Annotated in this window: 86 protein-coding genes and 3 pseudogenes (1 of these 89 only partly in view); 42 read left to right on the forward strand and 47 right to left on the reverse strand. The window is 71.9% G+C overall.

Translation table 11 applies throughout. From position 1 onward, the window contains the following. The 10 genes from ACIP4X_RS28840 to ACIP4X_RS28885 form a co-directional block, all read right to left on the reverse strand. On the reverse strand, positions 1–219 hold the 5' portion of the coding sequence (locus tag ACIP4X_RS28840) for a gas vesicle protein GvpJ (protein WP_391454970.1). Its footprint begins 195 nt before the window's first position; the window shows 219 of its 414 coding nt (coding positions 1–219); it begins with the start codon at positions 217–219; the stop codon falls past the left edge of the window. Further along, positions 216–1,349, reverse strand: a complete 1,134-nt coding sequence (locus tag ACIP4X_RS28845; RefSeq protein ID WP_358730076.1) for an SRPBCC family protein — start codon at positions 1,347–1,349, stop codon at positions 216–218. The genes ACIP4X_RS28840 and ACIP4X_RS28845 overlap by 4 nt, the downstream gene beginning before the upstream one ends. Further along, a complete protein-coding gene (locus ACIP4X_RS28850) occupies positions 1,346–2,077 on the reverse strand; it encodes a hypothetical protein (RefSeq protein ID WP_401351292.1) in 732 nt (243 codons plus the stop codon). Before ACIP4X_RS28850 ends, ACIP4X_RS28845 begins: the two co-directional genes overlap by 4 nt. Next, positions 2,074–2,337 (reverse strand): gas vesicle protein GvpG, encoded by a 264-nt coding sequence (locus ACIP4X_RS28855; protein ID WP_326805001.1) that lies wholly within the window; start codon positions 2,335–2,337, stop codon positions 2,074–2,076. Before ACIP4X_RS28855 ends, ACIP4X_RS28850 begins: the two co-directional genes overlap by 4 nt. 4 nt (positions 2,338–2,341) lie before the next feature. After that, positions 2,342–3,118: a GvpL/GvpF family gas vesicle protein gene (locus tag ACIP4X_RS28860; RefSeq protein WP_358730074.1), complete on the reverse strand. Its 777-nt coding sequence runs from the start codon at positions 3,116–3,118 to the stop codon at positions 2,342–2,344. Beyond that, positions 3,115–3,546 (reverse strand): gas vesicle structural protein GvpA, encoded by a 432-nt coding sequence (locus ACIP4X_RS28865; RefSeq protein WP_358730073.1) that lies wholly within the window; start codon positions 3,544–3,546, stop codon positions 3,115–3,117. Before ACIP4X_RS28865 ends, ACIP4X_RS28860 begins: the two co-directional genes overlap by 4 nt. Positions 3,547–3,694: 148 nt before the next feature. Next, a complete protein-coding gene (locus ACIP4X_RS28870) occupies positions 3,695–4,024 on the reverse strand; it encodes a gas vesicle protein (RefSeq protein ID WP_401351295.1) in 330 nt (109 codons plus the stop codon). A 143-nt stretch (positions 4,025–4,167) separates the two neighbouring features. Then, the gene (locus tag ACIP4X_RS28875) at positions 4,168–6,015 is read right to left on the reverse strand and encodes a transketolase (RefSeq protein WP_401351297.1); all 1,848 of its coding nucleotides are present in this window, start codon (positions 6,013–6,015) and stop codon (positions 4,168–4,170) included. Continuing rightward, positions 6,012–7,592, reverse strand: a complete 1,581-nt coding sequence (locus ACIP4X_RS28880) for an FAD-dependent oxidoreductase (RefSeq protein ID WP_401351299.1) — start codon at positions 7,590–7,592, stop codon at positions 6,012–6,014. Before ACIP4X_RS28880 ends, ACIP4X_RS28875 begins: the two co-directional genes overlap by 4 nt. 920 nt (positions 7,593–8,512) lie before the next feature. Next, on the reverse strand, positions 8,513–9,004 hold the full coding sequence (locus ACIP4X_RS28885; RefSeq protein WP_401351301.1) for a phage holin family protein: 492 nt from the start codon (positions 9,002–9,004) through the stop codon (positions 8,513–8,515). A gap of 92 nt (positions 9,005–9,096) precedes the next feature. Between ACIP4X_RS28885 and ACIP4X_RS28890 the strand changes: the two genes are divergently transcribed. Together ACIP4X_RS28890 and ACIP4X_RS28895 are read left to right on the forward strand one after the other, a co-directional pair. Further along, complete coding sequence (locus tag ACIP4X_RS28890; RefSeq protein ID WP_100566609.1) at positions 9,097–9,444, forward strand: VOC family protein; 348 nt, start codon at positions 9,097–9,099, stop codon at positions 9,442–9,444. Positions 9,445–9,551: 107 nt separating this feature from the next. Beyond that, on the forward strand, positions 9,552–9,899 hold the full coding sequence (locus ACIP4X_RS28895; RefSeq protein ID WP_401351304.1) for a DUF6204 family protein: 348 nt from the start codon (positions 9,552–9,554) through the stop codon (positions 9,897–9,899). Here the strand turns inward: ACIP4X_RS28895 and ACIP4X_RS28900 are convergent. From ACIP4X_RS28900 to ACIP4X_RS28950, 11 genes are all read right to left on the reverse strand, one after another. Then, positions 9,877–10,422 (reverse strand): GNAT family N-acetyltransferase, encoded by a 546-nt coding sequence (locus tag ACIP4X_RS28900; RefSeq protein ID WP_358730068.1) that lies wholly within the window; start codon positions 10,420–10,422, stop codon positions 9,877–9,879. The two genes, ACIP4X_RS28895 and ACIP4X_RS28900, sit on opposite strands and share 23 nt — an antisense overlap. Positions 10,423–10,772: 350 nt before the next feature. After that, on the reverse strand, positions 10,773–11,696 hold the full coding sequence (locus ACIP4X_RS28905) for an LD-carboxypeptidase (RefSeq protein ID WP_358730067.1): 924 nt from the start codon (positions 11,694–11,696) through the stop codon (positions 10,773–10,775). Then, on the reverse strand, positions 11,693–13,657 hold the full coding sequence (locus tag ACIP4X_RS28910; protein ID WP_401351306.1) for an LpqB family beta-propeller domain-containing protein: 1,965 nt from the start codon (positions 13,655–13,657) through the stop codon (positions 11,693–11,695). Before ACIP4X_RS28910 ends, ACIP4X_RS28905 begins: the two co-directional genes overlap by 4 nt. Positions 13,658–13,661: 4 nt before the next feature. Next, positions 13,662–14,966, reverse strand: coding sequence for a M20/M25/M40 family metallo-hydrolase (locus tag ACIP4X_RS28915; RefSeq protein ID WP_401351308.1), 1,305 nt, complete (start codon positions 14,964–14,966; stop codon positions 13,662–13,664). Continuing rightward, positions 14,959–15,792: a M55 family metallopeptidase gene (locus ACIP4X_RS28920; RefSeq protein WP_401351310.1), complete on the reverse strand. Its 834-nt coding sequence runs from the start codon at positions 15,790–15,792 to the stop codon at positions 14,959–14,961. Before ACIP4X_RS28920 ends, ACIP4X_RS28915 begins: the two co-directional genes overlap by 8 nt. Before the next feature lie 149 nt (positions 15,793–15,941). Next, positions 15,942–17,075 (reverse strand): glycosyltransferase, encoded by a 1,134-nt coding sequence (locus tag ACIP4X_RS28925; RefSeq protein WP_391454980.1) that lies wholly within the window; start codon positions 17,073–17,075, stop codon positions 15,942–15,944. Continuing rightward, positions 17,072–19,948, reverse strand: a complete 2,877-nt coding sequence (locus ACIP4X_RS28930) for a CDP-glycerol glycerophosphotransferase family protein (RefSeq protein ID WP_401351311.1) — start codon at positions 19,946–19,948, stop codon at positions 17,072–17,074. The genes ACIP4X_RS28925 and ACIP4X_RS28930 overlap by 4 nt, the downstream gene beginning before the upstream one ends. A gap of 150 nt (positions 19,949–20,098) precedes the next feature. Beyond that, entirely contained in the window at positions 20,099–20,824 is a 726-nt protein-coding gene (locus tag ACIP4X_RS28935; RefSeq protein ID WP_391454982.1) for a methyltransferase domain-containing protein, read from the reverse strand. Positions 20,825–20,930: 106 nt separating this feature from the next. Next, complete coding sequence (locus ACIP4X_RS28940; protein WP_391454983.1) at positions 20,931–23,432, reverse strand: SpoIIE family protein phosphatase; 2,502 nt, start codon at positions 23,430–23,432, stop codon at positions 20,931–20,933. A 151-nt stretch (positions 23,433–23,583) separates the two neighbouring features. After that, the gene (locus ACIP4X_RS28945; RefSeq protein ID WP_358730044.1) at positions 23,584–25,974 is read right to left on the reverse strand and encodes an MFS transporter; all 2,391 of its coding nucleotides are present in this window, start codon (positions 25,972–25,974) and stop codon (positions 23,584–23,586) included. Positions 25,975–26,132: 158 nt separating this feature from the next. Beyond that, a complete protein-coding gene (locus ACIP4X_RS28950; RefSeq protein WP_391454984.1) occupies positions 26,133–26,576 on the reverse strand; it encodes an SRPBCC family protein in 444 nt (147 codons plus the stop codon). 210 nt (positions 26,577–26,786) lie between these two features. On the opposite strand from ACIP4X_RS28950, the gene ACIP4X_RS28955 reads away from it, so the two are divergent. The 3 genes from ACIP4X_RS28955 (at position 26,787) to ACIP4X_RS28965 (ending at position 30,054) form a co-directional block, all read left to right on the forward strand. Next, on the forward strand, positions 26,787–27,824 hold the full coding sequence (locus ACIP4X_RS28955; RefSeq protein WP_401351314.1) for an Rv2578c family radical SAM protein: 1,038 nt from the start codon (positions 26,787–26,789) through the stop codon (positions 27,822–27,824). Positions 27,825–27,958: 134 nt separating this feature from the next. Further along, positions 27,959–29,554 carry an alpha/beta fold hydrolase gene (locus tag ACIP4X_RS28960; protein WP_391454986.1) on the forward strand — a complete coding sequence of 532 codons (1,596 nt, stop codon included), beginning with the start codon at positions 27,959–27,961 and terminating at the stop codon, positions 29,552–29,554. A 101-nt stretch (positions 29,555–29,655) separates the two neighbouring features. After that, complete coding sequence (locus ACIP4X_RS28965; protein ID WP_391454987.1) at positions 29,656–30,054, forward strand: Rid family hydrolase; 399 nt, start codon at positions 29,656–29,658, stop codon at positions 30,052–30,054. 88 nt (positions 30,055–30,142) lie between these two features. Here the strand turns inward: ACIP4X_RS28965 and ACIP4X_RS28970 are convergent, their stop codons facing one another. Further along, positions 30,143–30,718, reverse strand: a complete 576-nt coding sequence (locus ACIP4X_RS28970; RefSeq protein ID WP_358730039.1) for an adenylosuccinate lyase — start codon at positions 30,716–30,718, stop codon at positions 30,143–30,145. Between the two features lie 246 nt (positions 30,719–30,964). On the opposite strand from ACIP4X_RS28970, the gene ACIP4X_RS28975 reads away from it, so the two are divergent. The 11 genes from ACIP4X_RS28975 (at position 30,965) to pssA (ending at position 43,603) form a co-directional block, all read left to right on the forward strand. Continuing rightward, complete coding sequence (locus ACIP4X_RS28975; RefSeq protein ID WP_358730038.1) at positions 30,965–31,663, forward strand: alpha/beta hydrolase; 699 nt, start codon at positions 30,965–30,967, stop codon at positions 31,661–31,663. A gap of 79 nt (positions 31,664–31,742) precedes the next feature. Next, positions 31,743–32,144, forward strand: coding sequence for an SDR family oxidoreductase (locus ACIP4X_RS28980; RefSeq protein ID WP_358730037.1), 402 nt, complete (start codon positions 31,743–31,745; stop codon positions 32,142–32,144). A 384-nt stretch (positions 32,145–32,528) separates the two neighbouring features. Then, positions 32,529–34,334, forward strand: coding sequence for a 3-hydroxybutyryl-CoA dehydrogenase (locus ACIP4X_RS28985; RefSeq protein WP_358730036.1), 1,806 nt, complete (start codon positions 32,529–32,531; stop codon positions 34,332–34,334). Positions 34,335–34,470: 136 nt separating this feature from the next. Further along, positions 34,471–35,289: a TetR family transcriptional regulator gene (locus tag ACIP4X_RS28990; RefSeq protein WP_358730035.1), complete on the forward strand. Its 819-nt coding sequence runs from the start codon at positions 34,471–34,473 to the stop codon at positions 35,287–35,289. A 464-nt stretch (positions 35,290–35,753) separates the two neighbouring features. Further along, positions 35,754–37,091: a crotonyl-CoA carboxylase/reductase gene (ccrA, locus tag ACIP4X_RS28995; RefSeq protein ID WP_391455267.1), complete on the forward strand. Its 1,338-nt coding sequence runs from the start codon at positions 35,754–35,756 to the stop codon at positions 37,089–37,091. Between the two features lie 9 nt (positions 37,092–37,100). Then, entirely contained in the window at positions 37,101–39,149 is a 2,049-nt protein-coding gene (locus ACIP4X_RS29000; RefSeq protein WP_391454988.1) for a methylmalonyl-CoA mutase family protein, read from the forward strand. Continuing rightward, positions 39,146–40,162 (forward strand): CoA ester lyase, encoded by a 1,017-nt coding sequence (locus ACIP4X_RS29005; RefSeq protein ID WP_358730033.1) that lies wholly within the window; start codon positions 39,146–39,148, stop codon positions 40,160–40,162. Before ACIP4X_RS29000 ends, ACIP4X_RS29005 begins: the two co-directional genes overlap by 4 nt. A gap of 15 nt (positions 40,163–40,177) precedes the next feature. Beyond that, positions 40,178–40,690, forward strand: coding sequence for a MaoC family dehydratase (locus ACIP4X_RS29010; protein WP_358730032.1), 513 nt, complete (start codon positions 40,178–40,180; stop codon positions 40,688–40,690). 3 nt (positions 40,691–40,693) lie between these two features. After that, positions 40,694–41,935: an acyl-CoA dehydrogenase family protein gene (locus ACIP4X_RS29015; RefSeq protein WP_358730031.1), complete on the forward strand. Its 1,242-nt coding sequence runs from the start codon at positions 40,694–40,696 to the stop codon at positions 41,933–41,935. A 170-nt stretch (positions 41,936–42,105) separates the two neighbouring features. Next, positions 42,106–42,762 (forward strand): phosphatidylserine decarboxylase, encoded by a 657-nt coding sequence (locus ACIP4X_RS29020; protein WP_358730030.1) that lies wholly within the window; start codon positions 42,106–42,108, stop codon positions 42,760–42,762. Positions 42,763–42,784: 22 nt separating this feature from the next. Continuing rightward, complete coding sequence (pssA, locus tag ACIP4X_RS29025; RefSeq protein WP_100566767.1) at positions 42,785–43,603, forward strand: CDP-diacylglycerol--serine O-phosphatidyltransferase; 819 nt, start codon at positions 42,785–42,787, stop codon at positions 43,601–43,603. Positions 43,604–44,171: 568 nt separating this feature from the next. On the opposite strand, the gene ACIP4X_RS29030 is transcribed toward pssA, so the two are convergent. Beyond that, positions 44,172–45,314 carry a glycerate kinase gene (locus ACIP4X_RS29030; RefSeq protein ID WP_358730165.1) on the reverse strand — a complete coding sequence of 381 codons (1,143 nt, stop codon included), beginning with the start codon at positions 45,312–45,314 and terminating at the stop codon, positions 44,172–44,174. Positions 45,315–45,496: 182 nt separating this feature from the next. On the opposite strand from ACIP4X_RS29030, the gene ACIP4X_RS29035 reads away from it, so the two are divergent. From ACIP4X_RS29035 to ACIP4X_RS29055, 5 genes and pseudogenes are all read left to right on the forward strand, one after another. Further along, complete coding sequence (locus tag ACIP4X_RS29035; RefSeq protein ID WP_401351319.1) at positions 45,497–46,594, forward strand: ADP-ribosylglycohydrolase family protein; 1,098 nt, start codon at positions 45,497–45,499, stop codon at positions 46,592–46,594. A 187-nt stretch (positions 46,595–46,781) separates the two neighbouring features. Further along, the gene (locus ACIP4X_RS29040) at positions 46,782–47,324 is read left to right on the forward strand and encodes a DUF3558 family protein (protein WP_358730028.1); all 543 of its coding nucleotides are present in this window, start codon (positions 46,782–46,784) and stop codon (positions 47,322–47,324) included. Between the two features lie 109 nt (positions 47,325–47,433). After that, complete coding sequence (locus tag ACIP4X_RS29045; RefSeq protein ID WP_358730027.1) at positions 47,434–47,925, forward strand: NUDIX hydrolase; 492 nt, start codon at positions 47,434–47,436, stop codon at positions 47,923–47,925. Between the two features lie 76 nt (positions 47,926–48,001). Next, complete coding sequence (locus ACIP4X_RS29050) at positions 48,002–48,739, forward strand: Sir2 family NAD-dependent protein deacetylase (protein ID WP_358730026.1); 738 nt, start codon at positions 48,002–48,004, stop codon at positions 48,737–48,739. 328 nt (positions 48,740–49,067) lie between these two features. Beyond that, positions 49,068–49,475: pseudogene (locus ACIP4X_RS29055) on the forward strand (transposase); the annotation flags it as partial. A 71-nt stretch (positions 49,476–49,546) separates the two neighbouring features. Here the strand turns inward: ACIP4X_RS29055 and ACIP4X_RS29060 are convergent. Both ACIP4X_RS29060 and ACIP4X_RS29065 read right to left on the reverse strand, forming a co-directional pair. Continuing rightward, the gene (locus tag ACIP4X_RS29060; protein ID WP_358730025.1) at positions 49,547–49,924 is read right to left on the reverse strand and encodes a nuclear transport factor 2 family protein; all 378 of its coding nucleotides are present in this window, start codon (positions 49,922–49,924) and stop codon (positions 49,547–49,549) included. Positions 49,925–50,336: 412 nt separating this feature from the next. Then, positions 50,337–50,810, reverse strand: a pseudogene (locus ACIP4X_RS29065) (aminoglycoside phosphotransferase family protein); the annotation flags it as partial. A 404-nt stretch (positions 50,811–51,214) separates the two neighbouring features. Here ACIP4X_RS29065 and ACIP4X_RS29070 point away from each other — a divergent pair. Then, a pseudogene (locus tag ACIP4X_RS29070) lies at positions 51,215–51,334 on the forward strand (SIR2 family NAD-dependent protein deacylase); the annotation flags it as partial. A 9-nt stretch (positions 51,335–51,343) separates the two neighbouring features. Here the strand turns inward: ACIP4X_RS29070 and ACIP4X_RS29075 are convergent. The 3 genes from ACIP4X_RS29075 to ACIP4X_RS29085 all read right to left on the reverse strand — a co-directional run bounded on the left by ACIP4X_RS29075 (position 51,344) and on the right by ACIP4X_RS29085 (position 53,750). Continuing rightward, complete coding sequence (locus ACIP4X_RS29075) at positions 51,344–51,508, reverse strand: hypothetical protein (RefSeq protein WP_358730172.1); 165 nt, start codon at positions 51,506–51,508, stop codon at positions 51,344–51,346. A gap of 220 nt (positions 51,509–51,728) precedes the next feature. Further along, entirely contained in the window at positions 51,729–52,211 is a 483-nt protein-coding gene (locus ACIP4X_RS29080; protein ID WP_391454992.1) for a methylated-DNA--[protein]-cysteine S-methyltransferase, read from the reverse strand. Positions 52,212–52,223: 12 nt separating this feature from the next. Then, positions 52,224–53,750: an AlkA N-terminal domain-containing protein gene (locus ACIP4X_RS29085; RefSeq protein WP_401351321.1), complete on the reverse strand. Its 1,527-nt coding sequence runs from the start codon at positions 53,748–53,750 to the stop codon at positions 52,224–52,226. A 174-nt stretch (positions 53,751–53,924) separates the two neighbouring features. On the opposite strand from ACIP4X_RS29085, the gene ACIP4X_RS29090 reads away from it, so the two are divergent. The 10 genes from ACIP4X_RS29090 to pqqE all read left to right on the forward strand — a co-directional run bounded on the left by ACIP4X_RS29090 (position 53,925) and on the right by pqqE (position 63,982). Then, positions 53,925–54,506, forward strand: coding sequence for a DUF488 family protein (locus ACIP4X_RS29090; protein WP_391454993.1), 582 nt, complete (start codon positions 53,925–53,927; stop codon positions 54,504–54,506). Between the two features lie 117 nt (positions 54,507–54,623). Then, positions 54,624–56,048 (forward strand): LytTR family transcriptional regulator DNA-binding domain-containing protein, encoded by a 1,425-nt coding sequence (locus ACIP4X_RS29095; protein ID WP_358730020.1) that lies wholly within the window; start codon positions 54,624–54,626, stop codon positions 56,046–56,048. A gap of 38 nt (positions 56,049–56,086) precedes the next feature. Continuing rightward, a complete protein-coding gene (katG, locus tag ACIP4X_RS29100; RefSeq protein ID WP_401351323.1) occupies positions 56,087–58,276 on the forward strand; it encodes a catalase/peroxidase HPI in 2,190 nt (729 codons plus the stop codon). A gap of 158 nt (positions 58,277–58,434) precedes the next feature. Beyond that, positions 58,435–58,896, forward strand: coding sequence for an MSMEG_3727 family PQQ-associated protein (locus ACIP4X_RS29105; RefSeq protein ID WP_358730018.1), 462 nt, complete (start codon positions 58,435–58,437; stop codon positions 58,894–58,896). A gap of 19 nt (positions 58,897–58,915) precedes the next feature. Then, complete coding sequence (locus ACIP4X_RS29110; RefSeq protein WP_401351325.1) at positions 58,916–60,616, forward strand: PQQ-dependent dehydrogenase, methanol/ethanol family; 1,701 nt, start codon at positions 58,916–58,918, stop codon at positions 60,614–60,616. Positions 60,617–60,661: 45 nt separating this feature from the next. Further along, the gene (pqqA, locus tag ACIP4X_RS29115) at positions 60,662–60,757 is read left to right on the forward strand and encodes a pyrroloquinoline quinone precursor peptide PqqA (RefSeq protein WP_100566564.1); all 96 of its coding nucleotides are present in this window, start codon (positions 60,662–60,664) and stop codon (positions 60,755–60,757) included. Between the two features lie 167 nt (positions 60,758–60,924). After that, on the forward strand, positions 60,925–61,812 hold the full coding sequence (gene pqqB, locus ACIP4X_RS29120) for a pyrroloquinoline quinone biosynthesis protein PqqB (RefSeq protein WP_358730016.1): 888 nt from the start codon (positions 60,925–60,927) through the stop codon (positions 61,810–61,812). 4 nt (positions 61,813–61,816) lie between these two features. Beyond that, positions 61,817–62,518, forward strand: coding sequence for a pyrroloquinoline-quinone synthase PqqC (pqqC, locus tag ACIP4X_RS29125; RefSeq protein ID WP_401351327.1), 702 nt, complete (start codon positions 61,817–61,819; stop codon positions 62,516–62,518). A gap of 5 nt (positions 62,519–62,523) precedes the next feature. After that, positions 62,524–62,850, forward strand: a complete 327-nt coding sequence (pqqD, locus tag ACIP4X_RS29130) for a pyrroloquinoline quinone biosynthesis peptide chaperone PqqD (RefSeq protein ID WP_391454998.1) — start codon at positions 62,524–62,526, stop codon at positions 62,848–62,850. Next, positions 62,843–63,982 carry a pyrroloquinoline quinone biosynthesis protein PqqE gene (gene pqqE, locus ACIP4X_RS29135; RefSeq protein WP_401351329.1) on the forward strand — a complete coding sequence of 380 codons (1,140 nt, stop codon included), beginning with the start codon at positions 62,843–62,845 and terminating at the stop codon, positions 63,980–63,982. Before pqqD ends, pqqE begins: the two co-directional genes overlap by 8 nt. Here pqqE and ACIP4X_RS29140 read toward each other — a convergent pair. The 5 genes from ACIP4X_RS29140 to ACIP4X_RS29160 form a co-directional block, all read right to left on the reverse strand. Next, positions 63,942–64,469, reverse strand: a complete 528-nt coding sequence (locus tag ACIP4X_RS29140; RefSeq protein ID WP_358730012.1) for a manganese efflux pump — start codon at positions 64,467–64,469, stop codon at positions 63,942–63,944. The genes pqqE and ACIP4X_RS29140 overlap by 41 nt on opposite strands. A 25-nt stretch (positions 64,470–64,494) precedes the next feature. Further along, positions 64,495–65,007: an O-acetyl-ADP-ribose deacetylase gene (locus tag ACIP4X_RS29145; RefSeq protein ID WP_358730011.1), complete on the reverse strand. Its 513-nt coding sequence runs from the start codon at positions 65,005–65,007 to the stop codon at positions 64,495–64,497. Next, positions 65,004–66,413, reverse strand: coding sequence for an NAD(P)/FAD-dependent oxidoreductase (locus ACIP4X_RS29150; RefSeq protein WP_358730010.1), 1,410 nt, complete (start codon positions 66,411–66,413; stop codon positions 65,004–65,006). Before ACIP4X_RS29150 ends, ACIP4X_RS29145 begins: the two co-directional genes overlap by 4 nt. A 175-nt stretch (positions 66,414–66,588) precedes the next feature. After that, on the reverse strand, positions 66,589–67,458 hold the full coding sequence (locus ACIP4X_RS29155; protein ID WP_358730009.1) for an inositol monophosphatase family protein: 870 nt from the start codon (positions 67,456–67,458) through the stop codon (positions 66,589–66,591). Between the two features lie 145 nt (positions 67,459–67,603). Beyond that, positions 67,604–69,427, reverse strand: coding sequence for a gamma-glutamyltransferase family protein (locus ACIP4X_RS29160; protein WP_401351331.1), 1,824 nt, complete (start codon positions 69,425–69,427; stop codon positions 67,604–67,606). A 114-nt stretch (positions 69,428–69,541) separates the two neighbouring features. Here ACIP4X_RS29160 and ACIP4X_RS29165 point away from each other — a divergent pair, with 114 nt between their 5' ends. The 5 genes from ACIP4X_RS29165 (at position 69,542) to ACIP4X_RS29185 (ending at position 72,949) form a co-directional block, all read left to right on the forward strand. After that, on the forward strand, positions 69,542–70,069 hold the full coding sequence (locus ACIP4X_RS29165) for a hypothetical protein (protein WP_401351333.1): 528 nt from the start codon (positions 69,542–69,544) through the stop codon (positions 70,067–70,069). A gap of 120 nt (positions 70,070–70,189) precedes the next feature. Further along, complete coding sequence (locus ACIP4X_RS29170; RefSeq protein WP_391455270.1) at positions 70,190–70,498, forward strand: DUF4190 domain-containing protein; 309 nt, start codon at positions 70,190–70,192, stop codon at positions 70,496–70,498. Continuing rightward, positions 70,405–70,869, forward strand: a complete 465-nt coding sequence (locus ACIP4X_RS29175; protein ID WP_391455002.1) for a hypothetical protein — start codon at positions 70,405–70,407, stop codon at positions 70,867–70,869. The genes ACIP4X_RS29170 and ACIP4X_RS29175 overlap by 94 nt, the downstream gene beginning before the upstream one ends. 86 nt (positions 70,870–70,955) lie before the next feature. Further along, a complete protein-coding gene (locus ACIP4X_RS29180; RefSeq protein WP_358730004.1) occupies positions 70,956–72,020 on the forward strand; it encodes a biotin/lipoate A/B protein ligase family protein in 1,065 nt (354 codons plus the stop codon). A gap of 236 nt (positions 72,021–72,256) precedes the next feature. Next, positions 72,257–72,949 carry a hypothetical protein gene (locus tag ACIP4X_RS29185; RefSeq protein WP_391455003.1) on the forward strand — a complete coding sequence of 231 codons (693 nt, stop codon included), beginning with the start codon at positions 72,257–72,259 and terminating at the stop codon, positions 72,947–72,949. 44 nt (positions 72,950–72,993) lie between these two features. Here the strand turns inward: ACIP4X_RS29185 and ACIP4X_RS29190 are convergent, their stop codons facing one another. The 8 genes from ACIP4X_RS29190 to ACIP4X_RS29225 all read right to left on the reverse strand — a co-directional run bounded on the left by ACIP4X_RS29190 (position 72,994) and on the right by ACIP4X_RS29225 (position 82,672). Then, the gene (locus ACIP4X_RS29190; RefSeq protein WP_358730002.1) at positions 72,994–74,520 is read right to left on the reverse strand and encodes an NCS1 family nucleobase:cation symporter-1; all 1,527 of its coding nucleotides are present in this window, start codon (positions 74,518–74,520) and stop codon (positions 72,994–72,996) included. A 111-nt stretch (positions 74,521–74,631) separates the two neighbouring features. Further along, positions 74,632–75,651, reverse strand: coding sequence for a TIGR03842 family LLM class F420-dependent oxidoreductase (locus ACIP4X_RS29195; protein WP_358730001.1), 1,020 nt, complete (start codon positions 75,649–75,651; stop codon positions 74,632–74,634). 11 nt (positions 75,652–75,662) lie between these two features. Further along, complete coding sequence (hydA, locus tag ACIP4X_RS29200; RefSeq protein WP_358730000.1) at positions 75,663–77,063, reverse strand: dihydropyrimidinase; 1,401 nt, start codon at positions 77,061–77,063, stop codon at positions 75,663–75,665. Between the two features lie 49 nt (positions 77,064–77,112). Beyond that, entirely contained in the window at positions 77,113–77,955 is an 843-nt protein-coding gene (locus ACIP4X_RS29205) for a nitrilase-related carbon-nitrogen hydrolase (protein ID WP_358729999.1), read from the reverse strand. 155 nt (positions 77,956–78,110) lie between these two features. Beyond that, positions 78,111–79,697 carry a PucR family transcriptional regulator ligand-binding domain-containing protein gene (locus ACIP4X_RS29210; protein ID WP_391455004.1) on the reverse strand — a complete coding sequence of 529 codons (1,587 nt, stop codon included), beginning with the start codon at positions 79,695–79,697 and terminating at the stop codon, positions 78,111–78,113. 46 nt (positions 79,698–79,743) lie between these two features. Beyond that, a complete protein-coding gene (locus ACIP4X_RS29215; RefSeq protein ID WP_358729997.1) occupies positions 79,744–81,027 on the reverse strand; it encodes an aspartate aminotransferase family protein in 1,284 nt (427 codons plus the stop codon). Next, entirely contained in the window at positions 81,024–81,866 is an 843-nt protein-coding gene (locus ACIP4X_RS29220) for a nitrilase-related carbon-nitrogen hydrolase (RefSeq protein WP_391455005.1), read from the reverse strand. The genes ACIP4X_RS29215 and ACIP4X_RS29220 overlap by 4 nt, the downstream gene beginning before the upstream one ends. 170 nt (positions 81,867–82,036) lie before the next feature. Next, the gene (locus ACIP4X_RS29225) at positions 82,037–82,672 is read right to left on the reverse strand and encodes a ScbR family autoregulator-binding transcription factor (protein ID WP_358729995.1); all 636 of its coding nucleotides are present in this window, start codon (positions 82,670–82,672) and stop codon (positions 82,037–82,039) included. A gap of 110 nt (positions 82,673–82,782) precedes the next feature. On the opposite strand from ACIP4X_RS29225, the gene ACIP4X_RS29230 reads away from it, so the two are divergent. Further along, the gene (locus tag ACIP4X_RS29230; RefSeq protein WP_391455006.1) at positions 82,783–83,733 is read left to right on the forward strand and encodes a ScbA/BarX family gamma-butyrolactone biosynthesis protein; all 951 of its coding nucleotides are present in this window, start codon (positions 82,783–82,785) and stop codon (positions 83,731–83,733) included. A gap of 267 nt (positions 83,734–84,000) precedes the next feature. Continuing rightward, a complete protein-coding gene (locus ACIP4X_RS29235) occupies positions 84,001–84,777 on the forward strand; it encodes an HAD-IA family hydrolase (RefSeq protein ID WP_391455007.1) in 777 nt (258 codons plus the stop codon). 375 nt (positions 84,778–85,152) lie between these two features. On the opposite strand, the gene ACIP4X_RS29240 is transcribed toward ACIP4X_RS29235, so the two are convergent. Continuing rightward, complete coding sequence (locus ACIP4X_RS29240) at positions 85,153–85,404, reverse strand: helix-turn-helix domain-containing protein (RefSeq protein WP_391455008.1); 252 nt, start codon at positions 85,402–85,404, stop codon at positions 85,153–85,155. A 43-nt stretch (positions 85,405–85,447) separates the two neighbouring features. Between ACIP4X_RS29240 and map the strand changes: the two genes are divergently transcribed. Then, positions 85,448–86,215, forward strand: coding sequence for a type I methionyl aminopeptidase (map, locus tag ACIP4X_RS29245; RefSeq protein WP_391455009.1), 768 nt, complete (start codon positions 85,448–85,450; stop codon positions 86,213–86,215). A 156-nt stretch (positions 86,216–86,371) separates the two neighbouring features. Further along, positions 86,372–88,975 carry an ATP-dependent Clp protease ATP-binding subunit gene (locus tag ACIP4X_RS29250; protein WP_358729990.1) on the forward strand — a complete coding sequence of 868 codons (2,604 nt, stop codon included), beginning with the start codon at positions 86,372–86,374 and terminating at the stop codon, positions 88,973–88,975. Positions 88,976–89,036: 61 nt separating this feature from the next. Here ACIP4X_RS29250 and ggt read toward each other — a convergent pair whose 3' ends face one another. Continuing rightward, a complete protein-coding gene (gene ggt / locus ACIP4X_RS29255; RefSeq protein WP_358729989.1) occupies positions 89,037–90,848 on the reverse strand; it encodes a gamma-glutamyltransferase in 1,812 nt (603 codons plus the stop codon). A 135-nt stretch (positions 90,849–90,983) separates the two neighbouring features. Between ggt and ACIP4X_RS29260 the strand changes: the two genes are divergently transcribed. Then, a complete protein-coding gene (locus ACIP4X_RS29260) occupies positions 90,984–91,745 on the forward strand; it encodes a hypothetical protein (protein ID WP_358729988.1) in 762 nt (253 codons plus the stop codon). A 426-nt stretch (positions 91,746–92,171) separates the two neighbouring features. Here ACIP4X_RS29260 and ACIP4X_RS29265 read toward each other — a convergent pair whose 3' ends face one another. The 4 genes from ACIP4X_RS29265 to ACIP4X_RS29280 form a co-directional block, all read right to left on the reverse strand. Next, positions 92,172–92,621: a DUF6278 family protein gene (locus ACIP4X_RS29265; protein ID WP_358729987.1), complete on the reverse strand. Its 450-nt coding sequence runs from the start codon at positions 92,619–92,621 to the stop codon at positions 92,172–92,174. A gap of 67 nt (positions 92,622–92,688) precedes the next feature. Then, positions 92,689–93,471: an exodeoxyribonuclease III gene (locus ACIP4X_RS29270; RefSeq protein ID WP_358729986.1), complete on the reverse strand. Its 783-nt coding sequence runs from the start codon at positions 93,469–93,471 to the stop codon at positions 92,689–92,691. A gap of 73 nt (positions 93,472–93,544) precedes the next feature. Then, positions 93,545–94,180 carry an MBL fold metallo-hydrolase gene (locus ACIP4X_RS29275; RefSeq protein ID WP_358729985.1) on the reverse strand — a complete coding sequence of 212 codons (636 nt, stop codon included), beginning with the start codon at positions 94,178–94,180 and terminating at the stop codon, positions 93,545–93,547. Positions 94,181–94,276: 96 nt separating this feature from the next. Then, the coding region (locus ACIP4X_RS29280; protein WP_401351340.1) for an alpha/beta fold hydrolase at positions 94,277–95,567 on the reverse strand (1,291 nt) is incomplete at its 5' end.

Raw genomic sequence — 95,567 nt, forward strand, 5'->3', positions numbered from 1 at the left:
CGGGTCGCTCTCCCACCAGTCGATACCCATCTCCTTGGCCTTGTCGACCGAGGCGACGACGAGCCGGAGCTTGATGGTGAGCAGTTCGATGTCGAGCAGGTTGATGCGGATGTCGCCCGCGATGACGATGCCCTTGTCGAGCACGCGCTCGAGAATGTCGGCGAGGTTGGCCCCGCTGCTCGAGCCGTACGGTTCGGGCAGTCGGCTGGGCGTCGTCATCGGCGGCCCCTGCCCTCGGCGTACTCGGGCTCTTCCTCTTCTTCTTCCTCGGGCTCTTCCTCGCCCTCGGCCTCTTCCTCCGGCTCGTACTCGCCCTCGTCCTCGTACTCTCCCTCCGGCTGCTCCTCGGCGTCGTCCTCCGGCTCTTCCTCCTCTTCCTCGTACTCGCCGTTCTCCTCCTCGGCGTACGGGCCCTCTTCCTCGTCCGGCTCCTCGTCCCTCTCGGCGGCCTCCCGCTCCTCCTCCGCGACCGCGTCCTCGTGGCTGCGGACGACTTCGCCGTCGCGGATCTCACCGCGCCAGCTGTCCTCGGCCTCCCCCTTGAGGGTGATGAAGCGGACGTAGTTCTTCAGGTCCAGTCGGGCGCGGCGGCCCTGGGCCCGCCAGATGTTGCCGGTCTTCTCGAAGAAGCCGCTGGGGTAGTACTCCATGACCAGCAGGACCCGGGTGAGGTTCTCGTCGAGACGGTGGAAGGAGACGACGCCCTTCGTGGTGCCCTTGGCGCCCTCCGACGTCCACTGGATGCGCTGGTCGGGCACCTGCTCGGTGGTCTGGGCCTTCCAGCTCCGGCTGGACCAGAACACCTTCAGCTGCCAGTCGGAGTGGGTGTCGTCGGCGCGGCTCGCGCTCTTGACGCCCTTGGCGAAGGTGCTGAAGTCCTGGTACTGCGTCCACTGGTCGTAGGCGGTACGCAGCGGCACGCCGACATCGACGGACTCGATGATGACGACGGGCTTGTTGCCCCCGCCGCGCTTGCGCTTGCTCCCGCCGCCTCCGAGGTTCTTGAGCGCGCCCATGACGCTGTCCTTGGCACGGGAGGCGCCCATTTCCAGGACCGAACGCAGCGGCCCCTTGCCCTCGGCGACCTTGCGGCCGGCGTCGAGGGCCAGCTTGGCGAAGCCGGGGCTGTTGCCCTCGGCGATGTCGTTCAGCTTGCCGGTGGTCTCGCCGAGCTTGTGGCCGAAGCCGGCCAGCAGCCGCTGGGCCTGGGCGGCGAGATAGTCCCGCACCTCGGCCTTGAGACGGTCGGCGGCCTCGCTGTGGGCGAGGTCGCCCAGCGGATTGCCCTTCGCCGCGCCGGCCGCCGCACTGCCGGCGGCGGAGGTCGCGGATCCGAGTGCCTCGGTCATCGGTCACCACCACCCTTCGGCCGCCGGGAGCGGGCGGCACGGGTCGCGCCGCCGGGAGCGGCGGTCTTCTTCGCGGCCGTCCTGCCTGCCGCGGCCTTCGTCGCCGCCGCCTTCTTGGCGGGGGCCTTCTTCGCGGGCGCCTTCCTCGCCGCTTCCTTCCCGGCCGGCGCGTCCGCCGATGCCTTCTTCGCGGTCTGCCTGGTGGGCGCCCTCTTCGTCGGCCCCTCCTTCGCGGGGGCCTTCCTCGCCGCTTCCTTCCGCGCCGGTGCACCCTGGTCCCCGGCCTCGCCCCCGGTCTCCTCCTCGGCCTCGCGGCCCTCCCGGTCCTCGTACCCGTCTTCCCCCTCGGTCTCCTCCTCGCTCTCCCCTCGGGTCTCCTCCTCGTTCTCCCCCTCGTCAGGTTGCGGCACGACGCCTGCGACTTCGTCACGGACCTGCGCGGTCCGCTCGTGCAGCCGGTCGGCGAGCGCGGTCATCTGCCGCTCGACCAGGGCCCCCGAGGCCGCCTTGCCGACGCCCCGCAGTTCCTGGCGCAGCTGGTCCCCGATCTCCTTGAACTGTGGGTTGTTCATCAGCTGCTGGTTGACCAGGTCCGCGATTCCGCGCGGACCGAGGTTCAGCTTCTTGCCCGCCACCATGCTGCCCACGGCGAGGGCGAATTTCGCTTTCTTGGTCCGTCCCAGGAGGTAGCCGGCCCCTACCGCGAGGCCGAGTGCCACTCGATTCATCGTGCCGTCCCCTCACCTGTCCCCGGGCCCCCGCGCATGCCGGTCTCCAGCCGGTCCAGGAGCTCGTCCTCCCGGCGGTCGTATTCCTCCTCGGTTATCTCGCTCGCCTCCAACTGCTCTTCCAACCGCGCCAGTTCAGCCCGTACCGTGGCCGGGTCGTAGTAGATGCGCTCGGCTTCGCGCAGTACCTGCCTGATCGCCCAGCCGCTTGCGCGCGCCGGTGCGAGCGGCAGCAGCAACACCTCGGAGATGAGTCCCATGGCGTCACTCCGCTCCCGCGTCGGCCCCCGCCGTGGTGCTCGCGGGCTCGGCGGGGCCGGGTTCGACGAAGCTGTACGGCGGCAGGGGCCCGTTGACGCGCAGATCGAGGTGGGGCAGGTCCTTGCGGGCCCGCTCGACGGCGGTCACGAACTCCTCCGCCGCCTCCCGGTCCACCAGGAACGACGTGTTGACCAGCCAGCCGGTGGACGGCGGGCCGTCGCTGACCGCGGCGGCGAGCGGCTCCAGAGCGTGCACCACCTCGCGGGCGTCCTCCGCCTCACGGGCCTGCACGGCAGCGGCGACCATCTCGCCGAGGCGGATCTTGTCCTCGTAACTACCGCCACCCGCACGCCGGTTGGCCTCGGCCATGCCTCGGATCTCCGGGTTCTCGGCCATCACCCGGTGCAGCACCGCGTCCTCGTCATGACTGCCCTTCACGTTGTACTCGACCCTGCCCTCCAACGCCTCCAACCGCTCCCGGTAGTGCTCGGCACGCTCGGTGAGCACACCCGTGACCGCGTCGTCGTCCGGAGCGACACTGCCGAACCGCATCGGCAGCACACAGCCGCCCGCGCCGCCCACCTCACTGAGCACCGCCTGATGCGCCAGCAGGTCCCGCCGCTTGGGCCGCAACCCCTCCGGCGCGTCACTGACCACCGCGGCCAGTCCACTCGCCGTCAGCACCCGCACCGGCCGCGCCGGCTCACCCACCCCGCCCAACTCCTCGGGCAGCGAGGACACATCCGAGGCGGCCGTGATCCCGTACACATACGTGCTCACTCCTGCTCCTCCTTCCGGCGGGCCGGCGCCGCCTTGCGCGCCCTGGGCCGCCCCTCGCCCTCACCCGAGCGCTCGTCACGGGCCTGCTGGAAGGCGTCGGAAACGGTCTGTGCCGCGCCCGACAACGCCCCCTTCGTCTTGCCGCGCGCGCCGGACTCGGTGACCTCGCCCACCAGATCGGGCAGGCCCGGAGCCTTGCGGGGGCCCGCTTCGAGATCGAGCCGGTTGCAGGCCTCGGCGAAGCGCAGGTAGGTGTCGACGCTCGCGACGACGACCCGCACGTCGATCTTCAGGATCTCGATACCGACCAGCGAGACGCGCACGAACGCGTCGATCACCAGCCCCCTGTCGAGAACGAGTTCCAGGACGTCGTACAGGCCGCTGCTGCCGCCTCCGCCGCCGGACGTCTGTGCCGGGACAACGGTCATGCCAACCGCACTCCTCGTCTGTTGTCTGCGTATGAGGGTCTGTTCCGTTGAGGGTCTGTTCCGTTGAGGGTCTGTTCCGCGGGGACTCTGTCTGTGTGGGGTCTTCGGGCGTGGGGCGTCCGGGCGCGGTCGTGGGCCGGGTCCGGCCTCAGCGGCCGCCGCCCGAGCGGCGGGCGTCGGCGCGTCCGCGTTCGTAGCGGTGCAGCCGCCGGTAGCCGGTGAGCTGCCCCTCCGGGTCGAGTTCGACCTGGTAGCTCGCCATGAGACTCATGGTGTCCGGCACCCGGGCCAGTTCCAGGACCTCGATCTCCAGCGACCAGCCGTCCTCCGTCTGCTCGAAGGTCGTGACCGACTCGGGGCTCAGACCCGTCAGCTCGGCGAACTGGGCCCGCGCCTCACGCAGCACCTCCATCGGCCGCGGCCGGGACACCGGCTCTCCCGAGCCCTGCGACTCCGCGGTGTTGTCCTTCTTCACCATGGCCACCTCTTCTCCTTCGGGTGGCCGCAACCTCCACGACCAAACCTGCGCGAGCGCGGACGTCCCTCACACACGGGGGCGGGATCCACGGGGTGCGCGGCCGGTGCGAACCGTGCGCGGGTCACTCTCGCCACTCCCGTCACTCATCGCACGACCGCCTCCTCCACCAGCAGCCGCGCGGCGGCCGCGATCGACTCGGCGTCGATGCCCGCGGCGTGCAGCTGCTCGGCGGGCGAGGCCGAGCCCGGCATGTTCCGGACGGCGAGCCGCACCAGACGCGGCACCGGGCGTCCGTCGGTGAAGGCGTCGAGCACGGCGTCGCCGAGGCCGCCCTCCGGGTGGTGGTCCTCCACGGTGAGCAGGCAGCCGGTGTCCTCGGCGGCCCTCCGGAGCGTCTCCCGGTCGACCGGCTTGACGGAGTAAAGGTCGATCACCCGGACCGCGATGCCGTCCCGGCCGAGCATGTCCGCGGCGGCGAGCGCCTCGTGCAGGGTGACACCCGCGGCGACGACGGTCAGCCGGTCCCGCGCGGAGGAGCGCAGCACCTTGCTGCCGCCCACCGGGAACTCCTCCTCGGGCCCGTAGAGCACCGGGCCGGCCCCGCGCGAGGTGCGCAGATAGCGGACGCCGTCCAGGTCGGCCGTCCGCGCCACGAGCTCGGCGGTCTGGTTGGCGTCACACGGGTAGAGCACGGTCGAGCCGTGCACGGCGCGCATCATCGCCAGGTCCTCCAGGCCCATCTGGCTGGGTCCGTCCTGGCCGATCGCGGTGCCCGCGTGGGAGCCGTTGAGGTTGATGCCGGAGCCGCTGACGGCGGCCATCCGCACGAAGTCGTGCGCGCGGGTCAGGAAGGCCGCGAACGTCGAGGCGTACGGCACCCAGCCGCGCCGGGCCATTCCCACGGCGGCGGCGACCATCTGCTGTTCGGCGATGTAGCACTCGAAGTAGCGCTCGGGGTGCTCCTTGGCGAAGAACTCCGCGCGGGTGGAGTCGCCGACCTCGCCGTCGAGGGCCACCACGTCGCCGCGGGCGGTGCCGAGCGCGGCGAGCGCCTGCCCGTAGGCGTCGCGGGTGGCGACCTCCTCGCCCTTGTCCCAGCGGGGCAGTTCGAGGTTGCCGTCGCCCACGGCGTGCAGCGAACGGACCGAGCCGGGCTCGTGCACGTGGACGCGGATGTCCCGAACGCCGCCGAGCTCCTCGATCGCCTCGTCGGGGTCCTTGAGCGGTTTGCCGTGCAGGCCCTCGCGGTCCTCGGCGTCCTTGACGCCCCGGCCCTTGAAGGTGCGGGCGACGATCGCGGTGGGCTGCCCCTTCGTGGAGACCGCCTCGCCGAGGGCGCGGTCGACGGCGTCCACGTCGTGGCCCTCGATCTCGATCGTGTGCCAGTCGAAGGCGCGGAAGCGGCGGGCGTAGGCGTCCAGGTCGTGGCCGTGCCGGGTGGGGCCGCGCTGGCCGAGCCGGTTGACGTCGAGGATCACGGTCAGGTTGTCCAGGTGCTCGTACCCGGCGTGCTCGGCGGCCTCCCAGATGGAGCCCTCGGCCAGCTCGCTGTCCCCGCACAGCACCCACACGCGGTAGTCGGCGTGGTCGAGGCGCTTGCCGCTGAGCGCGATCCCGACGCCGATGGGCAGGCCCTGGCCGAGGGATCCGGTGGCGGTCTCCACCCACGGCAGCCGTTGCGGGGTGGGGTGGCCCTCCAGCCGGCTGCCCAGCTTGCGGAAGGTGAGCAGTTCCTCGTCGTCGATGGCGCCCGCCGCCTTGTAGGCGGAGTACAGCAGCGGGGAGGCGTGCCCCTTGGACAGGACGAAGCGGTCGTTGCCGGGGTGCTCGGGCCGGTCGAAGTCGTAGCGGAGATGGTTCGCCAGCAGGACCGCCATGATGTCGGCGGCGGACATGGAGGACGTGGGGTGCCCGGAGCCCGCCGCGGCGGCGGCGCGCACGCTGTCGACGCGGAGCTGCTGGCCGAGTTCGACGAGTTCGTCGGTGTTCATGAGTCTCCTTCCGCAGGAATGTCGTCTCGCTTGACCGGGCCGGGGGCGGGGTGACTCCCGGCGGTCCCGTGACCGGGAGCGCCGCTCGCGGGCTCACCGGCCGGGCTGCTCCGCGCGGACGCGGGAGCGGACGCGTCGCCGGCCCCGTGGGACGGACCAGCCCCGTGGGACTGCCCGGACGGACCGCGGTCGGCGTCTTCGGGCGGACCGCCCCCGGCGTCGGTCGGCGCGCCCGCTCCCTTGCCGGCCGGGGGCCTCGCCCGCTGTTCGGGGCCGCCCGGCACCCGTGCCAGCTCCGGGGAGGCCGTGTCCAGGGGCACGGACCAGGACCGTACGAGGCCCAACTGGACGGACTGGCGCGGCAGTACGGCGTCCAGCAGCCAGTCCGCGGCCACCCGGACCCGGTTCCCGGGCATCGCCGCGAGGTGGTAGCCGCGGGTGACCGCGCCGGCCACCGGCCCGGACAGCGGAACCCCGAGCGGGTCCGCGGCGGCCTGCGCACCGCCCAGGTCCACCACGAAGCCCAGGTCGCGGTGGCGGTAGGGGCGGGCCTCGCCGACGCCGAGTGAGGCGGCGACGTTGACCGCGGCGGTCCTGCCCTGCCGCCAGGCGTGCTGGGCGGTCATCGGGGTGTACCGGCCGGGGTTGTCCAGGTCGGGCACGGCGGCGGCGTCCCCGCACGCGAACACCTCCGGCCGCCCCGGTACCTGGAGGTAGGGGTCGACGACGAGCCGCCCCTTCTCCAGCGGCTGCCCGGTGTTCTCCACGACCGGATCGGGCCGTACGCCGACGCACCACACGAGCGTGCGGCTGCGGACGAACTCGCCGTCCGTCAGCAGCACGCCCTCGTGCGTGGCCTCCTTCACGGAGGTGCCCATGCGCACCTCGACGCCGCGCCGCCGCAGTACGCGGTCGGCGGTGGCCGAGAGCCGTTCGTCCAGCTCGGGCAGGACCCGGGGCGCGATGTCCAGCAGCAGCCAGCGCGGCCGGACGTCCCGCCGGGGCGGATGCCGGCGCACCAGTGAGCCGGTGTACATCATCCCGTGCGCGGCGACCTCGGTGCCGGTGTAACCGGCGCCCACGACGACGAACGTGCAGCGGGCCGCGCAGGTCTCGGGGTCGTCCTCACTGCCGGCCAGTTCGATCTGGCGGGTCATGTGGTCCCGCAGGTACAGGGCCTCGGGCAGACCGCGGAAGCCGTGCGCGTGCTCGGCGACGCCGGGGATCGGCAGCAGCTTGTTGACGCTGCCTACGGCCAGCACCAGCCGGTCGTAGGCCAGGGTGCCCTCGCCGCCCTCGGGGTCGGTGTAGTGCACGGTGCGTGCGTCCAGGTCGATGCCGTCGGCCTCGCCGAGGACCAGCCGTACGTGGCGCAGCGAGCCGGCGAGGGAGAGGGCGGTGCGGCGCGGCTCCAGGATGCCCGCGGCGACCTGAGGCAGCAGGGGCAGGTACAGGAAGTAGTCGGTCGGGTTCAGCAGGGTGATGTCGGCCTTGCCCCGGGACATCCTCGACAGGGTCCGGGCCACACGGAAGCCGGCGAAGCCGGCACCGACGATCACGATGCGGGGTCGACTCACGGTTCGCCTCCGTCGCGGTCGCGTACCAGGTACGGAACCTTCCGCGTCCCCCCACCCAAACCCCCCAAACTTCCACCTCCGGGGGCCGCGGCGGGGGACGGACCGGGCCCCGCGGACAGAAGTTCGGTAGGCCACAAGCAGACGCCCGCCGCCTGCCGACAAGCGGGCGCACCGCCGCCGTGCGGGCGCAGAGCCCACATGACCGGCGCGCTGCGCCAAGGCGATCCGAGCCGGACCCGGGCGGGCCGCCCCGCCTGGGCACGCTGCGCGCGAGGACGCCACCCGTAACCGACCTCGATGCGTCCCCCGCTCCGCCCACGGGAACGCGCCCGCTGGTTCGTTCTCGGGCCGGACGCACAGCCCGTTGCGCGAGCGCCCCGCCACGAGCGGGCGCTCTGCCACATGCGTCCCGAACTCCGCCCGCGGAAAGCGGGACGGGGTGTAAGGCTCGGGGCTTCGGTCTGAGGTCGAGCGCGCGGGACGTTCCGCGCGCCAGTGAGCGCGACTGCCCCGCCCCGGCCCAACGACCCGGCCGCAGACGCGGCCCGCGCCGCGGACCAATGGCGGGCGTAAAGCCCAGCCGACGCGCTACGCCCACGGTGGACCCCACGCCAGTCGCCCGCCGGCGTGCCGGGCGCCGCCCTGCGACCCAAGCCGACCTCAAGCGGGCGCCCAGCCGGAGGCGCGGGCGGGACCGGCGGCGTGGCGGGATACCGCATCACCCGCCGTCGGCAGCGCCCGTGCTGCCCGTCGGCTGGGCCGCCCGTGCCGGGGCCGGACGCGAAGTGCGTGCCGGGTTCGGTGCGGGGTGTGGCGCCGACGTGCGGTGGCCTCGGGCAGCGTAGGTCGCCGCGCCCGGGATCGCCGCGATGCATCAGCGCGGGCGTCCCGGGCTCCGCCCACGCGGGGCGGGACGGGTGTCAGGCCCGGTGCTGCGGTCCGGGGTCCTCCCCGGGGTGGTCCGGGCGGGGCATCCCCGCCGGGGGCGCGGGCGGGACCGGCGGTGTGGGCGGGTAGGCCGCGCCCGCCGCCCCGCCGGGCGTACCCGTGGCTCGGCCGGCGGCGCCTGTGGCGCCCGTCGCGTGGGCGCCCGTGCCGTGGCCCGGCGTGGGGTGGGACGCCGATGGGCGGGCGGCCTCGCGCAGTGCGTAGGCTGCCGCGCCCAGGATCACCGCGGTGACCAGCGCGGCCGCCCAGCCGGGCAGCCCGATCGCGAGGGCCAGCCCCACGGCGAGTGCGACGGCCGCGCCCGCGTACAGGGCGACGGCGCCGGACGCCGCGTACAGCGTCGCGGTGCGCCGCTGCCTGCGCGTCTGCTCGCGCAGTTCGTCGCGCACCGTCTCGCGCGCCACCTGTGCCAGCTCGTCGACCAGTTCCTTGTCCAAGTGCTCCAAATGATCCAAGCCCTTCATGCACCGCGGGTACCCGCACACACGTACGCATAACACCGGGCGATCCGGTGAAGGGATCACCTCCCCGGCCACCCCCAACTACGCTCGTGCGCATGGAGATTCTGGGAACCAGCCTGCGCGTCTGCGTCAACGATCTGGACACCGCCGTCCCCTTCTACGAGGGCCTCGCGGGCGCCAAAGCCCTCCGTTTCGAACAGGCCGGCGTCCAGGTCGCCGCGGTCGGCTGCTTTCTGCTGATGAGCGGCCCCGAGTCGCAGCTGGAGGTGCTGCGCAAGGTCGCGGCGACGATAGCCGTGGAGGACGTCGACGAGGCCCACCGGGTGCTGACCGGACTCGGCGCGCGCATCGTGGCCGGGCCGGTACCGACCCCGGTGGGCCGCAATCTGATCGCCCTGCACCCGGACGGCACGGTGTACGAGTACATGGACCGCCGGGGCTGAGCGGGCAGGCGCGTCGATATTCCGTGGGCAGCGCGTCGCGGGCGCCGTAGAGTCGGCCGGTCGGCCCCTGTGGGCCACGGCCGAGCATGGAGAAGTACGGAGATCCGATGAGCGAGCAGCACACCTACCGGGTGATCGTCCGGGGCACCTGGGACGCACTGACCGACGAGGCACAGGAACGGCTGCGCGCGGAGGCGGACCAGCACGGCATGCCCAGCATGCGGTTCACCGAGGAGGGCTCGCTGTCGTACGAGCCGTCCCCGCTGAAGCACTTCTCGATGCGCTACGTCGTGGTCAGCGACGCCGACGACGGCGAGGAGATGGCGGCCGCGATCGCGGAGGACCGCGCGGAGGCCACCCTGCGCGGCCTCGGATACGGCTTTCGCGACCTGCGGTCGACCGTGACGGACCTGGACACCATGAAGGTCAACGTCAAGCGCGCATCTCGGCGGTGATCGCCCACCGCTCGTGGTCGCGCCAGGCCCCGTCGATGAACAGCATGTCCGGCGAGAAGCCCTCCAGGCGGAAGCCGCAGGCGCGGGCCAGCGCGATCGAGGCGGTGTTGAGCGGCTGCACGTTGATCTCCAGCCGGTGCAGCCGCATCGGGCCGAAGGCGTACCCGACGACGAGGCCGAGGCCCTCGCGCATCAGTCCGCGCCCGGCGGCGTGCGCGAAGGCGCCGTAGCCGAGGGCGCCGGACCGGAAGGCGCCGTGCACGATGTTGTTGATGTTCACGAACCCGGCGAGGGCACCGGTGTCCTTCTCGCAGACCAGGAAGCCGGCCCTCGCCGGGTCCTCGAGCAGCCGCCGGGCGTAGCCGGCGTACGCCTCGGCCGTGTCGGGAGGGAAGAGCCACGGGCGGTGCAGTTCCTCGCTCTCCCGGACGCGGGCGGTGAACTCGGGGCCGTCCTCGTGGGTGAAGGGGCGGATGCCCACGCGGGGCCCCTCGGCGAGAAAGCGGGCTGCGGTGTGCGGCATGCCGTCACCCTACGCGCGGCACACCCCGGGCCGCCGCACGATCGGCGCAGGCGGGACACCGCGAAGCCGACCAGGCGCCCTGGCCCACACAGCGCGGGCTTCGCGAGGCCAGACCAGCACGGGCCGCGCGCGGTCAGCCCCAGCACAGGCCCACGCGGCCAGCCCAGCACAGGCCTCGCACGGCCAGCCCAGCACAGGTCCCGCGCACTCCGCACAGCACGGGCGCCGCGGAGCCAGCCAGGCGCCCTGGCCCACACAGCGCGGGCTTCGCGAGGCCAGACCAGCACAGGCATCGCCCGGTCCGCGCAGCACGGGCCGCGCACCGCCGGCCCCGCACCGGCCCCGCACGGTCAGCGCAGCGCCGGTTCGTCCAGTGTCAGCGTGCCCGCGTCGGCGTCGAGTTCGGCCGCGACGCCGAAGGGCACCGTCACCGCGCCCTCGCAGTGGCCGAAGCCGAACTCCTCGGCGACCGGTACACCGAGCCCGCCGAGCCGGTCGGCGAGCAGGGCCCTCACCCGGTCCGGGGTCTCGCACTCCTCCCAGGAGCCGAGCAGCACCCCGCGCACCCCGTCCAGCCACCCGGCGCGCAGCAACTGGGTGAGGTACCGGTCCAGCCGGTAGACCTCCTCGCCCACGTCCTCCAGGCACAGCAGACCGCCGGCCGCGCCGGGCCGCGTGTGCGGGGTGCCGAGGTCGGCGGCGAGCAGGGCCAGGCAGCCGCCGAGGGTCACGCCCCGGGCCCGCCCGGGAACCAGCGCCGGGCCGCCGGAGGCGATCGTGCGGACCGTCTCGGGCGCGAACAGGGTCGCCCGCAGATGCCGCTGCGCCCGGTCGTTCTTGACGAAGTCGACACCGGCGGCCATCGGCCCGTGCAGCGTGACCAGGCCCAGGCGGGTGGCGAACGCCTCGTGCAGCGCGGTGATGTCGCTGAAGCCCACGAACACCTTGGGGCCGGCCGCCCGCATGGCCTCCCAGTCGAGCAGGTCCACCATGCGCTGCACGCCGTAGCCGCCGCGGGCGCACAGCACCGCGTCCACCGACGGATCGCACCAGGCGCCCTGGAGATCGGCGGCACGGTCGCGGTCCGCGCCCGCCAGATAGTCGAACGTGCCGTGCCGTGCCGTCACGTGCGGCGCCACCACCGGATCCAGGTCCCAGCCGCGCAGCACGTCCAGGCCCGCCTGCAGCCGCTCCTCGGGCACGGGCCCGCTGGGCGCGACGACGGCCACACGGGCGCCGGGGGCGAGCCGGGCGGGGCGGACGAGTTCCTTCACGTGCCGAGCTCCAGGGTCGGGATGCCGGCCGGGTCCAGGCCGAAGACCTGAGCGTACAGCGACAGCTCCGCCTCCAGCGCCCGTACCAGGGTGTCGGCCCGGCGGAAGCCGTGCCCCTCGCCCTCGAACGCGAGGTACGCGTGCGGCAGCCGCCGCCCGGCCAGCCGGGCGAGGAACCGCTCGCACTGGACCGGCGGGCAGATCACGTCGTCCAGGCCCTGGAGCAGCAGGAAGGGCGCCGTGATCCGGTCGGCGTGCTCGGCGGGCGAGCGCTCGGCGTACCGGCCCGGCACCTCGGCGAGCGGTCCGACCAGGGACTCCAGGTACTGCGACTCGAAGTCGTGGGTCTCCCCCGTGCTCCAACTGGTCAGGTCGAGGATCGGGTAGCTGATCGTGCCGCAGGCGTACACGTCGGTCGTGGTCAGGGAGGCCGCCGTGGTCCAGCCGCCCGCGCTGCCGCCGCGGATCGCCAGCCGGGCGCGGTCGGCGGTGCCCTCGTCGGCGAGGGCGAGCGCGACGGCCGCGCAGTCCTCGACGTCGACGACGCCCCACTGCTCGCGCAGCCGGTTGCGGTACTCGCGGCCGTGCCCGGTGGATCCGCCGTAGTTGACCTCGGCGACCCCGATGCCCCGCGAGGTGAAGTAGGCGATCTCCAGGTCGAGCACGAGCGGTGTGCGACTGGTGGGTCCGCCGTGCACCCACACGGCGTACGGCGGCAGCTCGCCGGCGGGCGCCACGCACTCCGGGTGGTGCGGCGGGTAGATGTGGGCGTGCACCTCCCGGCCGTCGGGACCGGTGAAGGTGCGGATCTGCGGCTCGGGGTAGTAGGCGGGGTCGACCGGGTCGTCGTGGGCGGCGCCGATCACCCGTGCCCGGCCCGTCCGGGTGTCCAGCTCGACGACCTCGTAGGCGCTGCGGGGGCCGGCGGCCACCGCGACGATCCGGTCGCCGTGCACCACGGGCGCCGCGTCGAACTCGGTCCAGGGGCCCGCCGCGTCGACGACCTCGCCCGTCTCCGGGTCGAGCACACCGAGGGCGGTGGTGCCGCGGCCGTGCACGACCGCGATCAGGCCGCAGTCCAGCGGCGCGAACCAGCTCTGGCCCAGCCGCCACAGCGGGCCGGCGAACTCCTCCTCGCGGACGCACAGGGCCTCGCCGTCGCGGTAGAGGTTCCACCAGCCGCTGCGGTCGCTCGCGTACAGCAGGGAGCCGTCGGCGGCCCAGTCCGCCTGGGCGATGGACTCCTCGGGTCCGCCGGCCACCGTCCGGGGCGCGCCGAACGTGCCGTCGGCGCGTACCTCGGCCACCAGCAGTTCCGTGCCGTCCCACGGCATCCGCGGGTGGTCCCAGGCCAGCCAGGCTGCCCGCCGCCCGTCGGGCGAGAGCCGGGCGCCGGTGACGAACCGGTGCCGTTCATCGGTGAGTTCACGCACCGCCGCCCTGTCCTCGGCGGCCGAGCCGTCCAGCGGTACGGCGGCCAGGACCCGCCGTACGTCGGTGGGCGCCTCCCCGGTGAACTCCTCCAGCACGCACCACACCTCGCCGTGTTCCGGGCGCAGTTGCGGTTCGACCCAGCGCAGTCCGCCGCCCACCGCGGAGAGCGGGGTGAGCGGGCGGGGCTCGCCGCCGGGCTCGTACCGGTACAGGCGCTGGTCGGCGAAGTTCACGAACACCACGAGCGGCGCGCCGTCCACGACGGCTCCCGCCCAGGGCCGGCCGCCGTACTCGATGACGCGGCTGCGCACGTTCCACGGTGCGGGCAGCACCGTGGACTGCGAGCCGTCGGCGTGCCGCCGTACCAGGGCCCGGCGGCCGCCCTCGGCGGGCCGTGGTTCGGTCCACCAGACCTCGTCGCCGACGAATCCGGGGAACTCCGGCCTGCCGTCGTGCGCGGCCGCGAGGGCCGCGTCGATGGGCGATGGCCAGGATCCGCAGGGCAGGGTGCGCACGTTTTCCCCCATGGGTTCAGGCGGTCCGCAGGAAGCGGTCCAGGACGCGGACGCCGAAGTGCAGCGCCTCGACGGGGACGCGCTCGTCGACTCCGTGGAACAGGGCGTTGTAGTCGAAGCCCTCGGGCAGCTTCAGCGGCGAGAACCCGTACCCGGTGATGCCCAGCCGCGAGAACTGCTTGGCGTCGGTGCCGCCGGGCATGCAGAACGGCACGACGTGGCCCTCCGGCGCGAACTCCTCGACGGCGGCCCGCATCGCCGCGAAGGACGGCGAGTCGACCGGCGACTGGAGCGCCACCTCGCGGTGCTGGAACTCCCAGTCCACGTCCGGGCCGGTCAGTTCGTCGAGGGTGGCGCGGAACTCCTCCTCGCCGCCGGGCAGATATCGCCCGTCGACGTGGGCGACGGCCTCCCCCGGGATCACGTTGATCTTGTAACCCGCTTCCAGCATGGTGGGGTTGGCGCTGTTGCGCAGGGTCGCCTCGACCAGCCGGGCCGCCGGGCCCAGCTTGTCCACCAGCGCGTCCACGTCCCGCAGGTCCGTCTCGATGCCGTACAGGGCGGCGAGTTCGGTGAGGGCCGCGCGCACGGTCGGGGTGAGCCGTACGGGCCATTCATGGGCGCCGATCCGGGCGATCGCCGCGGCGAGCCGGGTCACCGCGTTCTCCCGGTTGACCCGGGAGCCGTGGCCCGCCCGCCCGCGGGCGGACAGCCGCAGCCAGGCGGTGCCGCGCTCACTGGCGGCGATCGGGTAGATCTGCCGTCCGGCGCCGTCGTGGAAGGTGTACGCCCCCGACTCGCTGACGCCCTCGGTGCAGCCCTCGAACAGTCCCGCGTGCCGGTCGGCGAGGAAGCCGGAGCCGTCCTCGGCGCTCGCCTCCTCGTCGGCGGTGAAGGCGATCACCACGTCGCGCCGCGGCCGCAGTCCCTGGCGGGCCCATGCGCGGACCACGGCGAGGATCATCGCGTCCATGTTCTTCATGTCGACCGCGCCGCGGCCCCACACGACCCCGTCGCGGACCTCGCCGGAGAACGGGTGGACGCTCCAGTCCTCGGCGCGCGCCGGCACCACGTCCAGGTGACCGTGCACCAGCAGCGCCTCCGCCGACGGGTCGGTGCCCTCGATCCGGGCCACGACGTTGGTGCGGCCCGGGGTGCGTTCCAGGAGCACGGGCTCCAGGCCCGCCCCGGCGAGCCGCTCGGCGGCGTACTCGGCCGCCGGGCGCTCCCGGCAGTCGCCGCCGCCCCGGTTGGTGGTGTCGATGCGGATCAGGTCGGACGTGAAGCCGACGACCTCCTCCAGCGCCTGCGCGTCAGCCATACTGCTCCTCGATCGCGGACGAGGCGATCGTGGTGACCGCCTTGAAGGTGCGGATCGCCTCGTACATGGTCGCGCTGGTGTAGGCGATCCTGCGCTCCCCGGCCCGGTGCACTCCCGGCACGACGGTGCAGGCCATGGCGAGGTGCTCGGCGTCGAACTCGACCGCGACGGTGAACGGGCCGCCGTCGGCCGGTTCGTGGCGGACCGCCAGTCCGGCCGCCTGCTTGGCGGCCGCGCGGATGTCGGCCGCGGTGCGGGACGGCGTACGGCACACGGCCGCGTACCGCGACACGTGGTCCTTCACGGCGACCTTCAGCGCCTCCGGGGCGTACCCGAGGGCGTCCTCGCAGGCCAGGTCGTCGCCGGTGACCAGCACGACCGGCACCCCGTACTCGGCGACCACATGGGCGTTGAGCAGCCCCTCGCTGGCGCGTACGTCGTTCAGCCACACCCCGGTGATGGAGTTGGCGAGGTAGGTGTGGGCGAGGACGCCCTCCATGCCGGCGCCGGCGTGGTAGCCGACGAAGGCGACCCCGTCCACGTCGCCGTGCTGCACGCCCTCCACCATGGACAGCGACTTGTGCCGGCCGGTGAGCATCTGCGCCCGCTCGTCCAGCTGTTCGAGGAGAAGATTGCGCATGCTCCAGTGCGCCTCGTTCACGAGGACCTCGTCGGCACCCCCGTCGAAGAAGCCGCGCACGGCCGCGTCGACGTCCGAGGTGAACATCGTCCGGCACCGCTCCCACTGCGGCGTGCCCGGCAGCACGTCGGCAGGCCAGGTGACCCCGGTGGCGCCCTCCATGTCGGCGCTGATGAGGATCTTCATGGAGCGTCACGTTACGCGCCGATCAGCGAACCGGCTACGGAGAAGCGGTGAAAGTCGGCGAGTCGGCGGACCGCCGGGGACGCGCCCGCCCGCCGCTTCCGCCCCGGGCGCCGAGGGGCGCCGGGGCGCGTGCGGCGGGCGGTCCGGTCTCAGTGCTCCAGGAAGGCGAAGAGCTCTTCCCAGCGCCCGGTGATGACGTCCGGGTCGAAGCGCTGGACGCTGCGCAGGGCCTGGTCGCCCATCGTGTCGCGCACCTGCTCGTCGGACATCAACCGGACGAGGTGGCGGGCGAGTTCGGAGGTGTTGCCGGGGCGGGCCAGCAGACCGTCCCGCTCGTGGGTGACGATCTCGCGGACGCCGGGCGCGCAGTCGAACGCCACGCACGGCACCCCGCTCGCCATGGCCTCGAGGAGGACCAGCGGGAAGCCCTCGCCGCGGGAGGACTGGACGAAGACGGAGGCGGCGCGCAGCGCGCCGGGCACGTCGTCCGTCTGCCCGGCGAAGTCCACCGAGTCCTCCAGCCCGAGCTCCGCGCGCTGCCGTCTGAGCAGCGCCTCGGACTCGCCGCTGCCGTGGATGCGCAGGGTCCAGCCGGGCTGCTTCGGCGCGGCCTCGGCCCAGGCCTCCAGGAGCAGGTCGACGCCCTTCTCGTGGGACAGCCGGCCGATGCTCACCACGACCTTCTCGGTGCGCGGCGACGGTGTGCCGGGCGCGATGGGCAGCGGGTTCGGCATGAAGCCGACGTTGTTCATGCCCTCGGACACCCAGCGGTCGGCGTCCTCCTGGGTGAGCGCCAGCAGGCGGTCGACGTCCTTGTAGTACCGCTTCACCCGTCCGAACCGCGACGACTTGCGGGCCGTCTCGAAGGACTCGTGGGTCATGCCGATCACCCGGTGCCCGGCGGTGTCCGCGAGCGCCACCCACTCCATCGCCCAGACCTGGCCGACGATGATCACCGCGCCGGGCCGGGCGGCGCGGAACAGGCCCGTGAGCCGGCTCGCCGCCGTGCGCATATGGGTCTCGTGGCGGCGGACGGCGGGGTCGGCGCGGCCGAGGAGGCGGCGTGCCCGGGGACGGCCGGGGGGCCGGCGGGCGTACAGCGTCACGGTACGGAACGGTGGCTTCTCGCCGAGGTCCATCGGATGGTTGGCCGGCGCGATGCCGACGACGGTGACCCGGTGGCCGCGGCCGGCCAGCAGTCCGGCCATCTGGGCCTGCCAGCGGCCCACGCCGCCGAGCTCGTCGACCTCGTTGGCCACGAAGAAGATGTCGCGCTGGGTCATCGGGTCTCTCCCGCGGGGCCGAAGAAGCGGTCCACGATCTGCGCCGCGGCGTCCCCGCGGTCGTACTCGCCGTACTTGTCCACGAACTCCTTCAGGCGGGCCTCGTACGTCGACCGCACGGTGCTCAGGTCGCCGATGACGGAGAACAGCTCGTCCCCGGTGCGCGGGACGGGGCCCGGCGCCTCGGCGAGCAGGTCGAAGTAGGTGCCGCGGGTGTCCTTGGCGTACTCCTCCCAGTCGTGGACGTAGAAGACGATGGGACGGCGGAGCAGCGCGTAGTCGAACATCACCGAGGAGTAGTCGGTGATCAGGCAGTCGGCGAGCAGCAGCAGCGGCGTGATGTCCGGTTCGTCGCTGACGTTGATCACGCGTCCCGCCACCGACGGCGGCAGGGTGAGCCGGTTCAGGTAGTGCGCGCGGACGAGGAGGGTGTGGTCGTCGCCGAAGCGGGCGGCGAATTCCTCGATGTCGAAGGGGAACTCGAAGTCGCGTACGCGGCCGTCGGGATGGGCGCGGAACGTCGGCGCGTACAGCAGCACGCGCCGCTCCGGGTCGAGGCCGAGACGCTCGGCCAGCCGCTGCGCCTCGGCGGGCAGCGGCGCCCCCTCGCGGACCCGCACCAGGGCGTCGTTGCGCGGGTAGCCCGTGCGCAGCAGCTTCTCCTCGGGGATGCGGTAGGCGCGGGCGAGGGTGCGCACGTCGTGCTCGCCGCGGACCACGAAGTGGTCGAAGCGGTCCAGTGCCTGCTGGTAGGAGCGCTGCTCCGGTTCGGACATCATCCGGTGGGTGGGCTCGTCGAAGCCCATCCGCTTCAGCGCCGAGCCGTGCCAGGTCTGGATGTACGTGGTCTCGGGGCGCTTGGCCAGCCGCAGCGGGTAGCCCTGGTTGTCGATCCAGAACTCCGCCTGGGCGAGCGCCTTGAGGTAGCGCCAGGACCAGCGGCGGACCAGCTCCGCGTCCTGTGGGAAGCCGGTGGGGCGTTCGCCGGCGTACGACCAGATCGGGGTGATCGGCGCCTTGCGGCGGCGCAGTTCCTCGAAGATGGCGCGCGGGCTGTCGCTGTACTGCTTGCCGAGGTGGCTCTCGAAGACGACGGTGCCCTTGCGGACGGGCAGCCTGCGCAGCATCCGGTCGTAGACCTGGAGCTTGCGGGCGCCGGAGTTCAGGTCGCGGCGCACGGCCCGCAGCGTGCGGTAGGCGCGCTTGGCGGCCCGCGCCGGGCGCCCGTGCAGATTGCGTTCCACGGCGGCGCGGCCGGTGCGGGCGAGCCGGCCCTGCTGGGTGAGCCGGAAGGCCAGGTGGCCCTTGGCGGACACCTGCGCCTCCAGCCGGTCGGCCATGAGCCGGGTCAGGCGGGGCCGGACGGGCAGTGACTCGGCGTTCTCCAGGTCGACGGCGCCGACGGTGAGCCGGCTGGTGGTGCGCTTGCCCCCGGCGGTCAGGTGCAGCCGGACGTCCCAGACGTCGTCGATGATGCCGAGCGGTCTGAGCCGCCGGGCCAGCGGCACCTCGGCCCGCCAGGCGATGGCGTCGCCCTCGTGGCGCGGGGCGGGCACGGGGAAGCGGAAGGTCTGGAGGCTGCGGCGGCGGGCCCGGAACTCCAGCTCGGCGCTGAGCTCGGCGCCGGGGTCGATGGTGTGCAGCGGGTTGACGATCTCGCCGGCGAGCACCACGTCGCCGCCGTGTACCGCGTACTCGGTGAGCCGGTTGCGCAGGGCCATCCGGTTCAGCGGCCTGGCGTGGTAGCCGAGGGTGGTGACGTCGAGGACGGAGCGCATCTCGGGGTCGTCGAGGTAGCGGTCGGTCCAGTAGATCCGGCCGCCCCGCTCGGCCAGCGGCGCGGAGATCTTGTGCCGGTTGATGAGGGTGTCGATGGCCGGCATCAGGTCGGTCCAGTCCTCGCGCAGCAGCAGCTGGGCGCAGATGGCGTGGACGCGGTCGAGCTCGGCGTAGGCCTCCTCGGGGAAGCCCTGGACGTAGGAGCGGGCCAGTTCGGCGAAGCGGTGGCGGTAGTCGTCGTCGAGGAAGGGGAGTTCCCGCAGGTACAGCACCAGGTCGTGCTTGAGGAACTTGATGTCCTTGCGCAGCTTCAGCTCGTCCTGGCCGTGGCGGTCCAGGATGGCGTCGATACGGCGGTGGATCTCGACCCGGTCGGCGAAGTTGCTGATCTCACCGCGCCGGTTGCTGATCGACTTGACGGCGGTCTTCTGGACGACGTTCCAGTGGTAGACCGTGTTGGGGATGAGGGTGATCCGCTGCGCGGCCAGATAGGCCTGGGCGGAGAAGAGCAGGTCCTCGTAGTGGATGCCGCGGGGGAAGGCGAGGTCGTTGTCGATCAGGAACTCGCGCCGGTAGCACTTGTTGGTCGACAGGGTGTCGAAGACGAACAGGTCCGGCAGCTCGGCGACGGAGTCCAGCGTGCGGGTGCCGCGGTACAGCCAGGGATACCAGAGGACCCGCTTGTCGTGCCGGCTGTCGGTGTGAACCCGGACACAGAGGCCGGAGACGAGGTCCGCTCCGGTGCGGTCGGCGGCCTCGATCATGTTGCGGCAGGCGTTCCGCTCCAGCGTGTCGTCGCTGTCCAGGAACATCACGTACCGGCCGCGGGCCACCTTGACGCCCTGGTTGCGGGGCTCTCCGCAGCCGCCGCTGTTCTCCGGGAGCCGGATCGCCCGCACCCGGTCGGGGTGGGCCGCGGCGAGCGCCTTCGCGACCTCGTGGGAGCCGTCCGTCGAGCAGTCGTCGGCGATGATCACCTCGACATTGCGGAGTGTTTGCTCGAGGACGGAACCAACGGCTGTCGGAAGTCGCTCTTCGTCGTTGTAGACGATGACGACGACACTGACGTCCGGCTCGGGCGCGACGATCGACACGGCCACCTCTCGTCTCTGTTCGGTCCGTGGGGGGTGGGCGTAACCCTACAGCGTGTAGGGATTACTTCGGCCCCCGCCCCTTCAAACTACGCCAATGCGACAATACGCCGTCCCACTGACACGCAGAGCACAACCACCGGGCCGTGCCGGTCAGTGGGTGCGGCCGGCCACCAACCACCTCGACGGCAGCTCGACACGGACTCCGTCCGCGGTGAACTCGTTGGTGGTCAAGGGTATTTCGCCGTCCGCCAGCACGGTGAGGCCGGCCAGGCGCAGGTACTCCGGCACCGCGGCGTCGGCGACTTCGCCGGGCGCGATGCCGTGCCGCAGGACCGGGGCGAGCCTGGGCGGCGGACCGGCGGGGTCCCGTGCGAGCCGCTCCAGGACCGGGCGTGCCGACTCGGACAGTTCGACGAGGAGGGCCCGGCCGCGCGTGCCGAGCAGGGTGGCGATCCCGCCGGCGAGTGGCTGCCGGTCGTCCGGATCGCACTGGTGCAGCACGCCCCGCATGTACACGTTCGCGTCGCCCAGCTCGGCACGCAGCGTCTCCGTCGCGCTCTTGTCGGCGGCGTCCAGCACCCGGTACGCGGCCCGGCCCGCGCGGTCGCCGCGCCGGGCCCGCTCGACGGCCTCCGCGGCGATGTCGACGCCGACGACGCGTCCGAAGTGTTCGGCGAGGAAACGGGTCTGTGTGCCGTTGCCGCAGCCCAGGTCGACCAAGGGCAGCGCCGGATCGGCCAGGTGCGGTCGCAGCAGGGGCAGATGGAGCCGGGCGGTCACCTCGGGCTCGGCGTCCCAGAGCACCGCGCCCGGTTCCTCGGGCGCCTCGCTCCAGAACCCCTGCCACGCCTGCCGGTACCGACTCGTCGCACTCATGCCCAACTCCCTTGAGAAACAGCCCTGTTCGGGTTCCCCCGGTCTACCTGCCGAGGCCCCGGCCCCACAAGCGCCGGATGTCGGAGCGGGCTGCTCGAAGGGCGGGTCAGCGGCGGGGCACGGTGAGTTCGAACCAGACCGTCTTGCCGGTGCTGGTACGGCTGGTGCCCCACTCGCGGGCCAGGGTGCTGACCACACGCAGGCCGCGCCCGGACTCGTCGGCCGGGCCGGCGCTCAGCAGGGTGGGCAGGTCGTGGTCGTCGTCGTCCACCTCGCACAGCAGGGTGTCGCCGCGGACGAGGCGCAGGGCAACGGGGCGGCCGTGGGAGTGCCGTACCGCGTTGGTGACCAGCTCGCTGACCATCAGCTCGGTGGGGTCGGCGAGCCGGGCCAGGCCCCACTCGTGCAGTTGCTCGCGGACCGCGGCGCGGGCCCGGCCCACCTCGGCCGGATCGCGGACGAGACGCCACTCGGCGACGTCGTCCGGCCCGATCCCGTTCAGGCGGGCCATCAGCAGCGCCACGTCGTCCTTGCGGCCACCGCGCGTGTTCAGGGCGCGGATGATGGTGTCGCAGGCGTCGTCCATGGACGCGGCCGGGTGGGCGGCGGACGCGCACAGTGTGGCGAGCCCCACACCGATGTCCTCACCGCGCACCTCGACCAGGCCGTCGGTGCACATCACCAGCCGGTCGCCGGGCCGCACGGGCACGCGTACCGCCTCGAAGGGCACCCCTCCGACGCCGATGGGCGCCCCCGTGGGCAGGTCGAGCAGTTCGCTGCGGCCGTCGTCGGCGTGCACCAGGACCGGCGGGATGTGGCCGGCGTTGGCGAGGCGCATCTCACCGGCGATCGGGTCGTACACGGCGTACAGACAGGTCGCGAGGTAGGTGTCGCCGAGCCGTTGCGCGAGGTCGTCCAGATTGCGGAGCAGTTGGGCGGGCGGCAGGTCGAGCGCGGCCATGGTCTGCACGGCCGTCCGCAACTGCCCCATCATCGCCGCCGAGTTCAGGCCGTGTCCCATGACGTCGCCGACGACCAGGGCGGTACGGGCCCCGGGCAGCTTGACCGAGTCGAACCAGTCGCCGCCGACCCGGCCGAGCAGTGTGCCGGGCAGATAGCGGGTGGCGATGTCGCAGCCCGCCATCCGCGCCGGGATGCTCGGCAGCATGCTGTCCTGGAGGGTCTCGGCGACGCTCTCCTGATACGTGTACATGCGCGCGTTGTCGAGCACGAGGCCCGCGCGGGCGGCGAGTTCGGCTCCGGTGACCCGGTCCATGTCGTTGAACTCGGCCCGTTCCGGGTGGCGCAGCAGGATCATGAAGCCGAGGACGACGTCGCGCGCCTTCAGCGGGACGACGAGCATGGAACGGTGGGTGATCAGCGGCCGGATGTCCCGCTTCTCGAACTGCGAGGCGATGGCATGGCCCATCTCCTCGCTGATCCGCGGCACGAGCACGGGCTCGCCCGAGGTCATGCACTGGAAGAACGGCGTGTGCGCCGGGAACGGCATGGCTTCGCCGACCGGCACCACGTCGTCCCAGCGGCCGGGTTCGTCGGTGTGTTCGAGGGCCACCCGGTGCCACATGGTCCTGGTGTCCGGCACGCCCTCGGGGAACCCCTCCCCGGCGACGACCTGTTCGCGCAGGTAGGTGCCGGCGACGTCGGTGAAGCACGGTACTACGGCCCTGCTGACCTCGACGATGGTCCGCGAGAGGTCGAGCGAGGTGCCGATCCTGCCGCTGACCTCGTTGAGGAACTCCAGGCGCTCGCGCACGGCGGCGTACTCCAGCTCCTCGCCCTCGTCGTCGGCGCCCCGCTCCGGTACGGGCAGTCCCCGGGCCGTCGCCCACGCGGCCCGCTCGCGGCGCGCCCTGCGCCCGGCCCGCCGCGGCACGCCCCAGTCGGGGGTGACGGGCACGCGGTCGTTCCGGCTGAACTCCAGGACCGGATAGCCCAGTTCGAGTACCTGCGCGGCGATGCGGGCGCTCTCGCCGACGCTCATGCTGGGCAGGATCTCGGGCAGCCGGCGCGCGAGTTCCTCGGCGCCGGGTAAGTCGGTGTGCAGGGCGAAGGCCGGTGCGACCCGTTCGAAGGCGTCCGTCTCCCCCGCGTCGTCCGTCTCCCCCGCGTCGTCCGCCTCCTCGTGCCCGTCGCCGCGGCGCAGCGCCTCCGCGTCGGCGGCGAGCACCAGCAGCCGCTCCCGCCCCGGGCCGACCAGCGGGTAGGCCCACCACAGGAGGTCCACCCGGTCCCGTTCCGGCACGGCGAGCCTGGCCCGTCCGGCCGCCGGGTACGACAGCCGTCCGTCCAGGGACGGCTCCAGACCGGGTCCGAGCCCGTCGTAGCCCCCGTGGGCCCGGTAGGGGGCGCCGTCCGCCTCGTCGGGCAGGGCACCGGAGACGGGCAGCAGATCCGCCGCCGGACGGCCGATCGCCTCCTCCTTGGCCCTGCCGAGCAGCCGCCGCGCGCCGCTGCTCCAGTGCGACACCAGACCGTCGTCGTCGACCACGACCACGGCCAGCGGGACCCGTCCGGCCGGGACGTCCTCCACCACGCGGTTCACGGCCCCGCGGCCCGGAGGTTCGTCCCTTTCGGTGCCACGGTCCATGACCCCAGGCCCCTCTCCCCACGGCTCCGCAAGATCTGTTCCCCCGGGGACCACGGTACGGGGACGGCCCGTCACGATGTGCGGCAATACCCGAATTGGCGTCAGGGAGAGCGCGCCGGCGCACCGTGGCGCGCTCCCTCCAGTACGCTGCTCAGTCCTCGTGCCCGAGCTGGAGATCGCGTTCCGTGCGGCCTCCGCCCGCCACCTGGAGGACCGTGGCGACGGGCGGGTAGCCGGCCGCGATCACGGTGTACTCGCCGGAGGACAGGTCGACGAACCGGAACGTTCCGTCGGGTCCGGTGGTGAGCGTGTCGACGACGTTGCCCGCGGCGTCGAGGAGGGTGACGCGCGCGTCCTCGACGGGCCGCCCGCCGCCGGCCCGGACGGTACCGCGCAGCACGGCCCCGCCCGCGAGTTCGACGTCCTGACGGGTCTCCCGCGCGGCCTGCACGCTGACCGGCAGCGCGGCCGGGCGGAAGGCGGGGGCGCTGGCGGCGAGGGTGTACTCCCCTGCGACGAGTTCGGTGATGGCGTAGCCGCCCTCGCGTCCGCTGCGGGTGCTCGCGACGACCTCGCCGTGCACGTTGGTCAGGGTGACCATGGCGTCGCGCACGGGGCTGCCGTCGGCGGTGAGCACGGTGCCGGTGAGGCGTCCGGCACCGCCGAGGACGACGTCGAGCTCGACGGGCCGCTCGCCGACCGTCACGGAGACGGCCTGCGGCTGGTGCCCGCCGGCCGCCGCGATCAGGACGTACGAACCGGCGCCCGGTGTCGACAGCGCGTACCGCCCGTCGTCGCCGCTCGCACCCCGCCCGATCTGCTGTCCCGCGACGTCGATCAAGGTGAGCGCCGCGCGGGGCACGACGGTGCCGTCCGGGTGCTGCACGGTGCCGCAGACGGGAACACCGGCGGCGAAGGGAGAACGGGCCTGCGGCACGCCGGGGTTGAGCGGCGCGGTCTCCGGGTCGGTCACATGGGCGTTGTGGGACACCAGTGGTCTCTCCTTGAGGAAGAAGGCGATGAGCAGGCCGAGGACGAGCACCGGCACCAGGTAGAGGAAGATCCGCGGCATGGCGTCCGCGTACGCCCGCACATAGGCGTCGTGCAGGGCCGGCGGCAGCGTCCGTACGGCCTGCGGGGTGATCGACTCGGGGTCGGGGAGGGCGGCACCCGCGCTCGTGGGCACGCGGTGGCGCAGGGCGTCGGTGAGCCGGCCGGCGAACAGGGTGCCGAAAACGGCGGCGCCCACGCTGCCGCCGATCTGCCGGAAGTAGTTGTTGGCGCTGGTCGCCGTGCCGAGGTCGGCGGGGCGCACGGAGTTCTGCACGGCGAGCACGAGCACCGGCATCACCAGGCCGATCCCGGCGCCGAGCACGAACATCCAGACGCTGTAGTGGAGCCGGGGCGTGTCGACTTCGAGCCGGGACAGCAGCCACATGCCGAGGGCCGACAGGGCGGTGCCGAGGAGGGGGTACATCCGGTAGCGGCCGGTGTGGCTGATGAGCTGCCCGGAGACGATGGACGCGCCGACGATGCCGCCCATCATGGGCAGCATCAGCAGTCCGGACTCGGTGGCCGAGGCGCCGTCGACCATCTGCAGGAAGGTGGGCAGGTAGCTGGCCGCGCCGAACAGCGCGACGCCGACCACGAGCCCGACCAGGGCGCTGACGTTGAAGACGGAGTCGCGGAACAGCCGCAGCGGGATGAGGGGTTCGACGGCGAAGCGCTCCACGACGAGGAAGAGCGCGGCGGCCACGACGGCGCCGGCGCCCAGGCCCAGGATGACCCGCGAGCCCCAGGCGTACTCGGTGCCGCCCCAACTGGTCAGGAGCACCAGGCAGGTGGAGGCGGCGGCGAGGAGCAGCGCGCCGAGCACGTCGAAGCGGGCCTTGACCCGGGTCCTGGGCAGCTTGAGCACGACGGTGATCACGGCGAAGGTGATCAGGCCGAAGGGCACGTTGATGTAGAAGCACCACCGCCAGGACAGATGGTCGGTGAAGTAGCCGCCGAGCAGCGGTCCGGCGACGGAGGCGAGCCCGAAGGCCGCGCCGATGAGTCCCATGAACCGGCCGCGCTGCCGGGGCGGCACGATGTCCGCGATGATGGCCTGCACGCCGATCATCAGCCCGCCCGCGCCGATGCCCTGCACGGCGCGGAAGGCGATGAGCTGGTCCATGGTCTGCGCCCGCCCGGCGAGCGCGGAGCCGACCACGAAGACGGCGATGGCGAACTGGAAGACACCCTTGCGGCCGACCAGGTCGCCGAGCTTGCCGTAGACGGGCAGGCCGACGGTGGCGGTGAGCAGGTAGGCGGTGATCGCCCAGGACATCCGGTCCAGGCCGTGCAGCTCGCCGACGACCTTCGGCAGCGCGGTGGCGACGATCATCTGGTCGAGGGCGGCCAGCAGCAGCGCGAGCATCAGCCCGAAGAAGACCAGCCGTACCCGGCGAGGGGCGAGCGGCGCGGCGGGGAAGGGCGGCGGGAAGGGGATCCTGGGGGGCGCCGCGACCGGCTCGTCCTGCACCAGAGTGATCCCGCCCACGTACCGCTCCCTCGTCGCACCTGCCGCACGATTGCCGCGCAAAGCGACAACTGTGGGCAAGGCGACGGGTTACGGCGGGTGTCCGGTCCGCGGGGAGATCCACTCGAACCGGTGAGGAGCCAACGGGGGCCGTCGGCAGCGGAGTTGCTCCGGTCGGGCTACTTCTCGACCTCGGTGGCGAGCTTGGCGAGCATCGCGTCGTAGATCCGGGCGAGGCCCTTGGGGGCGAACGTCCGCTCGAAGAAGCCGCCGATGCCCCCGGCGCCCTTCCAGGTGGTGGTGATCACGACACGGGACTGGCCCTCGCCGGCCGGGGTGACCCGCCAGACGGTGACCATGGAGGAGTTGCGGTCCTTCTCGACCAGCTCGCCGTCGGTGGGCTCGGAGACCTCCATCAGGCAGTCGCGGACCCGCTTGCTGGTGGCCTGGAGCTTCCAGTGGACCAGGGTGCCCTCGCCGTCACCGCCCTCGCGCACCTCGTACTCGCTGAAGTGCTCGGTGAGCACCTTCGGACGGGTGCCGCTGTAGTCGGCGACCGCGTCGAACACCGTCTCCGCGTCGGCGGCGACGACCCGCTCCGTAGTGGCCTCGACCTGCGCCATGGCTTCCTCCAGGACATCCGTTCTCAGGCTTGGGCCAAGCCAATCACCCCGCCGCCCGGCCCCCCAAATCGGGGGCCGTAAGTGATCGGACCCGGCACAGCGAGTGATCGGGAACGACGTCCGTACGGTCAGCCGCACGATCAAGGGAACATGTGTTCTATTCTGAGGTCAGTACTACCGAGGAGGCGCCATGCGCTGGGACACCTCACCGTGGACCCGGACAACTCCGGGGACCCCGGTCACGGCCGGGCCGCCGACGCCGCGCTCTTCGGGGCGGACGCGGTCACCACACGTACCTTCGACACACCCGAGTTCCGCGGGATCACCTTCCACGAGATCCGGGCCCGTTCGATCATCAACCGGGTGCCGGGCGCTTCGCGCATGCCCTTCGAGTGGACGGTCAACCCGTACCGCGGCTGCACGCACGCGTGCGTGTACTGCTTCGCGCGCAAGACGCACAGCTACCTGGACCTCGACACGGGCATCGGCTTCGACACACAGATCGTGGTCAAGGTGAACGCCCCGGAGCTGCTGCGCCGCCAGCTCGCCTCGCGCCGCTGGCACGGCGAGCACATCGCCATGGGCACGAACGTGGACTGCTACCAGCGGGCCGAGGGCCGCTACCGGCTGATGCCGGGCATCCTGGGCGCGCTGCGCGACCACGCGAACCCGTTCTCGATCCTGACCAAGGGCACGCTGATCCTGCGCGACCTCGACCTGCTCACCCAGGCCGCCGAGGTCACCGACGTGGGCGTCTGCGTCTCGGTGGGCTTCACCGACACCGAGCTGTGGCGCACCGTCGAGCCGGGCACCCCCGCGCCCGAGCGACGCCTGGACGTCGTACGAACCCTCGGGGAGCACGGAATCGGCTGCGGGGTCCTGATGGCGCCGGTGATCCCGTTCCTGAGTGACCGTCCGGCCCAACTGCGCCAGACCGTAAGGGCGATAGCGGCGGCCGGAGCCACCTCCGTCACCCCGCTGGTGCTGCATCTGCGGCCCGGCGCCCGCGAGTGGTTCATGGCCTGGCTCGAGCAGCACCACCCGCGCCTCGTGCGCGACTACGAGCGGCTGTACGCCGAGAGCGCCTACGCCCCCAAGTGGTACCAGCGCCGGATCACCCGTCAGGTGCACGAACTGGCAAGGGAGTACGGGATCGGACCCGCGCGCGCCGGAGCGGCCCGCCGCATCCAGCCGCCCGAACCGAAACCGCCCACGGTGCCCGAACCCACGCAACTTACGCTCATTTGAGATTCTTCGAGCGCATCACTCGGCCCAATTGGGTCAAGAATTGTCAGAACGCGCTCTTCCGCTAGGTCTTTCCGGGACGATGCGGCGAGGATCGCGAGACCGCGGTCCGCAGCCTCTCCGTCCTGGGAGGACTTATGAGAAAAAGCGCTGCCGTACTGTGCGGTGCCGCCGTCGTCATGGCCGGATCCCTCACGGCCGTCCCCGCCGACGCGAGCACGCCGCGCTCCGCAGCCGCCGTATCCGCCACCAAGGTCACTTGGAAGAAGTGCGGCACCACCAGTTATCCCACCCTGCAGTGCGGGTCCGTGAAGGTACCGCTCGACTACAGACATCCCTCCGGCAAGAAGATCACGCTGGCGCTGTCCCGCGTCCCGCACACCGCCAAGACCTACCAGGGCCCCCTGTTGGTCAACCCCGGCGGTCCCGGCGGCAGTGGTCTCTCGCTCGCCGGTTTCGTCGCCTCCTCCCTGCCCAAGAAGGTCGCCGCCCAGTACGACGTCATCGGCTTCGACCCGCGCGGGGTGGGCAAGAGCTCCCCGGCGCTCGACTGCAAGCCCGGCTCCTTCAAGCCGGTGCGCCCGGACTCGGTGCCGAGCACGACGGCGATCGAGAACGCCAACCTCGCGCGCGCGAAGTCCTTCGCCGCCGCCTGCGGCAAGAAGTACGCGAACGTGCTTCCGCACATCAACACGGTCAACACGGCGACCGACATGGACTCCATCCGCAAGGCCCTCGGCGCCAAGAAGATCAATTACTTCGGTTACTCCTACGGCACCTACCTCGGCGCGGTGTACGCCAAGCTCTTCCCCGAGCGGGTGCGCCGCCTGGTACTCGACTCGATCGTGGACCCGACGGGCGTCTGGTACGACGACAACATCCAGCAGGACTACGCCTTCGAGGGCCGCCAGCAGGCCTTCCTCGCATGGATCGCGAAGAACGACTCGACCTACAAGCTGGGCAAGGACCCGGCCCGGATCGAGGCCAAGTGGTACGCGATGCGGGCGGCGCTCGCCAAGAAGCCCGCGGGCGGCAAGGTCGGCGCCTCGGAACTGGAGGACACCTTCGTCCCGGGCGGTTACTACAACGGCTACTGGCCCTACCTCGCCCAGGCGTTCGCGGCGTACGCGAACGACAAGAAGACCGGACCGCTGGTCGAGGCGTACGAGAACTTCGGCGCCGTGGACGCCTCCGGCGACAACGGCTACAGCGTCTACACCGCCGTGCAGTGCAGTGACACCTCGTGGCCGCGCGACTGGCGGCAGTGGCGCAAGGACAACTGGGCCGTGCACGCCAAGGCACCGTTCATGACCTGGAACAACGCCTGGTACAACGCGCCCTGCGCCTTCTGGCCCGTCTCCGCCAAGCGCCCGGTGAACGTCGCCAACAGCAAGCTGCCGCCGGTGCTGCTGTTCCAGGCGACCGACGACGCGGCCACCCCGTACGAGGGCGGTGTCACCGTGCACCGGCTGCTGCGGAACTCCAGCCTGGTCGTCGAGCAGGGCGGCGGCAACCACGGCATCACGCTGAGCGGAAACGCCTGCCTGGACAAGCACCTGGCGACGTATCTGACCAACGGCAAGGTGCCGCGCGGGAAGGGTGTCGCGGACGCGGTCTGCAAGCGGCTGCCCGACCCGAAGCCGACGAGCGGGGCGGCGTCCGCAGCGGCCTCCTCCCCGTCGGGCGGCGCGCGCGGAACGGCGCTGCACGGACTCGTCGGCTTCCGCGGCTGAGCGCCCGAGCCGGCTCGACCGGGGCGCGGCAAGCGGCCTGACGGCCCGTCGGGGGCGGTGACCTGCCCGTGGACGTCCCACCCGTGGTCCACCATGGACGCATGAGTGAGCCCACCAGGATCCCCGCCCCCGACGGGGTCGCCCCCGCCGCGCACTACTCCCATGTGGTCATGGGCACCGGCCGTCTCGTCGCGATCTCCGGGCAGGTCGCCCTGGACGAGAACGGCGAACTCGTCGGCGAGGGCGACCCGGACGCGCAGGCCCGGCAGGTCTTCGAGAACCTCCGCCGCTGCCTGGCCGCCGCCGGGGCGACCTTCGACCACGTCGTCAAGTTGACCTACTACCTCACGGACACGGCCCATCTCCCGGCGATCCGTGCCGCCCGCGAGGCGCACATGAACGCCGACCGCCTGCCCGCCTCCTCGGCCGTCCGCGTCGCGGGCCTGGTCCGCCCCGAGTTCCTGATGGAGGTCGAGGCGTTCGCCGTACTGCCGGAATGAGGCGTACAGGCCGAGTGAGGCGTACAGCCTGAGTGGGCCGATCCCCGTCGCAGCGCCCGGTTGAGGGGTTCCCGCGGGTCCCGGTCGCTCACCCGGATTCCGGTACGCGGGCCAGGGCCGCCACCGCCGCCTCCGCGAACGCCGGGTGAGCGAGGGCCTCGGTGAGGACGGGGCGGGCCCGGACGTCGCCGAGCGCGCCCAGCCCCTCCACACAGGCCAGGGCCACCCGCCGGTAGGGGTCGTGCGGGCGGAGCCGGCGCTCCAGTGTGGTGATCAGGGCGGGGACGGACTCGGGGGCCCGCAACTCCACCAGCAGCCGTACCGGATGCAGCGCGTAGGCGACCCGCAGTTCGTTGGTGGCGAGGGCCGCCGCGGCCCGCGCGGTACGGGGATCGCCGAGCCGGGACAGCGCGTACGCGGCGCCGACGCAGCGCTGCGGGTCGCGGTGGTTCAGCAGCAGGACCAGCGACTCGAACGCCCGCCGGTCCCCCGCGAGTCCGAGGCGGAACGCGGCCAACTCCCGGGCCCACAGCGGCTGCCCCGGTGCCGTGAGCACCTCCGCCAGCTCGTCCGTGTCCAAGGTGGCGACCAGGTGCTCGTACGCCACCGACCCGCCCGACTCCTGCCGTAAGCGCTCCGTGAGCGATCGCAACTCTTCGTCCACGACGGCCAGCCTAGTGCGCCGCTCCGTGGAAGGCGGCGGAGTTGTCGGACCATGGGGCGGCCGAGGTGTGAACGAGGGGGCCGGTCTCTCCACCCCGTCGCTGAGCCATTGGTGCCCTTCGGCCGGAGCGTGGAGCGTGTCCGGAGGTTCGTCCAGGTCCCCGTTGTGACAGGTTGGCCGCCCGCCGTCGATCTGTGCCGATCACGCGACTCGTCCGCCGGGACCACGAAGACAGAGGAACGAACCATGTCCACCAACCACGTCGGTGTCGTACTCGTGCACGGTGCCTGGGCGGACGGATCGAGTTGGCGCAAGGTGATCGGCCTGCTGAGGGCCGAGGGCGTCGAAGTCGTCGCGGCACCCCTGCCGCTGACCTCCCTGACCGACGACGTCGCGGCCCTCGACCGCGTTCTGGAGCGGCTCGAAGGCCCGCTCGTCCTGGTGGGACACGCGTATGCCGGAGCCGTGATCGGGGCGACCCGCGATCCGAAGGCCGCCGCGCTGGTCTACGTGGCGGCGCTCGCGCCCGACGAAGGAGAGACCGTGGGCGACGTCTTCCATCGCGGCCGGCCGGACCCGCGGACGCCGGAGCTCCAGCCGGACGCCCACGGGCTGGTCTGGCTGCCCGAGGACGCCTTCGCCGGCGCCTTCGCACAGCACGCCTCTGCCGAGGAGCAGGCGCTTCTGGCCGCCGTGCAGCGCCCCATCGCCGCGGCGAGCATCGGTGTCCCGGTCGGACGGCCGCTGTGGAGGGACCGCCCGAGCTGGTTCCTGATCGCCGAGCAGGACCGCATGATCGCCCCGGACACGCAGCGCTTCATGGCCGAGCGGATGGGTGCACACGCCCGCCCGCACCCGGTGGACCACACGCCCCTGGTCACCGCTCCCCAGGAGGTCGTGGACATCGTCCTCGACGCCGTGCGGGGTGTGGCGGTGTCCGCGTAACCGTCCGGCAGCGCCCGACCGGCGACCGCCCCTGAACAGGGGCCACCGGACCCTGTTCACCGGAGCAGCCCGTCACGACGTGACGCGGCCTGAACAGTTGCGGGCGACGAGTGCGATCGCGTCGAAGTCGCGCGCCAGCCGGATCGCGGTCGACCGGCCGATGGGCACGATCAACGCCGCGATCGTCGCACTGGCCAAGGCGTTCTCCGACCGCGGCATCGCGGACGGGGTCCAGGTCAACAGCGTCCTGCCGGGACCGGTGATGACCGGCCGCCGCCGCTCGTACCTCGAACACTGGGCGCCGCTGCACGACATGACCGTCGAGGAGGCCACCGCGAAGTTCCCCCGGGAAGCGGGCATCGCACGCTATGGCGAACCGGACGAGATCGCCGAACTCATGGCCTTCCTCGTCTCACCGGGGGCACGCCGGCTGACCGGCTCGGCCCTCCGCATGGACGGCGGCGAGGTCAAGTCCGTCTGAACGCCCGCAGCCGCTCTCCCGGGCGGGTGGCCGGCCGCGCGGGACGTACATCACAAACTCAGGGGGGTGGCGCGCTCGTTACCCCCCGGTTAAGCTCAGACGAGCGAGACACCCTCTCGCATCCTCTCGCAGTGGCCTGGTGACGCAGCCACCACGAGTGTTGTCGGTTCGGTACCCCGAGTACCGCAGTACGACCCGGCTTCGGGACAGAGCCGGTCGGCCTTCACCGGCCGCCGGGCGCGCAGACGCCCGCGGCGACCGGCGCCGGGCGCGTGCGCTCCCGGCCCGGCAACACCCGCAGATCGATTCCTTCCGCACCCGGTGCGCCCCTCGGCGTCCCCGGGACGCGTTCCCAGTCGTCACTCTCATTCCTGGAGTCCCGCGATGGCCGCTCCCCTCTCCGACACCTCCCTGTCCCCGCTGAAGACGATCGCCGTCGTCGGCCTCGGCACCATGGGCACCGGCATCACCGAAGTCCTGGCCCGCGCGGGCCGCGAGGTCGTCGGCATCGACATCAGCGAGGCGGCGGCCGCCCAGTGCGTCGCCGCCCTGGAGCACTCGACCGCCCGCGCCGTGGAACGCGGGCGCCTGACCGAGCGGGAGCGCACGGACGCGCTCGCCCGCGTGCGCACCTGCACCGACCTGACCGCGGCGGCCGGCGCCGACCTGGTCATCGAGGTGGCGCCGGAGTCGTACGAGACCAAGCAGCAGATCTTCCGGGAGCTGGACGGCATCGTGCGGCCGGGGACGATCCTGGCCACCGGCACCAACGCCCTGTCGGTGACCCGCCTGGCCGCCGACTCGGCCCACCCGGAGCGGGTGCTCGGACTGCACTTCTTCAACCCCGCGCAGGCCATGCGGCTGGTGGAGATCGTCTCCTCGGTGCTGACCGCCCCGCAGGCCGTCCAGGCGGTCACCGACCTCGCCCTGGAACTCGGCAAGGAACCCGTCGCGGTCGGCGACCGGCCCGGGTTCGTCGCCGACGGGCTGCTGTTCGGCTACCTCAACCAGGCCGCCGCGATGTACGAGGGCCGGTACGCCTCCCGCGAGGACATCGACGCCGCGATGCGGCTCGGCTGCGGACTGCCGATGGGCCCGCTGGCGCTGCTCGACCTGATCGGCGTCGACACCGCGCGCACGGTCCTCGAGGCCATGTACACCGAGTCCCGCGACCGGCTGCACGCGCCCGCGCCGATCCTGAAGCAGCTCAGCGAGGCCGGCCTCACCGGCCGCAAGGCGGGCCGCGGCTTCTACACCTACGAGGCGCCGGGCAGCGGCGTCGTCGTGCGGGACGCGTTGACCCCGCCGTCCGGCGACGTGCTTGGCCCCGGCCGCCCGGTGCGCTCCGTCGGCGTGGCCGGCTCGGGCACCATGGCCTCCGGGATCGCGGAGGTGTTCGCGAAGGCCGGGTACGAGGTCGTGCTGGCCGCCCGCAGCGCGGAGAAGGCGCAGGCCGCCAAGGCCCGTATCGGCAAGTCGCTCTCCCGCTCCGTCGACAAGGGCCGGCTGACCGCCGAGGCCGCCGCGCGGACCCTGGACCTGATCACGGCGACCGGCAGCCTCGACGACTTCGCCGACGTGGATCTCGCGGTCGAGGCCGTCGCCGAGGACCTGGCGGTCAAGCAGCAGCTGTTCGCGGCGCTGGACAAGGTGTGCCGGCCGGGCGCGATCCTGGCCACCACCACCTCCTCGCTGCCCGTGGTCGCCTGCGCCCGCGCCACCTCGCGCCCGCACGAGGTGATCGGCATGCACTTCTTCAACCCGGCGCCCGCGATGAAGCTGGTCGAGGTCGTCCGCACGGTGCTGACGGCGGACGACGTCCACGCGACGGTCCGCGAGGTGTGCGCGACGATCAAGAAGCACGCCGTCGACTGCGGGGACCGCGCCGGCTTCATCGTCAACGCCCTGCTGTTCCCGTACCTCAACAACGCGGTCAAGATGGTGCAGGAGCACTACGCGTCCCTGGACGACATCGACGCGGCGATGAGGCTCGGCGGCGGCTATCCCATGGGCCCGTTCGAACTGCTCGACGTCGTCGGCCTGGACGTCTCGCTGGCCATCGAGAGGGTCCTGCACCGCGAGTTCCGCGACCCGGGCCTGGCCCCGGCCCCGCTCCTGGAGCATCTGGTGGCCGCGGGCTGCCTCGGCCGCAAGACGGGCCGCGGCTTCCGCGAATATGCCCGGCGCTGACCGCCCCGGCGACCGGTTCACGGACGGACGGGAGTGGGGCGGCCTGCTGGAGCCGGCGGCCGCTCCCCCGTCCACCGAGGACGGAGGAAGGCGGGGACGCGCGCACCGGGCCGCGTCCATGCAGTACGTTCGGGTCATGCCCCAGCCCGCCAGGTCCACACGTACACCCGCCACGCCCGACGCGCCGGAGAGCGCCGCGGGCTCCCGCGCGGCCGCCCAACGGCTCAAGATGCGCCGGGAGCTGGCGGCCGCCGCGATGGAGCTGTTCGCGACCAAGGGGTACGAGGCGACCACGGTCGACGAGATCGCCGCGGCGGCCGGCGTCGCCCGGCGCACCTTCTTCCGCCACTTCCGCTCCAAGGAAGAGGCCATCTTCCCCGACCACGACGACACCCTGATCCGCGCCGAGGCGGTGCTGAACGCGGCCCCCGCGCACGAGCACCCGCTCGACACGGTGTGCCGCGGCATCAAGGAAGTCATGAAGATGTACGCGGCGCAGCCGGAGATCTCGGTCGCCCGCTACCGGCTGACCCGCGAGGTGCCCACGCTGCGCGAGGCGGAGATCGCCTCCGTGGCCCGCTACGAGCGCCTGTTCACGCGTTATCTGCTGGGCCACTTCGACGAGCGGGTGCACGCCGACGACGCCAACGACGACCCGCTGCTCGCGGAGGTCGCCGCCTCGGCCGTGGTCACCGCGCACAACCACGTGCTGCGGCGCTGGCTGCGGGCCGAGGGCCGGGGAGACGTCGAGGCGCAGCTCGACCACGCCTTCGCGATCGTGCGCAAGACGTTCGGCACCGGTATCGGGGCCGGCCGCGCGACGGCGCCCGGGTCCGGCTCCGGGCCCTCGGCGGCGGTGTCGCAGCAGGGCGAGGTGCTGGTGGCGGTCGCGCGTACCGACGCCCCGCTGGAAGAGGTCATGCGCACCATCGAGGAGGCGCTGAAGGAGCGCTGAGAGGCCTCGCGACAGTGAGGACCATGTACGTGCACGTACTCACGGCCACCCCACGGGGTGGCCGTTTTGGCATGTCGAAGCCCGTTTTCCCCCGGGTCGGCACCCCCGTTCGATCGATCATCGCTCATCTGTTGCGTAAAGTTTTCGTTTGAGCGAAGATTCTGGCACTGAGTGCCTTGCCTGATGACACGCGGTGTCATACGTTGAAGGTGTCCGGGCGGTCGGCGCACGGCGGAACCGCACGCACGCCGGCTGTCCCAGCAAGCCGATGGCGGCTCGCACGCCCGGACGCCTGCGTCACAGGCAACCTCCCGCGCCAACAAAGCGCCGCCGAAAGCCCCACCCCGCCGAACCGACGGCACCCGGCCGGACCGCCGGCCCCCTCACCGCCCCTCAGCAGCACCGACGTAACCCTCAGCGCCCCTCCCTCCGGGGCGCTCGACGCCGGAGGCAACACCGTGACCGTGAAGGACATCCTGGAGGCGATCCAGTCGCCGGAGGCCACGTCCGCCGACTTCGCCGCCCTGCCACTGCCCGAGTCGTACCGCGCGATCACCGTGCACAAGGACGAGACGGAGATGTTCGCCGGGCTCGCCACCCGCGACAAGGACCCGCGCAAGTCCCTGCACCTGGACGAGGTGCCGGTGCCCGAGCTGGGCCCCGGCGAGGCCCTCGTGGCCGTCATGGCCTCCTCGGTCAACTACAACTCGGTGTGGACCTCGATCTTCGAGCCGCTGTCGACGTTCGGCTTCCTGGAGCGCTACGGCCGGCTCAGCGAGCTCACCAAACGCCACGACCTGCCGTACCACATCATCGGCTCCGACCTGGCCGGCGTCGTCCTGCGCACCGGCCCCGGCGTCAACGCCTGGCACCCCGGTGACGAGGTCGTCGCGCACTGCCTCTCCGTCGAGCTGGAGTCGAGCGACGGCCACAACGACACGATGCTCGACCCGGAGCAGCGCATCTGGGGCTTCGAGACCAACTTCGGCGGCCTCGCCGAGATCGCGCTCGTCAAGTCCAACCAGCTCATGCCCAAGCCCGGCCATCTGAGCTGGGAGGAGGCCGCCGCCCCCGGCCTCGTCAACTCCACCGCCTACCGCCAGCTCGTCTCCCGCAACGGCGCAGGCATGAAGCAGGGCGACAACGTGCTCATTTGGGGCGCGAGCGGCGGACTCGGCAGCTACGCCACGCAGTTCGCCCTCGCCGGCGGCGCGACCCCCGTCTGCGTCGTCTCCAGCGAGCAGAAGGCGGACCTCTGCCGCGCCATGGGCGCCGAGGCGATCATCGACCGCACCGCCGAGGGCTACCGGTTCTGGAAGGACGAGCACACCCAGGACCCCAAGGAGTGGAAGCGCTTCGGCAAGCGCATCCGCGAACTCACCGGCGGCGAGGACGTCGACATCGTCTTCGAGCACCCCGGCCGTGAGACGTTCGGCGCGAGCGTCTACGTCACCCGCAAGGGCGGCACCGTCGTCACCTGCGCCTCCACCTCGGGCTACACCCACGAGTACGACAACCGCTACCTGTGGATGTCCCTGAAGCGCATCATCGGCTCCCACTTCGCCAACTACCGCGAGGCCTGGGAGGCCAACCGCCTCATCGCCAAGGGAAAGATCCACCCCACGCTGTCCCGGGTCTACTCCCTGGAGGACACCGGGCAGGCGGCGTACGACGTGCACCGCAACCTGCACCAGGGCAAGGTCGGCGTGCTGTGTCTTGCGCCCGAGGAGGGCCTCGGCGTGCGCGACGAGGCCATGCGCGCCCGGCACATCGACGCCATCAACCGCTTCCGGAACATCTGAGAGGCGCACATGAGTGAGCGTCAGACACCCAGGGCCCACGGGGACAGGGACCGGCCGTGGCTCATGCGCACCTACGCCGGCCACTCCACGGCCGAGGCCTCCAACGAGCTGTACCGGCGCAACCTCGCCAAGGGCCAGACCGGTCTGTCGGTGGCGTTCGACCTGCCGACGCAGACCGGCTACGACCCCGACCACATCCTCGCCCGCGGCGAGGTCGGCCGGGTCGGCGTGCCGGTCGCGCACCTCGGCGACATGCGCCGGCTGTTCCAGGACATCCCCCTGGAGCGGACGAACACCTCGATGACCATCAACGCCACCGCCATGTGGCTGCTGGCGCTGTACCAGGTCGTCGCGGAGGAGCAGGGCGCGGACATCACCGGGCTCCAGGGCACGACCCAGAACGACATCGTCAAGGAGTACCTGTCCCGCGGCACCCATGTCTTCCCGCCGGGCCCGAGCCTCCGGCTGACCACGGACATGATCGCGTACACGGTCTCCCACATGCCCAAGTGGAACCCGATCAACATCTGCAGCTACCACCTGCAGGAGGCGGGCGCCACACCGGTGCAGGAGATCGCGTACGCGATGTCCACCGCGATCGCCGTCCTGGACGCGGTGCGCGACAGCGGCCAGGTGCCGCAGGAGCGCATGGGCGACGTCGTCGGCCGCATCTCCTTCTTCGTGAACGCGGGCGTCCGCTTCGTCGAGGAGATGTGCAAGATGCGGGCGTTCGGCCGCGTCTGGGACCGGATCACCCGTCAGCGGTACGGCATCGAGGACCCCAGGCACCGCCGTTTCCGCTACGGCGTCCAGGTCAACTCCCTCGGCCTGACCGAGGCGCAGCCGGAGAACAACGTCCAGCGGATCGTCCTGGAGATGCTGGCCGTCACCCTCTCCAAGGACGCACGCGCGCGTGCCGTGCAGCTCCCGGCCTGGAACGAGGCCCTCGGCCTGCCCAGGCCCTGGGACCAGCAGTGGTCGCTGCGCATCCAGCAGGTACTGGCCTACGAGTCCGATCTGCTGGAGTACGAGGACATCTTCGAGGGCTCGAAGGTGGTCGAGTCGAAGGTGGCGGACCTGGTCGAGGCGGTGCTCGCCGAGATGGAGCACATCCAGGAACTGGGCGGCGCGATGGCGGCCGTGGAATCCGGCTATCTGAAGTCGCAGCTCGTCGCCTCGCACGCCGAGCGCAGGGCCCGGATCGAGTCGGGCCGGGAGAAGATCGTCGGCGTCAACATATTCGAGGGCACCGAACCGAACCCGCTCACCGCCGATCTGGACACCGCGATCCAGACGGTCGACCCGGCGGTCGAGGCCCGCGTGACCGAGTCCCTCCAGCACTGGCGCGACACCCGGTACCAGCCGCCGTTCAACCACCCGCGCCCCTGCAAGGCGCTGGAGCGGCTGAAGGAGGCGGCCAAGGGCACCGAGAACCTGATGGAGGCCACGCTGGAGTGCGCCCGCTCGGGTGTCACGACCGGCGAGTGGGCCGGGGCCCTGCGCGAGGTGTTCGGCGAGTTCCGGGCGCCCACCGGCGTGTCGTCGGCGCCGGTCGCCGTCACCGCCGAGGAGGGCTCGGCGCTGGCCGGGGTGCGCCGCAAGGTGGAACTGACGGCCCGTGACCTCGGCGTGGGCAAGCTGCGCTTCCTGGTCGGCAAGCCGGGCCTGGACGGGCACTCCAACGGCGCCGAGCAGATCGCCGTACGGGCCCGCGACGCCGGGTTCGAGGTGGTCTACCAGGGCATACGGCTCACCCCCGAGCAGATCGTGGACGCGGCGCTCGCCGAGGACGTGCACGCGGTCGGCCTGTCCATCCTGTCCGGCTCGCACGCCAGGCTCGTGCCGGACGTGCTGGAGCGGCTGCGCCGGGCCGGCGCCGCCGACATCCCGGTGATCGCCGGCGGGATCATCCCGAACGGCGACGCCGAGCAGCTCAGGGCCGCCGGAGTGGCCGCGGTGTTCACGCCGAAGGACTTCGACATCACCGGGATCATCGGCCGTATCGTCGACGAGATCCGGAAAGCGAACAATCTCGACCCCTTGGAGGTCCCCGCATGACCGCCCACCCGTCGCCCGCCACCACCCTTACAACGGGCGGCTGCGCCGCACGGCCTTCTTTCGACCGCCTTCGTCCCCGGCGCTCCTGTCTGGCCGTACCGGGCTCGAACCCCCGTTTCCTGGAGAAGGCGCAGGGCCTGCCCGCCGACCAGGTGTTCCTCGACCTGGAGGACGCCTGCGCGCCGCTGGCCAAGCCGGAGGCGCGGCACACCATCGTCAAGTTCCTCAACGAGGGCGACTGGACGGGCAAGACGAGGGTGGTGCGGGTCAACGACTGGACGACGGAGTGGACGTACCGCGACGTCGTGACGGTGGTGGAGGGGGCGGGCCAGAACCTGGACTGCGTCATGCTGCCGAAGGTGCAGGACGCCCAGCAGATCGTGGCGCTCGACCTGCTGCTGACGCAGATCGAGAAGACGATGGGCTTCGAGGTGGGCCGCATCGGCATCGAGGCGCAGATCGAGAACGCCCGTGGTCTGAACAACGTCAACGAGATCGCTCAGGCCTCCGGGCGGCTGGAGACGATCGTCTTCGGCCCGGCCGACTTCATGGCGTCGATCAACATGAAGTCGCTCGTCGTGGGCGAGCAGCCGCCCGGCTATCCGGCGGACGCCTACCACTACATCCTGATGAAGATCCTGATGGCCGCGCGCGCCAACGACCTCCAGGCGATCGACGGCCCCTACCTGCAGATCCGCAACGTCGACGGCTTCCGCGAGGTGGCGGGCCGGGCGGCCGCCCTCGGCTTCGACGGCAAGTGGGTGCTGCACCCCGGTCAGGTGGAGGCCGCCAACGAGGTGTTCTCACCCTCGCAGGAGGACTACGACCACGCCGAGCTGATCCTGGACGCGTACGAGTACTGCACGTCCGAGGCGGGCGGCAAGAAGGGCTCGGCGATGCTCGGCGACGAGATGATCGACGAGGCCAGCCGGAAGATGGCGCTGGTCGTCGCGGGCAAGGGCCGCGCGGCGGGCATGCGGCGCACGTCGAAGTTCGAGACGCCCACCGACTAGAAAGGCCTGAGCGGCATGCAGTTCGGACGGACCTACGAGGAGTTCGAGGTCGGGGCCCTCTACAAGCACTGGCCGGGCAAGACGGTCACGGAGTACGACGACCACCTGTTCTGCCTCCTGACCATGAACCACCACCCGCTCCACATGGACGCCAACTACGCCGAGAAGACGACCGACTTCGGCAGGAACGTCGTCGTGGGCAACTACATCTACTCCCTGCTGCTCGGCATGTCCGTCCCGGACGTCTCCGGCAAGGCCATCGCCAACCTGGAGATCGAGTCGCTCAAGCACGTGGCGCCGACCTTCCACGGCGACACGGTCTACGGCGAGACGACGGTGCTGGACAAGTGGCCGTCGAAGTCGAAGAACGACCGCGGCATCGTCCACGTCGAGACCAGGGGCTACAAGCAGGACGGCACGCTGGTGTGCGTCTTCCGCCGCAAGGTGATGGTGCCGACCGAGACGTACACCAAGGAGCGCGGCGGCGAGCAGCCCGGCCGCCCGGAACCCAGGGAGCAGGGGAACTAGGCCATGGCCCGACTCGCCCAGACCGCCGGTCTGACGGACGTGCAGCAGGAGATCGTCTCCACCGTCCGTGACTTTGTCGACAAGGAGATCATCCCGGTCGCGACCGAGCTGGAGCACCGCGACGAGTACCCGCAAGCGATCGTGGACGGCCTGAGGGAACTGGGCCTGTTCGGCCTGATGATCCCCGAGGAGTACGGGGGCCTGGGCGAGTCGCTCCTCACCTACGCACTGTGCGTGGAGGAGATCGCCCGCGGCTGGATGTCGGTTTCCGGCATCATCAACACCCACTTCATCGTCGCCTACATGCTCAAGCAGCACGGCACCCAGGAGCAGAAGGACCACTTCCTGCCCCGGATGGCGGCCGGCGACATCCGCGGCGCCTTCTCGATGTCGGAGCCGGGCCTGGGCTCAGACGTGTCGGCGATCACCTCCAAGGCGGTCAAGGACGATGGGGGCACCTCCTGCTCGAGCGCAGTCGAGAGTGGGGGAGAGTACGTCCTGACCGGCCAGAAGATGTGGCTGACCAACGGCGGCACCTCCTCCCTCGTCGCCGTCCTGGTCCGCAGTGACGAGGGTCACCCCGAGGGCACCGCGCCCCACAAGTCGATGACGACCTTCCTGGTGGAGAAGGAGCCCGGCTTCGGCGAGGTCCGCCCCGGCCTCACCATCCCCGGCAAGATCGACAAGATGGGGTACAAGGGCGTCGACACCACCGAATTCATCATGGACGGCCTGCGCGTGCCCGCCGACCGGGTGCTCGGCGGCACCACCGGCCGCGGCTTCTACCAGATGATGGACGGTGTCGAGGTCGGCCGCGTCAACGTCGCCGCCCGAGGCTGCGGGGTCGCCCAGCGCGCCTTCGAGCTCGGCGTGGCCTACGCCCAGCAGCGCCACACCTTCGGCAAGCCGATCGCCGAGCACCAGGCCATCCAGTTCAAGCTGGCGGAGATGGCCACCAAGGTGGAGGCCGCCCATGCCATGATGGTGAACGCCGCCCGGAAGAAGGACTCGGGTGAGCGCAACGACCTTGAGGCCGGCATGGCGAAGTACCTGGCCTCCGAATACTGCAAGGAGGTCGTCGAGGACGCGTTCCGCATCCACGGCGGGTACGGCTTCTCCAAGGAGTACGAGATCGAGCGCCTGTACCGTGAGGCCCCCATGTTGCTCATCGGTGAAGGCACCGCCGAGATCCAGAAAATGATCATCGGCCGAAGACTGCTCGAAGAGTATCGGCTCCAGGGCTGAATGTCCGACTACGGGGTGTTTTCTTCGAGAAGAAGATCACACCCCGTCAGCGGTGTTCACCCGCCGACTCGGCAGCTCGGCTTACCCAGTTGTGGCCCTTAACCGCTACGATCGCGGAAAGCCGCCGTCCCCCGTCGAAAGCGCGGCATCATCCGCTACGAAGGTCATCCATGCCCCACAGCCAAACCCCTGCACATCGTGACAGCCTGGCCGGCGTACGCCTTGCGCGCGGAGCATCGCCTTGGCTTCTCCCGACCGTCGCCACCGCGGCCGTCAGCCTGCTGCGCGCCCGCCGCTCGGGTTCCGCCAAGGCCGTAGCCGTTCCCGCCACCGCTCTCGCGGCGGGAATGCTGTGGTTCTTCCGCGACCCGGAGCGCGAGATCGCCCAGGGCCGCGTCATCTCGCCGGCCGACGGTGTGGTGCAGAGCATCATGCCGTGGAAGGACGGCCGTACCCGCGTCGCGATCTTCATGAGCCCGCTGAACGTCCACGTCAACCGCGCCCCGCTCTCCGGCACGGTCACGTCGGTCGAGCACGTCCCCGGCGGTTTCGTTCCGGCTTTCAACAAGGAGAGCGAGAACAACGAGCGGGTCGTCTGGCACTTCGACACCGAGCTCGGCGACATCGAGATGGTGCAGATCGCCGGCGCGGTGGCCCGCCGCATCGTCCCCTACATCCCGTCCGGCACCAAGGTCGAGCAGGGCGAGCGGATCGGTCTGATCCGTTTCGGCTCGCGCGTCGACCTGTACCTGCCCGAGGGTGTGGACGTCGCGGTCGAGGTCGGCCAGAAGACCGTGGCTGGGGTGACTCGCATTGACCGTGATTGATCCCGAGACCCAGGCCGGCTGGGTGCCGGAGGCGGACGAGGTGGACGAAGAGGAGGAGATGCCCCTCTCGTTGCGGCTGTCGATAGCGGACACCCTCACCCTGGGCAACGCGACCTGCGGCTTCATGGCGGTGTACTTCACCACCACCGGCATCCTGATCCCGCACCTGACCGGCAACGACGAGTCGGCGGGCATGGCCCGGCACAGCGCCGCCACGGCGGTCATCCTGATGCTGTGCGCGGCGGTCTTCGACCTGTTCGACGGCCTGGTCGCGAGGAAGCTGCGCTCCTCCCCCATGGGCGCCGAGCTGGACAACCTCTCCGACCTGATCAGCTTCGGCCTGGCGCCGGCGTACTTCGTCCTCGTCTACGGCATGGTCGCGGACGACGCCCACCAGAGGGTGGCGGCCCTCGGGGCGATCGTGGTGCTGCTGGCGGTGGTCCTGCGGCTCGCCAGGTTCTCCTGCGTGACGCTGAAGGACGGCATGTTCCAGGGCATGCCCTCGCCCTTCGGCGCGCTGACGGTGGTCTCCATCGTCCTGCTCGAGCTGCCCTTCGTGGCCACGCTGCTGGCGATCCTCGGCACGGCATGGCTGATGGTGAGCCGCGTGGAGTACCCGAAGCCGAGGGGCCGCCTCGCGGTGGCCATGCTGTCCTGGATCGTCCTCTCGATGGGCCTCCTGGCAGCCTGGGCCTTCGACGCCCCCAGCGGCCAGCTCCTCCTCCAGACCGGCTGCGCCCTGCAACTGGTCATGGGCGCGGTGATCCCCCTGTTCGCCACGGCCCGCCGAGTGAACAACTTCCGCGACAACCGCCGAGAGGCCCGAGCAGCCCAGCCGTAACGCTCCGCTGCACCTGTGGACCCCTGAAGGGCCCCGAACTGAGAGGTTCGGGGCCCTTTGCTGTGGGGCTGAGGGCGACCGGGGGTCGCGGGTGAGGGCAGGCGAGGGCCGCAGCCCCGGCGGGGGGGGGAGGCCGGGGGCGGAGCCCCCTGGGGTGCAGGGGCGAAGCCCCGCCGGGGTCTGGGGCGGAGCCCCAGGGAACAGCTCCCCTCAGACCCACCGAGTCGGGCGGGCGGGTGGGCAAGAACCGGGGCGGAGCCCCAGGAAACGGCCCCCTCACACCCACCGAGTCGGGCGGGTGGGTGGGCGAGAACCGGGGCGAAGCCCCGGCGCGGCCTAGGGCCCAGCCCCAGGCATCGGCCACCCATACACCCACCAAGTCAGGCAGCGGGGTCTGGGGCGGAGCCCCAGGGAACGGGCGCCCCCGCACCCACCGAGTCGGGCGGGTGGGTGGGTGAGGTCCGGGGTGGAGCCCAGACCATGGGCACCCCCCACTGGCCCGTAGGCCAGAGCCGGGGCGGAGCCCCGGAGGACACGCACTCCGACCGGCCGGTGGGCAAAGCAGGGCTCAGCCCAGACAGTCGACGCCGATCCGTTCGGCGACCCGCTCCAGAATCGGCCCCGCCTCAGCGATGCACACCGCGACGTCCGGCTCGACCTCCGTCAGCGCGTACGCACGCCGGATCCCCGCACGTTCCAGCACCTCCGGCCCCAGCGCCACCCGCCCGCAGACCGCGACGACATCCTTCCCCGCAGCACGCGCCGCCGCCGCGACCCCGGCCGGAGCCTTCCCGTGCAGAGTCTGCTCGTCCAGTGAGCCCTCACCGGTGATCACCAACGAGGCCCGTTCCAGCGCCGGGGCGAACCCCAGCACATCGAGCATGACCTCGATCCCCGCCCGGAACCGCGCCCCGAGCAGCAGAGCCCCGAACCCGATACCACCCGCCGCACCGGCCCCGGGCGAGGCCGCATACTCGGCGGCCCGGCTCCCGGCCCCGCCCACACCCTCCAGCACCTTCGCGAAGTGCGCAAGCGCCGCGTCCAGCGTCGCCACGTCCTCCGCCGACGCCCCCTTCTGCGGCCCGTAGACCGCCGGCGCCCCCTTCGGCCCGGTCAGCGGATTGTCGACGTCGCTGGCAAGCACCAGCTCCACCACCGCGAGCCGCGGGTCGAGCCCGGACAGGTCGGCCGAAACAAGTTCCGCCAGCCCCCCACCCCCCGGAGGGATCGGCTCCCCGTCCGCGTCCAGGAACCGCGCCCCGAGCGCGGACAGCATCCCCGCGCCCCCGTCCGTCGTCGCGCTCCCGCCCACACCGAACACGATCGTCCGCGCCCCCGCGTCCAGCGCGGCCCGCAGCAGCTCCCCGGAGCCGTACGTCGACGCCGTGAGCGGCGCGAACACACCGGCCGGCAGCCGCTGCAACCCGCTGGCCTCGGCCATCTCCACAACCGCCGTGTCGCCGCGCAGCGCGAACGCGGCGGTCACCTCGTCCCCGAGGGGACCCGCGACCCGTACCTCCCGGCGTTCGAACCCGGCCGCGACCGCCGCGTCCACGGTCCCGTCGCCACCGTCGGCGACGGGCAGCGCCTCCACCTCCACGTCCGGCGCGACCCGGCGCAGCCCGGCCGTCACACGCTCGGCGACCTGCACGGCCGTCAGCGAGCCCTTGAACTTGTCCGCGGCGACCAGCACCCGCCGGGTGCCTCGCACTGCAGCGTCCGCCACCTTGACATCCCCTTGCTCTCGGGGCCCCGCACGTCAGGGCCAGTCGCGCCGCTGCGACCTTAACCGCCGACGGCCCCCGCCGTCATGCCCCGCCCGGACCGTGAGAAGCCCCTGACGTGCCGGTGAGCCCCGCGCGGCCACCCGCGGAATCCGGTAGACCGGTTCTCATGAGCGCTGTGGACACCGCCGCGGGCACCGGACCGGGGCTCGCCGACCGCATCCTCGGCGGCTGGCTCGGCCGGATCGCCGGCAACATGCTCGGCAAGCCGCTGGAGCAGGGCGACGTGTGGACGCGCGACCGCATCGACCGCTATCTGCGCATGGCCGACGCGCTGCCGCTCACCGACTACCTCCCCGAACCGGCCGTCGACCCGGCCGTCGACGACGACGGCCCGCCACTGCGCCCCGAGTGGCGGAGCTGCGTACGCGGCCGGATCCACGGCAGCTGCCGCGACGACGACGTCGACTACGCGATCCTGGGCCTGGACCTCCTGGAAACGCACGGCTTCGGCTTCACCACCGAGCAGGTCGGCGACCTGTGGCTGCTGCGCCTGCCGTACCTCCAGACGTTCACCGCGGAGCGGGCCGCGTACCGCAATCTCGCCAACGGGCTCAAGCCGCCCCTGACGGCCACGTACGACAATCCGTACCAGGAGTGGATCGGCGCCCTGATCCGCGCCGACATCCACGGCTGGACCAGCCCCGGCGACCCGCGCCGCGCCGCCTCACTGGCCCGCCGCGACGCGGTGCTGTCGCACACCGGCAACGGCGTCTACGGCGCCATGTGGGCGGCGGCACTCATCGCGACGGCCTTCACCGCGCCGACCGTCCGCGCCGCCGTCGACACCGCGCTGACGGTGATCCCGGCCGGCAGCCGACTGGCCCGCACAGTGCGCCGGACGGTCGCCCTGCACGAGTCCGGCCTGCCCTGGGAGGACGCGCTCGACGTGCTCGCGGACGAGACCGCGGGCCTCGGCTGGATCCACACGGTCCCGAACGCCGCCGTCATCACGGCCGGCCTGCTCTACGGCGGCGGCGACTTCACCCGCACCCTCGCACTGACCGTCCGCGCCGGCCTGGACACCGATTCCAACGGCGCGACGGCCGGCTCGGTGGCCGGCGTCATCACGGGCGCGGCAGCAGTCCCGGCCCAGTGGAAGGACCCCCTCGAGGACACGGTCCGCAGCGCGGTCTTCGGCTTCGACGGCGTCCACGTCAGCGAACTCGCCGAACGCACCCTGCGCCTGGCCCTCCACGACGCCTGAGGGGCCGCCGACCCTTGCTACGGCATGGTGCGTTCCGTCCGGCTCTCTCACGTTTCTCCACAACATGAACACACCCCGGTCACCAATCCGCATCGCACACGGACTCTCGCCCCGCGAGCCGGAATCCTGGTCCGGCACGCAGAAACCACAGAACCGCGGAACCGCCGCCAGAAACCAGGAGAACGCCATGACTCTGACCCGTGTGCACCAAGGTTCGGCACTGCTGTCCACGACGCTGCTCGCGATCCTCGGCCTGACCGGCTGCGGCGGCTCCGGCGAGAAGGCGCCCGCCGCCGACACCGCGCCTTCCGCGACCGTTTCACAGGAGGGAGCCGCCCCCTCCGCTCCGCAGAAGAAGGCCCCGGCGGACCCCTGCGCGCTCATCTCCCTTCAGGAGGCACAGGAACTGGGAGGCACATCCGTCAAGGGAGAGAAGAGCGAGGACACCCCGGGCGGCTGCAGATACACCCACGAGGGGGTACCGATCGCGTCCACCATCCAGGGGGACGAGGCCCGGCAGTTCATGGACGACATGCTCCGGGCAGCCGATCGCAAGCCGCTCACCGGCATCGGCGACGAGGCGACCGCCTACGACGACAAGGACCACGGGACGTTCGGGCTCCTGTTCCGCGAGTCGGGCACCTGGGTCGCGATGACCGTGGTGGCGGACCGGGCGGACAACGACCGGCGCCTGGAGGAGCTGGCCCGCAAGGTCGCTGCCCGGATGTGACCACGCCGGACGCCGGCCCCGGCACCTCGGGTGCGGGGCCGGCGCCACGGTGCCTCGGCCCCGGCTGTCACGAGGCTCGTCACCCTTCTCGGCTCGTTACCCTTCTTGGATGACCACTGCGGACTACGCCACGTACATCGCCGGGCTCCCCCGGGTCCTCGCCGCTGCCGCCTGCGTCTTCCGCGACGCGGAGGGTCACGTGCTCCTCGTCGAGCCCAACTACCGGGACGGCTGGACGCTGCCCGGCGGCACCGTCGAGTCCGACGACGGGGAGACCCCGCGCCAGGGCGCACGCCGCGAGACGCTGGAGGAGATCGGACTCGACCGCGAGCCGGGGCGGCTGCTCGCCGTGGACTGGGTGCCCGGCACCGGACGGCCGCCGCTGGTGGCGTACGTCTACGACGGCGGGCTGCTCACCGACGACGACCTCAAGGCGATCCGCCTCCAGGAGGAGGAACTCCTGTCCTGGCGCCTGGTCGCCCGCGACGACCTCACCGCCCACCTGCCGGGCGCCCTGGGCCGCCGCGTCCTGACCGCCCTCGACGTCCTCACCGACGACACGGGCACGGCAGAACTGGAAAACGGCCACCGCCCCACCTGACCACCGACCGCCCCCGGACCGTGCCCGCACGAATATCCGTTCGCCCGCCCAGCCCCTCCGCCCTACCCTCGGCCCCATGACCAAACCCCTCGTCGCCATCCTCAGCGGCGCTGGCGTCTCCACCGATTCGGGGATCCCTGACTACCGCGGCCCCAATGGGCTGTGGCGGAAGGATCCCGAGGCCGAGAAGCTCGTGACGTACGAGTACTACATGGGCGACCCGGACATCCGGCGGCGGTCCTGGCTGATGCGGCGGAAGAACCGTGCGCTCACCGCCGAGCCGAACGCCGCGCACCGGGCCGTGGCCGAACTGGAGCGGGCCGGGGTGCCGGTCAGGGTGATCACGCAGAACGTCGACGGACTGCACCAGCTCGCCGGGATGCCCGCCCGCAAGGTGCTGGAACTGCACGGCAGCGCACGCAGTGTGGTGTGCACGCGGTGTCACGCGCGCGGGCCCATGGAGGACGCCCTCGCCCGGGTCGAGGCCGGGGAGGATGATCCGCCCTGCCGGGAGTGTGGCGGCATCCTGAAGTCGGCCACCGTGATGTTCGGCGAGCGGCTCGATCCGCAGGTGCTCGGCCAGGCGGTCGCGATCACCAAGGCCTGCCAGGTCTTCATCGCCGTCGGCACCAGCCTCCAGGTTCAACCCGCCGCCGGCCTCGCGGGCATCGCCGCCGACCACGGCGCACGGCTGATCATCGTCAACGCCGAGCCGACCCCCTACGACGACCGCGCCGACGAGGTCGTGCGGGAACCGATCGGCACGGCCCTGCCCACACTGCTGCACCAACTGAGCACCGGAAGCGACTGCTGACAACCGCCGATTCAGGCGGGTTCGGCCTGCGCCACCCTGCTACGCCCGGGTGACAGGCTGCCACTGGCCAAGGGAGCAAGGTTCCCCGTAAAGCCGTCCGATGACATGGTGCCGAACGATTGGCGGTGGCCACTGAGCGAGTGCCACCGCCGTCAGGGCAGCGGGTCCCCCACCCCGAGCTGGCCAGCGCGCCGCTGACCCGACATACCGTCAACCTCACCCCAACTCAACCGGTGTGGGGCTGACTTGTGCTCAACGCAGACCATCCCGACATGCGCTGGTGCTCTGACCGGGAAGGTTCGCCGGGTTGGTGGTCGTGACGGCTGCCCACGGCGTCACCTACTTCCACGGCTGCTACTCCGTGGGCGACGACCGCCTGTGGGGCGTCAACCGCCGCCGCAAGGGCACCGCCAACACCCCGGCCGCGCTCAAGTCGATCCGCGCCGCCCGACCCGACGGCGCCCCGATCCACATCATCCTGGACAACCTCTCCGCCCACACCGGCGCGGGCATCCGCCGCTGGGCGAAGAAGAACATGGTCGAGCTGTGCTTCACCCCCACCTACGCTTCCTGGGCCAACCCGATCGAGGCCCACTTCGGCCCGCTGCGGCAGTTCACCCTGGCCAACTCCCACCACCGCAGCCACCCCGCGCAAACCCAGGCACTGCACCGCTACCTGCGCCGGCGCAACACCAACGCCCGCCACCCCGACGTACTCGCCGCCCAACGCAAGGAACCAACCGCGAACAGCAGCCCCCGAACGCCGACGGGGCAAGTTCAGGAGAAGGACGGCGACAGAAGGATGCCTCAGGAGGCGGACGGCTCGATCTCCCCCGCGAAGACGATGACCTGGTCGATGAGGCTCCGTCGCAGATGGACGACGTCCGTTCCCGTCAGGCGGGGGCCTCCATCAGGAGTGGTGAAGACCCACTGGTACCGGGCCCATTCGTCAGGCATGTCCACCGCTGAGCAGCGCACCATCGTGCCGGTCCCCGCCGGGTGACGTCGGATGTCCAGCACGAACCGCTCGACCGCCGCGATTCCTTCGCTGCGACCCAACGGTCCCCAGAAGACCACGTCTGAGGTCAGGGCCTGAGAGAGCAGGGCAGTCACATAGTTGTCGTCCGAGGCGTTGAACGCGGAGATGAACGTGTCGATCGCGGAGCGTGCGGTCTCTTCCTGCATGCCCCAGTAATACCAGCCGTTTCGCGTGCGCTCGACCCACGAGCCGCCCTCCGATCACGGTGAACATCCCGGGCACAGCATTAGGTGATGCCTCATCAGAGATCGCTCCTCCAGAAGGGAGGGTCGTTGGGGCCACGGTCGGCATGGATGGCTGCGTCACGCCGCCGGCTGGCCGCATGTTGTTCGGCGAGGGAGGGCATTCCGGCGATGGCTTCGGCGGCGCGGCCCTGGTGGATGAGGAGTTCGGCCACTTCCGACCGCCTCAGTTCGGTGTCTGCTCACAGCAGCGTGAGCGCTTCCTCATGGCGCCCCATCTCTTCCGGGGTCCACGCCTTGCTGACTGTCAGGCCGTACATGTCTGGCGGCAACGTCTCGGCGTCGGCGAGGGCCTCCTCGTGACGGCCGGCCTCGCCTTGCGCAACCGCTCCTCCCAGGCATCGGCCTGCTCACACAGCCGGGGCAGGCCGGGCCGTGCGGGGATGGCCAGGCGGCGATTGAGCCGCCCGGCGACCGTCACCACCTCGTCGCCGTCCCCGACCTCCGCCAGGGTCGACGGCTGAACCCGCTCCAGCAGCATCGCGAACCGCTCGTCGTAGCGCTCATGCAGCAGGACGGCGCCGCACCCGCCCCACGCAACGAACGCATCCGGCTCATGGACGTTGCCGGGATGCGGAAACGACACCTTCAGTACGGCGCTCTCCTCAGTCCGCCGCCGTACCGGAACGATGACGCCGACGCCCCCGTGCATGATCTCGCCATCCGGCACACACTCCCAGCGCCCCAGCAGCTCCTCCACGATCCCGGGCAGCTCGGCGAGCCACGCCGCCCCGGCCTCCCCCTCGCGGTCGACGGTGTTCCGTGCGAACACCTCTGGCATCGCGATCATCCCGGCACCCTACGCGCCAGCGCGCCGCCACCAAGCCCAAGCCGGCCACTGCGGCCCCCGGCGGACCGAGCACTACGAAGATCGCGATCTACAGACGAAGTACCAACCTCCTGACCATGGCTCGACCCACTCGCCCCCTCCAGGTCATCACGCGGCTCGTCGAGGGAAACGCCTGCGCCTATGACCTGGCTGCCGATGTCTGAGGTGTGCTGTCGCCCGTCATGGCCTGTCGGCCGTCCACCGAGGACGTCGTCGCCACTTCAGGACTGTCGACCACGACCAAGCCGACATGGCCATCCACACCTACCCGGACGGCGAGGTGACGTTCGCCCTCGCCGGCGAATCCGAGGACGAGTAGGAGTGGTCCCGCCACTACCGCGTCGATGTGCGCTCCGGCCAGATCCAAGCACCGGGCCATCGCCGAGCTGGAGCGGGCCAGGGTGATCACTCAGAACGTGGACGGGCGCCACCAGCTCGCCGGGATGCCCGCCCGCAAGGTGCTGGAACTGCACGGCATCTCCCGGGGCCGGCCGTCACCCGGTGGTCAGGCCGAAGATCACCACGAACGCCAGCCAGCAGAACACCACCACTGCGGCGCCCGCCACGTCGATGCGGAGGGAGCGTGCCTGGCCGGGCATCAGCCAGAACGCGAGGGCTCTGTTCACCAGCGGCATCAGCAGCCAGGTCAGAATGCTCACGCTCAACACGTTCGAGATGCGACCATCGTCAACATCGGTATAGCGGAGCGCTCTTCAAAAGAGGCGAGTCCGCCGCCGTCGCCTTGACGCGTATGACAGGCGCTCGAAGCATTGCGGGAGCGTGCGCCACCGGAAGATGCCGCGCGCATCTGGTGGAGGCGGTGCTTGAGTCGAATACCGATAATTGAGTCGAATACCGATGATGTCGAGGTGTCTGCGGTCAGAAGAGGGCCGATCCCCGTTCGAAGTCCAGCAGGCGCTGCTTTCGGGGCAGGCCGCCGCCGTAGCCCGTGAGGCCGCCGCCCGTGCCGATCACGCGGTGGCAGGGGACGATGATGCTGACGGGGTTCTTCCCGTTGGCGAGGCCGACCGCGCGGGAGGCGCCCAGGTTGCCGAGGGCGGTGGCGAGGTCGCCGTAGGAGCGGGTCTCGCCGTAGGGGATCTTCTGGAGTTGGTCCCAGACGCTGCGCTGGAACGGGGTGCCGTGCAGGCGCAGTGGGACGGTGAACTCCTTCAACTCGCCCCCGAAATAGGCCTCCAGCTGCTCGACGGTCTCGCCGAAGGGGCCGTCGTCCGGCTCGCCGAAGGACTGCTCGGACGGGCGGTGGCGCTGCTCGGTCATGTACAGCCCGCACAGCACACCGTCGTCGGCGACGAGGGTGAGCAAGTCGTAGGGGCTGTCGATCACGGTGTACTGCTTCATGGCGGAACGTCCTCAGACGGGAAGGAAGTTGATCGGGTGGCTGTCGGTCGCCCACAGATACTGCACGGCGTACGCCCGCCAGGGCCGCCAGGCCGCCGCGCGGGCGGTGAGCGCGGCCGGGGTGGACGGCAGGCCGAGTTCCTGTGCGGCGCGCCGGATGCCGAGGTCGGTGGGGAGGAAGGCGTCGGGGTCGCCGAGGGCGCGCATGGCGATGACGTCGGCGGTCCAGGGGCCGAAGCCGGGGAGTGCCAGCAGGCGGGCGCGGGTCTCCTCCCAGTCGCTCTCCACGCCCAAGTGAAGTGTTCCGTCGCCCAGTTGGCCGGCCAGGGTGAGCAGGGTCGTACGCCGGGTGCGGGGCATCGCGAGTGACTCGGGGTCGAGGGCGGCCAGGGCCTCGGGCGCGGGGAAGTGGTGGGAGAGGCCGCCCTCGGGGTCGTCGACGGGCTCGCCGTGCGCGGCGGCCAGGCGGCCGGCGTGGGTGCGGGCGGCGGCGGTGGAGACCTGCTGGCCGAGCACGGCCCGCAGCGCGAACTCGCCCTCGTCCACGGTGCGCGGCACGCGCCGGCCCGGAGCCTTGTCGACCAGGGGCGCGAGGAACGGGTCGGTGCGCAGTTGGTCGTCGATCGCGACCGGGTCGGCGTCCAGGTCGAGCATGCGCCGGCAGCGGCTGATGGCGACCGGCAGGTCCCGCAGGTCGCCGAGGGTGAGGCGGCAGGCGATGTGGTCCGGCTTCGGGGTCAACGCGGCGATCCCGTGGCCGTAGGGCAGGCGCAGCGTCCTGCGGTAGGCGCCGTCGCGCCACTCCTCGACGCCGGGTACGGCGGTGGCCGCGAGGTGGCCGAAGAGGTTGTCCGGGTTGAGCGGGGCACGGAACGGCAGGCGCAGGGAGAGGGCGCCCGGAGTGCCCGGACCGGTGCTCCGAGCGTTGCCCGGAAGCGCGCCGCCCCCGGTCGTACGCGCCCGTCCCGGAACCCGCGTGCGCAATCCGCTCGGCGACAGGGCGAACACCTCGCGCACGGTGTCGTTGAAGGTGCGGATCGAGGAGAAGCCGGCGGCAAAGGCGATCTCCGCCATGGGCAGATCGGTGGTCTCGACCAGCAGCCGGGCGGTCTGGGCGCGCTGGGCGCGGGCGAGCGCGAGCGGTCCCGCACCGAGTTCGGCGCGGAGCTGGCGTTCGATCTGGCGGGTGCTGTAGCCGAGGCGGGCGGCGAGTCCCGGCACGCCCTCGCGGTCGACGACTCCGTCGGCGATGAGCCGCATGGCGCGGGCCACGGCGTCCGCGCGCTGGTTCCACTCCGGTGAGCCGGGGCTGGTGTCGGGGCGGCAGCGCTTGCAGGCCCGGAAGCCGGCCTGCTGGCAGGCGGCCGCGCTCGGGTAGAAGGTCATGTTCTCCGGCTTGGGCGGCACCACCGGGCAGCTCGGCCGGCAGTAGATGCCGGTGGTCAGCACGGCGGTGAAGAACCAGCCGTCGAAGCGCGCGTCCTTGGACTGGACGGCGCGCACGCAGCGCTCCCGATGGGTGTGCATCCCTTTCCGCATGCCCCCAGCATCCGGCACCGGACGGGCCGGGGCTAGCGGGAATCCGACATCGACCTTGTGTGTCCTGGGGCCGCGCTCATCGCCGTGCTCACCGCCCGAGGACGTCGTGCTCACCGCCCGAGGGCGAGGACCGGACCTCCGACGCTCCGGAGGCCCGAAGGCGATCCTGGAGGCATGGAGCAGCAGCCGCTCGTCACCTTCGGACACGGTACGGCGGACCGCGAACGCCTCACGGAGCTGATCCGCGGGGCGGGGATCGCCGTCGTCGTGGACATCAGGACCGCACCCGGGAGCCGCCACAACCCGGACGCTGGCCGGGAGCGGCTGCGGCGGTGGCTGCCCGAAGCCGGGGTCGCCTACCGCTGGGAACCGCGACTGGGCGGGTTCCGCAAAGTCCCCGCGGACTCACCCGACACGGTCTGGCGCAACGACGCCTTCCGCGGTTACGCCGCGCATACGCGCACGGACGAGTTCCTCGACGCGATCACGCAGCTCCTGGACGAGGCCACGAGGCGGCGGACGGCCGTCATGTGCGCGGAGGCGGTCTGGTGGCGCTGCCACCGCCGGATCGTCGCCGACTTCGTGGAGCTGGCCCGAGAACGGCCCGTCCTGCACCTGATGCCCGACGGCCGCCTCGTCCCCCACCGGCTCAGCGAGGGCGTACGGCTGCGTGAGGACGGACTGCTCGTCTACGACGGCCGGCGCTCTTCGGACCGGCCCGGCGAGGGACGTGCACAGTCCGGCCGGGGTACCTAGCTAGGCTGTGACCGGAAAGGTTCGAGCCGGTGAACCTTTCCGGTCACAGCACTAGGGTGGGGATTGCAGTGCTCGCAGTTCTGTGGTGACGGGGAGGGACCAAGGCGGTTCTGAACCATGAGGGATGTACATCGACTCCAGTCCGTCCCGACGAGCCGGGGCAGCGGCAGTGTGCTCGCGGCGTGGGAGCGGTTCGTGCGGGGCGAGGACCACGTCCCGGACGTGCGGCCCCTGGTGGCGATCTCCTGGCACCGCTGCCGGGAGCAGTACCGGGTCGATCCCCACCTCACCCGGGCCCCGGTGGCCGTCGCGGAGCCCGATCACACGCCCGAGCAGGCTGTCGTCTTCGCCGAGCTGGGTTTCCGCGCCGCCTCCGTGGCGCACGAGGTGGGCGGCCTCGGCGGCGTCGTCACCGTCACCGACGCCACCGGCCGGATCCTGGCCGAGTGGGGTGACCAGGCCACGCTCGCCCGAGCCGGGGAGTCCCGTCTGGCGCCCTGGTTCTGCTGGTCCGAGTGCGCGGCCGGCACGAACGGCATGGGCACCGCGCTGGAGGCGCACGGCCCCGTGGCGATCAAGGGCGCGGAGCACTGGTGCCGGGCGTTCCACGACTGGGTATGCGCCGGCGTCGCGGTACGGGACGTGGTGACCAGGGAACCGATCGCGGTCCTGGGCATCTGCTGCTGGCGCAACCCGCTTCCCGAGTCCGCGGGCGGCTGGCTGGCGAACGCGGTCACCGTGACCCAGTACCCGCTGAAGAGGCGCGCCCGGGACAGCGGCGCCGAACTGGTCGCGGCCTGCTCCCAGGCCAGGGCGCACTCCGGTGGGGCGCTCGCGGCGGTGGACACCGCGGGCAAGGTGGTGATCGCCGACGACATGGCGAGCGTGCTGCTGGGCGTCCCGGCCTGTACTCCGGCGGTCGACCCGACCCTGCGCTGGAATCCCGGGCTGCCGGAACTGATCACGGCCGTCCGGTACGCCACCGGGCAGGCCGCCCACGACCCCGCCTGGGTGGGCTCGACGCAGATCTTCGCCCGCCTCGCCGACGAGCCGACGTCGATCGGCATCCGGCCCGTGTTCTCGTCCGGGCACCTGATCGGGCACCTGGTCTCGTTCGGTGCCTCCGACGGCGCGCGGGTGCCGCGGGTGGAGGGGCCCACGGACGCCCGGCCCGCACACCCCCGGCCCGCTCATTCCCGGGCGGGGCCGCGCAGGCTGGTCGCGATGCGCGACAACCGGCTGGTGCTGCTGCGGCTGCCGGAGGTCTCCTTCGCCGAGTCGCGGGGAAACGACGTGTGGCTCTCCACCGACCAGGGCCGGCTGCGGGCCGCCTCGGTGAGCCTGGACAAGCTCGACGGCGAGCTGGCGGACGCCGGGTTCCTGCGGGTGCACCGCCGGTACGTGGTCAACCTCGACCGCATCCGGGAGATCGAGCGCGGGCTCAAGGGCGAGCTGTCCCTGGTCATGGACGGTCACGCCGACGAAATGGTGCCGGTGTCCCGGCGGAACGCGCCGGCCGTGCGCCGGGCGCTGGACCTCTGAGTCCGCCCGCACCACCACTGCCTTGGAAGGAGGTTCCCGTGACCGGCAGCCAGGGTCCCGTCGGCGGCGGGAGGAGTGCCGGGGGCGCGGCCAACAGCGACTGGTGGCCGAACCGGCTGGACCTGGGGTGCCTGCGGAAACACCCCGCCGAGGCCGACCCCATGGGCGCCGGCTTCGACTACGCCGCGGAGTTCGGGACCCTCGACCTCGACGCCGTGGCACGGGACGTCGACGAGGTGCTGACGACGTCGCAGGAGTGGTGGCCGGCCGACTTCGGTCACTACGGGCCGCTCGTGCTGCGGATGGTGTGGCACTGCGCCGGGACGTACCGCGCCGCCGACGGCCGCGGTGGCGCGGGTGCCGGTATGCAGCGTTTCGCGCCGCTGAACAGCTGGCCGGACAACCGCAACCTCGACAAGGCGCGCCGGCTGCTCTGGCCGGTGAAGAAGAAGTACGGCCGCAGGATCTCCTGGGCGGACCTGATGGTCTTCGCGGGCAACCGGGCCCTGGAGACGATGGGCTTCACCACCTTCGGGTTCGGCGGCGGCAGGGCGGACGTGTGGGAGCCCGACGAGGACGTCCACTGGGGTCCCGAGCGTGCCTGGCTCGGCGACGAACGCCACAACGGCGTCCACGAGTTGGACAGTCCTCTGGCCGCCGACCAGATGGGCCTCATCTACGTCAATCCGGAAGGGCCGAACACCGTACCGGACCCGCTGACCGCGGCCCGGGACATCCGGGACACGTTCCGGCGCATGGGGATGAACGACGAGGAGACCGTCGCGCTGATCGCGGGCGGCCACACGTTCGGCAAGACCCACGGCGCGGCCGATCCGGACACCCATCTCGGCCCGGAGCCCGAGGGCGCCCCGCTCGAACAGCAGGGCCTGGGCTGGAAGAGCGGCTACGGCACCGGCAAGGGCGCGGACACCATCTCCAGCGGCCTGGAGGGTACGTGGACGCCCACCCCGACGACCTGGGACAACGGGTTCCTGGAAACCCTGTTCGGCTACGAGTGGCAGCTGGAGCTGAGTCCCGGCGGTCTGTGGCAGTGGATCCCGAGGGACGGCGGCGGGGCGGGCACCGTGCCGGACGCCCACGACCCGTCGGCGACCCACGCCCCGACGATTCTGACGACGGACCTCGCGCTGCGCTCGGACCCGGTCTACGAACCCATCGCGCGGCGCTATCTCGAACACCCGGACCGGCTCGCGGACGCGTTCGCGCGGGCCTGGTTCAAGCTGACGCACCTCGACATGGGCCCGGTCCAGCGCTATCTGGGGCCGCTGGTCCCGCGGGAGACGCTGCTGTGGCAGGACCCGGTCCCGGCCGTGGACCACGAACTCGTCGGCGAGGCGGACATCGCCGCGCTCAAGAGCCGGATCCTCGCCTCCGGTCTGTCGGTCCCCCAGCTCGTCTCCACGGCGTGGGCATCGGCCTCGACCTTCCGTATCGGCGACAGGCGGGGCGGGGCGAACTGCGCGCGCGTCCGCCTGGAGCCGCAGCGGGGCTGGGAGGTCAACGACCCCGACACGCTGGCACGGGTGCTGCGCACGCTGGAGGGGATCCAGGAGTCCTTCAACGGTTCCCAGGCAGGGGACAAGCGGGTGTCGCTGGCCGACCTCATCGTGCTCGGCGGAGCCGCCGCGGTCGAGCAGGCCGCCAGGAAGGCCGGCCACGACGTCCGGGTCCCGTTCGCTCCGGGACGTACGGACGCCTCGCAGGAGTGGACCGACGTGGAGTCCTTCGCCGCGCTCGAACCGGCCGCGGACGGGTTCCGCAACTACCGCGGCAAGGGCGACCGGCTGCCGCCGGAGCACTCGCTGGTCGACCGCGCCGCCCGGCTGAACCTGAGCGCGCCCGAGATGACCGTCCTCGTGGGCGGCCTGCGGGTGCTCGGGGCCAACCATGAGCGGTCGCCGCTGGGCGTCCTCACCTCGGCGCCCGGGACGCTGACCAACGACTTCTTCGTGAATCTGCTCGACATGGACACGGAGTGGCGGCCGGCGTCCGCGGCCGCGGAGACCTTCGAGGGCCGCGACCGCGCCACCGGAGAGGTCAAGTGGACCGGCAGCCGCGTCGACCTCGTCTTCGGCGCGCACTCCGAGCTGCGTGCCCTCGCGGAGGTCTACGCGAGCGACGACGCGCGGGAGAAGTTCGTACGGGACTTCGTCGCCGCTTGGGACAAGGTCATGAATCTCGACCGGTACGACCTCGCCCGGACCTGACTCCCCCACGCCTCCCGGCGGCGGCACATCGGGCTCGAACGGTGGCCGATCGCGGACGAACGGCACGAGCCGCCCGGTGTCGGTCCTGCGGCGTAGCGTGCCCATTGATGACCAATTTTTTACCCTTTTCGGATTCGGGTGAGGAGAGTGAAGCCCCGATGACGACCGCGAAGGAACGATCCGAGCTGCTCGACCAGATCGGGCTGGCCGGACAGAACAAGGCAACGCTGGGCCAGGTGCTGGGAACCGGAACCATTGGGCAGGCCACCGTGAGGCCGGACGGCCGCATGGAGGCCACCCTTCGCATCAACCCGGACGAGCTGGCCTGGGACCCCTCCATCCTGGTCATGCCCCATGGAGGCGACATCGAGCTCGAACTCGTCAACGACGACCAGAACACGCACTGCGCGCTCCTGCCCAGCAACGGCGACCGGAAGTTCATCTGGCTGGTGAACCACTCGCGAGGACGGGCGGCCCTCAACCTCGACGGGCCCGGCTACTACTGGTACGGCTCGCCCACCGGCAACGACGAGGGCCGCGGGCTGACCGGGGCCATCGTCGTCATGGGCGACGCTCCGCCGGAGGCCCGCCTCGACCGTCCCGAACAGCCGCGCCCGTAGGAAGAAGGAGGTGGAGCACATGTCCGTCGACTACGTGGACGCGGGCTGGGCCGTCGACCAGGGAAGCCTGAGCGGCAAGGTCGCGGGCGGGGAGATCGCGCCGCCCGTGGTGGCCGACGTCGACTACGAGCGCCTGCTCAACGCCCGCCAGGAACCACAGAACTGGCTCACCTACTACGGCGCCTACGACGGGCAGCGGTACAGCCCGCTGGACCAGATCAACACGGAGACCGTCAAGCGCATGGTCCCCGCCTGGGTGTTCCAGGCCGGCACGACCGGTCTGATCGCGGGCGCGTCGACCTACTCGTTCGAGGCCGCCCCGATCGTCGTCGACGGGATCATGTTCCTGTCCGGCTGGGACGGCTGGGTCTGGGCCCTGAACGCGAAGACGGGTGTGGAGATCTGGCGTTACAAGCACGCGGTGCCCTTCGACGTGTCCCTGTGCTGCGGGAACGTCAACCGCGGGGTCGCCGTGGCCCAGGGGAAGGTCTTCTTCGTCACGGCGAACGCCCGGCTGCTCGCGCTCGACGCCACCACCGGCAAACGGGTCTGGGACAGGACCTACGGCGACGTCCGGGCCGGGGAGAGCGCCACGCTCGCCCCTCTGGTCGTGAAGAACATGGTCATCGTGGGGAGTTCGGGCGGCGAGTTCGGCGTACGGGGACACCTCGACGCGTTCGACCTCGAAACCGGCGAGCACCAGTGGCGCTGCTACACGGTGCCCAAGCCCGGGGAGCCCGGCTCGGAGACCTGGCCCGCCGACGGAGAGGCCTGGGCCCGTGGCGGCGCGAACTGCTGGGTCACCGGCACCTTCGACCCGGAGACCAACCTGCTGTACGTCGGCACCGGCAACCCGGCACCCGACTTCGACGGAGCCGTCCGCGAGGGCGACAACCTCTTCACCGACAGCATCATCGCCGTCGACGTGGACAGCGGCCGGATCCGCTGGCACTACCAGTGCACCCCGCACGACGTGTGGGACTACGACAGCATCGCCGAGTGCATCCTGTTCGAGCAGGACGGGCGCAAGCTGCTCGGGCACTTCGACAAGAACGGCTACTTCTTCGTCCTCGACCGCACCAACGGCGAGCGGATCAGCATCACCCCGTTCGTGGACCGCATCACCTGGGGCGCGATCACGAGGGACGGCCAGGTGACGGCCAAGGCGTACCCCGACAAGGAGGGAGTGCCGGTCCACTTCTACCCGGGTCCGGCCGGCGCCAAGGAATGGACCCACGCGGCCTACAGTCCGAAGACCGGGCTCTTCTACGTCCCGGTCCAGGACACCGGGGCCACGGCCACCCGGCGCCGCCGGGAGTTCAAGGAGAGCATTCCGTACTGGGGCGCGGGCGTTCAGGTGGACATCGAGGACATGGCCGGGTCCATCAGCGCGTTCGACGCGAGCGGCGAGGAGAAGTGGCGCCGGCGCAACGAACTCCCGATGTGCGCCTCGGTGCTGGCCACCGGCGGCGACCTGGTGTTCGCCGGCAAACCCTCCGGGGAGTTCGTCGCGCTCGACGCCCGCACCGGAGAGGCGCTGTGGCAGTTCCAGTGCGGAAGCGGCCACCACAGCAACCCGACCACCTACATGGTCGAGGGCAGGCAGTACATCGCCGTGCCCGTCGGCTGGGGCGGATGGGCCGAGGGGTTCCTGCCCGGCATGCTCGGCGCGGGGCACGGAAGCGCCCTGATGGCCTTCGCCCTCCCGGAATCGCCGTAGCGCGTGACCGGAGCCTGCCCCGGCGGGCGGAGAGGAGGTGAATCCATGGAGTCCCAGCTCGAAGTGTGGGAGACGCCGGAGTTCGAGGAGATCGCGGTCGCGGCCGAGGTGACCATGTACGTCGCCCGGCTGGAGGACTAGCGGACCCGGACCGGCGGACGTGGGACGGCGCCGGACCTGCCGGTCCGGCGCCCCCCGACGGATCACGACGGCCATGAGACGGCCACGCGCCCCGGAACGGGGGGACGGACGGCCATGATCGGCGGGGCCGGTGACGGGCCCGGACCCTCGGTGAACGGAGTGCAGGAGTGTTGCTGCGCGTACTGGGCTCGGCGGCGGGGGGCGGCTCCCCGCAGTGGAACTGCGGCTGCCCGGTGTGCGCCGAGGTCCGCTCCCGGACCGGGCTCGCGCGCACGCAGTCGTCGGTCGCGGTCAGCGCCGACGGCCGCGGGTGGCTCCTCGTCAACGCCTCGCCCGACGTCCGCACCCAGATCGAGGCCTTCCCCGGCCTGCACCCGCACGAGGACCGGACCACGCCGCTGGAGGCGGTGCTGCTCACCGACGCCGAGCTGGACCACACGCTCGGCCTGCTCCTGCTGCGCGAGGCCCGCGCCCTGCGGCTGTACGCCACACCCGCGACGCACGAGACCCTGCTCAGCGGCTCGGGGATCCTGCGCACGCTCGAACGCTACTGCCCGGTCGAGTGGCGGACGGTGATCCCCGGCACCGGTCTCGCCCTGGCGGACGGGCTGTCCTGCCGGGCGTTCGACGTGCCCACCAGCAAGCGCGACCGCTTCGGAACCGGGACGGACCACGGCCGCGTCGTGGGCTACCGGCTGACCGACGAACGCAGCGGCGGGACGCTGGTGTACCTGCCGGGGGTGCAGTCGCTGACGCCGGAGCTGCGCGCGGAGATCAAGGGGTGCTCCTGCCTGCTGCTCGACGGAACGTGCTGGCGCGACGACGAGCTCGTACGGCTCGGCCTGGCCGCCAAGACGTCCCGGGAGATGGGCCATCTGCCCATCGGCGGCCCGGACGGCAGCCTGGTGCAGCTCCCGTCGCTCGGCGTGGGCCGGACGATCTACGTGCACATGAACAACACCAATCCGGTCCTTCTGGAGGACACGCCCGAGCGGCGTACCGTGGAGGAGAGCGGCATGGAAGTGGCCATGGACGGTCTGGAAGTCCAGGTGTAGAGCCGTGACGACAACGACGACCACGCGGACCGGCGCCGACGGCTTCGTCGAGGCGCTGCGGGCCCACTCGCGGCGGTACCACGACCAGCATCCGTTCCACGTCCGGATGAACGCCGGCGTGCTGAGCCGGGGGCAGCTCCGGGGCTGGGTGGCCAACCGCTTCTACTACCAGGAGAACATCCCCCGCAAGGACGCCGCGATCCTCTCCAACTGCCCCGACGTGGAGGTCCGGCGCCGCTGGATCCGGCGGATCCTCGACCACGACGGCACCGCCGCCGGCGAGGGCGGCATCGAGGCGTGGCTGCGTCTGGGCGAGGCCGCCGGGCTGACCCGCGAGGAGGTCCGGGACCACCGGCACCTGGTGCCCGGGGTGCGGTTCGCCGTCGACGCCTACGTCACCTTCGCGCGGACCCGCCCGTGGGTGGAAGGGGTGGCGTCCTCGCTCACCGAGCTGTTCGCGCCGGACCTGATGGCGGCGCGGCTGGCCGCGTTCGAGCGGTGGTACCCGTGGATCGACCCCGAGGGCCTCGCGTATTTCCGGGCCCGACTTGAGCAGGCGCCCCGCGACTGCGAGCACGCCCTGGAGGTGGTCACCGCGCACTGCCTCTCCGCCGAGTCCCAGGCGCGCGCCCTCGACGCGCTGTCGTTCAAGTGCGACGTCCTGTGGAGCCTGATGGACGCCGTCGACCAGGCCTATCCGGAGTGAGTGCCATGGACCCGACCCCCACCGGAACGAAGCAGACCACCGCCGGAACCCGCACCGTCGAGGTGTCCGGCTCGGATCGGCCCCGCCTCGCGCGCCATGTCCGGCTGGGCTTCTCCCGGACCAGGCAGCGTCCGGTCCTGCTGCACCCCGAGACGGTGGTGGTGCTGAACGGCAGCGGCGCGGACATCCTGAAACTGTGCGACGGGCGGCACACCGTGGCCGAGATCGTGGCGGAGCTGGGCGCGCGTTACGGGTCCGTTCCCGGCGACGAGGTGCGGCGGTTCCTGGCCCGGCTCGTCGCCCGGCGCTGGGTGGAGCTCGCCGATGGATAGCCCGTACGGGCTGCTCGCCGAGCTGACCTACCGGTGCCCGCTGGCCTGCCCGTACTGCTCGAACCCGCTGAACCTGGGCGATTACCGGGAGGAGCTGTCCACCGAGGAGTGGCGGCGGGTGCTGGCCGAGGCCGGCGACCTGGGGGTGCTCCAGTGCCATCTGTCCGGCGGGGAGCCGCTGCTGCGGCGCGACCTGGTGGAGATCGTGGCGGACGCCCACGACCAGGGTCTCTACACCAATCTCATCACCAGCGCCGTCGGGTTCTCGCGTCCGAGGGCGGAGCGGTTGCGGGCCGCGGGTCTCGACCATGTGCAGATCAGCATCCAGGCCGACGAGCCGGTCGTGTCCGACCGGATCGCCGGTATCCCGTCGTTCCGGCGCAAGATCGAGGCGATGGGCGTGGTCAAGGAGCTGGGCTGGCCGCTCACCGTGAACGTGGTGCTGCACCGGTACAACATCGACCGCGTCGCCGAGGTGCTCGGGCTGGCCGAGGAGGCGGGCGCGGACCGGGTGGAGCTGGCCAACACCCAGTACTACGGCTGGGCCTGGCGCAACCGTGCCGCGCTGCTGCCGAGCCGGGCCCAGCTGGAGGCGGCCGAGGCCGTCGCGCGCGCCGCCCGCGAGCGGCTGCGGGACCGTATGGAGATCATCTACGTCCTCCCCGACTACTACAGCCGCTACCCGAAGCCCTGCATGGACGGCTGGGCGTCCCGGATGCTGACGGTGACGCCGAACGGTGACGTGCTGCCCTGTCCGGCCGCCCAGTCCCTGCCGTTGCCGCGGGCCAGTGTGCGGGAGGACTCGCTGGAGCGGATCTGGGCCGAGTCCCCGGTGATGAACGCGTTCCGGGGGACCGACTGGATGCCGGAACCCTGCCGGAGCTGCCCCCGGCGGGAGGTCGACTTCGGCGGGTGCCGCTGCCAGGCGTTCCTGCTCACCGGCGACGCCGCCCGCACCGACCCGGTCTGCCATCTGTCGCCCGACCACGAGCTGGTCGCCCGGGCGGTCGAGGCCGCCAACGGCGGCTCACGGACGGGCACTCCCCCGCTGGTACCGCGTGCGCACCGGGCCAGTGCCGCGACGGGCGACGCTAGCCGCCGAACGCCAGCGGCAGCACCGCGGCGGCGATGATCAGGCCGACCCCGCTCACCAGGTCCGCGCGGATCCGGACGAGGCGCGCGGCGGCCCGCCCGAGCTGGAGCCCGATCAGCGACATCACGGCCGTGATGAGACCGAAGACGGGGGCCGCGACCCACGGGGAGAGTCCGAGGATCCCGAGGCTCGCCCCGGCGACCAGGTTGTCCAGGCTCAGCGTCAGCGGGATGCCGAACAGCGCCCACGGGTGGTCCAGCTCGTCCGGCTCGGGGTTGCGGAGGGCCGAGACGACGAGGTAGAGGCCGTACCCGCCGAGCGCGACCGCGCCCACCACGTCCGCGACGCCGCCTACGGCCTCCCCGATCTCGCGGCCGATCAGCAGCCCGACCAGGGGCATGACCGCGTCCCAGAGTCCGAAGGTCAGCGCGACCTGCACCGCGCGTTTCAGACCGAAGGGGACGGTGCCGAGCGCGATCGCCACCCGGAAGTTGTCCAGGCTGAGTACGAAACCCAGGCCCAGCATCTCCCAGATCATGGCGGCGGCCAGGTCAGCCGATCCGCGCCGCGAACGTCTCGTAGGCCCGGTCGTCGAAGAGGACGAAGCGGACCTCCTCGACCGAGGTGCCGGTCTCCCCCACGGTCTCCACCGCGATCCGGGCCGCGTCGTCCATCGGCCAGCGGTAGACGCCCGTGGAGATCGCCGGGAACGCCACGGTGCGGGCGCCCAGCTCGTCGGCGACGTGGAGGGAGGTGCGGTAGCAGGAGGCCAGGAGGTGCGAGCGGTCCTCGGCGCCGCTGTGGACGGGGCCGACGGTGTGGATCACCCAGAGGGCGTCCAGTTCGCCGGCCGTGGTGGCGACCGCCTGGCCGGTGGGCAGGCCCTTGCCGTACCGGGAGGCGCGCAGGGCGCGGCACTCCTCGAGGATCGCGGGGCCGCCGCGGCGGTGGATGGCGCCGTCGACGCCACCGCCGCCGAGGAGGGAGGAGTTGGCGGCGTTGACGATCGCGTCGGCGCGCTGCCTGGTGATGTCGCCCTGGACGAGCGTGATGGCGGTGGTCATGTCTGGCGCAGCCTCCTCCAGACGGCCTTCGCGGCGTTGTGCCCCGACATGCCGTGCACACCGGGGCCCGGCGGGGTGGCCGACGAGCAGATGAAGACGGCCGGGTGCGGGGTGCTGTAGGGGAACAGCGACGGTTTCGGGCGCAGCAGGAGCTGGAGCCCGGATGCCGCGCCGGAGCCGATGTCTCCGCCGACGTAGTTGGCGTTGCGGGCGGCGATCTCGGGTGGGCCCGCGGTGGCGCGGGCGAGTACGCGGTCGCGGAAGCCGGGGGCGAAGCGTTCGAGCTGGCGTTCCACGGCGTCGGTGAGGTCTCCGGTCCAGCCGTTGGGGACGTGGCCGTACGCCCAGAAGACCTGCTTGCCCTCGGGGGCGCGGGTGGGGTCGGCGACGCTGGGCTGGACGGTGATGAGGAAGGGCCGGTCGGGTGCGCGGCCCTCGCGGGACGCGGCGCGCAGTGCGCTGCCGATCTCGGCGCTGTCCGCGCCGATCTGCACGGTGCCGGCGCCTCGGGGCTCCGGGGCGGTCCACGGCACGGGGCCGTCCAGGGCGTAGTCGATCTTGAAGACGCCGGGGCCGTAGCGGTAGCCGTCGTAGTAGCGGCCGAGTCCGGCGATGCGGGCCAGCGCGGTGGGCGAGGTGTCGAAGACGTACGCCCGGGCGGGCGGCAGGTCGTCGAGGCGCTTGACCTCGTAGTCGGTGTGCACGGCGCCGCCGAGGTCCTTGAGGTACGCGGCGAGGGCGTCGGAGATCGCCTGGGAGCCGCCGCGGGCCACCGGCCAGCCGCGGGCGTGCGCGGCGAGCGCGAAGACCAGGCCGACGGCGCCGGTGGCGAAGCCGCCGAGGGGTGCCATGACGTGGGCGACGAGTCCGGCGAACAGGGTCCTGGCCCGCTCGTCGCGGAAGCGGCGCATCAGCCAGGTGGACGGGGGCAGGCCGGCCAGGCCGAAGCGGGCCAGGGTGACCGGGTCGCGCGGGAGCGCGGTCAGCGGCAGCGACATGAAGTCGCGGACGAGGGTGTCCCACCTGGGCAGGAACGGCTGGACCAGTCTGCGGTACGTGCCCGCGTCGCGTGGTCCGAAGGAGGCGGCCGTCTCGGCGACGGAACGGGACAGCACGGCCGCGGTGCCGTCCGGGAAGGGGTGCGCCATGGGCAGCTCCGCGTGCAGCCATTCGAGGCCGTAGCGCTCCAGGGGCAGGGCGCGGAACGCGGGCGAGTTGATGCCGAGGGGGTGCGCGGCGGAGCACGGGTCGTGCCGGAAGCCGGGCAGGGTGAGCTCCTCGGTGCGGGCACCGCCGCCCACGGTGTCCCGCGCCTCGAACACCGCCACGTCGAAGCCGCGGCGGGCGAGTTCCACGGCAGCGGTCAGTCCGTTCGGCCCCGCACCCACCACGACCGCATCGAGCATCGACGGCACCTTCGGACCCCCTAGTCAGCCGATGGCCACTCGGTCCCCAGGATATGCCGCACCACCGACACGACGGGGGCGGGTCGGCGGGCTGGGGGCGGAGTGGTGCGGGAGGGGCGGCCCGGGTTGCCTGGGCGGCCTTGGCCGGAGGCGAGGGCGCCGCCCTCTGCCGGGGTCAGACCGCCAGGGTCGCGCCCTCCGTCTCCGGGGCCGAGAGCAGGTCCGTGATCCGGCGGGCCGTGGCCGCGTCCCGGGCCGCCGTGAAGGGCAGGGTGTTGCCGCCGGTGATGCGGAAGGGGGCGCCGGTCAGGGTCCGGTGGGCGCCGCCGGCCTCCTCGACCAGGAGCAGGCCCGCCGCGTGGTCCCAGGCCGCTTCCCAGCAGAAGGCCGTGGCGTCCAACTCGCCCCGAGCGATGGCGAGATACTCCAGTCCGGCCGACCCGCAGGGGCGTGGCGCGACCCCGTCCGCCCACAGGCCGCGCAGGGCCCGCTTCTCTTCGTCCGTCGTGTAGTCGGGGTGCGACGTGGCCACTTCGAGGGGCCGCCCCGGCTCGGGGGCACCGCTGCGCAGGGGCACGCCGTCGAGGAAGGCGCCCCGACCGCGTACGGCCGTGGCGAGCTGGTCGCGGGCCGGCGCGTACGTCCAGGAGGCGAGCAGGACCCCGTGCCGGGCGAGGGTGACCAGGGTGCAGAAGCCGGGGTCGCCGTGCACGAACTGCCGTGTGCCGTCGACCGGGTCGACTATCCAGACGGGGGCGTCGCCCTGGATGGCCTCGTACACGGCCGGGTTGGCGTGCACCGCTTCCTCGCCGACCACGACCGAGCCGGGCAGCAGGGCGCCGAGGACGTCCGTGAGATACCGCTCGGCCAGCCGGTCGGCGTCCGTCACCAGGTCGTGCGGTCCGGCCTTCTGGTCCACCTCGTGCTCCGCCAGCCGGCGGAAGCGGGGCATGATCTCGGCCGCGGCGGCCTTGCGGACCGCCTCCTCCACGTCGGCCGAGTGACGTGCGAGAAACTCTTCGATGGTTTCCGTCTCTTCGATCATGCCTCCATGAGAACATGCCCCACTGACATTCCCCGCCGGGCCGGTGCACTCCGGGTGGAATCGGCGTGAACACCCGTCATCGGACATCGCGGGTCGGTCCGGTGGACGCCCGCGGCCGGCGCTCGCCAAACACCGGCCACACGCCTCACCGGCCGACGGCGTACCCCTGCATCCCCCGCGGGTTGGCGGCCGCGGACAGGATGCCGGTGTCGGGGCAGCGGGCGACGGCGCACAGGCGTCCCTCGGACCACGGCCCGCCGACGGTCACGTCATGACCCCGGCGTCGCAGCTCGCGGACGACCTCCGCGTCCGTGCGGGACTCGACGGTGACGCTGCCGGGCCGCGTCCCGCGCGGGTAGAAGGAGCCGGGGAAGCTGTCGTTGTGCCAGTTCGGGGCGTCGATGGCGCCCTGGAGGTCGAGGCCGCCGCGGACGGCGGCGCGCAGCGCGACCGCGAGGAAGAAGTGCGTCTGCCACTGGTCCTGCTGGTCCCCGCCGGGCGTGCCGAACGCCATGACGGGCACCCCGTCGCGCAGCGCGATCGAGGGGCTGAGGGTGGTGCGTGGACGGCGTCCCGGCGTCAGCGAGTTGGGCAGGCCCTCCTCCAGCCAGGCCATCTGGAGCCGGGTGCCGAGCGGGAAACCCAGCTCGGGCACGACGGGGTTGGACTGGAGCCAGCCGCCGCTGGGGGTGGCGGCGATCGTGTTGCCCCAGCGGTCGACGACGTCGATGTGGCAGGTGTCACCGCGGGTGCCGCCGTCGGCGGTCACGTCGGGTTCGCCCGGCACGGGTGCGACGGGGCTCTTGGCGAACGTCGGCTCCCCGACCCCCATCGCGTCGAACTCGCCCTCCCCGGCACCCACCGCGTGCGTGTGGGCGCTCAGCCGCGGCACGCGTCCGCCGGGACTGCCGGGCCGCAGCTCGTACGAGGCGGCGCCGACCAGTCTGCGCCGCTCGCTGTTGTACGGCGCCGACAGCAGCTCCGCCAGGGGCACCTCGGCGGCGTCCCCGTACCAGGCCTCCCGGTCGGCCATGGCGAGCTTGCAGCCCTCGATCAGCAGGTGGACGTAGTCGGCGGAGCCGTACGGCGGCAACTCGTCCGGGAGGAGGGCGAGTTGCTGGAGCAGCACCGGGCCCTGGCTCCAGGGGCCGGCCTTGCACACGGTCCAGCCGTTCCAGTCGTACGACGCCGGGGTCTCGTAGGTCGCGGACCAGGCGGCGAGGTCGGCGGCCGTCAGGGTGCCGGTGTGGCGTTCGCCGCTGGTGTCCAGCGTCGGCCGCCCGGCCTGCCGGACCAGCGCCTCGGCGACGAAACCGGTACGCCACACCTCCCGCGCGGCCTCGATCCGTGCCTCCCGGTCCCCCGCGCCCACGGTCTCGGCGAGCAGCCGCTTCCAGGTGGCGGCGAGCGCGGGGTTGCGCAGCAGCGTGCCGGGGCGCGGCGGGCGTCCGCCGGGCAGGTAGACCTCGGCGGACGAGGTCCACTCGGTCTCGAACAGCCTCCGCACGGTCTCGACGGTCTCGCCGACGCGCTCCACGGGCGCGTGCCCGTGCTCGGCGTATCCGACGGCGTACTTCAGGACGTCGTCGAGGGATTTGGTCCCGTGGTCGCGCAGCAGCACCATCCACGCGTCGAACGCGCCGGGCACGGCGGCGGCCAGCGGTCCGGTGCCGGGTACGAGGTCCAGGCCCAGCGCCCGGTAGTGCGGGACCGTCGCCCCGGCCGGGGCGACGCCCTGTCCGCACAGCACCCGCACCTCGCCGCCCGCCGGGGCGAGCAGGATCGGCACTTCACCGGCGGGCCCGTTCAGGTGCGGCTCCACGACATGCAGCACGAAGGCGCCGGCCACGGCCGCGTCGTAGGCGTTGCCGCCGTCCTCCAGCACGGCCATCGCCGACTGCGAGGCGAGCCAGTGGGTGGAGGACACCATGCCGAAGGTGCCCTGAAGGGTGGGCCGGGTGGTGAACATAGTCCTCTCAGGCTATCGATCGGCCCCGCGCCCATGGAAGTGTTACGTCTTTGCCCTGCAGCGCTTTGAGCGGAATACGAGGTTCCAATGAGGCGGGTATCAGTCATTCCGCTTGTGTCTCTGGCGTTACTCGCCGCCTTCACGGTGGCCGAATGCTCGCCGCTGCGGGAGGCCGGACAGGCGGTACCGGGAAACGCCCTCGCGACCGACGGCGTCCAGTCGAGCGGCACCGTGGGCACCGAGCACGCCCGTGTGGGGGAGATCTGGTACTTCGCCCTCCCGGTGCCGAACAACACCTCCTCGACGCCCATCGCGATAACGAAGGTGTCCGTCCTGCACATCCCTGCCGGCATCAAGGTCCTGGGATACGGCGCGTACGACCTGAACGACACCGAAGGTCTCCCGCTTCCGGCCAAGGAAGGCGAGACGTACACGCCTGACTTCGCGCGGCTGAAGAACTACGCGACAAAGCCCCTCAAGGTTCCGGCCGGGAAAGGAGGCGACATCTTCTACCTGGCCAAGATGAGAATCACCGCACCACCGAAAGAGACAGTCCGCGAGTGCCGCTTCGAATATGAGCAGGGCGGCCGGACGTACGTCCAGACACTGGACTGCGAGCTCGAACTCAAGGTCGCCGAGTAGGACCACCGCTCGTCCGCGCCCGGCCCGGGACAGCCCTGGGGACCGCAGTGGAATCCGCCGGGACAGCCGGTTCAGCCGACGCTGAACGGTTTCGCGGTCACGGCACTGGTGGCCTCGCTGGTGTGCCTCGCTCCCCTGGGGCTGATATTCGGCATCGTCGCCCTGGTGCGGATATCCAGGAACGGGCAGCGGGGCAAGGGCCTCGCGATCGCCGGGATCTCCGTCTCCGGCGCTTTCCTGCTGCTGGCCGCCCTCGTCGCGAGGACGGCCGACTTCAAGGTGTGGACGCTTCCCGGCAGGGACAGCGACGGCGAAACCGCACCGTGCGGTGCTGGGTGGGCCCGAAGGGCGACGCGAAACTCGACACCACGGTCAGGCGCGACGCCTCCAACCTGGACTCCGGCCAACTGGCCTTCCTCTCCGTCGTGAAGCCGCTGAACGCCGCGGGCATGCTCCGTCCGGCGCGTAGCCCCCGGGAGGACCTCGACGCGGCCAAGGCCTGGGCCGGCCAGATGGCCGAAGCGCAGGCCGATAGCATCCGGCTGCTCAAGGACGCCGACCTGCCCGGGGCGCGGCGGCCGGCCGGGCAACTCGTGGCGGAACTCGAAGCGGGGCTGCCGTTCTGGCGGCAGGCCGCCAAGGCGTCCGACGCGGACACCTTCCTCGCGCATCTGCGGTCGGTGGACCAGCACAACGGGCACACCCACATCCGCCGGATACGCGAACTGCTCGACCTCCCCCTGCCCACCACCACACCGACGCAGGCGCGCCACGAAACGTCCGCTCCGGGACCCGCGTGACCTTTTCCGCTCCCACCACGGGCCCCTGCGGGAACACCGCGGGGGCCCGTGGCGTTGGTCTGCTGCGGCAGATCGGAGGTCGGACGGTGCACGGTGAGTACAAGGTGCCCGGCGGGAAGCTCGTCGTCGTGGACGTCGAGGTCGAGGACGGCGCGCTGCGGCACGTACGCGTGGCGGGTGACTTCTTCCTGGAGCCGGACGGGGCGCTGGACGCGGTGAACCGCGCGCTGGAGGGCGCCCCCGCGGACACGGACGCGGCCGGTCTGGCCGCCCGGATCGACACGGGGCTGCCCGAGAGCACCGTGATGTACGGGCTGACGTCCGAGGGCGTCGGGATCGCGGTGCGCCGCGCGCTGGCGCACGCCACGGACTGGACGGACTACGACTGGCAGCTCGTCCACGACGGCCCGCAGTCCCCCGCCCTGCACATGGCCCTGGACGAGGTGCTGACCGCGGAGGTCGCGGCGGGCCGGCGTCCGCCGACCCTGCGCGTGTGGGAGTGGGCGGCGCCCGCGGTGATCATCGGCAGTTTCCAGTCGCTGCGCAACGAGGTGGACCCCGAGGGGGCGGCGCGGCACGGCGTCGAGGTGGTGCGCCGGATCTCCGGCGGCGGCGCGATGTTCGTCGAGCCGGGCAACACGATCACGTACTCCCTGTCGGTGCCGGAGGCGCTGGTGCAGGGGCTGTCCTTCCAGGACAGCTACGCCTATCTGGACGACTGGGTGCTCGGCGCCCTCGGCGACATGGGCATCAAGGCCTGGTACCAGCCGCTGAACGACATCGCCACCGACCAGGGCAAGATCGCGGGCGCCGCGCAGAAGCGGGTGGTGGGACCGGGCGGCGGGCCCGGAGCGGTGCTGCACCACGTGACCATGTCGTACGACATCGACGCCGACAAGATGGTCGAGGTGCTGCGGATCGGGCGGGAGAAGCTGTCCGACAAGGGCATCGGGAGCGCGAAGAAGCGGGTGGACCCGCTGCGCCGGCAGACCGGGCTTCCCCGTGAGGCGGTCATCGCGCGGATGGTGGAGTCCTTCCGCGCCCGGTACGGGCTGACCGTCGGCGAGGCGACCGACGAGGAGCTGGCCCGGGCGCGGGAGCTGGCGCGCACGAAGTTCGGTTCGGAGCAGTGGACGGCGCGGGTGCCGTAGCCGCCGCGCACGCTTTCACCAGCCCCGACTCCGCTGCGAGGGTGGGGAGTTGAACGGCATCCGGCCACAGCGGCACCGGCGCATAACCGGCAAACGGCACGTCGGGAACAAGTGGCCGTGACCATCCGGCCACGGAGCGGAGTACCGCTTTCGTCACGCGGGGACTCGTGTGACACTGAGGTCCCGTCCGCGGTGTGGAATCGCTCCGCGTCCGTCCCCCACACGAGAAGTGCGCCGTGCGTGAACTTCCTCTCCCTCTCGCGCTCACCGCGCGTCTGAGTCCGGTCGTCGTACTCGCCTGCGCGGGCTGGGCGTTGACGTCCGGCCCGTTCGCCGCGTCCCCGGCCGCCGCCGACTCCAAGACCACGCAGCAGGAGGAGCGCGGCACCGACGGCCAGCCGTCCTCCGAGCCGTCCGCGCCGTCGTCGACCGCGGTGACCAAGACGTACGCCGCCGCTCCGGTGCCGTGCACCAGCATCACCGAGAAGACGATCACGGCGCTGGTGCCGGGGGCCAGGACGACGGGCAAGGAGATCCCGTCGACGGACACCAAGGTGCGCCGGACCTGCTCGTGGAACGCGCTCAAGGGCTACGACTACCGCTGGCTCGACGTGTCCTTCGAGATCATGGCGACGGACGAGGCGGCGCTGAAGTCGTACGAGCAGCGGACCACCGACAAGAGCGGCGGCGGGGCCGTGCCCGGTCTCGGGGACAGCGCCTACTCCGTGGTGAATCTGACCACCGAGGACAAGCAGGAGACCCGCGAGGGCGTGGTGCTGGCCCGCTCCGCCAACGCGATCGTGGTCGTCACGTACAACGGCAGCGACTTCGAGTCGAAGAAGGCGCCCAGCACGGACGAGATCAACAAGGGCGCCATCAAGGCCGCCAAGGAGGCGATGGCCGCCCTGGAGAAGGGCCGTACGGGCTGACCCTCCTCCAGAGCGGCCGGCCGCGCGTCAGGCCGTGACGCGCGTCAGGTGGAGGTCCGCTGTCGGGTGCGCGCTGCCATCAGCAGCAGGTAAAGGACCAGCGAGGTGCCCAGGCCCACCGCCCAGCCGTAGTCGGCGAGGGACTTCAGGGCCGGGATGGGACGGCCGTCGATCAGCGGGTGGAAGTCCGCGCCGCCGACAGCCAGCACGCCGCCCACCACGAAGGCCACGACCGCCCGCCAGTTCCAGCCGCCCTCGTACCAGTAGCGTCCGCCCGGGCGGTACAGGTCGGCCAGGTCCAGCCGGGAGCGCCTGAGGACCCAGTAGTCGGCGATGAGGATGCCGGCCACCGTGCCGAGCAGACCGCCGACCAGGCCGAGCCAGGTGAAGATGTAGCCCTGCGGGTCGGCGTACAGCTTCCACGGGCACATCACGACGGCGAGCACCGCGGTGACGAGCGCGCCGGTGCGGAAACTGACCTTGCGCGGGGCGACGTTGGAGAAGTCGAAGGCCGGGGAGACCATGTTGGCCGCGATGTTGACCGACAGGGTCGCCACCAGCACGGTGACCAGCGCGTAGACCAGGCCCACCACGTTGTCGGTCTTCGCCGCCAACTGCACCGGGTCCCACACCGGTTGGCCGTACACGGCCTGGGAGCCGGAGGTGACCAGCACGGACAGGAACGCGAACAGGGTCATGGTCGTGGGCAGTCCGAGCGCCTGGCCCCGGGTCTGCGCCTTCTGGCTCCTGCCGTACCGGGTGAAGTCCGGGATGTTCAGTGACAGGGTGGACCAGAAGCCGATCATGCCCATCAGGGAGGGCGCGAACAGCTTCCAGAAGTCCGCTCCCCAGCCCAGTTTCGACGGCTGGTCGAAGAGCGGGCCGAGTCCGCCGGCCTTGCTGCTCATCCACCACAGCATCACGAAGGCGCCGACGAGCACGAAGGGCGCCGCCCAGTTCTCGAACCGGCGGATGGTCTCCATGCCCCGGTAGATGACGGCGACCTGGATCGCCCAGAAGATGGCGAACGACAGCCACATCGTCCAGGCGTGGCCGCCCACCTTCGCGGCGTCCGTCCAGCCGCTCCCGATCAGTTTCCCGGCGAGGAAGTAGATCGCCTCGCCGCCGATCCAGGTCTGGATGCCGAACCAGCCGCACGCCACCAACGCCCGTACGACGGCGGGCAGGTTGGCGCCGCGCACGCCGAAGGAGGCGCGGGCGAAGACCGGGAAGGGAATACCGTACTTGGGTCCGGCGTGCCCGGTGAGCAGCATGGGGACGAGCACGATCAGGTTGGCCAGGGCGATGGTGAACACCGCCTGCTTCCAGTCCATGCCGACGGCGATCAGGCCGGAGGCCAGGGTCCAGGAGGCGGTGTTGTGGGCCATGCCGACCCACAGCGCGGAGAAGTTGTACGTGGTCCAGGTGCGCTGGGCGACCGGGACGGGCAGCAGGTCGGCGTTGGCGTAGGGACCGCTGGGCGGCGGGGTGCCGGGGGCGATCTCCACGCGCCCGTCGGGGAGGGTGACCTGCGCGGACGGCGGTATGGCCGGAGGAGCGGTGTCGGTCATGGGCAGCCCAATCGAGGAGACGGGTCGAAACGGGGCGGTGCGGGCGCCCGGCCCCTCCCCGGGGAGGTGGGGAGGGGGGACAGAGGGGGGATGGGAACAGCGCTCGGGGACTCAGGAGTTGACGGCCGGGATGATCTGCTGCCCGTACGCGTCGATCACGGCTTCCTGCGCGTCGTGCATGTCGTACACGGCGAACTGGTCCACGCCCAGCTCGCGCAGCGCGTTCAGCTTCTCGATGTGCTTCTCGACCGGTCCGACCACGCAGAACCGGTCGACGATCTCGTCGGGCACGAACTGCGTGTCCGGGTTGCCGCTGCGCCCGTGGTGGGCGTAGTCGTAGCCCTGGCGGGCCTTGATGTAGTCGGTGAGCTCGTCGGGCACGGCGGCGGAGTGCTCGCCGTAGCGGGCGACCAGGTCGGCCACGTGGTTGCCGACCATGCCGCCGAACCACCGGCACTGGTCGCGGGCGTGGGCGAGCGCCTCGGGCGAGTCGTCGGCGGTGACGTAGGCGGGCGCGGCGACACAGATCCTCACCGCGGACGGGTCGCGTCCGGCGGCGGCCGCCGCGTCCTTGACGGCCTTCACCATGTACTCCGTCAGGTACAGGTCGGCGAGCTGGAGGATGAAGCCGTCGGCCTCCTCTCCGGTCATCTTCAGTGCCTTGGGCCCGTACGCGGCCATCCAGACGGGCAGTCGGGCGCCGGGCCCGACCCAAGGAAACCTGATCACCGTGCCGCCGAGGTCGGCCTCCTCTCCCCTGCCCAGCGCCCGGATGACCTTCATCGCCTCGCTGATCCGGGCCAGGGTGTTGGGCTTGCGGCCGGCCACCCGCATGGCGGAATCGCCGCGGCCGATGCCGCAGACCGTGCGGTTGCCGAACATGTCGTTGAGGGTGGCGAAGGTGGAGGCGGTGACCTCCCAGGTGCGGGTGCCGGGGTTGGTGACCATGGGACCGACGGTCAGCTTCTCGGTGTTCGCGAGGATCTGGCTGTAGATCACGAACGGCTCCTGCCAGAGCACGGCGGAGTCGAAGGTCCAGCCGTAGCGGAAGCCGTTGCGCTCGGCGCGCTGCATCAGGTCGACCACGCGTGAGGCCGGCGGGTCGGTCTGGAGGACGAGTCCGAAGTCCATGGGCGGCACTCCTAGTCGAGGTACTGGCAGGTGGAGCGCGGGGTGTAGACGCCGTGCCCGGCGCGCCCGGTGTACTCCCGCTCGGTGATGACGGGTTCGCCGCGGGAGAGCACGGTCTCCACCCGGCCGGTGATCCGCCTGCCCTCGTACGCCGAGTAGTCGACGTTCATGTGGTGGGTCTCGGCGGACATGACCTGCTCGGCGTGCGGGTCGTAGACGACCACGTCGGCGTCGGCGCCCGGCGCGATGGTGCCCTTCTTCGGGTACATGCCGAACATGCGGGCCGGGGTGGCGCACGCGATCTCGATCCAGCGGCGGCGCGAGATGTGCCCGTCGACGACGGCCTGGTGGAGCAGGTCCATCCGGTTCTCGACGCCCGGCATTCCGTTGGGGATTTTGGAGAAGTCGCCGCGGCCGAGTTCCTTCTGGCCGGTGAAGCAGAAGGGGCAGTGGTCGGTGGAGACCACCTGGAGGTCGTTGGTGCGCAGGCCCTTCCACAGGGCCGCCTGGTGCTCCCTGGGGCGCAGGGGCGTGGAGCACACGTACTTGGCGCCCTCGAAGCCGGGCTCGGCGAGGTTGTCGGTGGACAGGAACAGGTACTGCGGGCAGGTCTCGCCGAAGACGGGCAGTCCCTGGTCGCGTGCCCTGGCCAGTTCGGCGACCGCCTCCCGCGCCGAGACGTGCACGACGTACAGCGGCGCGCCCGCGACCTGGGCGAGCCGGATGGCGCGGTGGGTGGCCTCGGCCTCCAGCAGGGCCTTGCGGACCTCTCCGTGATGGCGCGGGTCGGTCTCGCCGCGGGCCAGGGCCTGTTCGACCAGGACGTCGATGGCGATGCCGTTCTCGGCGTGCATCATGATCAGCCCGCCGTTGTCGGCGGCCCGCTGCATGGCGCGCAGGATCTGCCCGTCGTCGCTGTAGAAGACCCCTGGGTAGGCCATGAACTGCTTGAAGGAGGTCACGCCCTCCTCCACCAGCAGGTCCATCTCCTTGAGCGTCTCCTGGTTCACATCGGAGACGATCATGTGGAAGCCGTAGTCGATCGCGCAGTTGCCCTCGGCCTTGGCGTGCCAGGCGTCCAGGCCCTCGCGCAGGCCGGAGCCGACGGTCTGGATGGCGAAGTCCACGATCGTGGTCGTGCCGCCCCAGGCGGCGGCCCGGGTGCCGGTCTCGAAGGTGTCCGCAGCGTAGGTGCCACCGAACGGCATCTCCATGTGGGTGTGGCCGTCCACGCCGCCCGGGATCACGTACTTGCCGGTGGCGTCGATGGTCCGCTCGGCGGTGAACGCCCCGGCGGCCGGGGTGCCGGAGGCGGCGAGGGCGGCGATGCGGCCGTCCTCGATCAGGACGTCGGCGTGGATCTCGTCGGCGGCGGTGATGACGAGGCCGCCGCGGATGACGGTGCGGCTCATGCTCCCTCTCCTTCCGGTCGGGTGTGCACGGTGGGGCGCGGGTCCCCGGTCAGGGCGCGGTCAGCGGCTCGTACGTGCCCGGGGCGCGGTCGCGGTAGAACTGCCAGCGGTCGCGGACCTCGCGCAGCTTGGCCAGGTCGAGGTCGCGCACGACGAGTTCGGTGTCCTTGTCGCTCGCCGGTTCGCCGACGAACTGCGCCTCCGGGTCCACGAAGTAGGAGGTGCCGTAGAAGTCGTTGTCGCCGTACTCCTCGACGCCTACCCGGTTGATCGCGCCGACGAAGTACTCGTTGGCGACGGCCGCCGCCGGCTGCTCCAGCTGCCACAGGTAGCCGGACAGGCCGCGCGAGGTGGCCGACGGGTTGAAGACGATCTCGGCGCCGGCCAGTCCGAGGGCCCGCCAGCCCTCCGGGAAGTGCCGGTCGTAGCAGATGTAGACGCCGATCCGGCCCGCCTTGGTGTCGAAGATCGGCCAGCCGCTGTTGCCGGGGCGGAAGTAGAACTTCTCCCAGAATCCCCTGACCTGCGGGATGTGGGTCTTGCGGTACTTGCCGAGGTAGGAGCCGTCCGCGTCGATCACGGCGGCGGTGTTGTAGAGGACGCCGGGCTGCTCCTCCTCGTACATCGGCAGGACCAGGACGAGGCCGAGTTCCTGTGCGAGCGCCTGGAAGCGCCGCACGATCGGGCCCTCGGGGATCTGCTCGGCGTACTCGTAGAAGGCGGGGTCCTGGACCTGGCAGAAGTACGGTCCGTAGAACAGTTCCTGGAAGCAGAGCACCTGGGCGCCCTGTGCGGCCGCGTCGCGGGCCGCCTGCTCGTGGACCTGGATCATCGATTCCTTCTCGCCGGTCCACGCGGTCTGGAAGAGGGCGGCGCGGATCACCTTGCTCATCGGGACCTCCACTCGCTGGATGTGCGGGGAGCGTAGAAAGCCGGCGGCTCCGCTTTGAGGTGCACCGTGTCACGTCTGCGGGGGCGGGGCGTGCCACCGTGTCACTCCGGGTCCGTCCCATGTCTCACCGCCGTTCTCCCGGCCGTGCGGCCGGCTCACTCCTGCTGGGCGTCGTGCGCGAGGAGCGCGATGTGCACCGAGGCGGCCTGTTCGAAGTCGTCGAGGTCCACCCCGAGGCACGCCTGTATGGACTCCAGGCGGCGGTAGAGCGCGGGCCGGGAGACGTGGTGGAGCTGGGCGGTGCGGGACTTGTTGCGGCCGGTGGCGAGGTAGGTGCGCAGCACGGACAGCAGGTCGTCGTCGGCGCGGCACAGCAGTCCGTCCAGCTCGCGCTCGGCGAAGGACTGCACGTGCGGGTCGTCGCGCAGCAGCCGGACCAGTCCCCGCAGGTGGACGTCCTTGAGGCGTACGACGGCCGGGAGGTCCAGGGCGTCGGCGGAGTCGGCGACGGCCTGGGCGACGTGCCGGGCCTCGCGCAGCCCGGCGGGCACGTCGTCCCATACGGTGCGGGCGTCCGCGGCGGCGACGACCGTGCGGTGCGTGCCGGATCCGTCGCGCAGCCGGGCCGCGAAGTGCCCGGTGAGGGCGTCGGCGTCCTGGTCGCGGGCGAGGCTGAGCAGCACGGCGGTGGCGCCCTCGGCGACCTCGGCGACCAGCCCGGGAAGGCCGAGCAGGCGCAGCAGCCGGTCGAGCGCGGCCACCTCGCCGTCCGGTACGACCAGGGGGACGAAGGTGCGCCGGTTGACCGGCAGTCCGGCGGCGCGCGCCCGGGGCAGCAGTTGCCGGGCCGGTACGGCTCCGCCGACGAGGTCGGTGAGCAGGCCCTGCGCGGACTGCTCCTCCCAGGAGCAGCCGGCGTTGCCGCCGAGCATGCGGTGCAGGACGAGGGCCTCGGCGGCGCGGTCGGCCAGCAGCCGTCCGGTGGCGTTGTCGCCGCGGTGGCCGCACAGCACGACGCGTCCCCAGCGCTCGCCGCGCCCGCCCAGTTCGGCGCGGATCCAGCCGTCGCCCTGGCCCGCGCCGGCCTGCCGGGAGATGCGCTCCCAGTCCCGCAGTACGTCGTCGACCGCCGGCCGCTCCCCCGCCGTGGCCAGGACGCGGTGGGCGAGGTTGGTGACGACGACGGGGCAGGCGGTGTGCTGGGCGATCTCGTCGAGCAGTGCCTGGAGCGGGGCGCCCGCGGTGATCAGCGCGGTGAGGGCGGTGCGTACGGCCTCCGACAGGCTGACGGAGGCGAACTTGCGCCGTACCAGCCGGGACTGGACCTCCTCGGTCAGTTCGGCGAAGGGGAAGGGACGGTGCAGGACGACCAGGGGGAGCTGGCACCGCTCGGCGGCCCGGCGCATCACGTCCGGCGGGGTGGGGAAGGCCCGGCCCAGGCCCAGGACGACGGCCGCGGCCTCCGCGCGGTGCAGGGAGCGGATGTACTCGGCCTGTTTCTCCTCGTCGCCGGCGAGCAGCACACCGGTGGTGAGGACCATCTCGCCGCCGCTGAGCATCACGCCGACGTCGGCGGCCTCGGCGACGTGCACCCAGCGCACGGGCCGGTCGAGGTGGCCGGCGCCGGCCACCACCTCGGGCTCCCCCGCGAGCACCCGCTCCATGGTGAGGACCTGGCGCACCGACAGGGCGGGTTCCTGTGGGTTCCAGGTGGTCGGGGGTGTTTCCGAGGCGGTGGTCATGGCGACGTTCCCCTCTTTGTGCGGTTCGGTCCACCTCCGATGGCGCTCAGTACGCGGCGCGCAGTGCGCCCTCCAGGATCGCGGCGCCCTCCTCGGCCTCCGCGACGGTCAGGGACAGCGGCGGGGCGATGCGCAGAGCGCTGGTGCTGTGTCCGCCGCCCTTGCCGATGAGCAGGCCGCCCTGCCGGGCCGCCTCCAGCACGGCGGTGGCCGCCTGCGGGTCGGCCTCGTCCGTGCCCGGCCGGGTCAGCTCGATGCCGATCATCAGTCCGCGTCCGCGGACCTCCCGTACGCCGGGCAGTTGGGCGGCGACGGCCCGCAGCCGCTCGATGAGGAGTCCGCCGACCCGCCGGGCGTTGCCCTGGAGGTCGTGTTCCAGCAGGTAGTTGAGGTTGGCGAGGCCGGCGGCCATGGTGAGCTGGGTGCCGCCGAAGGTGGAGATGCTGTTGGCGTCGAGGCAGTTCATGATCTCGGCGCGGGCGACGACCCCGCCGATGGAGCTGCCGTTGCCGATGCCCTTGGCGAAGGTGACGATGTCGGGCGGTCCGCTGCGTGCGTGTGCCTGCCAGCCCCAGAAGTGGTCGCCGGTGCGGCCCCAGCCGGTCTGCACCTCGTCGGAGATCCACAGGATGCCGTGCTCCTGGAGCACGTCCCGGAAGGCGGCGTACAGGCCGTCGGGCGGGGAGGTGAAACCGCCGACGCCCTGGACGGGTTCGGCGATCAGCGCGGCGGGCGGGCGGGTGTGGCCGAGGAGGTCCCTGAGGTCCTCGACGCAGGCGGCGGTGAACTCGGCGTCGCTCAGGTGGGCGAAGGGGCCTCGGGTGCGTACACCGCCGTGGACGTAGAGCGTCTGGAGCGGGGACAGGGAGGTCGGGGACCAGCCGCGGTTGCCGGTGATGCCGACGGCGCTGAAGGAGCGGCCGTGGTAGCTGTTGCGCATGGCCAGGATCGTGTTGCTGCGCCGGTGGGTGGTGGCGAGCAGCAGGGCGGTGTCGTTGGCCTCGGTGCCGGAGGTGGTGAAGAACACCCGGGCGTCCGGGATGCCGCTCAACTGGGCTACGCGCTCGGCCAGTTCGACCATCGGGCGGTTGAGGTAGAGCGTGGAGGAGTGGATGATCCGGCCGGCCTGCTCGGTCACCGCCTTGGTGACCTCGGGCAGCGCGTGGGCGGTCATGGTGGTGAGGATTCCGCCGAAGAAGTCGAGGTAGCGGCGGCCGTCGGCGTCCCAGACGTGCCGGCCCTCGCCGTGGGTGATCTCGATCGGGTCCTCGTAGTAGAGCGCCAGCCAGTCGGGCGCGACGGCGCGGTGACGGTCGTACAGGTCGCTCACGGCTGCACCAGCCCTTCGTAGGCGTCGGGGCGGCGGTCGCGGTAGAAGGCCCACTGCTGCCGCACCTCTTCGATGAGGTCGAAGTCCAGGTCGCGGACGAGGAGTTCCTCCTTCGCATCGTCGGCGACGTCTCCGACGAACCGTCCGCGGGGGTCGACGAAGTAACTCGTTCCGTAGAAGTCGTTGTCGCCGTACTCCTCCCGGCCGACGCGGTTGATCGCGACGACGAAATACTCGTTGGCGACGGCGGCGGCCGGCTGTTCCAGCTGCCAGAGGTAGGCGGACAGGCCGCGGTGGGTGGCGGAGGGGTTGTAGACGAGCTGGGCGCCGTTCAGACCGAGCTGCCGCCAGCCCTCCGGGAAGTGGCGGTCGTAGCAGATGTAGACGCCGACCCGGCCGACGGCGGTGTCGAAGACGGGCCAGCCGAGGTTGCCGGGTTTGAAGTAGTACTTCTCCCAGAAGCCCTTGACCTGCGGGATGTGGTGCTTGCGGTACTTGCCGAGGTAGCTGCCGTCGGCGTCGATCACGGCGGCGGTGTTGTAGTAGAAGCCGGACTGCTCGACCTCGAACACCGGGACGACGATCACCATGCCGGTCTCGCGGGCGAGTTCCCGCATGCGCCGGACCGTGGGCCCGTCGGGCACCGGCTCGGCCCAGCGGTAGTGCTCGGGCTCCTGGACCTGGCAGAAGTACGGCGCGTTGAAGACTTCCTGGAACCCGATGATCCGGGCCCCCTGACGGGCCGCCTCGCGGGCGTGCTCCTCGTGTTTGGCGACCATGGACTCGGTGTCGCCGGTCCAGGTGGCCTGGACCAGGGCCGCACGGACGACGTTGGCCATGAGCTGCTCCTTCGACGTACGTCAGAGCCTCTACGCCCGTAGAACAGGCCTAGAGGCTCGAACGTAAGCCTCTTCTCCTGGCTTGCCAAGACCATTGTCGTCAACCCGCGAAGTCGATCGTGTTTCGCACTCCGGTGGGTGATCGCGCGGGAGCCGGTGCTCTAGGGACGTCACGGCGAGGCCGGGACCGGGGCGCTCACCCCGGCCGGCAGCTCGCGGGGCGCGGGGGCGGCCTGGAGCCCGGGAAGCAGCAGCAGCCACAGGGCGGTCAGGCGGTCCTCGATCAGCAGACGGTCGTCGAGGACGTCGGAGAGCGTGTGGAGGCCGAAGAAGGCGGCGACCAGGGTGGGAGCGTCCCGGCCGGGTTCCGTCCCGGGGGCCAGAGCGCCTTCGTCGCGGGCGGCGACGAGCATGCGTTCGACGGTGGCGATCCAGTCCACGAACGGCGGGGGCATCTCCACGTCGATGGACCGCCGCTCCGCCCACAGCCGCGCTCCGGCGCGTACGACGACGTCGTCACGGAACGCCCGCGCGACCGAGAAGCTCAGCCGCACCAGCCTCTCCAGGGCGGGTTCGGCCACCGACTCGTGCCGGGCGACCAGGGCCGGCCAGGCGGCGAAATGGGCTTCGACGACGGCGAGGGCGAGCTGTTCCTTGTTGGTGTAGTGGAAGTAGATGGCCCCGCTGGTGCGGCCGGACCGTGTACTGATGTCGGCGATACTGGTCCCCGCGTAACCCCGTTCGAAGAACAGGTGAGCTGCTGCCTGCAATACGGCTCTGCGGGTTTCCTCCGCCCGTTCCTGCACGCGTCTCCCTCGTCCGTAGGTGCGTGGCGGGGAGGAATCTATCGGCCTTTGCGGTACCGCCGGGAGAGCCCAACATGCGAAACTCTTAATAGTCTTATTAGCATTTTTCCATGGACTCCGGATCACGCACACGGGATTCCCGCACACCGTCGACCGGATCCGGCGGCCCCACCGCCCTTTCCCCCCTCCCCTCCCTCGGCCGGTCCCGCACGGTCGAACGCGAACTGGTCCACCGGACCTCCGTGGCCGAGGTGTTGCTGACCGACGTCCGCCCGCACGGTCCGCTCTCCTACTGCGCCGCCGCCGCGTGGCCGCGCTCGCACCCCACGTTCCCCCGCGGGCGCGACGACCGGCACAGCCCCTGGATGATCGTCGAAACCCTGCGCCAGCTCGGCATCTACATCCCGCTGCGCCACCTCGGCGTACCCCCCACGGCCCGCTTCCTGATCGACGACCTGTCCTACGCCCTGGACGTGGACGCGGAACCGGCGGCACCCCACGGGGCCAGCGAGGTCACCTGCCTGGCGCAGGTGGGCGGCCTGCGCACCGACCGTGACGGGGGCGCGCCGACCGGGCTGCGCATGCGGGTCGACTTCCTGGCCGGACGGCGGCCGTTCGCCCGCGCGGCGGGCGGAGCCCGGTTCCTCGGAGCCGAGCGCTACGCCCGGCTCCGGACCGGCGCCGGCGCGTCCGTGCCGCCCGCGGCCTGGCCGCGGCCCGAACCCGCCCTGCTGGGGCTGGCGTCGGAGGCGGACGCCGTCGTGGCCCTGGCCGGCGGGGAGCTGCTGGTGTGCCCCGCCGATCCGCGTCACCCGTTCCTGTTCGACCACGGGACGGACCATGTGCCCGGAACGGCCCTGCTCGAGGCGGCGCGGCAGGCGATCGCCCTGCGCAGCGGAGGGCGGCTGGTGCGGCCCGTCGCCTGCCGGATGTCGGCGCTGCGGTTCACCGAACACGCTCCGCCCGCCGTCATTCACTGCTCCGCCCAGGGCCGTACCGGCGCGTTCCTTTTCCGGCAGGGCGGCATCACGACGGCCGAGGGCGTATTTCGATACCCGTGAGGTGTCACCCACACGTGCGTATTGCGGCGATGAATATCCGCGACCGGTCAAGTGGAGCGTAACGTTCATTATGTTTCCGGTTCCGGATTGATTCCCGGAAACCACGCAGTGCGGTGCGTGTGCCCACCTCACTCCTCAACCATCCCTGTCCGCCTGCGAGTTCACGCCGTTTCGAAACGCGTGACGCACGACAGGCGCCGACATCCACGACCGGCGGACCGTGCCGCTCTCCGGCAGATCCGTCCCGCGCCAGAACGGCAAGAGCACATGGCCACACATCACATGTTCGACCTCGACTGGACCCCCGCGGCCGTCGTCTTCGACTGCGACGGCACACTGGTGGACTCCGAACAGCACTGGCAGCAGGCCCGGATCAGCGTCCTGCGGGACTTCGGCTGCGAACCGGGCCCGGACTTCACGGAGCGCGCGAAGGGGCTCCACTACACCGAGTGCGGCGCCCTCATGGCACGCGTCGCCGGGAAGCCGGAAGCCGCCGGGGAGATGACCGAGCGGCTGCTGACGACCTTCCGCACCCTCGTCGCGCGCGAGCCGGTGGCCGCGCGCGGAGCCAAGGGGCTGGTGACGATCCTGAGCCGGGTCGCGCCGCTGGCCGTGGCCAGCAACTGCCCCGCGGACGTGGTGGAGTTCTCCCTGGAGGCGGTGGGCTTACGGCACCACTTCCAGCACATCGTCGTACCCGACGAGAAGGTACTCCCCAAGCCGCACCCCGGCACCTACACGGAGGCCGTGCGCCGCCTGGGCGTGGACGACGGCGACGTCCTGGCCGTGGAGGACTCGGTCAACGGGCTGAGGGCCGCGGTGGGCGCCGGCCTGAAGGTGGTCGGGGTGGGACCGCGACCGGGCCCCGAGGCCGCCGCGCTCGCCGACCTGTGGGTGGGCGCGCTGGACAACGCGGGCCTGATGGGATGGGCGGCCAGCCGCCCCAGGACCGTCCGGCGCACCACCGGCACGGTGCCGACCCACCGCCCGTCGGTTCCGCCCCCGGGCAGCCCCTCCAGGACCGACACGCCGTCCACCCCCTGAGACCCGTACCGCCCGCGGTGCTCCACCCACGCCGACAGCCACCGCGGGCGGTACGGACGCCTGCACATTCCCACCGGGCGCGGGCGGACGCCCACACGCCCGCCCGGCCCGGGCGGCGCAACGCCTCACGCCGCGCCCGGCGTAGGCGCCCCGGTGGCTCACGCCCCGCCATCACCAGGCGTACCGGGGGCCGCACAACCGTAGCCACCGCGAACAGACCGGACGCCACACCCCGCCGGGCGCGGGCGCTCGGACGCGTCACCGCTTGGCGGGCGTGGGCCGGCCGGAGGCACGACACCCGCGCCACCGGGGCGATCCGGACATCTCACCCCCGTGAGTACCCCACACGTCCGCCCACCGCAGGTGGGGGGCGGCTTACGCTGCGGTCAGTGTGCTTTGTTCGGCCAGGGTTTCCATGGAGAGGCCCAGCACTCGGGCCAGGGCGGCGACGGTGAAGAAGGCCGGCGTCGGGGCTCGGCCCGTCTCGATCTTGCGCAGCGTTTCGGCCGAGATACCCGCGCTCGCCGCGACCTGCGCCATGCTGCGGTCGCCGCGCGCCGCGCGCAGCAGACGGCCGAGCCGCTCGCCGCGCTCGCGCTCCTCGGGGGTCAGGGGTGTGCGCACCATACGGGCATCCTATCGCGATTCAAATACCGGTATAGTAATTGGCATGGTGGATCTGAAGACCGACGCGTCGATCGACGCGATGTACGAGGCCGGCCAGGTCGTGGCACGGGCCCTGACCGCCGCGAGCAAGGCCGCCGGCGTGGGAGTGTCCCTGCTGGAGCTGGACGAGGTGGCCCACGACGTCCTGCGGGAGGCGGGCGCGACCTCGCCGTTCCTCGGCTACCGGCCGTCCTTCGCCCCGACCCCGTTCCCCGCGGTGCTCTGCGCCTCGGTGAACGACGCGATCGTGCACGGCATCCCCACGAAGTACCGGCTGCGCGACGGCGACCTCCTCTCCCTGGACTTCGGCGCGCAGCTCGGCGGCTGGGTCGGCGACTCGGCGGTCAGCCTCGTCGTCGGCCGGCCGCGCCCCGCGGACCTGCGGCTGATCGAGACCGCCGAGCGCGCGCTCGCCGCGGGCATCGAGGCAGCCGTGTTCGGCAACCGCATCGGCGACATCGCCCACGCCATCGGCTCGGTGTGCCGCGCGGCGGGCTACGGCATCCCGGACGGGTTCGGCGGCCACGGCATCGGCCGCCACATGCACGAGGACCCCGGCGTCCCGAACGAGGGCCGTCCGGGCCGGGGCATGCGCCTGCGGCACGGCATGGTCCTCGCCATCGAGCCCATGCTGATCGCCGGCGGCACGGACGACTACCACGCGGCCCCGGACGGCTGGACCCTGTGCACGAACGACGGCAGCCGCGCGGCCCACGCGGAACACACGGTGGCGATCACGGAATCGGGCCCGCGCGTCCTCACGGAGCGGTGAGCCACCTGCCCGGGGGCGCGGGGCCGGGTCGATGTGCGGCTCCGCCGCGTGGGCGCTCCGAACATGCCCCACGAACCGGACCATGCCATCGTGGCATGAAACGCCCCCCACCCGGTTACCCGGCGGGAGCCACTGTCAGCGAGGGAACGGACAGCGATGACCAGCGGCTTCAACGGCCCGGAGGGCGACCGCGACCGCGACCCCTTCGGTGAACTCTTCGCCCGCTTCTTCGGCGGACCGCGCTCCGGCCCCCGGCACGTAGACATCGGCCGGCTGCTGAGCCAGCCCGCCCGGGAGCTGGTGCGGGGCGCGGCGCTGTACGCCGCTGAGCACGGCAGCCGGGATCTGGACACCGAGCACCTGCTGCGGGCCGCGCTCTCCACCGAGCCCACCCGCAGTCTGCTCAGCCGGTCCGGTGCGGACCCCGACTCGCTCGCGACCCAGATCGACGAGCGGGCGGGCCCCGTACAGCACCCGCCGGGCGAGGTCCCGCCGCCGACCTCCCTCTCGCTCACCCCTGCCGTCAAGCGGGCCTTCCTCGACGCGCACGACATGGCGCGGGCCAGCGGCGCCGGTTACATCGGCCCGGAGCACGTGCTCAGCGCGCTCGCCGCGAACCCCGACTCGGCGGCCGGGCACATCCTGAACGCGGCCCGGTTCGCCTCCTCCGGTCTGCCGCCCGAGACCCCGGAGGCCGCCGCGCCACCCGGGGCGGAACGGCAGCGGTCCTCCTCGACACCGACCCTGGACAGGTACGGGAGCGATCTGACCGAGCTGGCCCGGCAGGGGCGCATCGACCCGGTGATCGGGCGGGAGCAGGAGATCGAGCAGACCATCGAGGTGCTCTCCCGGCGGGGCAAGAACAACCCGGTGCTCATCGGCGACGCGGGGGTCGGCAAGACCGCCATCGTGGAGGGTCTGGCGCAGCGGATCGCCGACGGGGACGTGCCCGACATCCTGATCGGCCGCCGTGTGGTGGCCCTGGACCTGACGGGCGTCGTCGCGGGCACCCGGTACCGGGGCGACTTCGAGGAGCGGCTGAACAACATCGTCACCGAGATCCGCGCCAACTCCGAGCGGCTGATCGTCTTCATCGACGAGCTGCACACCGTCGTCGGCGCCGGTGCGGGCGGCGAGGGCGGCGCGATGGACGCGGGCAACATCCTCAAGCCGGCGCTCTCCCGAGGCGAGCTGCACATCGTCGGCGCGACGACGCTGGAGGAGTTCCGGCGGATCGAGAAGGACGCGGCGCTGGCCCGCCGGTTCCAGCCGATCCTGGTGCCCGAGCCGTCCACCGCGGACGCGCTGGAGATCCTGCGCGGGCTGCGCGACCGTTACGAGGCCCACCACCAGGTGCGCTACACCGACGAGGCGCTGGCGGCCGCCGTGGACCTGTCCGACCGCCATCTGACGGAGCGCCGTCTGCCCGACAAGGCGATCGACCTGATCGACCAGGCCGGCGCCCGGGTGAAGCTGCGGGCGCGCACCAAGGGCACCGACGTACGGGCCATGGAGCGCGAGGTCGAGCAGCTCGCCCTGGACAAGGACCAGGCGGTCGCGGACGAACAGTACGAGCGGGCGACGGAGTTGCGCGACCGGATCACCGAGCTGAAGCAGCGGATCGGCGAGGCCACCGGTGACGGCGAGGCCGACGAGGGCCAGCATCTGGAGGTCACCGCGGAGGCCATCGCCGAGGTCGTGTCGCGGCAGACCGGCATCCCCGTCAGCAGCCTCACCCAGGAGGAGAAGGAGCGCCTGCTCGGTCTGGAGCTGCACCTGCACCAGCGGGTCGTCGGCCAGGACGAGGCCGTGAGCGCGGTCTCGGAGGCGGTGCTGCGCTCGCGCGCCGGACTGGCCAGCCCCGACCGGCCGATCGGCAGCTTCCTCTTCCTCGGCCCGACCGGTGTCGGCAAGACCGAGCTGGCCCGCGCGCTGGCCGAGGTCCTGTTCTCCAGCGAGGACCACATGGTCCGCCTGGACATGAGCGAGTACCAGGAGCGGCACACCGTCAGCCGGCTGGTGGGCGCCCCGCCCGGGTACGTCGGTCACGAGGAGGCCGGCCAGCTCACCGAGGTGGTGCGCCGGCATCCGTACTCGCTGCTGCTGCTGGACGAGGTGGAGAAGGCGCACCCGGACGTCTTCAACATCCTGCTCCAGGTGCTCGACGACGGGCGGCTCACCGACTCCCAGGGCCGTACGGTGGACTTCACGCACACCGTCATCGTGATGACCAGCAACCTGGGTTCGGAGGCGGTCACTCGGCGCGGGGGCGGCATCGGGTTCGGCGCGGGCGGCGCGGAGGCCGACGAGGAGGCGCGGCGCGAGCAGATCCTCAGGCCGCTGCGCGAGCACTTCCGGCCCGAGTTCCTCAACCGGATCGACGAGATCGTCGTCTTCCGTCAGCTCACCGCCGACCAGTTGCGGCAGATCACCGACCTGCTGCTGGAGAAGACCCGCCGGCTGCTGCACGCGCAGGACGTCACGGTGGAGTTCACCGAGGCGGCCGTGGACTGGCTGGCCCGGCGCGGTCACCAGCCCGAGTACGGCGCCCGTCCGCTGCGCCGCACCATCCAGCGCGAGGTGGAGAACCAGCTCTCCCGGCTGCTGCTGGCCGGGCGGGTCCGCGAGGGCGGACGCGTCGTGGTGGACGCGAAGGACGACCGGCTCACGTTCGACGCCCAGAACAAGGGCAAGGAGGAGCCGGCGCCTCCCCCGTCTTCACCACCCTCACCGTCATCACCGCCCTCGTCGGCGGAGTGAGCGCGGGAACGGCCGGGGCCCGCCGTCCCTCTCGGGAGGCGGGCCCCGGCCGTGTGACCGTTCAGGGTGACGGAGTCACCACCATCGCCGAGCCTCCGCCCCGGCGCACCTTCTCCGCGGCGGCCAGCCACCTGCCGTCGGGCAGACTCTGGATGCCCGTGGCGGCGCCGATCTCGGGGTTGAGTTTGAAGGAGTGGCCGATCGCCTCCAACTGCTTCCTCAACACGCTGTCGTAGAGGGCGGGTTCCAGTTCGGTCTGGGCGGCGTTGCGCTGGCTGGCACGCGGTGCGGCGATCGCGTCGACCAGGGACAGATGCCGGTCGAGGAACCCGGTCAGGGTCTGCAGCACGGTGGTGATGATGGTCGCCCCGCCCGGTGAACCGAGCGCCACCACCGGCCGGTTGAGCCGGTCGAGCACGATCGTCGGCGAGATGGACGAGCGGGGCCGCTTGCCGGGGCCAGGCAGGTTCGGGTCGTGCACGGCCGGATTGGCCGGGGCGAAGGAGAAGTCCGTCAGCTCGTTGTTGAGCAGGAAGCCCCGGCCGGGCACGGTGATGCCGCTGCCGCCGGTCTGCTCGATGGTGAGGGTGTAGGCGACGACGTTGCCCCACCGGTCGGCGACCGTCAGGTGGGTGGTGTTCTCGCCCTCGTACGTCGTCGGCGCGGCCGTGCCGCCGCGGGAGCAGGCCGCGGGGTGGCGCGGGTCGCCGGGTGCGACCGGGCTGGTGAGGACCGCGTCGTCCTTGATCAGGCAGGCGCGGGAGTCGGCGAACTTCTGCGACAGCAGTTCCTTCGTGGGCACGTCCTCGAAGGCGGGGTCGCCGACCCAGCGCCCACGGTCGGCGAAGGCGATACGGCTCGCCTCGATGAAGTGGTGCAGGTACTGGGACTCGCTCGCCGTGGCGAGGTCCGTGCGCTGAAGGATGTTGAGCGCCTCGCCGACGGTCGTGCCGCCGGAGGAGGAGGGCGCGATGGAGAACACCCGCAGACCGCGGTACGAGGTCCGGGTGGGCGCCTGGATCTTGGCGCGGTAGGCGGCGAGGTCCTTGGCGGACAGCTTGCCCGGACGGGCGTTCCAGCCCGACTTCGGGTCCACGGGCGGGCGGTTGACGGTCCTGACGATGTCCTTCCCGATGTCGCCCTGGTAGATCGCGCCGACGCCCTTGGCTGCCAACTGCTGGTAGGTGCGGGCGAGGTCGGGGTTCTTCAGGGTCGAGCCGACCGCAGGCGGCTGCCCGCCGGGCAGGAACAGCCTGGCGGTGTCGGGGAAGTAGCGGAAGCGGGCCTCGTTGGCGGCGGTCTGCGAGCGGAAGGTCTCGTCGACGGTGAATCCGTCGCGGGCCAGCTTCTCGGCCGGCTTCAGGACCGCGCCCAGGCGCTTGGTGCCCCACTGGTCCAGCGCCGTCTGCCAGGTGGCGGGCGTGCCCGGGGTGCCGACGCTCAGACCGCTGCTGACGGCGTCGTCGAACGAGAGCGGCTTGCCGTTCTCCACGAAGAGGCCGGCGTCGGCGCTCAGCGGGGCGGTCTCGCGGCCGTCGATGGTGTGCACCGTGCGGGAACGGGCGTCGTAGTAGACGAAGTAGCCGCCTCCGCCGAGGCCGGCGGAGTAGGGCTCGGTGACGCCGAGGGCGGCGGCGGTGGCGACGGCCGCGTCGACGGCGTTGCCGCCCTGTCTGAGCACCTCGATACCGGCGGCGGAGGCGTCCGCGTCGACGCTGGCCACGGCGCCGCCGTAGCCGGCCGCCACGGGGACCTTCTGGACCGGTCTCGGCTTCGCCTTCTGCGGGGCGGTGGGTGGGGCCGCGGCGCCCACCGACACCACGGCGGCCGAGACCGCCAGGACCGCCAGTTTCCGTGCGACAGGGCGACGCATCCGCACCTCCACGTTCGTTGTGGTTCGGTTGCCTGACCGTTCGCGCAGCCTAATTCATTGCCATGCTCTCGTCAGGGTGGCAGGGCCAGTCGAGTGTCGAACAAAGGTGCGCCGGACCGGCTACCATGCGCGGCCATGAACGACGACGTGCGCAACATCGTCCTGGGCGTGGCCGCGACGGCGGTCAGCGCCGCGTTCGGCTGGCTGGCCCGCACCTATCTGTGGCGGCGCAAGCTGCGCCGCAAGCAGGCCTTCCTCGGGCTGCCCGACCACGCCGAGTCGCTGCTGGTGGTCAACCGCGACCCGGCGACGGCGGAACTCGCGGTGCACCGGTTCGACGTCTTCGCCCTGCTCGAACTCGCCGCCCTGATCAAGAGCTGCGGGGCGAACGCCCAGATGGTCACCCAGGACACGGTCCATCAGGGATTCGGCGAGCGCACGGAATTCTGTGTGGGCGGTCCGGGGTCGAATCGGCGGATGGTCGCGCACATGGCGGCCATGCTGCCGGGCGTGCGGGTGAACACCGACCGGAAGCCCGGCCGCGACCGGTGCGCCTTCCAGATCGGCACCGAGCACTACCGCATGGACCCGGGCGTCACGGAGTACGTCCTGCTTGCCCGTCTCACCGCGGGCGAGCGCAGCGGCACCCGGCCGGTGTTCCTGTTCTGCGGCCAGCGCGCGATCGACAACCAGGCCGGCACCCGCTACCTGGCTCGCAACCACGAGCGCCTGTCCCGCAAGTACGGCAGCGGCTCCTTCGTACTGCTGCTGAAGGTGGTCAACTCCGAGGCCTACGGCCCGGACGTGGTCGAACTCGTCGCGGACGTGACCCGCGCGGCGCGGACCCCGCTGCCGGAGCCGGAGGCCGAGCCGTCAACAAGTGTTACCAGCACGTAATTTGCGGGGTGTGCCCGGAGGGCGCCGTTTGGCGTGGATCCGGGGTCGCGTGGCGAGGGGCGCTGTGCCCTGGAGGCTGGGGGCTGGGGGGGGCTGGGCGCTGGGCGAGCACAACCCGTCCGGCGCGCAGCTGACCTTCTCCTCGTCGGCGGACGGTCCGTCATGTCGGTCCGTCCCGCCGCGCGAGCAGTGATCTCCGGCTGCCGCCGGCCGGGTATGGCTCTCTGTGACCTGCTGCCCCCTACGATCGAGGGGCCGCCGTGGGGGTGCCTCACCCTGCAGCAGCGTCCCCGTCCAGGTGGCGGTGGGCCGAGGCGCCATCATCACTAGGACGAGCGGAACATCGTAGTCGAGGTCGGGCCCGCCGGTCCCGGCGGTGTGCGGAAACGCGCTCGGGCGGCCCCGCCGACCCGCTCGTCCGGGCGCTCAGACCTCCGCGATCTCGGCGTAGAGCTGGGAGAGTTCGGGTGCGCCGGCGTCGGCCCAGTCGTGCCCGGCGGTCACCACGTCGATCTCGCGTCCGGAGGCCAGCCGGACGACCGGGCGGCCGCCGGGGCCGATCTCCCAGCCGGCGCCGGGGACGGTCCGTACGACGACCGTGCCCAGGTACAGACCGACGTCGTTGCCGAGCCAGGTCAGGGTCTCCTCGTCGTCGCGCCAGCGCGGCAGCAACTGGTCCAACGCCTCCAGGGAGGCGGCCGAGTCGTCGAGCCGCAGGCCCGTGCCGGACACCTGGGAGCGCAACAGCTCGCACTCGGAGAGAAGTTGGGCGAGGCCCGCCCGGCTCTCGGATCCCGCGGTTCCCTCGGAGAACACCACGGCACCGAAGGACGAGTCCCGCCTTTTGCGCCACCTGTCCAGGAAAGGGATGTCCATGGCCCCAGGGTGACATCCGCACCCCCGGCCGCACCACAGGCGCGCGGACCGTACGGGGGCCGGGGCCTCACTGGACGTCGAGGTCCACCACCACGGGGGCGTGGTCGGACGCGCCCTTGCCCTTGCGCTCCTCGCGGTCGACGTAGGCGTCGGAGACGGCCTTCGCGAAGGGCTCGTTGCCGTACACCAGGTCGATGCGCATGCCGCGGTTCTTGGGGAAGCAGAGCTGGCGGTAGTCCCAGTACGTGAACGGCTGGTCGTACTTCAGCGGGCGGGGGACGACGTCCGAGAGGCCGACCTCGCGCAGGGCGGTCAGGGCGGCGCGCTCGGCCGGGGTGACGTGGGTGGAGCCCTCGAAGGCAGCGCGGTCGTAGACGTCGTCGTCCGTCGGCGCGACGTTGTAGTCGCCGAGGACGGCGAAGGGGCGGCTGCCGCCCGCGTCGCCGGCGACGGCCGCCCTGAGGGCCTCGAACCACTGGATCTTGTAGGCGTAGTGCGGGTGGTCCACCTCGCGGCCGTTGGGCACGTAGACCGACCAGACGCGGATCGGGCCGCAGGTCGCCGAGATGGCCCGGGGCTCCTCCACGCCCTCGTAGCCGGGGTCGCCGGGCAGGCCGCGGACCACGTCGTCGAGGCCGACGCGGGAGAGCACCGCCACACCGTTCCACCGGCCGGTGGCGTGGACCGCCGCCTCGTAGCCCAGCTCGCGGAGCTGGTCGAACGGGAACTGATCCTCGGCGACCTTGGCCTCCTGGAGGCACAGCACATCCGTGCCGCTGCTCTCCAGCCAGGCCAGCAGCCTGGGCAGTCGGGCGGTGATCGAGTTCACGTTCCAGGTCGCGATACGCATGCCTCACAACCTACCGGTCACCACGGACAACACCCTCGGCCCGGGGCAGGGGGCCGGGGGTCGAAGGCTCGGCTCAAAGCTCTGCCGTGGCTCCCGGTGTCAGGCGTAGGTGTTCTGCGCCACCCAGGGTGCCGATCTGGTGGTCGTAGAGCGGGCGGGCCAGGTCGGTGAGGAGGGCGTCGTGGATGTCGTAGGTGCGCTGGGGGGCGACCTCGCGGACGTAGTCGATCACTTCGGAGATCTTGTTCCAGGGCGCCATCACCGGCAGCATCAGCGTCTCGACCGGGGCCTCGGGCACGGTGAGCGCGTCGCCGGGGTGGAAGACGCGGCCGCCGTCGACGAGGTAGCCGACGTTGGTGACGCGCGGGATGTCCGGGTGGATCACCGCGTGCAGCTCACCGTGGACCTGCACGTCGAAGCCCGCGGCGGTGAAGGTGTCGCCGTGGCCGACGGTGTGGACACGGCCCGGGAACGCGGCGGCGATCTGATCCGCGACGGACTTCAGGGTCCAGATCTCGGCGCCGGGACGGGCGTCCAGGGCGGCGCGCACACGGCCCTCGTCGAAATGGTCGGGGTGCTCATGGGTGACCAGGATCGCGTCGGCGCCGGACGCGGCGTCCCGCTCGCTGAAAACACCGGGGTCGATGACGAGCGTCCGCCCGGCCTTCTCCAGGCGTACGCAGGCGTGCGACAACTTCGTGAGTCTCATACACCCAGCGTGGACCACCCGTGCGCCGGGCGCGCGGGCGGTCCAGGGATCCCAGGGGGCGCGCGGCGCACGGTCGCCGGATCACGCCTTGAGGCGTCACTCCGTGAGCGTGGTCTCCTCGCGTATGACCTGCTGGGCGACCCGGAAGGCGGCGCCCGCGGCGGGGATCCCGCAGTACACCGCGGTCTGCAGCAGCACCTCCTTGATCTCGTCCGGGGTCAGACCGGTGCGCAGCGCGGCCCGGGTGTGGGCGGCGACCTCCTGGAGCTGGCCGCCCGCGACCAGGGCCGTGAGGGCGACGCAGCTTCGGGTGCGCCGGTCGAGGCCGGGCCGGTCCCAGATCTCGCCCCAGGCGTAGCGGGTCAGGAACTCCTGGAAGTCGCCGGAGAAGTCCTCCGCCTCGGCGAGCGCCCCGTCCACGTACGCGTCGCCCAGCACCTCGCGGCGGATCTTCAGACCGGTGTCGTACCGGTCCGGCCCCTCAGCCGCCACGGCCGGTACGGGCGCCGGGGCGATCTCGGCGATGGGCGCGGACTGCGGGGGCGCGGCGAGCACCGGCTTGGCCGGGGAGCCGACGACCGCGATGTGTCCGGTGGTCGATTCGAAACCGGGGTGCCAGGCGCTGGAGAAGTGCCGCACCAGCAGATCGGTCACGGCGACGGGCTGCTCCACCGGCACCAGGTGGGAGGCGCCGGGCACGACGGCCAGGCGGGCGTCGCGTATGCCGGCGACCAGGGTGCGTGCCTCGGCGGGGCCGGTGACCTGGTCGTCGGAGCCGACCAGGACCAGCGTGGGAACGCCGACGCGGCCGAGGTCGGCGCGGGCGTCGAACACGGCCAGGGCCTCGCAGGCGGCGATGTAGCAGCCGGGGTCGGTGGTGCGCACCATCTGCACGGCCCACTCGGTGATCGCGGGCTGCGCGGCGGCGAACCCGGTGGTGAACCACCGTTCCGGGGAGGTGCGGGCGATGGGGTCGAGCCCGTTCGTCCGGACGATCACCCCGCGCTGCCGGAACTCGTCGGCGGTGCCGAACCGCGGCGAGGTGGCGATCAGCGCGAGGGAGGCGAGGCGCTCCGGGTGGCGCAGCGCCAGTTCGACGCCGATCGCGCCGCCGAGCGCGCACCCGGCGTAGCCGAAACGCTGCACCCCTAGACCGTCCAGGGTGGCCAGCAGGCGGGTCACCAGGTCGGAGACCGAGTCGGCGGGGTGCGCGGGCGCTCCCCCGTGTCCCGGCAGATCGAACCGGAACACACGCCACTGCTTCGTCAGCTCCGGGACCTGCCGGTCCCACATGTGCCATGTGGTGCCCAGTGAGGGACCCAGGATCAGGACAGGGGCCTCTTCCGGCCCGTCAAAGCGGTATTGCAGGGTGTTCGGTGGTGTCTCA

The sequence above is a fragment of the Streptomyces sp. NPDC088817 genome (genome assembly GCF_044750345.1).
GTDB lineage: Bacteria > Actinomycetota > Actinomycetes > Streptomycetales > Streptomycetaceae > Streptomyces.

What these genes read in the sequence shown, in the direction of transcription:
- ACIP4X_RS29080 (WP_391454992.1), bottom strand. Translation starts at nt 52,211, where the DNA reads ATGAAGCAGTACACCGTGATCGACAGCCCCTACGACTTGCTCACCCTC.
- ACIP4X_RS29195 (WP_358730001.1), bottom strand. Translation starts at nt 75,651, where the DNA reads ATGGACTTCGGACTCGTCCTCCAGACCGACCCGCCGGCCTCACGCGTG.
- ACIP4X_RS28915 (WP_401351308.1), bottom strand. Translation starts at nt 14,966, where the DNA reads ATGGCTGACGCGCAGGCGCTGGAGGAGGTCGTCGGCTTCACGTCCGAC.
- ACIP4X_RS29160 (WP_401351331.1), bottom strand. Translation starts at nt 69,427, where the DNA reads ATGTTCACCACCCGGCCCACCCTTCAGGGCACCTTCGGCATGGTGTCC.
- ACIP4X_RS28870 (WP_401351295.1), bottom strand. Translation starts at nt 4,024, where the DNA reads ATGGTGAAGAAGGACAACACCGCGGAGTCGCAGGGCTCGGGAGAGCCG.
- ACIP4X_RS28935 (WP_391454982.1), bottom strand. Translation starts at nt 20,824, where the DNA reads ATGAGTGCGACGAGTCGGTACCGGCAGGCGTGGCAGGGGTTCTGGAGC.
- ACIP4X_RS29205 (WP_358729999.1), bottom strand. Translation starts at nt 77,955, where the DNA reads ATGAGCAAGGTGATCCGCGCCGCCCTCTTCCAGACCGCGTGGACCGGC.
- ACIP4X_RS29265 (WP_358729987.1), bottom strand. Translation starts at nt 92,621, where the DNA reads ATGGACATCCCTTTCCTGGACAGGTGGCGCAAAAGGCGGGACTCGTCC.
- ACIP4X_RS28920 (WP_401351310.1), bottom strand. Translation starts at nt 15,792, where the DNA reads ATGAAGATCCTCATCAGCGCCGACATGGAGGGCGCCACCGGGGTCACC.
- ACIP4X_RS29060 (WP_358730025.1), bottom strand. Translation starts at nt 49,924, where the DNA reads ATGCAGGAAGAGACCGCACGCTCCGCGATCGACACGTTCATCTCCGCG.
- ACIP4X_RS29140 (WP_358730012.1), bottom strand. Translation starts at nt 64,469, where the DNA reads ATGCTGGGCCTGGGTTTCGTACTCAGCCTGGACAACTTCCGGGTGGCG.
- ACIP4X_RS28890 (WP_100566609.1), top strand. Translation starts at nt 9,097, where the DNA reads ATGGAGATTCTGGGAACCAGCCTGCGCGTCTGCGTCAACGATCTGGAC.
- ACIP4X_RS29210 (WP_391455004.1), bottom strand. Translation starts at nt 79,697, where the DNA reads ATGACCACCGCCTCGGAAACACCCCCGACCACCTGGAACCCACAGGAA.
- ACIP4X_RS28895 (WP_401351304.1), top strand. Translation starts at nt 9,552, where the DNA reads ATGAGCGAGCAGCACACCTACCGGGTGATCGTCCGGGGCACCTGGGAC.
- ACIP4X_RS29155 (WP_358730009.1), bottom strand. Translation starts at nt 67,458, where the DNA reads ATGATCGAAGAGACGGAAACCATCGAAGAGTTTCTCGCACGTCACTCG.
- ACIP4X_RS28925 (WP_391454980.1), bottom strand. Translation starts at nt 17,075, where the DNA reads ATGACCCAGCGCGACATCTTCTTCGTGGCCAACGAGGTCGACGAGCTC.
- pqqE (WP_401351329.1), top strand. Translation starts at nt 62,843, where the DNA reads ATGGATAGCCCGTACGGGCTGCTCGCCGAGCTGACCTACCGGTGCCCG.
- ACIP4X_RS29045 (WP_358730027.1), top strand. Translation starts at nt 47,434, where the DNA reads ATGACCACTGCGGACTACGCCACGTACATCGCCGGGCTCCCCCGGGTC.
- ACIP4X_RS28950 (WP_391454984.1), bottom strand. Translation starts at nt 26,576, where the DNA reads ATGGCGCAGGTCGAGGCCACTACGGAGCGGGTCGTCGCCGCCGACGCG.
- ACIP4X_RS29090 (WP_391454993.1), top strand. Translation starts at nt 53,925, where the DNA reads ATGGAGCAGCAGCCGCTCGTCACCTTCGGACACGGTACGGCGGACCGC.
- ACIP4X_RS29110 (WP_401351325.1), top strand. Translation starts at nt 58,916, where the DNA reads ATGTCCGTCGACTACGTGGACGCGGGCTGGGCCGTCGACCAGGGAAGC.
- ACIP4X_RS29230 (WP_391455006.1), top strand. Translation starts at nt 82,783, where the DNA reads ATGGACTCCGGATCACGCACACGGGATTCCCGCACACCGTCGACCGGA.
- ACIP4X_RS29005 (WP_358730033.1), top strand. Translation starts at nt 39,146, where the DNA reads ATGACCGCCCACCCGTCGCCCGCCACCACCCTTACAACGGGCGGCTGC.
- ACIP4X_RS28855 (WP_326805001.1), bottom strand. Translation starts at nt 2,337, where the DNA reads ATGGGACTCATCTCCGAGGTGTTGCTGCTGCCGCTCGCACCGGCGCGC.
- hydA (WP_358730000.1), bottom strand. Translation starts at nt 77,063, where the DNA reads ATGAGCCGCACCGTCATCCGCGGCGGCCTCGTCATCACCGCCGCCGAC.
- ACIP4X_RS29235 (WP_391455007.1), top strand. Translation starts at nt 84,001, where the DNA reads ATGGCCACACATCACATGTTCGACCTCGACTGGACCCCCGCGGCCGTC.
- ACIP4X_RS28910 (WP_401351306.1), bottom strand. Translation starts at nt 13,657, where the DNA reads ATGGGGGAAAACGTGCGCACCCTGCCCTGCGGATCCTGGCCATCGCCC.
- ACIP4X_RS28885 (WP_401351301.1), bottom strand. Translation starts at nt 9,004, where the DNA reads ATGAAGGGCTTGGATCATTTGGAGCACTTGGACAAGGAACTGGTCGAC.
- ACIP4X_RS29020 (WP_358730030.1), top strand. Translation starts at nt 42,106, where the DNA reads ATGCCCCACAGCCAAACCCCTGCACATCGTGACAGCCTGGCCGGCGTA.
- ACIP4X_RS29145 (WP_358730011.1), bottom strand. Translation starts at nt 65,007, where the DNA reads ATGACCACCGCCATCACGCTCGTCCAGGGCGACATCACCAGGCAGCGC.
- ACIP4X_RS29095 (WP_358730020.1), top strand. Translation starts at nt 54,624, where the DNA reads ATGAGGGATGTACATCGACTCCAGTCCGTCCCGACGAGCCGGGGCAGC.
- ACIP4X_RS28990 (WP_358730035.1), top strand. Translation starts at nt 34,471, where the DNA reads ATGCCCCAGCCCGCCAGGTCCACACGTACACCCGCCACGCCCGACGCG.
- ACIP4X_RS29220 (WP_391455005.1), bottom strand. Translation starts at nt 81,866, where the DNA reads ATGGCCAACGTCGTCCGTGCGGCCCTGGTCCAGGCCACCTGGACCGGC.
- ACIP4X_RS29015 (WP_358730031.1), top strand. Translation starts at nt 40,694, where the DNA reads ATGGCCCGACTCGCCCAGACCGCCGGTCTGACGGACGTGCAGCAGGAG.
- ACIP4X_RS28985 (WP_358730036.1), top strand. Translation starts at nt 32,529, where the DNA reads ATGGCCGCTCCCCTCTCCGACACCTCCCTGTCCCCGCTGAAGACGATC.
- map (WP_391455009.1), top strand. Translation starts at nt 85,448, where the DNA reads ATGGTGGATCTGAAGACCGACGCGTCGATCGACGCGATGTACGAGGCC.
- ACIP4X_RS29000 (WP_391454988.1), top strand. Translation starts at nt 37,101, where the DNA reads ATGAGTGAGCGTCAGACACCCAGGGCCCACGGGGACAGGGACCGGCCG.
- ACIP4X_RS29040 (WP_358730028.1), top strand. Translation starts at nt 46,782, where the DNA reads ATGACTCTGACCCGTGTGCACCAAGGTTCGGCACTGCTGTCCACGACG.
- ACIP4X_RS28865 (WP_358730073.1), bottom strand. Translation starts at nt 3,546, where the DNA reads ATGACCGTTGTCCCGGCACAGACGTCCGGCGGCGGAGGCGGCAGCAGC.
- ACIP4X_RS28845 (WP_358730076.1), bottom strand. Translation starts at nt 1,349, where the DNA reads ATGACCGAGGCACTCGGATCCGCGACCTCCGCCGCCGGCAGTGCGGCG.
- ACIP4X_RS29275 (WP_358729985.1), bottom strand. Translation starts at nt 94,180, where the DNA reads ATGAGACTCACGAAGTTGTCGCACGCCTGCGTACGCCTGGAGAAGGCC.
- ACIP4X_RS29270 (WP_358729986.1), bottom strand. Translation starts at nt 93,471, where the DNA reads ATGCGTATCGCGACCTGGAACGTGAACTCGATCACCGCCCGACTGCCC.
- ACIP4X_RS29105 (WP_358730018.1), top strand. Translation starts at nt 58,435, where the DNA reads ATGACGACCGCGAAGGAACGATCCGAGCTGCTCGACCAGATCGGGCTG.
- ACIP4X_RS29085 (WP_401351321.1), bottom strand. Translation starts at nt 53,750, where the DNA reads ATGCGGAAAGGGATGCACACCCATCGGGAGCGCTGCGTGCGCGCCGTC.
- ACIP4X_RS28960 (WP_391454986.1), top strand. Translation starts at nt 27,959, where the DNA reads ATGAGAAAAAGCGCTGCCGTACTGTGCGGTGCCGCCGTCGTCATGGCC.
- pqqD (WP_391454998.1), top strand. Translation starts at nt 62,524, where the DNA reads ATGGACCCGACCCCCACCGGAACGAAGCAGACCACCGCCGGAACCCGC.
- ACIP4X_RS28900 (WP_358730068.1), bottom strand. Translation starts at nt 10,422, where the DNA reads ATGCCGCACACCGCAGCCCGCTTTCTCGCCGAGGGGCCCCGCGTGGGC.
- ACIP4X_RS29260 (WP_358729988.1), top strand. Translation starts at nt 90,984, where the DNA reads ATGAACGACGACGTGCGCAACATCGTCCTGGGCGTGGCCGCGACGGCG.
- ACIP4X_RS29250 (WP_358729990.1), top strand. Translation starts at nt 86,372, where the DNA reads ATGACCAGCGGCTTCAACGGCCCGGAGGGCGACCGCGACCGCGACCCC.
- ACIP4X_RS28975 (WP_358730038.1), top strand. Translation starts at nt 30,965, where the DNA reads ATGTCCACCAACCACGTCGGTGTCGTACTCGTGCACGGTGCCTGGGCG.
- ACIP4X_RS29150 (WP_358730010.1), bottom strand. Translation starts at nt 66,413, where the DNA reads ATGCTCGATGCGGTCGTGGTGGGTGCGGGGCCGAACGGACTGACCGCT.
- ACIP4X_RS29190 (WP_358730002.1), bottom strand. Translation starts at nt 74,520, where the DNA reads ATGACCGACACCGCTCCTCCGGCCATACCGCCGTCCGCGCAGGTCACC.
- ACIP4X_RS29050 (WP_358730026.1), top strand. Translation starts at nt 48,002, where the DNA reads ATGACCAAACCCCTCGTCGCCATCCTCAGCGGCGCTGGCGTCTCCACC.
- ACIP4X_RS28965 (WP_391454987.1), top strand. Translation starts at nt 29,656, where the DNA reads ATGAGTGAGCCCACCAGGATCCCCGCCCCCGACGGGGTCGCCCCCGCC.
- ggt (WP_358729989.1), bottom strand. Translation starts at nt 90,848, where the DNA reads ATGCGTCGCCCTGTCGCACGGAAACTGGCGGTCCTGGCGGTCTCGGCC.
- ACIP4X_RS29240 (WP_391455008.1), bottom strand. Translation starts at nt 85,404, where the DNA reads ATGGTGCGCACACCCCTGACCCCCGAGGAGCGCGAGCGCGGCGAGCGG.
- ACIP4X_RS29035 (WP_401351319.1), top strand. Translation starts at nt 45,497, where the DNA reads ATGAGCGCTGTGGACACCGCCGCGGGCACCGGACCGGGGCTCGCCGAC.
- ACIP4X_RS28875 (WP_401351297.1), bottom strand. Translation starts at nt 6,015, where the DNA reads ATGAACACCGACGAACTCGTCGAACTCGGCCAGCAGCTCCGCGTCGAC.
- pqqA (WP_100566564.1), top strand. Translation starts at nt 60,662, where the DNA reads ATGGAGTCCCAGCTCGAAGTGTGGGAGACGCCGGAGTTCGAGGAGATC.
- ACIP4X_RS29010 (WP_358730032.1), top strand. Translation starts at nt 40,178, where the DNA reads ATGCAGTTCGGACGGACCTACGAGGAGTTCGAGGTCGGGGCCCTCTAC.
- ACIP4X_RS28940 (WP_391454983.1), bottom strand. Translation starts at nt 23,432, where the DNA reads ATGGACCGTGGCACCGAAAGGGACGAACCTCCGGGCCGCGGGGCCGTG.
- ACIP4X_RS28850 (WP_401351292.1), bottom strand. Translation starts at nt 2,077, where the DNA reads ATGAATCGAGTGGCACTCGGCCTCGCGGTAGGGGCCGGCTACCTCCTG.